Source organism: Eubacterium sp. LMAG:50, from assembly GCF_008680265.1.
In the GTDB taxonomy this organism is placed as follows: domain Bacteria; phylum Bacillota; class Clostridia; order Lachnospirales; family Lachnospiraceae; genus Eubacterium_U; species Eubacterium_U album.
Map to the genome: position 1 here is coordinate 1 of NZ_NALP01000005.1, position 115,343 is coordinate 115,343.

At 32.4% G+C, this 115,343-nt stretch carries 96 protein-coding genes, 3 pseudogenes, 1 riboswitch and 1 other annotated feature (1 of these 101 running past the window's edge); of the genes and pseudogenes, 90 read left to right on the forward strand and 9 right to left on the reverse strand.

The features are described from left to right. Positions 1-135: 135 nt before the first annotated feature. Positions 136-927, reverse strand: a complete 792-nt coding sequence (locus CCC31_RS01445) for a hypothetical protein (RefSeq protein WP_290849085.1) — start codon at positions 925-927, stop codon at positions 136-138. A 516-nt stretch (positions 928-1,443) separates the two neighbouring features. Here CCC31_RS01445 and CCC31_RS01450 point away from each other — a divergent pair. Together CCC31_RS01450 and CCC31_RS01455 are read left to right on the forward strand one after the other, a co-directional pair. Continuing rightward, positions 1,444-6,618, forward strand: coding sequence for a glycosyl hydrolase (locus CCC31_RS01450; protein WP_290849087.1), 5,175 nt, complete (start codon positions 1,444-1,446; stop codon positions 6,616-6,618). 70 nt (positions 6,619-6,688) lie between these two features. Further along, a complete protein-coding gene (locus CCC31_RS01455; protein ID WP_290849089.1) occupies positions 6,689-7,153 on the forward strand; it encodes a hypothetical protein in 465 nt (154 codons plus the stop codon). Here CCC31_RS01455 and CCC31_RS01460 read toward each other — a convergent pair. Beyond that, a complete protein-coding gene (locus CCC31_RS01460; protein WP_290849091.1) occupies positions 7,143-7,820 on the reverse strand; it encodes a DNA alkylation repair protein in 678 nt (225 codons plus the stop codon). The genes CCC31_RS01455 and CCC31_RS01460 overlap by 11 nt on opposite strands. A 49-nt stretch (positions 7,821-7,869) precedes the next feature. Further along, a complete protein-coding gene (locus CCC31_RS01465) occupies positions 7,870-8,763 on the reverse strand; it encodes a cation diffusion facilitator family transporter (RefSeq protein ID WP_022089633.1) in 894 nt (297 codons plus the stop codon). A 195-nt stretch (positions 8,764-8,958) separates the two neighbouring features. Here CCC31_RS01465 and CCC31_RS01470 point away from each other — a divergent pair, with 195 nt between their 5' ends. The 14 genes and pseudogenes from CCC31_RS01470 (at position 8,959) to CCC31_RS01535 (ending at position 20,863) form a co-directional block, all read left to right on the forward strand. Then, positions 8,959-9,774: a MerR family transcriptional regulator gene (locus tag CCC31_RS01470; RefSeq protein WP_022089634.1), complete on the forward strand. Its 816-nt coding sequence runs from the start codon at positions 8,959-8,961 to the stop codon at positions 9,772-9,774. A 308-nt stretch (positions 9,775-10,082) separates the two neighbouring features. After that, positions 10,083-11,363: a chloride channel protein gene (locus tag CCC31_RS01475; protein WP_363347228.1), complete on the forward strand. Its 1,281-nt coding sequence runs from the start codon at positions 10,083-10,085 to the stop codon at positions 11,361-11,363. A gap of 282 nt (positions 11,364-11,645) precedes the next feature. Then, entirely contained in the window at positions 11,646-13,250 is a 1,605-nt protein-coding gene (gene pckA, locus CCC31_RS01480) for a phosphoenolpyruvate carboxykinase (ATP) (RefSeq protein ID WP_117908617.1), read from the forward strand. 351 nt (positions 13,251-13,601) lie between these two features. Beyond that, positions 13,602-14,996 (forward strand): sodium:alanine symporter family protein, encoded by a 1,395-nt coding sequence (locus tag CCC31_RS01485; RefSeq protein ID WP_117908619.1) that lies wholly within the window; start codon positions 13,602-13,604, stop codon positions 14,994-14,996. 373 nt (positions 14,997-15,369) lie between these two features. Further along, positions 15,370-15,504 (forward strand): annotated as a pseudogene (locus CCC31_RS01490) (cysteine synthase A); the annotation flags it as partial. Beyond that, positions 15,479-15,811, forward strand: a complete 333-nt coding sequence (locus CCC31_RS01495) for a hypothetical protein (RefSeq protein ID WP_158562622.1) — start codon at positions 15,479-15,481, stop codon at positions 15,809-15,811. The pseudogene CCC31_RS01490 and the gene CCC31_RS01495, both read left to right, overlap by 26 nt. Next, complete coding sequence (locus CCC31_RS01500; protein WP_178515249.1) at positions 15,795-15,944, forward strand: hypothetical protein; 150 nt, start codon at positions 15,795-15,797, stop codon at positions 15,942-15,944. Before CCC31_RS01495 ends, CCC31_RS01500 begins: the two co-directional genes overlap by 17 nt. Further along, positions 15,920-16,012 (forward strand): annotated as a pseudogene (locus CCC31_RS01505) (coenzyme F420 hydrogenase); the annotation flags it as partial. The gene CCC31_RS01500 and the pseudogene CCC31_RS01505, both read left to right, overlap by 25 nt. 24 nt (positions 16,013-16,036) lie before the next feature. Continuing rightward, entirely contained in the window at positions 16,037-16,246 is a 210-nt protein-coding gene (thiS, locus tag CCC31_RS01510) for a sulfur carrier protein ThiS (RefSeq protein WP_290849100.1), read from the forward strand. Then, positions 16,246-17,052 (forward strand): thiazole biosynthesis adenylyltransferase ThiF, encoded by an 807-nt coding sequence (thiF, locus tag CCC31_RS01515; protein ID WP_022087955.1) that lies wholly within the window; start codon positions 16,246-16,248, stop codon positions 17,050-17,052. The genes thiS and thiF overlap by 1 nt, the downstream gene beginning before the upstream one ends. A 263-nt stretch (positions 17,053-17,315) precedes the next feature. After that, the gene (locus CCC31_RS01520) at positions 17,316-17,873 is read left to right on the forward strand and encodes a hypothetical protein (protein WP_260978381.1); all 558 of its coding nucleotides are present in this window, start codon (positions 17,316-17,318) and stop codon (positions 17,871-17,873) included. A gap of 17 nt (positions 17,874-17,890) precedes the next feature. Continuing rightward, a complete protein-coding gene (gene trxB, locus CCC31_RS01525; protein ID WP_022089662.1) occupies positions 17,891-18,811 on the forward strand; it encodes a thioredoxin-disulfide reductase in 921 nt (306 codons plus the stop codon). 330 nt (positions 18,812-19,141) lie between these two features. Further along, entirely contained in the window at positions 19,142-20,383 is a 1,242-nt protein-coding gene (locus tag CCC31_RS01530; protein WP_022089663.1) for an ammonium transporter, read from the forward strand. Between the two features lie 123 nt (positions 20,384-20,506). After that, positions 20,507-20,863 (forward strand): P-II family nitrogen regulator, encoded by a 357-nt coding sequence (locus tag CCC31_RS01535; RefSeq protein ID WP_022089664.1) that lies wholly within the window; start codon positions 20,507-20,509, stop codon positions 20,861-20,863. A 114-nt stretch (positions 20,864-20,977) separates the two neighbouring features. Here the strand turns inward: CCC31_RS01535 and CCC31_RS01540 are convergent. Continuing rightward, positions 20,978-21,301 (reverse strand): annotated as a pseudogene (locus CCC31_RS01540) (MerR family DNA-binding protein); the annotation flags it as partial. 59 nt (positions 21,302-21,360) lie between these two features. On the opposite strand from CCC31_RS01540, the gene CCC31_RS01545 reads away from it, so the two are divergent. From CCC31_RS01545 to CCC31_RS01685, 29 genes are all read left to right on the forward strand, one after another. Continuing rightward, positions 21,361-22,884 carry a 1-deoxy-D-xylulose-5-phosphate synthase gene (locus CCC31_RS01545; RefSeq protein WP_290849538.1) on the forward strand — a complete coding sequence of 508 codons (1,524 nt, stop codon included), beginning with the start codon at positions 21,361-21,363 and terminating at the stop codon, positions 22,882-22,884. Positions 22,885-23,022: 138 nt separating this feature from the next. After that, positions 23,023-23,108, forward strand: a riboswitch (cyclic di-GMP riboswitch). Positions 23,109-23,185: 77 nt separating this feature from the next. Beyond that, the gene (locus tag CCC31_RS01550) at positions 23,186-24,874 is read left to right on the forward strand and encodes a hypothetical protein (RefSeq protein ID WP_290849108.1); all 1,689 of its coding nucleotides are present in this window, start codon (positions 23,186-23,188) and stop codon (positions 24,872-24,874) included. 171 nt (positions 24,875-25,045) lie between these two features. After that, positions 25,046-25,675 (forward strand): hypothetical protein, encoded by a 630-nt coding sequence (locus CCC31_RS01555; protein ID WP_118565390.1) that lies wholly within the window; start codon positions 25,046-25,048, stop codon positions 25,673-25,675. Between the two features lie 16 nt (positions 25,676-25,691). After that, the gene (locus CCC31_RS01560) at positions 25,692-26,057 is read left to right on the forward strand and encodes a hypothetical protein (protein ID WP_117908631.1); all 366 of its coding nucleotides are present in this window, start codon (positions 25,692-25,694) and stop codon (positions 26,055-26,057) included. 18 nt (positions 26,058-26,075) lie between these two features. Then, positions 26,076-28,466 carry an HD-GYP domain-containing protein gene (locus CCC31_RS01565; protein WP_290849112.1) on the forward strand — a complete coding sequence of 797 codons (2,391 nt, stop codon included), beginning with the start codon at positions 26,076-26,078 and terminating at the stop codon, positions 28,464-28,466. Positions 28,467-28,608: 142 nt separating this feature from the next. After that, positions 28,609-31,626: a hypothetical protein gene (locus CCC31_RS01570; protein ID WP_290849114.1), complete on the forward strand. Its 3,018-nt coding sequence runs from the start codon at positions 28,609-28,611 to the stop codon at positions 31,624-31,626. A gap of 937 nt (positions 31,627-32,563) precedes the next feature. Next, positions 32,564-33,649, forward strand: coding sequence for a HEAT repeat domain-containing protein (locus CCC31_RS01575; protein WP_117908636.1), 1,086 nt, complete (start codon positions 32,564-32,566; stop codon positions 33,647-33,649). Next, a complete protein-coding gene (locus CCC31_RS01580; RefSeq protein ID WP_022089673.1) occupies positions 33,646-35,049 on the forward strand; it encodes a glycosyltransferase family 2 protein in 1,404 nt (467 codons plus the stop codon). The genes CCC31_RS01575 and CCC31_RS01580 overlap by 4 nt, the downstream gene beginning before the upstream one ends. Positions 35,050-35,064: 15 nt before the next feature. Then, positions 35,065-37,239, forward strand: a complete 2,175-nt coding sequence (locus CCC31_RS01585; protein WP_290849115.1) for a family 2 glycosyl transferase — start codon at positions 35,065-35,067, stop codon at positions 37,237-37,239. Between the two features lie 63 nt (positions 37,240-37,302). Next, positions 37,303-39,441 carry a family 2 glycosyl transferase gene (locus CCC31_RS01590; protein ID WP_117908640.1) on the forward strand — a complete coding sequence of 713 codons (2,139 nt, stop codon included), beginning with the start codon at positions 37,303-37,305 and terminating at the stop codon, positions 39,439-39,441. A 530-nt stretch (positions 39,442-39,971) separates the two neighbouring features. Next, positions 39,972-41,033 (forward strand): leucine-rich repeat domain-containing protein, encoded by a 1,062-nt coding sequence (locus CCC31_RS01595; RefSeq protein WP_290849117.1) that lies wholly within the window; start codon positions 39,972-39,974, stop codon positions 41,031-41,033. A 91-nt stretch (positions 41,034-41,124) separates the two neighbouring features. Next, entirely contained in the window at positions 41,125-41,964 is an 840-nt protein-coding gene (locus CCC31_RS01600; RefSeq protein WP_363347243.1) for a polysaccharide deacetylase family protein, read from the forward strand. 29 nt (positions 41,965-41,993) lie between these two features. Further along, positions 41,994-43,031 (forward strand): leucine-rich repeat domain-containing protein, encoded by a 1,038-nt coding sequence (locus CCC31_RS01605; protein WP_117908644.1) that lies wholly within the window; start codon positions 41,994-41,996, stop codon positions 43,029-43,031. A gap of 84 nt (positions 43,032-43,115) precedes the next feature. Further along, the gene (locus tag CCC31_RS01610; RefSeq protein WP_022089679.1) at positions 43,116-44,072 is read left to right on the forward strand and encodes a glycosyltransferase family 2 protein; all 957 of its coding nucleotides are present in this window, start codon (positions 43,116-43,118) and stop codon (positions 44,070-44,072) included. A 162-nt stretch (positions 44,073-44,234) separates the two neighbouring features. Continuing rightward, on the forward strand, positions 44,235-44,669 hold the full coding sequence (locus tag CCC31_RS01615) for a hypothetical protein (RefSeq protein WP_022089680.1): 435 nt from the start codon (positions 44,235-44,237) through the stop codon (positions 44,667-44,669). Continuing rightward, positions 44,669-45,643, forward strand: a complete 975-nt coding sequence (locus CCC31_RS01620) for a hypothetical protein (protein WP_290849122.1) — start codon at positions 44,669-44,671, stop codon at positions 45,641-45,643. Before CCC31_RS01615 ends, CCC31_RS01620 begins: the two co-directional genes overlap by 1 nt. Before the next feature lie 37 nt (positions 45,644-45,680). Next, on the forward strand, positions 45,681-46,577 hold the full coding sequence (gene cdaA / locus CCC31_RS01625; RefSeq protein ID WP_117908648.1) for a diadenylate cyclase CdaA: 897 nt from the start codon (positions 45,681-45,683) through the stop codon (positions 46,575-46,577). Then, positions 46,534-47,787 carry a CdaR family protein gene (locus CCC31_RS01630; protein WP_022089683.1) on the forward strand — a complete coding sequence of 418 codons (1,254 nt, stop codon included), beginning with the start codon at positions 46,534-46,536 and terminating at the stop codon, positions 47,785-47,787. Before cdaA ends, CCC31_RS01630 begins: the two co-directional genes overlap by 44 nt. 15 nt (positions 47,788-47,802) lie before the next feature. Beyond that, positions 47,803-48,828 carry a UDP-glucose 4-epimerase GalE gene (gene galE, locus CCC31_RS01635; protein WP_022089684.1) on the forward strand — a complete coding sequence of 342 codons (1,026 nt, stop codon included), beginning with the start codon at positions 47,803-47,805 and terminating at the stop codon, positions 48,826-48,828. 15 nt (positions 48,829-48,843) lie between these two features. Next, a complete protein-coding gene (locus CCC31_RS01640; RefSeq protein WP_117908650.1) occupies positions 48,844-50,157 on the forward strand; it encodes an LCP family protein in 1,314 nt (437 codons plus the stop codon). 239 nt (positions 50,158-50,396) lie between these two features. Continuing rightward, positions 50,397-52,013, forward strand: a complete 1,617-nt coding sequence (locus CCC31_RS01645; RefSeq protein ID WP_290849127.1) for a trypsin-like peptidase domain-containing protein — start codon at positions 50,397-50,399, stop codon at positions 52,011-52,013. Between the two features lie 337 nt (positions 52,014-52,350). Beyond that, a complete protein-coding gene (gene clpX, locus CCC31_RS01650; protein WP_290849129.1) occupies positions 52,351-53,892 on the forward strand; it encodes an ATP-dependent Clp protease ATP-binding subunit ClpX in 1,542 nt (513 codons plus the stop codon). Between the two features lie 277 nt (positions 53,893-54,169). Further along, on the forward strand, positions 54,170-56,377 hold the full coding sequence (locus tag CCC31_RS01655; RefSeq protein ID WP_290849131.1) for a glycosyltransferase: 2,208 nt from the start codon (positions 54,170-54,172) through the stop codon (positions 56,375-56,377). Beyond that, a complete protein-coding gene (locus CCC31_RS01660) occupies positions 56,352-57,587 on the forward strand; it encodes a nucleotide sugar dehydrogenase (protein WP_117908658.1) in 1,236 nt (411 codons plus the stop codon). The genes CCC31_RS01655 and CCC31_RS01660 overlap by 26 nt, the downstream gene beginning before the upstream one ends. Positions 57,588-57,619: 32 nt before the next feature. Beyond that, a complete protein-coding gene (locus CCC31_RS01665) occupies positions 57,620-58,309 on the forward strand; it encodes a glycosyltransferase family 2 protein (protein ID WP_022089690.1) in 690 nt (229 codons plus the stop codon). A 3-nt stretch (positions 58,310-58,312) separates the two neighbouring features. Then, positions 58,313-58,672 carry a DUF2304 domain-containing protein gene (locus tag CCC31_RS01670; RefSeq protein ID WP_022089691.1) on the forward strand — a complete coding sequence of 120 codons (360 nt, stop codon included), beginning with the start codon at positions 58,313-58,315 and terminating at the stop codon, positions 58,670-58,672. A gap of 284 nt (positions 58,673-58,956) precedes the next feature. After that, the gene (locus CCC31_RS01675; RefSeq protein ID WP_022089692.1) at positions 58,957-60,672 is read left to right on the forward strand and encodes a S8 family peptidase; all 1,716 of its coding nucleotides are present in this window, start codon (positions 58,957-58,959) and stop codon (positions 60,670-60,672) included. A gap of 144 nt (positions 60,673-60,816) precedes the next feature. After that, entirely contained in the window at positions 60,817-62,550 is a 1,734-nt protein-coding gene (locus tag CCC31_RS01680) for a proline--tRNA ligase (RefSeq protein ID WP_118565381.1), read from the forward strand. Positions 62,551-62,859: 309 nt separating this feature from the next. Then, positions 62,860-64,173: a HEAT repeat domain-containing protein gene (locus CCC31_RS01685; protein ID WP_290849135.1), complete on the forward strand. Its 1,314-nt coding sequence runs from the start codon at positions 62,860-62,862 to the stop codon at positions 64,171-64,173. Positions 64,174-64,352: 179 nt separating this feature from the next. Here the strand turns inward: CCC31_RS01685 and CCC31_RS01690 are convergent, their stop codons facing one another. Both CCC31_RS01690 and CCC31_RS01695 read right to left on the reverse strand, forming a co-directional pair. Continuing rightward, the gene (locus CCC31_RS01690; protein ID WP_178515284.1) at positions 64,353-65,402 is read right to left on the reverse strand and encodes a site-specific integrase; all 1,050 of its coding nucleotides are present in this window, start codon (positions 65,400-65,402) and stop codon (positions 64,353-64,355) included. Positions 65,403-65,896: 494 nt separating this feature from the next. After that, positions 65,897-66,244, reverse strand: a complete 348-nt coding sequence (locus tag CCC31_RS01695; protein WP_290849137.1) for a helix-turn-helix transcriptional regulator — start codon at positions 66,242-66,244, stop codon at positions 65,897-65,899. Positions 66,245-66,429: 185 nt separating this feature from the next. Here CCC31_RS01695 and CCC31_RS01700 point away from each other — a divergent pair, with 185 nt between their 5' ends. From CCC31_RS01700 to CCC31_RS01745, 10 genes are all read left to right on the forward strand, one after another. Next, positions 66,430-66,624 (forward strand): helix-turn-helix transcriptional regulator, encoded by a 195-nt coding sequence (locus CCC31_RS01700; protein WP_290849139.1) that lies wholly within the window; start codon positions 66,430-66,432, stop codon positions 66,622-66,624. 14 nt (positions 66,625-66,638) lie between these two features. Continuing rightward, on the forward strand, positions 66,639-66,821 hold the full coding sequence (locus CCC31_RS01705; RefSeq protein ID WP_290849141.1) for a hypothetical protein: 183 nt from the start codon (positions 66,639-66,641) through the stop codon (positions 66,819-66,821). Position 66,822: 1 nt separating this feature from the next. Then, positions 66,823-67,173: a hypothetical protein gene (locus CCC31_RS01710; protein ID WP_290849143.1), complete on the forward strand. Its 351-nt coding sequence runs from the start codon at positions 66,823-66,825 to the stop codon at positions 67,171-67,173. Between the two features lie 608 nt (positions 67,174-67,781). Beyond that, entirely contained in the window at positions 67,782-68,042 is a 261-nt protein-coding gene (locus CCC31_RS01715; protein WP_290849145.1) for a hypothetical protein, read from the forward strand. Positions 68,043-68,069: 27 nt separating this feature from the next. Next, complete coding sequence (locus CCC31_RS01720; protein WP_290849147.1) at positions 68,070-68,414, forward strand: hypothetical protein; 345 nt, start codon at positions 68,070-68,072, stop codon at positions 68,412-68,414. Between the two features lie 110 nt (positions 68,415-68,524). After that, on the forward strand, positions 68,525-68,680 hold the full coding sequence (locus tag CCC31_RS01725; protein WP_290849149.1) for a hypothetical protein: 156 nt from the start codon (positions 68,525-68,527) through the stop codon (positions 68,678-68,680). Between the two features lie 250 nt (positions 68,681-68,930). Beyond that, a complete protein-coding gene (locus tag CCC31_RS01730) occupies positions 68,931-69,371 on the forward strand; it encodes a hypothetical protein (protein ID WP_290849151.1) in 441 nt (146 codons plus the stop codon). Between the two features lie 14 nt (positions 69,372-69,385). Continuing rightward, a complete protein-coding gene (locus tag CCC31_RS01735) occupies positions 69,386-70,258 on the forward strand; it encodes a hypothetical protein (protein WP_290849153.1) in 873 nt (290 codons plus the stop codon). Positions 70,259-70,513: 255 nt separating this feature from the next. Further along, positions 70,514-70,879, forward strand: coding sequence for a hypothetical protein (locus CCC31_RS01740; protein ID WP_290849155.1), 366 nt, complete (start codon positions 70,514-70,516; stop codon positions 70,877-70,879). After that, positions 70,872-71,762: a sigma-70 family RNA polymerase sigma factor gene (locus CCC31_RS01745; protein ID WP_290849157.1), complete on the forward strand. Its 891-nt coding sequence runs from the start codon at positions 70,872-70,874 to the stop codon at positions 71,760-71,762. Before CCC31_RS01740 ends, CCC31_RS01745 begins: the two co-directional genes overlap by 8 nt. A gap of 193 nt (positions 71,763-71,955) precedes the next feature. On the opposite strand, the gene CCC31_RS01750 is transcribed toward CCC31_RS01745, so the two are convergent. Beyond that, positions 71,956-72,492 carry a hypothetical protein gene (locus CCC31_RS01750; RefSeq protein ID WP_117908662.1) on the reverse strand — a complete coding sequence of 179 codons (537 nt, stop codon included), beginning with the start codon at positions 72,490-72,492 and terminating at the stop codon, positions 71,956-71,958. 355 nt (positions 72,493-72,847) lie between these two features. On the opposite strand from CCC31_RS01750, the gene CCC31_RS01755 reads away from it, so the two are divergent. The 23 genes from CCC31_RS01755 to CCC31_RS01865 all read left to right on the forward strand — a co-directional run bounded on the left by CCC31_RS01755 (position 72,848) and on the right by CCC31_RS01865 (position 98,393). After that, positions 72,848-73,267, forward strand: a complete 420-nt coding sequence (locus CCC31_RS01755) for a transcriptional repressor (RefSeq protein WP_022089696.1) — start codon at positions 72,848-72,850, stop codon at positions 73,265-73,267. Between the two features lie 81 nt (positions 73,268-73,348). Beyond that, positions 73,349-74,389, forward strand: coding sequence for a metal ABC transporter substrate-binding protein (locus tag CCC31_RS01760; RefSeq protein ID WP_290849159.1), 1,041 nt, complete (start codon positions 73,349-73,351; stop codon positions 74,387-74,389). A 15-nt stretch (positions 74,390-74,404) separates the two neighbouring features. After that, the gene (locus CCC31_RS01765) at positions 74,405-75,094 is read left to right on the forward strand and encodes a metal ABC transporter ATP-binding protein (protein WP_336306647.1); all 690 of its coding nucleotides are present in this window, start codon (positions 74,405-74,407) and stop codon (positions 75,092-75,094) included. After that, the gene (locus CCC31_RS01770) at positions 75,094-75,933 is read left to right on the forward strand and encodes a metal ABC transporter permease (RefSeq protein WP_290849161.1); all 840 of its coding nucleotides are present in this window, start codon (positions 75,094-75,096) and stop codon (positions 75,931-75,933) included. The genes CCC31_RS01765 and CCC31_RS01770 overlap by 1 nt, the downstream gene beginning before the upstream one ends. Before the next feature lie 27 nt (positions 75,934-75,960). Then, positions 75,961-78,387 carry a DUF4125 family protein gene (locus tag CCC31_RS01775; RefSeq protein ID WP_290849163.1) on the forward strand — a complete coding sequence of 809 codons (2,427 nt, stop codon included), beginning with the start codon at positions 75,961-75,963 and terminating at the stop codon, positions 78,385-78,387. A gap of 16 nt (positions 78,388-78,403) precedes the next feature. Next, positions 78,404-80,479 (forward strand): YgiQ family radical SAM protein, encoded by a 2,076-nt coding sequence (locus CCC31_RS01780; RefSeq protein ID WP_290849165.1) that lies wholly within the window; start codon positions 78,404-78,406, stop codon positions 80,477-80,479. 129 nt (positions 80,480-80,608) lie between these two features. After that, complete coding sequence (locus CCC31_RS01785) at positions 80,609-82,555, forward strand: oligopeptide transporter, OPT family (RefSeq protein WP_117908677.1); 1,947 nt, start codon at positions 80,609-80,611, stop codon at positions 82,553-82,555. Positions 82,556-82,640: 85 nt separating this feature from the next. Continuing rightward, positions 82,641-82,982, forward strand: a complete 342-nt coding sequence (locus CCC31_RS01790) for a PqqD family protein (RefSeq protein ID WP_117908679.1) — start codon at positions 82,641-82,643, stop codon at positions 82,980-82,982. Continuing rightward, positions 82,979-83,326: a hypothetical protein gene (locus CCC31_RS01795; protein ID WP_117908681.1), complete on the forward strand. Its 348-nt coding sequence runs from the start codon at positions 82,979-82,981 to the stop codon at positions 83,324-83,326. The genes CCC31_RS01790 and CCC31_RS01795 overlap by 4 nt, the downstream gene beginning before the upstream one ends. Positions 83,327-83,565: 239 nt before the next feature. Further along, positions 83,566-85,062 carry a hypothetical protein gene (locus CCC31_RS01800; protein ID WP_118565372.1) on the forward strand — a complete coding sequence of 499 codons (1,497 nt, stop codon included), beginning with the start codon at positions 83,566-83,568 and terminating at the stop codon, positions 85,060-85,062. A gap of 22 nt (positions 85,063-85,084) precedes the next feature. After that, entirely contained in the window at positions 85,085-85,522 is a 438-nt protein-coding gene (locus CCC31_RS01805) for a GatB/YqeY domain-containing protein (protein WP_117908685.1), read from the forward strand. Between the two features lie 420 nt (positions 85,523-85,942). Next, complete coding sequence (locus CCC31_RS01810; RefSeq protein WP_158562625.1) at positions 85,943-86,923, forward strand: LacI family DNA-binding transcriptional regulator; 981 nt, start codon at positions 85,943-85,945, stop codon at positions 86,921-86,923. 294 nt (positions 86,924-87,217) lie between these two features. Then, positions 87,218-87,868, forward strand: a complete 651-nt coding sequence (locus CCC31_RS01815) for a ribulose-phosphate 3-epimerase (protein ID WP_022089709.1) — start codon at positions 87,218-87,220, stop codon at positions 87,866-87,868. A 126-nt stretch (positions 87,869-87,994) separates the two neighbouring features. Further along, on the forward strand, positions 87,995-88,885 hold the full coding sequence (gene alsK, locus CCC31_RS01820) for an allose kinase (RefSeq protein WP_290849175.1): 891 nt from the start codon (positions 87,995-87,997) through the stop codon (positions 88,883-88,885). 324 nt (positions 88,886-89,209) lie between these two features. Beyond that, on the forward strand, positions 89,210-90,130 hold the full coding sequence (locus tag CCC31_RS01825; protein ID WP_022089711.1) for a sugar phosphate isomerase/epimerase family protein: 921 nt from the start codon (positions 89,210-89,212) through the stop codon (positions 90,128-90,130). 35 nt (positions 90,131-90,165) lie between these two features. Then, positions 90,166-91,281 carry a substrate-binding domain-containing protein gene (locus CCC31_RS01830; protein WP_290849178.1) on the forward strand — a complete coding sequence of 372 codons (1,116 nt, stop codon included), beginning with the start codon at positions 90,166-90,168 and terminating at the stop codon, positions 91,279-91,281. An 83-nt stretch (positions 91,282-91,364) separates the two neighbouring features. Continuing rightward, entirely contained in the window at positions 91,365-92,861 is a 1,497-nt protein-coding gene (locus CCC31_RS01835; RefSeq protein ID WP_290849180.1) for a sugar ABC transporter ATP-binding protein, read from the forward strand. A 1-nt stretch (position 92,862) separates the two neighbouring features. Next, positions 92,863-93,840 (forward strand): ABC transporter permease, encoded by a 978-nt coding sequence (locus tag CCC31_RS01840; RefSeq protein ID WP_117908698.1) that lies wholly within the window; start codon positions 92,863-92,865, stop codon positions 93,838-93,840. Between the two features lie 218 nt (positions 93,841-94,058). After that, positions 94,059-94,958, forward strand: a complete 900-nt coding sequence (locus CCC31_RS01845) for a ribokinase (protein ID WP_022089715.1) — start codon at positions 94,059-94,061, stop codon at positions 94,956-94,958. 156 nt (positions 94,959-95,114) lie between these two features. After that, a complete protein-coding gene (locus CCC31_RS01850) occupies positions 95,115-95,855 on the forward strand; it encodes a DeoR/GlpR family DNA-binding transcription regulator (RefSeq protein ID WP_022089716.1) in 741 nt (246 codons plus the stop codon). Positions 95,856-95,935: 80 nt separating this feature from the next. Then, positions 95,936-96,388 carry a ribose 5-phosphate isomerase B gene (rpiB, locus tag CCC31_RS01855; RefSeq protein WP_022089717.1) on the forward strand — a complete coding sequence of 151 codons (453 nt, stop codon included), beginning with the start codon at positions 95,936-95,938 and terminating at the stop codon, positions 96,386-96,388. 18 nt (positions 96,389-96,406) lie between these two features. After that, the gene (locus tag CCC31_RS01860; protein WP_022089718.1) at positions 96,407-96,643 is read left to right on the forward strand and encodes a hypothetical protein; all 237 of its coding nucleotides are present in this window, start codon (positions 96,407-96,409) and stop codon (positions 96,641-96,643) included. A gap of 118 nt (positions 96,644-96,761) precedes the next feature. Next, positions 96,762-98,393 (forward strand): Na+/H+ antiporter NhaC family protein, encoded by a 1,632-nt coding sequence (locus tag CCC31_RS01865; RefSeq protein ID WP_022089719.1) that lies wholly within the window; start codon positions 96,762-96,764, stop codon positions 98,391-98,393. A 170-nt stretch (positions 98,394-98,563) separates the two neighbouring features. Here the strand turns inward: CCC31_RS01865 and CCC31_RS01870 are convergent, their stop codons facing one another. After that, on the reverse strand, positions 98,564-99,361 hold the full coding sequence (locus CCC31_RS01870; RefSeq protein WP_290849185.1) for a polysaccharide deacetylase family protein: 798 nt from the start codon (positions 99,359-99,361) through the stop codon (positions 98,564-98,566). Between the two features lie 139 nt (positions 99,362-99,500). On the opposite strand from CCC31_RS01870, the gene CCC31_RS01875 reads away from it, so the two are divergent. The 7 genes from CCC31_RS01875 to CCC31_RS01905 all read left to right on the forward strand — a co-directional run bounded on the left by CCC31_RS01875 (position 99,501) and on the right by CCC31_RS01905 (position 107,644). Further along, entirely contained in the window at positions 99,501-100,133 is a 633-nt protein-coding gene (locus tag CCC31_RS01875; RefSeq protein ID WP_290849187.1) for a peptidoglycan recognition family protein, read from the forward strand. 90 nt (positions 100,134-100,223) lie between these two features. Next, positions 100,224-100,397, forward strand: a complete 174-nt coding sequence (locus CCC31_RS01880; protein WP_260978406.1) for a hypothetical protein — start codon at positions 100,224-100,226, stop codon at positions 100,395-100,397. Positions 100,398-100,538: 141 nt separating this feature from the next. Next, positions 100,539-102,314, forward strand: a complete 1,776-nt coding sequence (locus CCC31_RS01885; RefSeq protein ID WP_290849191.1) for an Ig-like domain-containing protein — start codon at positions 100,539-100,541, stop codon at positions 102,312-102,314. A 524-nt stretch (positions 102,315-102,838) separates the two neighbouring features. Further along, a complete protein-coding gene (locus CCC31_RS01890; RefSeq protein ID WP_117908706.1) occupies positions 102,839-103,411 on the forward strand; it encodes a manganese efflux pump MntP family protein in 573 nt (190 codons plus the stop codon). Positions 103,412-103,532: 121 nt separating this feature from the next. Then, entirely contained in the window at positions 103,533-104,507 is a 975-nt protein-coding gene (locus CCC31_RS01895) for a calcium/sodium antiporter (protein WP_117909029.1), read from the forward strand. A 196-nt stretch (positions 104,508-104,703) separates the two neighbouring features. Next, positions 104,704-104,940: a binding site (T-box leader), on the forward strand. A gap of 110 nt (positions 104,941-105,050) precedes the next feature. Next, complete coding sequence (gene aspS / locus CCC31_RS01900) at positions 105,051-106,808, forward strand: aspartate--tRNA ligase (protein ID WP_290849195.1); 1,758 nt, start codon at positions 105,051-105,053, stop codon at positions 106,806-106,808. A gap of 185 nt (positions 106,809-106,993) precedes the next feature. Continuing rightward, positions 106,994-107,644 carry an HAD-IA family hydrolase gene (locus CCC31_RS01905; RefSeq protein ID WP_290849197.1) on the forward strand — a complete coding sequence of 217 codons (651 nt, stop codon included), beginning with the start codon at positions 106,994-106,996 and terminating at the stop codon, positions 107,642-107,644. A 143-nt stretch (positions 107,645-107,787) separates the two neighbouring features. On the opposite strand, the gene CCC31_RS01910 is transcribed toward CCC31_RS01905, so the two are convergent. Then, entirely contained in the window at positions 107,788-110,457 is a 2,670-nt protein-coding gene (locus CCC31_RS01910) for a YfhO family protein (protein WP_290849199.1), read from the reverse strand. Between the two features lie 423 nt (positions 110,458-110,880). Between CCC31_RS01910 and CCC31_RS01915 the strand changes: the two genes are divergently transcribed. The 5 genes from CCC31_RS01915 to CCC31_RS01935 form a co-directional block, all read left to right on the forward strand. Then, entirely contained in the window at positions 110,881-111,600 is a 720-nt protein-coding gene (locus CCC31_RS01915) for a PIG-L family deacetylase (RefSeq protein ID WP_118565361.1), read from the forward strand. Positions 111,601-111,676: 76 nt separating this feature from the next. Next, a complete protein-coding gene (locus CCC31_RS01920; RefSeq protein WP_118565360.1) occupies positions 111,677-112,381 on the forward strand; it encodes a LytTR family DNA-binding domain-containing protein in 705 nt (234 codons plus the stop codon). A 204-nt stretch (positions 112,382-112,585) separates the two neighbouring features. Continuing rightward, on the forward strand, positions 112,586-112,978 hold the full coding sequence (locus CCC31_RS01925; RefSeq protein WP_118565359.1) for a hypothetical protein: 393 nt from the start codon (positions 112,586-112,588) through the stop codon (positions 112,976-112,978). A gap of 83 nt (positions 112,979-113,061) precedes the next feature. Further along, positions 113,062-114,720, forward strand: a complete 1,659-nt coding sequence (locus tag CCC31_RS01930) for a hypothetical protein (protein WP_290849205.1) — start codon at positions 113,062-113,064, stop codon at positions 114,718-114,720. Positions 114,721-114,760: 40 nt separating this feature from the next. Further along, on the forward strand, positions 114,761-115,343 hold the start of the coding sequence (locus CCC31_RS01935) for a hypothetical protein (protein ID WP_290849207.1). 725 nt of this gene lie beyond the right edge of the window; only the first 583 of its 1,308 coding nucleotides appear in the window; the start codon lies at positions 114,761-114,763; its stop codon lies off the right edge, out of view.

Below are 115,343 nucleotides of genomic sequence, written 5' to 3' on the forward strand. Positions count from 1 at the left end.
ATGAATTAGACCGGGAAACCAACACCCGGAAAATCGAAATCCATTATAGCTTTGTCGGACAGGTTGATACCGAGCAGGAGCCGACGCAAGTTGTCAACCATGACCGCCGCAACATGGTAGATGTAAAAAGTATCGCTATCTAACCCCAGCAAAATCAATACCGGTATTGCCTTCCATTCTAACAAACTTAATTTTTGATTGGGCAGTGGAAGCATCCTTTGAAGAATAGCTTGTGCCATGGGAATAAAAATTAATAATATAAGGAGTACTACTATTAGGGCGCATTGATGAAAGAACACTGTTCATATAAACATCAGGAACGTTTAAATAATCCAGTTCGTCATTGTTTTCATTCTGAAAATATCTGACTCTGGCATTAAGTACATTATTACCATTGTCATCAGTATCCATAAGACAACCTAACTTATATTGATGATAATCTTTCGTTGGATCATAATAATAAGAAACATCATATTCACCGGTAAAGTTAAACTCATCGTCCTTTTTTATTTCCCTAACAATATCGGCAATAATCAAGACGCTTGAATTGGCATGAAGGGTAAACCTAACAGTGAAAACCTGTCCCTTTTTAAGCTGATAATAGTCAATTCGAGTTCTGTCTCCAATACGATAATCTCTTGCGTAAGGTTTAATCTCGTTGCCATCAGCATCCTTGGCAACGCTCAGATTATTAAAACCTTCTATAGTCTTGATTCTTACGGAATACAAGCCATCTTCAGTTGCAGTAAAGGTCATATCCTTATCATTAGGTGTATCACTTGCACTGAAAAAATCTTTTTCTCCAAATACATAATCGTCTGTGTAATCATCTGACTCTGCTTTAACTTTTGCAGGTGAAAATGAAATAGAAGTTAATACTAATAAAAATGTAAGTAATAAACATAATAATTTCTTTGATTTTTTCATATTCTTTATTCTTTCTCTTTTGTTTGATTTTATATTAACATATTGGTATTTATGGGGCAATTATGATATGATAAATTATATATTGTATTATTTAAAAGATGGTTAGAATTGTAGGAATGAGTAGCACGGAACAATTCGTAGGCATCAAAGTTTGGAAATTTTGACCTCAACATCTATTTAAAAGTAATTATAAGAACTACCTATATAATTACACTAAGATTTCATATTTATAACCCCGGTATCTAAAAAAAACAACACCCTTATAAAAAAAAGAACATTATATATAAAAACGTTTCTTGATAAGATTAGATATGTATATGTTTATCTAGGAGGAAACAAAATGAACGAAGTTCAATTTTTATAAATGTTTCCGACGAATAGCCGCCGACCGAAGGACGGGGCAATACATATTATCTAGGGGAAACAAAATGAACAAAATTCATTTTTAATAAATGTTTCCGACGAATAGCCGCCGACCAAAGGGCGGGGGCAATACATATTATCCAGGAGGAAAAGATGAAAGGAAATTTTAAGAAAGGGATTTCAGTGGCACTAAGTTTAGCATTGACGGTAAGTTCATTTGCTTTGCCTGATACAGCAAAAAATGTTAATGCTGATAATTTGCCAACAACAAAGTTAGGAGTAGGAAGCATTGGAACAGGTTCAAATGAACCGGATGCAGCAAAACTTCCAAGAACTTCAAAACAGGGAAAATACAGATTTACAACAGATAATTATAACAGTAAGCATCAGGCGCTGGATACAAATGACTGGGCAAGTAACTGGTTGTGGGATTTAGAAGGAGATAGGGATACAGACTCTACAAATGCATTATCAGGAACAGCCTATGCACTTCCATTATGCTATTTAATGAAAAAAGATGGTTTGCGTGTGACAAAACCGGCAATGACAAGCAGTAATACAAATGTAAGTGCTTACAATATTAAGGATAATGATACGTTGTGCGATTTTAAAATTTCACCGGATTGGACATGCACAAACAACAATATAGACGAAGTAACTGACTGGTCATACAAGGCAGTTACAACAAATCCACAAAATGCGGGTCAGAAGATGTATACAACGATGACTCAGGGAAGTCCATTCGCTTTTATTGAAATGGAAAATACAAATACAATTTATTTGGAAAAATTACGTGTTACATTCCCAAGTGAAATTATTTATGAAGATACATATAATGGTTCAAAAATGGTTGTATTCAGAACGAATGATATTACAAGTTCAGTAAATGGATATCCAAGTGCAACATACCAATATTATGCAGTATTTTTACCGGAAAATACAACTGTTACACATATGGGAACAACAGACAAAACAAACAATGATAAAATAGGAAAATTAAAATTCACATTCCCATCAAACAACAAAGCTTATATGTCTGTTGCATGGTTATGTGAGAGCAGAAATATTGATAACAACATGGGTATTAAATATGCAAAAGAATATAGACCTTATGCATTTAATATTATTACAAATACAACAGCAGACTATTCTTATAATGAAAGCACGGGAAATGTTCAGACAAAATATACATATTCATTTTCAAAGAAAGCAGAAAGTACTGCTGATGGAACAATAATGGGAATTTTACCACATCAGTATAAGAATATGAGCAATGTTACATATATGGACAATAAAGCCATTACTTTGAGAGGGTATATGAAGTTCATAAAGGGCTCATCATATACTACAAATATGACATACAACGGTATTATTCCATATATGCCAAGTCTTTCAAGTGATGATTCACAAGGAAGAGAAGAATTACAGAAATATGTAAATAACTTCGTTAATAAATACATGACAGGAGCAGGAAATTGGACTCTTGCAAATGATGAAGGAAATGAAACATATTATCATGGAAAGAAATTAAATCGTTCTGCACAGGTTGTTGCAGCTGCTAAAGCAGTTGGAGATGAAGGAAATGCACAGAAAGTATTAAACGGACTTGAAAAGAACTTAGAAGACTGGTTTACATATTCAGGAAATAGTGACAAGCATTACTTTACATATTTAGGAGAAGGTGTTGGAGCTCTATTAGGATTCCAGTCATCATTTAATTCAGTTGACCAGTTTAATGATCATCATTTCCATTATGGATATTTTATTGAATCTGCAGCAAGCGTAGGTTTATACGATAGGGAATGGTTAAATAATTATAAAGATGTAGTAAAGCAGTTAATTTATGATATAGCTTGTCCATATAGAAATAATAAAGAATGTGTTGCAGATTGTGGAAATGCATATCCATATTTAAGAAGTTTTTCACCTTATGAAGGACATTCATGGGCATCAGGATATGAAGATGAGAGAACAGGTAATAACCAGGAATCAACATCTGAAGCAATAAATGCGTGGGCAGGAATTATATTATTTGGAGAACTTACAAATAATACAAAGATTAGAGATTTAGGTATTTATCTTTATACAACAGAATCAGAGGCAGCTGATGAATATTGGTTTGATAAAGACGAAGAAACATACAAAATTGATTCAACTAAGTTTGATGCTCCTATGGCATCAATGGTTTGGGGTGGAAAAGTTGACTATAGTACATGGTTTGGTCAGCAGTACACACAGGGAATACAGATTTGCCCAATTAATTCATGGTCATTTTATTTAGGAAAAAATGCAAATAAAATAACAGGAAAAGATTACATTAAAAAATATTACAATGCAGATAAAACTTATAAAAATGCCAAAGGTGGAAGCACTGAACATTGGAATGATATGTGGGCTGAATATTATGCAATAGCAGATCCTGATTACGCAATGAACACAGTATGGACAAAAAATGCAATAAATGATGGTGAATCACAGGCACATACTTATCATTTTATAAGAGCATTGCAGGATTATGGTACACCTGATTTGACATTTAAATCAAATAGTCCGACAGCTTCCGTGTTTAACAAAAACGGTGTATATACATATGTAGCATACAATGCTTCAAATACAGCAAAAACGGTAACATTTACAAGTAAAAGCGGACAGACAGTATCAATAAAAGCATCACCTAACACAATGACGACAGTAAATGCAAATGAAGTTAATAAATCTTCATATGTTGTAGAATATTATGGAAAAGATTTAAATTCAAATAATTATTCATTGTTAGGAAGTGAAGTGAAATACGCAGATGCAGGAGCAAATGTAACTGCAACAGAAAAGAATTTTACAGGATTTAAATTTGATAATTCAAATTCAAACAATATTAAACAGGGAACAGTAAATGCAAATGGAAGTCTTGTATTAAAAATGTACTACAACAGAGAAACATATAGCATTTCTTATGATTTAGTAGGAGGAGTTAAAAATAATACAGGATTATATCCGACAAGCTATATTTATGGACAGCAGATAACACTTGATACACCTAAAAGGGATGGATATGATTTTGCAGGATGGTATAAGGAAAGTACATACAACACAAAAGTGGACGCTATTTCATCAAAGGTAAATGGAAACATCACTTTATATGCAAAATGGATTCCGGCAGGAACAATTTCTGTAAATGAAGATATGTACCTTACATTTGATGCAAATGTTAATGGAACATTTACTATAGTAGGTGATAAAAAATACAATGCAGTTAGTGTGCTTTATAAGGTGGTAAATACAGAAAGTGAAGCAAAAGAATTAGCAGAAAGTAAAGCAGAAGTAGGATTTGTTTCATGGGGAATGGAAGCAACAGATACAGGTTGGAGTCATACAAGAAGCTTAAAAGGTGATGAAGGAAAATATATTGTATTTTATTTTATAAGATACGATGAAAATGGTGGTTATAAATCGGAATATGGCTATGGAAAAATACAAGCAAATGGAGGCAATATAGAGACAACAAAGGCACCTGAAACTACGACAACTAAAGTAGCTGAGACAACAACAAAGGCACCTGAGACAACAACTAAGATATCTGAAACGACTACTAAGGTTTTAGAAACAACAAAACCTGCAGCAGGTGATTCGAAATACGAATCATTAAATTATAAGGATATTGCTAACAATAATAATGGTGAATTTGATAAGGGATTGTTGGGCTGTAAATACGCAGTAATTAGTGGAGAAATAAATGCATGTTTATTCCAAAATAAAGGCTTTAGTGAATTGTATATGGCAGTAGGTGGAATGGGAGCAGGAAACTTTAAAGCTACCATAAATGGCCGCAATGTGACAAAAACACAAGGCACAGGAGTATTTATGAATCCGGCATCAGATTTTCTTACATATAAATATAATGTAGTTGAGATATCATCAGATGACGGAACTGCCACAGTAATTATTTTAAATCCAAATAAAACAGGAACATACAATCAAACGACACCTGAAACAACGACAAAGAGTCAGGAAACAACAACAAAGGCACCTGAAACAACGACAAAGAGTCAGGAAACAACAACAAAGGCCCCTGAGACAACAACAAAGAAGCAGGAACAGACAACAAAGGCCCCTGAGACAACAACAAAGAAGCAGGAGCAGACAACAAAGGCGCCTGAGACAACAACTAAGATATCTGAAACGACTACTAAGGTTTTAGAAACAACAAAACCTGCAGCAGGCGATTCGAAATACGAATCATTAAATTATAAGGATATTGATAACAATAATAATGGTGAATTTGATAAAGGACTATTAGGTTGTAAATATGCATTGATTGAAGGTAAATTAAATGTGTGTCAGTTCCAAAATACAGGCTTTGGTGAATTATATATGGCAGTAGGTGGAATGGGAGCAGGAAACTTTAAAGCTACCATAAATGGCCGCAATGTGACAAAAACACAAGGCACAGGAGTATTTATAAATCCGGCATCAGATTATGTAACATATAAATATAATGTTGTTGAAATATCATCAGATGACGGAAAGGCTATAGTTATTATATTGAACCCAAATAAAACAGGAACATACAATCAAACGACATCTGAAACAACGACAAAGGCACCTGAGACAACAACAAAGAGTCAGGAAACAACAACAAAGGCACCTGAAACAACGACAAAGAGTCAGGAAACAACAACAAAGGCACCTGAGACAACAACAAAGAGTCAGGAAACAACAACAAAGGCACCTGAGACAACAACAAAGAAGCAGGAACAGACAACAAAGGCACCTGAAACAACGACAAAGAGTCAGGAAACAACAACAAAGGCACCTGAGACAACAACAAAGGCACCTGAGACAACAACAAAGAAGCAGGAACAGACAACAAAGGCTCCTGAGACAACAACAAAGAAGCAGGAACAGACAACAAAGGCACCTGAAACAACAAAGAGTCAGCAGACAGACAATAACAACACAATTACAACGGATGCAAAAAATACAACAACTGCTGGAAATAGTGAAGGCATAAACGGAACATCAGCAGAAAAAACTGCTTTAGGACGAGCTGCATTTTCAAAGAAAATTAAAAAGAAGTTATCATTAAAGAAGATTAAAGTGTCAATTAAAAAAGTTGAAAATGCAACAGGATATGAAGTAAGAGTTGCAACATCAAAGAAATTTAAGAAAACACTTTATAAAAAGTCATATAAGAAAGTTGCATTTACTTTAAAAAGCAAAAAACTTGCAAATAAGAAAAAACTTTATATTAAAGTAAGAGCTTATGTGTTAGATGGAACAAATAAAATATATGGCAAGTGGTCAAAAGTTAAAAAAGTTAAAATTAAATAATTTTTAATAAGATAAAGAATCTCCGGCATATTTGTGCCGGAGATTTTTAGAGTATAGAAAAAACTGAATAATGAGATACAATAAAAAGAAAATTGAAAGTGCCGGATGGGGAAGTGCCACATTTTATAAGAATTACATAGAATTAACAAGAAAAAAGGGCGTGATAAAGATAGCATATTATGTGTATGGAGAAGTTAGATTCCTCTCAATATATGATTATACGGAATTATCACCCCAAAAGATGAAACTTAGAACATCTAATAGAAGATTGAATTTCTCATTAGATTTAGTAAATTCAAAAGATAAATATTCTAAGGGAGTATATACATCAATAGCAAAAGTAAGTTCAGAATTATCATCTAATGAAGATATTAATTATGATAAATTTAATAAATATGAAAAAATGCTTACGCAGAGAAAGTTAAGTATAAACTTTTTATTTTATAATGATACATTTACTGAGAGTAATATGCCTAAAAAGACAAAAAACAGTTGGTACAAATTAACTGATTTCTATGAAAATATTATTTTCTAAAACTTTTTAGGTAAATTTTCTGCTCATCAGTAATCCGATAACTTTCAACAGCTTTTTGAATAGTTTTTCGATGAACCCATGGTGAAAGTTTGCGTTGCTCAATATAAGGGATAACTGTGTTCCACTGTTTAGCAAGAGCGGTTGCCATATACCATGCAATCATCATATTTACATAATATTCTTCAGATTTTACATTTGAAACAAGTTCTACATATTCCGGTTTAAAATCATCATCTAAATAAAGACTCATTAAAGCACCGATTCCATAACGGATAGTATAGGTATCTGAAGAATTAATCCATTTTTTTATTTCCATAAGTAATTCATCTTTATGTTTTGAAAAACATTTTGGTAAAGGTAAATCACATGTAGCCCAATTATTGATATAAGGAATAAATAACTTTACCTGTTTTATGCATTCGTCATAATCTTTTATTCCGGAAATTATCATCATATGAAGATTATTTTCCTCGTAATATGTATGTGGCAAATCTTTAATAAAAGATTTTGAATCTTCAGTTTTTGCATATTCTTTAGCAAATTTTCTTAATATAGGAGTACGAATGCCAATAATATTTTCTTTATTATAGCCTGGTATAAGCTTGCTATGAAAATCTCTATATTTTAAATCCTGTAATTCAAATAATTGTTTTTGTAGTGTATTCATATAAATCTCCACTTGAAAATATAAAAAAGTTTTATTTAAATATTGCTATCTATATTGCAGGAACTATTTCTACGGATATCTGGTCGAATTTGTTTTCCAAATCTTTAGTAATATGTTCCTGTATTGTTTTAAATTCTTTAATTTTTAAAGTATCAGATTTGCTTTTAACATATACTTCAATCCATGTTTTTCTTCCGGTTTGTGTTACATCAAGAAAATCTAAACTATAATCATAATTTTGAATATCTTCATTAACAACATCTCTTATTTCATCCATGACTTCCTTATCAGGAGAAAATAATACAAGTTCCTTTAAGGTCTTTATAATTTGAACTACGGGTTCTTTTACAAGGAATAAAGAAACTAAGATAGCTACAGTAGAATCAATGTAAGGAATAATAAATTTTAAAGTTGTGTTAGTAAGGAAAATCTGTAACAAAAATGCAACGGAAATTCCAAGAGTGCTTACAATATCTACTTTCCATAAATATAATTCAGACTGAATCATCATAGAAGAATAACTTCTGCTTAAGTGCTTTAATACCAAAAAAGTAAGCATACAGAAAAAACAAAGTGAAGATTCGTATGCTAAAACGCTGATAGCATTTACAGTATGACCACCATTAAGTAAAACTTTTACATTTGATGTAATCATATTAATAACTACTGCTAATAAAATTAAATATTTTATAAGAACAAGTAAAGATTCAATTTGAGAGAAACCATAAGGTTTCTTTTCAGATACCGGTTTATACAAAAATGGAACAAGTATAAACATTGGAAGTAAGAGTAACAAATCGAATAAGTCAAATATTCCATCGGCAATTACTGTTTTTGAACCAAGGAAAAATGCTGCAATTACTTCGACTACTGTAAAAATAATTGTTCCGGTAAGTGATAATCGTAAAATTTTGTTTTCCGTTTTATATTTTTTATCGTCCATGATAAATTGAAAAAATCCTTTCTAGTGATATGAATTGTGCCCAATTCTTATTAAAAAGTTCATAATTATGATAAAGTCTGGTATAATACTAGTGTCAATAGTATAAATAATAAAAAAAATACGGTAAAATAAACTACATTTCAAAATAAATAGAACAAAACATTAGTATAGTACAAGAGTAAAGAAGAGGAAAAGATGAAACGTAAAAAAACATTTAATATAGGAGAAGTGTCAAGGCTTTTTAATATTAGTGTAGATTCAATTCGTTATTATGAGAAAATAGGAATATTAGAGCCGACACGCAATGAGGGAAATAATTACAGAGTATATACTTTATCGGATATCAGACAACTTACAATGATAAGAGAATTGTTAGGACTTAATTTCTCGACTGAAAGAATTAAGGAATTTGACCGAAACCAAAATGTGGAAACTACAAAAATGCTTCTTTCAGAAGAACTTAATATAGTAAATAAAAATATAGTAGAATTATTTGAAAAGAAGGTAAGTATAGAAGCAAGAATAAAATCATTAGAAGAAAACATTAATCATACGGATTTGGGAAACATAAGGATAAAAGAGTTTGATGAAAGACAGTGTGTAATGATAAGTGAGTCGAATCTTGATGATGATGACGTAGATTATTATCTTGTAAAATATATGCAGTCCCATAAAAATAAAGTTGATACAATAGGAGCATGCGACTGTTATGTGTTGGATATATCAAAAATAAGTGAAGATGGAAATTCATTTGTAACAAAAGGTGTATTTTTCTATTCAGATACATTATTATATAATAGTAATTATTCTTTACCGGCAGGAAAATATTTATCGATATTTTATAAAGGGCCATCTACTAGAACGAAAGTGGCGGTAGACAGATTGATAGCTTACGCAAATGAGCATCATTTAAAAATTACAGGTGACCCGATAGAATTTTGCCATATTGATGATTATGAAACGTCGGTAGATGAAGAATGTTTAACAGAAATTCAAATTCCGGTTAAATAGTTTTAAAATACGAGGAAAGAAAAATGAAAAGAAAAAATAAACACGAAGAAGAAAAAAGTACAAAAAAAAGCGGGACTTGCAAAAACATATTTGGGTGCTAAATGTGTAAAGATTGTGGCAATAATTGTGATTATAGCGATTGTTATAAGTGGAGTTGCAATCGGAACAAAGACATTTTAGATAAGGCAACTAAAAATGCACAAAAAATTGTAAAAGCTTTTTTTGAAAAAATTATGATTTAGATGAATACACAGTGAAGTATAAATAATTTACATATGAAAGGTTTGAAAATAATGCAAATGGAAAGCATGGATTCTAAAAGAAACAAATCAAAAGTTATTATAAGATACTATTATGACAGGGTATCCAGAGATGTGGGAAATTTTTTTAAATGGATTGCACTTGCTATTTTGACAGGTCTTGTTGTTGGTGGCGCAAGTAGCATATTTGCAGGGTGCATAAAATGGGTTACTGAATATAGAAATAATAATATATGGGTATTTATGATTTTACCGATCGTTGGTGTGGCAATAGTGTTTATGTATCAGATAATAGACCCACATGATGGTGGAACGAATCAGGTTTTGTCTACAATAAGGTCAAGGGGAGATGTTCCACTAAAGGCTGCACCACTTATATTTGTGTCAACGCTATTAACCCATCTTACAGGAGGGTCGGCAGGAAGAGAAGGTGCTTCTATTCAATTTGGTGGAAGTATCGGAAACTGGCTTGGCAAATTAGTAAAACTTGATGAATTTGATCATCATGTAATGATTATGTGTGGTATGAGTGCCGCATTCGCAGCGGTATTTGGAACACCGATGGCTGCGGCAGTATTTGCAATGGAAGTTGTAAGCGTTGGAGTTATGTATTATGCCGCATTACTTCCGTGCGTCGTGGCGTCAATTATTGCAGCGGAATTTGCTACAGGTATGGGAATTGATCCTGAGACATTTAGCGTTACAAGAATACCTGCCTTAACTGTTGAAACTGGCTTTAAAATGGCAATTATATCGGTAGGATGTGCAATGGTCAGTATAATGTTTTGTATTGCACTTAAATTTGTAGCTAAAATTTATGGGAAATACCTTAAAAATTTATATGTAAGAGTTTTTGTGGCAGGCTGTGTAGTTATTGCGATAACAATGATTTTAAATACAAAAGACTACATGGGAGCAGGTAATGAGTTGATAGCAAGAGCAATAGAAACAGGACAGGCAAGACCATTAGACTTTTTATGGAAAATGATTTTGACGGCAGTAACAATGAGAGCAGGCTATCGAGGTGGTGAAATTGTTCCGGCATTTAGTGTGGGTGCAACATTTGGATGTGTGGCAGGACAGCTTTTAGGATTTCAGCCTGAACTTGCAGCAGCAGCAGGCATGGTTGCTTTATTTTGTGGAGTTACCAATTGTCCTATTACATCTATGCTTATATCCTTTGAACTGTTTGGATTTTCAGGTGTGGCATATTACCTGATTGCCATTTCAATAAGTTATTCGTTGTCAGGTTATTATAGTTTATACAAAGATCAGACAATTGTATATTCCAAATATAAGGCAAAATATATTAACAAAAGGACAAGATAAATTAACAAATGCATATACTTTCAATAATTAACTGAGGACTTTATATTGTTAACAAAGGAAAAACAAGGCGATTTCAGTTGAATTTGGAAAGAAAATATGTATAATATTACATTAGGGAACCTGGTTTTTTTATAGTAAATGAAATATTTATTGTTTCATAAGTTAGTAAAAGCTTTTATATAAGGCAATTACAGACAGGTTTTCTGTGATGATGATATAAGAATCTGTATAAAGCAGAGTTTCTTTATATACTATTATGAAAGAAAAGAGGTTTAAATTAAGATGGCAGAAATCAATTTAAGCAAGTATGGTATCACAGGTACAACAGAAATCGTGTACAATCCTTCATATGAATTATTATTTGAAGAAGAAACAAAACCAGAACTTGAAGGCTATGAAAAAGGACAGGAAAGCGAACTTGGTGCTGTTAACGTTATGACTGGTATTTATACAGGACGTTCACCAAAAGATAAATTTATCGTTGAAGATGAAAATTCAAAAGATACAGTATGGTGGACAACAGATGAATACAAGAATGATAACCACAAAGCAAGCAAGGAAGCTTGGGCTGCTGTAAAGGATATTGCTATTAAAGAACTTTCAAACAAGAAGCTTTATGTAGTAGATGCTTTCTGTGGAGCAAACAAAGACACACGTATGGCAATCCGTTTCATCGTTGAAGTTGCTTGGCAGGCTCATTTCGTAACAAATATGTTTATTAAACCAACAGCTGAAGAACTTGAAAACTTCGAACCTGATTTCGTTGTTTACAATGCTTCAAAGGCTAAAGTTGAAAATTATAAAGAATTAGGACTCAACTCAGAAACAGCAGTTGTGTTCAACATCACAAGCCGTGAACAGGTTATCGTTAATACATGGTACGGCGGAGAAATGAAGAAGGGTATGTTCTCAATGATGAACTACTTCCTTCCACTTAAGGGAATTGCATCAATGCACTGCTCAGCTAACACTGATTTAAACGGTGAAAACACAGCAATCTTCTTCGGTCTTTCAGGAACAGGTAAGACAACACTTTCAACAGATCCTAAGCGTTTACTTATCGGTGATGATGAACATGGTTGGGATGACAACGGCGTATTCAACTTTGAAGGTGGATGCTACGCTAAGGTTATCAACTTAGATAAAGAATCAGAACCAGATATCTACAATGCAATCAGACGTGACGCTCTTCTTGAGAACGTAACACTTGATGCTGAAGGAAAGATTGATTTTGCAGATAAGAGTGTAACAGAAAATACTCGTGTATCTTACCCAATCAATCATATCAAAAACATTGTAAGACCTATTTCATCTGCACCGGCAGCTAAGAACGTTATCTTCTTATCAGCAGATGCATTTGGAGTATTACCACCAGTATCAATCCTTACAGAAGCTCAGACACAGTACTACTTCTTATCAGGATTTACAGCAAAACTTGCTGGTACAGAACGTGGAATTACAGAACCTACACCAACATTCTCAGCATGTTTCGGACAGGCTTTCTTAGAGCTTCATCCAACAAAATACGCTGAAGAATTAGTTAAGAAGATGGAAAAGAATGGAGCTAAGGCTTACTTAGTTAACACAGGATGGAATGGTACAGGAAAGCGTATCTCAATTAAGGATACACGTGGTATCATCGATGCTATCTTAAATGGTGACATCTTAAATGCACCAACAAAGAAGATTCCATTCTTCAACTTTGAAGTTCCAACAGAACTTACAGGTGTTGATACAAAAATCCTTGATCCTAGAGATACTTACGCTGATGCTTCAGAATGGGAAGTTAAGGCTAAGGACTTAGCAGAAAGATTCATCAAGAACTTTGCTAAGTATGAAGGAAATGAAGCTGGTAAGGCTTTAGTTTCAGCAGGACCACAGATTTAATATTTAATTTATTAGAATGTAATGCGAAAGCATAAATTAATATAAGAATGTTTTATATTCAAAGAAAGCCAGGTGCTTATTGCACCTGGTTTTTATTGTATAGGGCAAGACCATGTTTACAAAGGCGAGTTTTTTTTGAAGAAAAAACGAGGCTTTAATTTTTTGACCATAATCCTTTGATATGGTATTATATAAAAGATTGAATTTAATAATGTAATTGATTAAAGTGATTTTTATGGTTTATAAATAAATTGATTATATCTATAGAAAATAACAAGTGAAATTAAAAAATATACTTAAAGAACAATTACATATAAAATTCTTTGATACTAAGGAAAGAGGATTAAGTAAATGCTAGCACTAATTAAAGAAATTAACAGCGCAGTTAATAACTTTATATGGGGTGTTCCTGCAATGACTTGCATTATAGGCGTAGGTCTTGTATTAAGTATTAGAACGGGATTTCTGCAAATAAGGAAGTTTCCATATGCAATGAAAGTTACGATTGGCCGTATGTTTAAAAAGAAAGAAGCGGCAGACGGAGCAATGACACCGTTTCAGGCAGTTTGTACAGCACTGGCTGCAACAGTGGGAACAGGAAATATAGCAGGCGTTGCCGGAGCGATTGCAATAGGTGGACCAGGTGCAGTTTTTTGGATGTGGATTTCAGCAATCTTAGGAATGTGCACAAAATTTTCTGAAGTAACATTAGCAGTTCATTTTAGAGAAACAAATGAAAAGGGTGAACTGGTTGGCGGACCAATGTATTACATAAAAAATGGTTTGAAAAAACATTGGCATTGGCTTGCGTACTTGTTCTCTATATTTGGTGTTTTAACTGTATTTGGAACAGGAAATGCAACTCAGGTTAATACAATTACAACTGCCATAGATTCAGCATTATTTAATTATGGAATTATTTCAAAAGATAGTGCATCTACAGTAAATCTAATTATAGGAATAGTACTTGCAGTATTATTATCGTTAATTTTATTAGGTGGAATAAAAAGAATTGGACAGGTTACAGAAAAACTGGTTCCATTTATGGCGGTAATTTATATTGTATTTGCATTAGGAGTTGTTGCTCTTAATTTTCAGAATATACCACATGTGTTTGCTTCTATTTTTAAAGGAGCATTTTCACCGGCATCAGTTACAGGTGGTGCTGTAGGAAGTTTCTTTATGAGCATGAAAAAAGGTGTATCGAGAGGAATTTTTTCAAATGAAGCAGGACTTGGTACAGGTTCAATAGCACATGCATGTGCAGATACAAGAAAACCTGTTAAGCAGGGATTGTTTGGAATATTTGAAGTATTTGTTGATACAATTGTAATATGTACACTTACAGCACTTGTCATTTTATGTAGTGAAATTCCGGTAAATTATGGAAGTGCCGCAGGAGCAGAGCTTACAATCTTAGGATTTACATCGACATATGGAACTTGGATTTCTATATTTACGGCAGTTGCAATGTGCTGTTTTGCATTTTCAACTATTATCGGATGGGGATTATATGGTTCAAGATGTATAGAATTTTTGTTGGGACCAAAGGTAAACAAGCCATTTATGCTTGTCTATTCATTGGTTGCAATAGTTGGAGCGACAATGGATTTAGGACTTATGTGGAGCATTGCTGAAACATTTAACGGACTGATGGCAATTCCAAACCTTATAGCAGTATTCCTGTTGTCAGGAGTTGTAGTTAAACTTGTAAAAGAATATTTTGCAGATGAAGGAAAAGAATAAGATAGTTATAATATCTGGTAATAGATAGATAAGAAGATGAAGAGACATGTAAAGTGTTTCTTCATTTTCATAAAAATAAAAAGGTTCTAAACCTTACCCCCAAGTAAAGTTTAGAACCTTTTTTTATGCGAAAATATTTTATCATAGGTAGATTTAAAGTAATACGTAAAAAGTAATACGTAAAAAGTTATACGAAAAGTTATACGGTTATATTTTGTAAAATTGAAAACAAAAGAAGGTTAAATTCTTTATAATATCAATAAAATTTTTTAAAAACACCTATAAACTTATTGATTTAGTAGAAAATAAATGATAGTATCGACAATAAATATATATTAATCCTATTCGCAAACTAGGAAAAGGCGGTGCGATTATGGGAAATATAGTAAAGCAATTAACAGAATTGATAGGTAATACGCCATTATTGGAAATTACCAATTACGAGAAAGAAAATGAATTACAAAGCAAGATTATAGGAAAACTTGAATATTTTAATCGACAGAGTAACAAATATGACTTCAGCATGCGGTGTCGTTGAAGAAGTAAACACAGACGAAAGTGCATTATATGAAGGAAGAGTAGACAGAAAAGTTAGAGCGGCAATTAAAGGACAGACTGCCATAACAGTAGAATTTGTAAATGGTGCAAACAGAGCATTTGTGGAAGACATAGAAAAAGCCCTTAATTTATATGGAATACATACTTATCTGTATGCTCCACAGGCAAATGAAGATGTTTCTACAGTAGTAAAACATTTACACAGTAGTAAAACATTTACACAGAGCGGGTATTGTTGTATTGTTATTGCTGGATGAAAATCAGAAAAATAACATAAAAACTACAGATGTAAATTATATTACTGATTGGGATAAGGAAGGCACAGAAGTAGAACAGGTTGCAGGATTTATCCGTAAACAGCCTAATATGGAGATGGACACGTACATTTGACATCAAGACAAAGTGTGGAAATCCCATTTATAAAACTTGAAAATATAGAAGAAGTTATTGAAAAATTATTTTAGAGTAAGGAGAATGTGAAAATGTTAGTAACAGTAGCAGGTGAAAAGAAAGAAATTGAACAGGGAACAACAATTGCAAAGTTAATCGAAATTGAAAAAGTTGAAAATCCTGAATATGTAACTGTAACAGTTAATGATGAGTTCTTAAACAGAGCTGATTTTGAAACAACTCAGGGTAAAGAAAATGATACAATCGAATTCTTATATTTCATGGGAGGAGGAGTGTTTTAATGGCATTTACGAATGAACAGATGGAGCGCTATTCCAGACACATTATTTTGCAGGAAGTAGGTGTCAAGGGACAGAAAAAACTGTTAAATGGAAAAGTGCTTATTATAGGAACAGGTGGACTTGGATCCCCTGCAGCAATGTATTTGGCAGCAGCCGGAGTAGGAACAATTGGAATAGTTGATGCTGATGAAGTAGATTTGTCAAACCTTCAAAGACAGATTATTCATGGAACAGCTGATGTTGGCAAGGCAAAAGTTAAATCAGCAAAAGAAACCATGAATGCAATGAATCCTGATGTAACAGTTAATACATATCGTGAATTTGTTACATCTGAAAACATAATGGATTTAATTAAAGATTACGATTTTATAATTGATGGAACAGACAACTTCCCGGCAAAGTTTTTAATAAACGATGCCTGTGTAATGGCTAAGAAACCATTTTCACATGCAGGAATTATAAGATTTAAAGGTCAGCTTATGACTTATGTTCCTGGAGAAGGACCATGTTACCGTTGTGTATTTAAAAATCCACCTCCAAAGGATGCAGTTCCAACATGCAAGCAGGCAGGTGTTATTGGAGCAATGGGTGGTGTAATCGGAAGTTTGCAGGCAATGGAAGCAATTAAGTACCTTATAGGAGTAGGCGATTTGCTTACAGGAAAATTGTTAACTTATGATGCATTAAAAATGGAATTCCACACAATAAAACTTCCAAAAGCAGACGGAAGCTGTGCAGTATGTGGAGATCATCCGACAATTACTGAACTTATTGATTATGAACAGGTTGAATGCGACGGAAAGTAGGAAAATATGTTATAAATGACAAAAGAAGATTATGAAAAAATCTTAAATTGTTAAAACCTGTGGTTTGATAGTTTAAGTCGTATTAATTGCTACCTTCTTTTAAATATTTAGACAGGCTTACGATAGACATTTTTTGCATATTGAGTTATCTTGAAAAGGAAAATTATCAAATAAGATAAAATTGGTTAAGGTCAACAGATGATTTATAAATATCAGACATTATTTAATCATACTTAACATTAAGATAAGAATTGGAGAATGAAATGTACTGCATTAGTGTTAACCATAAAAATTCAGACGCATTTATAAGAGAAAAATACGCTTTAAATGAATTAGAAAAGAAAGAATTTTATGATAAAGTAAGAAAAAACAAAAATATAAGTGGATGTATATGTCTGATGACATGCAATAGAAATGAAATATATTTTGAAGGAAATAAAGCCGCAGTTAGTGAAATTGAAAATATTTATAAAGAGATAAAAAATATAGATTATATCAAAACTCTGGCAAAAGAAAATAATGAAAAGAAAATCACTGAAGCAAAGAAAACAATGCTTATTACAGTAAGAAAATCATTTGGAGAAAAAGTTTGCGTAAATCAGGTTGGTTCATTAATGAGTGTATTTTTCACAGATAAAAAAGTAGTAGATTATGATACAGCACTTTCTTCTGATACAGAAAAATATGCCGAATACTTTAGATATATGTTAGAGTCAGGAATTAACCTTGCACCGTCTCAATTTGAAGCAATGTTTGTATCAGCAACTCATACTCAGAAAGATTTAGAGGCAACAGCAAAAGTAATAGAAAATTTTAAATAAAAGAAAGGGAGATAGATATGAATAAAAATTTAAAGGATTTAGTAATAATAGGAAGTGGACCGGCAGGACTTTCAGCAGCAATATATGCTCAAAGAGCTATGCTAGACCAGATTGTTATAGAGAAAGAAATGTTTAGTGGCGGACAGATAATAAACACTGACAGAATTGATAATTATTTAGGATTGTATGGCGAAAACGGCTATGACCTTGCAGTAAAATTCAGAGAACATGCAGATGCTTTAGAAGTTCCATTTGTAGAAGGAAAAGTTGAATCCATTGAAGATAAGGGTGAATATAAAGAAATTCATTTAGAAGATGGAGCGACAGTTGATGCTAAGGCTGTAATTATAGCTACAGGAGCTAAACACAGATTACTGAATGTAAAGGGTGAAAAAGAATTTACGGGTGCAGGTGTGTCATATTGTGCTACATGTGATGGAGCATTCTTTAAAAATAAGACGGTTGCAGTTGTAGGTGGTGGAGATGTAGCTTTGGAAGATGCATTATATCTTTCTCATATTTGTGAAAAAGTATATTTAGTTCATAGAAGAGATGAACTTCGAGGTGCAAAAATACTTCAGAGCAGAATATTTGAAACAAAAAATATAGAATTTAAACCTAGTTATGAAGTAAGTGAAATCTACGGAGAAGATATTGTAACAGGAGCAAAGTTACTTAATAAGAAGACAGGAGAAGAAGAGGAACTTTCTCTTTCAGCTGTATTCATTGCAGTTGGTATGGAACCACAAAGTGAATTTATAAAAGGACTTGTCGATACTGATAAGACAGGTTATATAATTGCTACTGAAGACTGCCGAACAAGTATGGACAAAGTTTATGCAGTTGGTGATATAAGAACAAAAAGTCTTAGACAGGTGGTAACTGCTGTTGCAGATGGAGCAGTTGCAATTACATCAATAGAGCAGGACACAAAGTAGAACTTACTTATTTTATGCAAAAACAAAATAAGTTAAAGCAAGTCTTTAAGAAATAAAGTAAATCCATAATATAATTAAAAAAACTAATTATATACTTGCGTTTATGATTAATAAATGATAGACTTCGCTTCATCAAACAAGGGCGTTTGGCATTTATTTGCCACACGTCCTTTTTGCGTTATATATGGCAAAGCCAAATGTAGAAAATTTGGCAAATGTATAATCCCTAAGAAGTAAATTCAAAGAGATATACGTGTAGAAGCCATATTTATAACATATACACTAAAGAGATTGAGAAAAATATGTTAAAAGAGCAGGAGGTATTATTGTATGAACTCAGGAGACACAGGTTTTATGTTGATTTGTGCTGCTTTGGTATTTTTTATGACACCGGGGTTAGCATTTTTTTATGGAGGTCTTGTAAGGCGAAAAAATGTAGTTAACACTATGATGGCAATAGTCATGATAATGGGATTGTCAGTTGTTATGTGGGCATTATTGGGGTACTCATTGGCATTTGGTGGAAACCATGGTGGAATAATAGGAGATTTCAGATGGTTTGGTTTAGAAGGAGTAGGCTGGGATATTGGACCTTATTCAGATTCAATTCCTAATTTAGTATTTTGTGCATTTCAGATGATGTTTGCAATTATAACACCGGCACTAATTACAGGATCAGTTGTAGGAAGAATGAAGTTTAAGGCACTCTTTATATTTGTAGCCATTTGGTCAGTAATTGTATATTATCCATTAGCACATATGGTATGGGGTCAGGGAGGACTTTTAGCAGAGTTAGGTTCTGTCGACTTCGCAGGAGGCGACGTTGTACATATAAGTTCAGGAATAACAGCTTTGGTACTCGCTATTATTCTTGGAAAAAGAAAAGGTTATGAAAGAGCAACATACAGAATCCATAACATTCCATTTGTTGTATTAGGAGCTACAATACTTTGGTTTGGATGGTTCGGATTTAATGCGGGAAGTGCATTAAAGGCAGACGGACTTGCTGCACATGCATTTATGACTTCAGCAATTGCATCAGCATCAGCACTTTTATCATGGATGTTTTTAGATGTGATAAATGACAAAAAAACAACATTGGTAGGTGCATCAACAGGTTTGGTTATCGGTTTGGTTGCAATTACCCCGGGAGCAGGATTTGTTCCAATCTGGTCATCATTTATAATAGGTGCACTCGTAAGTCCGATATGCTATTATGGAGTTATTCTTATTAAGAAAAAATTAAAAATAGATGATGCATTAGATGCATTTGGATGTCATGGAATCGGAGGAATATGGGGCGGAATCGCAACAGGAATATTTGGAAAAAGTTCAATTAACCCGGTAGCAAAATGGGATGGTTTAATTTATGGTGAATGGAGATTATTTATAGCTCAGATAGAAGGAATACTTATTACAATAGCAATAGCCGTTGTAGGAACTTTAATCTGTGTAGCCATAGTTAGAATATTTACTCCATTAAGAGTAACTGATAGAGAAGAAAAAATCGGACTTGATATATCACAGCACGGCGAAAGTGCTTATCCAAGTTTTAACGGTATGGATCAGTAAAAAGCCTTGAATAATAAACTTATTTGTCAAAGTAAAATGATATAAAGATTATAAAGTAAATAGTATCAAATTTAATATTTGTTAATTAAAAATTTTTAGATGAGATTAGGAGATGAAAATTCTATGATAATGAAAATAGATGCAATTGTAAGAGAAGAAAAATTTGAAGATGTAAAAAATGCATTAATGGAAATAGAAGTTAACGGACTTACAGTGTCGCAGGTTATGGGCTGTGGATTACAAAGAGGCTATAAGGAAATAGTCAGAGGTATGGAAGTAGAACCTCAGATGCAGCCAAAGATTAAATTTGAAATAGTTGTTTCTTCAGAAGAATGGGCCGAAAAAACAATAGAAGCAATTAAAAAAGCCGCTTATACAGGAGAATTTGGTGATGGGAAAATTTTCAGTTATCCTGTAGCAAGTGCAACAAAAATCAGAACAGGCGAAACAGGATATGATGCGGTACAGTGTCAGGAATAAAGAAACAGGATTGTAAGAAATAAAAGACTAAAGGTTTAGATTAAATATAAAGCCACAATTATGAAAAATTGTATCGAAGACAAATAAAATATCATAATTGTGGCTTTTATGTATTTATGTATGAGCGTTAATCCACGCAGCTTTTATTTCAGGTGGCATATCATCAGGAGAAAGATTCTTAAGTCTGTCTTCATTTCCGTCGGCTATAGCTGTATCGTAATACCAGCATTTAAAATTAATCATATCAAGAACCTTCTTTAAATGCTCAATTTCAGCTTCAACAGTCTCCTTCTGTTTTGCAAACATTTCCTTACGCTTTCCATAGGTGGCAGGTCCCTGCTGACACCACATCATAAATTCCTTGATGTCTTTAATTTCCATTCCTGTTTTTTTCAAACATTCAATAAGGCGTAATGTTTCAACAGTCCCGTCATCAAATCTTCTTGCACCGGATTCTGAACGGTTAAGGTTTGGAAATAACCCTTCTCTATCATAAAATGCTTACAGGAAGAAAGGACGCATATCTTTATGAAGAACATTATGATGATGTTTCAGGATACAGTAATCCTCATGAAAGCGAGCATGATCATTTCATCATAGGACATACATCAACATCAGTAAGTCTTGCCTGTGGTTTGGCAAAGGCAAGAGATTTAAATGGTGAAAAAGGAAATGTTATTGCTGTAATAGGAGATGGCTCATTAAGTGGTGGTGAAGCATTAGAAGGATTTGATTATGCCGTAGAATTAGAAGGAAATCTTATAATTGTTGTAAATGACAATGATATGTCAATTGCAGAAAACCATGGTGGTTTGTATGGCAATTTAAAACTTCTTCGTGAAACAAATGGACAGGCAGAATGCAATTTATTTAAGGCAATGGGACTTGATTATGTTTATGTAAATGAAGGAAATGATGTAGCAAGCCTTATCGATGCATTTAATAAAGTAAAAGACAGTAGTAAGCCGGTAGTTGTTCATATTAATACATTAAAAGGAAAAGGATATGCACCTGCTGAACAGCATAAAGAACAGTGGCATTACAGTGGACCGTTTGACATAAAGACAGGAAAATCATTGTATGCTGAAGGTGGAGAAGATTATTCAAGTGTAACTTGTGATTATTTGTTAAAGAAAATGAAAGAAGACAAATCAGTAGTTGCAATTACTTCTGCAACACCAACTGTTATGGGATTTACAGAGGACAAGCGAAAAGAAGCAGGAAAACAATTTGTTGATGTAGGAATTGCAGAGGAGACAGCAGTTGCAATGGCAGCAGGAATTGCTTCAAATGGTGGAAAGCCGGTATATGGTGTATATAGCACATTTGTACAAAGAACATATGACCAGTTATCACAGGATTTGTGTATTAATAATGCACCTGCAACAATAGTTACATTCTGGGGAAGTGTATTTGGAATGAATGACGTAACACATTTAGGATTATATGATATTCCAATGATGGCAAATATTCCTAACCTTGTTTACATGGCACCTACGACAAAAGAAGAATATATTGCAATGCTTGATTGGAGTATAGAGCAGAATGAACATCCTGTAGCAATAAGATTGCCGGGTGGAGAAATGATATCTGACGGTAAAGAAGTAACAAAAGATTTCTCTAAATTAAATAAATATGAAGTAACTGAAAAAGGAAGCAGGGTTGCAGTTATTGCTTTAGGAACATTCTATCAGTTAGGAAAAGAAGTTGTAGATGATTTATCTGATAAATTAGATACGCAGGCAACTTTAATTAATCCATATTATATAACAGGAATCGATAGTGAATTACTTGAAGAGTTAAAGAAAGAGCATGATGTTGTAATCACAATAGAGGATGGAATTTTAGACGGAGGATTCGGTGAAAAAATTTCAAGATTCTATGGACCAACAGATATGAAAGTAATAAATTTTGGATTGAAAAAAGAATTCTTAGACAGATATGATGTAAATGAAGTTCTTAAAGAAAATCATTTGACAAAAGAACAGATTGTTGAAGATGTGATGGCGTTAATGAAATAAAATAAATGCCGGAAAATAAAAATATTTTTATAAATCAGCTTAGAAAAAAATCCTATTTTACGGCTTGAAAATGTAAAAAAGAGTTTTATTTGGGTTGACATATAAAATAAAAATTTATAAAATAAAGACATATATTACAAATGATGAGGGTAAACTATTTGAAAAAATAGGGCACAAAGCTATGAGCCTAAAGCAACATTTGCAATGGTCGTCTGGCTGCAATTCTTTTTAAGGAGTTGCAGTTTTTTTTATACGTAAATACGTGTATAAAAGGCTGCGATAAAATTGGAAGGAGGATGCAATGAAAAGAGTAAAGAAAATGGTAGCTATGGCTACAGTCATGACGATGGTATTTAATGTGGCAATGCCAATAGGGGTTTTGGCAAAAGAAAACACAAATGAATATGGGGTACTTGCAAAAAACGGAGCAACTTTTTCAGGAAGCGGACAGATAATTGGAGATATTGTAATTAACAATGGTACTTTAAAGTATTCAAACAGTGCAACAAAGCATGTTACAGGAACTGCACATGTATCACCGGAGGTTAAAGTAGATGAACCCGCACAGGGATATATTCCAATTGAAGTTAGTGAAATGGACAAGGAATTATATTCAGGATTATTCAATACAAATAATTATCCTGATGAGAATTCAGAATATTTTAAAAAATCTACTTCAGAATACAAAGACGGTACACAGAGTGTTTACATTGGATGGCAGACAAACAGATTTGATTTAACTGATAATGCATATTTAGATACTGTATCATTTTACAATGGACAGACATTTGAAATTCATGCAGATAAAAATCAGACAACAGTTGTCAGAGTTAAACATTTAAACGTTGGTGGTGAAGTTAAAGTAAGCGGTGACGGATACGTAGTTTTATATGTAGATGAATTATCAGGTGGAAATCCGGGTTCATTTAATGCAGGTGGAGACAGTAGCAAGCTTACAGTTGTATTTACAGGAAAAAATGCAGGATACAATAATTTTAAAGAAGTAAATGCCAACACAATTGCAATGAATGCTACAAAGTATACACAGGTAAATGGAATATTTGCAGGAAATGTATATACAAGTGGAAATCTTGAATTTAGTGGTGATAGTTCTATAACGGGTAAGGTTTATGCACCTGATTCAAAAACAGTATTAACAGGAAGTACAAAGATTTACGGACAGTTAATAACAGATACATTAGAGATTTCAGGTGGAGCAGTTGTTTCATATAAAGCTACTAATGGATTACCTTCAGAGGTTGAAAAAGTAGTAGGAAATCTTGATACAGAAAATGGAAAGACAGAAGACGGAAAAGAAGAAACAACTAAAAAAGAAGAAGTGACTAAACCGGAAGAAACAACAAAACCTTCAGAAACAACAAAACCTTCAGAAACAACAAAACCTTCAGAAACAACGAAGCCTGATTCAGGAAATGATAATAAAAATGATGATTCAGATAAAGAATCAATAGAAGTATCTGTAATTGGACCTTTAAAAATGTCAATCAGATTACAGGATGGAACTGTATTGAACAACAAGAGCAGTTTCAAAATGGAACTTGATAAAGAAGTTAAATTCCAGATGTGTTCAAATAACTGGGACAACGATACATATGATGACAATGGAAATGGTATTGCAGGAACAGTTGTGTATACAGCAGTTGTAAGTTCTACAGCAAAGAAGAACACTTATGATGCAACAAGCCGTACATTTACAATTGCGAAAGGTGATAAAGTATTAAGAACAGATACAAACAACTGCTTTATGGCATACAGATTTTACTTTAAGAAGGGTAATTATAATAAACAGACAGGAATTAATAGTGTAGTAAACACACCATTAGAAAGTTTATCAGTTAACCTTCCATTAGGTTCAACAATTACATGTGATGCTTATAAGGAATATAGCCGGATTGATAGTGCTGATGTATTTATTGAAACAGCAGATGATAAAACAATCTGTTATAAGGATTATTATTGGGAATATTAATAATTAGTACCAATAAGTATAGAGACAAGTTAATAAATAGTGAAATTTTACATGAAAATGTTAATAAATTCATTGCCACAGATTAAAAATGATTATATTTTTAATTTGTGTGAAAAATACAGTAATAACGCCGCAGAAATTTGATTTTTGCGGCGTTAAAGGGATATAGAAGTGAAAAAAAAGAAAGAATTAATATTAGGAGCTTCTTTAATAGTTATCATAATTGCAATGGCAATAGTGCTGGTGATAATAAATAAAGATGATAAAAAAGAATTTGAAGATGTGCAGGTTACAACTACGGTAGAGGAGTCTACTAAGGCAAATGATAGCAGCAATACTTTTATGGAAGAAACAATAATAAAATGCTGTTATGAATTAAGATATATATTTGCTATAAATGAATTTGATGACATAAGTACGGTATCCGTAAACAAATTAGCACAATATGGTTTGTGTCATTTGTACTATAATAGCTTATTAGATGTACCTGCAAGTGATGAACTTGAGTATAGAGATGCATCAAAAAAAGATATTGAAGCGGTGCTTAAAAGCCAGTTTAATGTTGAGGGCCTTAATTTGGAAGAAAGCGACATTTATAATAAGGCGGAACAGAAATTTGAAATGTGGGTTCCTAATTATTCGCAGCAGATAACATATGATTATACAGTAACTGATAATGGAGACAATCTTACAATAAATGTGGTATACTATGAAGATGAGGTACGCTCAAAGGTTAAGAGTGAAGCAACTATTAATGTAGCTAAAGAAGGGGATTTATATTATATAAAAAGTTTGCATTAGTTAGTGAGAAGTTAAAATGAATAAAGATATTGATTTATTGATTAAAAAGATTGAAGAAGAATCTAAACTGATAAAAGGCGATGCTTCAAAAAATGAAATGCAGGAAATCCTTAAAGAAAAATTGGTTATAGAGCGTGAAAGAGATAATTTACTGTTAGAAAATAAACAATTAAAGGATAAGATTGAATCTTATGAACGAGACATTGTGGCTTTACAGCAAAGTCTTAAAGGAATCCTTGATATTCTTCAGGGAGAGGATAAAATTGTGCATGAAGCGGTAAAACATATAGATTCTACGGTAATAGAAACTAATAGCGAAGCACAAAAGGCACGTAGAAACGGATTAAGAGAAATACTAAAAGAAAATACTCAGGGATTTTAATACAGAAAGGACGTCTCTATGAAGATTTTTAAGAAGTCTAAAGAACAGGTTGAAGAAAATAAGTCAGAAGATTTAAAAATAGAGAATCAGGAAAATAAAAGAGAAACAACCTCTGAAAAAAAGGGGGTTGTTTCTTTGCAGTTTTCAGAAGAAATGTCAGAGAAAAGAATACATTCGATAATAACAGTTGCAGGAGTATCAATAGCGTTATTTTTAATAACTTTAATGATGCATACAATAGTAAGCAAAGTAGTGTATCCTAACTTTAGTATGGCAAATGAAATAAATGAAGTTCAGTTTCTATGGGGTACATCGGATAATGATTTGAAAAGAGAAGATGCGGTATGGAAACAGGCGACAGATGAAAATAAAATACAAAAGATAGGAAAAGGGCAGGATTATGTATGCATTAAAGTAGACATACCTGCACAGAGCAATCAGCAATACTATACGTATTATACAAATTATGCACCGTCTAAAGTTCTTGTTGATGGCAAGAAGATTTATGACAATGGATATGATAAAGAAAATGTAGTTGGAAACCGTTGTAACAAAGTGGAATTAGCATCTTCTGCAGTTTCAAGAACAATGGAAATTTATATTTATTCTCCAATAGGTTTTCAATTTAGATTAGTAAAAAGTACAAATGGTACAGAATTACTTTCAAATGCAAGTGGACTTGGAATAGCATTCACATTTGGAATATTAATATTGGCAATTATATTTGTAATTATGACAATTGCCATTTCAATAAAAGATAAAAATATAATAAAAGTATTACTGTTAAGTCTGACATTATTTATGGGAGCACTATATCTTATGCTCTATCAGTTAAGTTTAGGTGGCACTCTTATATCTGATAGTGTGTTCTTTAGTTTGCAATTAATATTAACAATATATTTTGCAACATCTATGTTAGTATGCAGTCTTTGTAGCATTAATTATAAATTTAAACTATGGCAGAACATGTTTATCATAGGAGTATTTGTAATCAGCTTGGGGCTTTTGCTTATAGAAAACAGAACAGTACTCCTTATTGTGGCAGTTATTTTTTCGATGGCAATATGTGTACTAATATGTCTGTTTATAATTGAGGTAGCAAATTTAATCGAAAATAAAACTCCATATATGAGTCTGGTAGGAATTGCATTTGTTTATATTTCTTTAGTAAATATCTATAATTTAATTTCACTTACTGCAGGTTCAAATGGGTTAAGCCGAACTGTAGTAGTAACAGGTATTGCCATATATGAAATAGCAATGTACATTGTTTTATTTAAACAATCAGTAAATCACACAATACTTATTAAAGAGCGAGCCAACCAACAACTTGAAAGTGCTGTAAGTATACAGAGAATGGCAACAATTTTATCAGATGTTGCTGATGCCCTTACAGATAAACAGTTTGCAAGCTATACATGTCAGATTTTTACGGATGTGATAAAGAGAAATGAATTAGCAGCATCAAATGTTGTTACAGATGATGAAACAAATGAAAAAATAGTTATTCCTTCCTGTGCAGCAGTCCGTCGTGAAGATGGAACTTTTGAAGAAGTATTTAATCAGGGTGGAATAGAGGGGTGCGATTATGAAAAAATAATGTCAATGTATGATGGAACAGAAAAATCGAAAGTAAAGTTTGCACAGACATACATGGACTTAATATTTGTAAGAATTGATCAGGTTCAGATTATTTTTCATATAGAAAATTATAAAGATGGATTATCAGAAACATTCCAAAGTACGGCAATGATGATACATCACATAATGGAAATTGCTTTTTCAAATTACAATTTAAAAAGCAGAATAAAAACTGTACAGGAAGATGCCATTATATCATTAGCTGAAATGGTAGAATTCAGAGGAAAGCAAAATAAAGTACATTTATATTCTGTAAGTGCAGTAACAAAAGTTATTTGTAAAGCATTAGGATTGTCAGAAGAAGAAACACGTATTATTTCTATGGCGGCTATCGCTCACGATATTGGAAAGATAGCAATTCCAAATGATATATTAAATGGAGATAAACCATTGACTGATAAAGAGTATGAAATAATGAAAAAACATGTTGTATATGGATATAACATTTTGTCAAAAAACAGTGGTGACTTTATGGAAGCCGCAGCAGTAATAGCATATCAACATCATGAAAATTATGATGGAACAGGATATTTAGGGCTTTCAGGCGAAAATATTCATTTGTATGCAAGAATTGTAAAAGTGGCAGATGTATTTGATGCGTTAATGGAAAAAAGAACTTATAAAAAAGCATGGCCACCGCAAAAGGTTAGAGAATATATATTAGAAAAATCGGGAATTGAATTTGACCCGGCAATAGTTAAAGTATTCGATAAAGTATTTGATGAAGCAGTTGAGGCATCAAAGACTGCAAGAGAAAAGTATAAATAGCAATTAAAGTGTATGAAAAAACATACGAAAACCGTATAAAAATTATATGGGAATAATGCAAATCTAAATTACCAAAGATAATGATAACATAGCTTTAAATCTACAGGTATAAGCAGTATGGTTTTGAATTGAAAGGGATAAAATGAAAAAGACAAAAGGTAAGAAAAAGTTATTACTTATAATACCATTAATAATTTTGTTGGTTTTGGCTATTTCTTTTATAGGATGGATTGTAAAGCCGGCTAAGAAAATGAACATAGCTGTTTTGGATACTACTGTTCCTGCGACAGATGGACAGGGAGTAAATCAGACTGACAGGTATTATAGAAAACATAGTGGATTTTTCTGGCTTTTAAATCAACAAAAATATGTTAAATCAAATGGAAAAAAATATAACTATAAAAAGGATTATTTTGGACCACAGATAAATAAAAATGGGGAATACACAGGAGAAAATCAGCTAGCTGACTTTGATAAAGTGCCGGATTTTCTATATTTGGCTGATGTTTATGGTTCTGAATTATATGACAATAAATATTCAGGGCTTTCATCGAAGGATATGAACATAGTTTCCCTTACTTATAGTACAGGCGGAACGGTTGTAGCTGAAACCGAACTTTTAGGCTCAACAACAGACGAAACCGTATGCAATGAAATCAAATCAATGTTTGGATTTACAACAACATCATGGAGCGGAAGATATGTTGTTGATTTAAATGATTTTTCAGATGTGCCTAAATGGGCACCGTCTACATATGAAAATCAGTATGGTGTGAAATGGCAGTTCTCAGGTCCGGGGCTTATACTTGCATCATCAGAAGGCGGAATAATTGTTTTAGAAGAAAAGACAGATTTTAAAAGCAAAAATTTAGTAAGCATAAGTATAAGTGATGAATTTAAAAAAGAATTTTCAGGCTCTAAAAAAAGCAATTTTTACAATTGGTTTGAGTTAGTTGAAGCAGAAAATGGAACGGATACTATTGCAAATTTTAAAATTAATGTAAATGCAACAGGAATGGAAAAGATAAAGAAAATTTCATCTACAAATAAATTTGCGGCAATAATAAGAAAAAGAAGTAATAACAGCGGTGACACTTACTATTTTGCAGGAGATTTTAATGACTGTACAAGTGATAGCAGAATATATAGATTTCTAGCAGCAGACAAATTTTTCAAAGCTTTATCATTTGATAAAGAAGGAGACATTAACCAATTTTATTGGAAATTTTACAATCCATTAATGAAGAAAATTTTGAAAGATACTTATAAGGGATTAGATGAGAAAAATGAAAAACAGTCTGAAAATGAAAAACAGCTTACAGTCCGTGTAAATGAAAACAAATTTCAGATTAAGAAAAATGATGATTATGAAAACCTTAATTTAAAAGCGGTAAATGTAAATCTTGATGAACCGGGAAGTGCTAATGCAACAAGAAATTACGGATACTACAAAGAACTGTTAGAGCAGGCAGTGGAAATGGGAGTAAATACCGTTAGAGTATATGAACTTGCACCACCTGAATTTTACAGGGCTTTATTTGAAATTAACCAGAACAGCGATGATAAATTATATCTTATTCAGACTATAAAAGGTATGGTAGCAGATACACAGGAAGAATGGCAAAAAACAATCGACACAATTATGAGTTCAATTCACGGAAATGGTGAAACCAAGAATGATTCAACTGATGAAGGGCAGGAAGATATTTTAAAATACCGACATGATGTGTCAGAGTATCTTTTGTCATATGTTTTAGATATATCGCCATCAGGTGAAGAATTGCAGACATTAAGCAATCAGGGTGAAACATACGATGGAAATTATGTTTCATCAATGGAAGGAATAGGAAGTTTATATGCAAAACGTCTGGACTATATTTATAAAAAATGTAGTGAAAACTATGGCGGATTAGTTCCGGTTGGAATGCATGTAAATGTTGAAAATCTTGAAAGTGCGTTTTGGAATGAAGACAATTACAATGGAGTTGTCAAATTAAGCAGTTTACAGTTAAATCAGGATGTAGAGCAGTATTATTATGTTTCAACCAAGTTAAATGTGACAGATAATATTTTAAATAATAACCTTAATAAATTTGTCGGATTCACTGATTCTCAGGGTAATTTTAATTATGGAAGCTACGTTGAATACGTGAAAGAAAAAGTTTCACCATATGGACTTATGATAGACGGATTTGGAATTTCTACAAATGCAAATATATATGCGACAAATGGCATTTATTCAGGATTGGATGAAACACAGCAGGGAGAAATAATTGTCAGAATGTTGGATGCAATTCTTACTAATGGATGCATGGGAGGAATAATTTCTGATTTAAATGATTCATGGTCAGCAGTTTCAGATGAAGCAAAGGCATCAATTGTACCGTTGACAAATAACCCACTTTGGCATGATTTGGGAGATCCTGCACAGACAACAGGAATTCTTGCAGTGAAAGCAGAAGAAAAAGAAGATGTCGGTCTTGAGTTAAAAGACTTCGAAGTAATGAGAAAAATGCAGTTAAGCGTAAATCCTGAATATTTATATGTGACGGTTGCGTTAGAAAAAGAAATAGATTATACAGCAAATGAACTTATTATAGGATTAGATACTTACGAAAGAAACAACGGAGAATATTTTTATAATAAAGGATATTTTGCAAATAGTTTATCAGGAATGGAATATATAATAAAAATTACCAGTGCGAAAGATGCAGCATTATATGTATGCTCATCATATGCAAGAGGGCAGGAGACAGTATCTTCTACAGAAAGTTATGATGGAAAATGGACAAAGGTAATGGACTTGACATATGGCAACTTCTCAACAAGTACATCACAATTTTTCATAGGAAGTACAAATGTTAGAATTAGAATTCCATGGACAGCATTAAATGTAACTGATCCATCACAAAGGGTTGTAATTGAACAGAAAACACCGTTTGATGGAATTCAATATAAGACAACAATCACAAATGGATTTATTCCGTCTTTATTTGTTGGAAATAGAGAGAGTGGAGATACAGAATATATTTTCCCACTTTCAAAGGATGCAGTTGGATATAAGACTTATAAGTATGAAACTTGGAAAAAGGTGGATTATACGGTTGAGCGAAAAGGTTCATTTGGAACAATCCAAGCTTACCTCAAAAGCTATAATTAACCTTTTCGCTACTTGCCGTTGTATATGACATAATTAAAATAAAGGTCGCTTTCGTTGCTTGTCGCTATATACGACATAATTAAAATAAAGGTCGCTTTCGCTGCTTGTCGCCATATACGACATAATTAAAATAAAGATTGCTTTCGCTGCTTGTCGCTATATACGACATAATTAAAATAAAGACCGCTTTCGCTGCTTGTCGCTCGTAGCGGTACTGAAACTCCATCACATAGTTTGACTATTAAGCCAAACTATGCGCTGTCGTTTTGTACCGACGGCGCCAAATGCCCTTTATTTTAATTATGTCTATACCAGCGTCAAGCGGAATAAGGTTTTATAGAATTTTGTTGGGTAGATAGCGTCAAGCGGAATAAGGTTTATAGAATTTTGTTGGATAGATAGCGTCAAGCAAAATAAGGTTTTATAGAATTTTGTTGGGTAGATAGCGTCAAGCGGAATAAGGTTTTATAGAATTTTGTTGGGTAGATAGCGTCAAGCAAAATAGAGCTTTATAGGATTGTGTTATGAGTATAAGCATGGATGATGTAGTTTAATAAAACCAGGCTATGGTTAAAAGCAGGCAGGATACGCATTCATAGAACTGCGTAGAAAATTAGAGAAACCTGTAAAGCTTACAACTCAGGCGATTAATCGCTAGGGACATCTGTCCGGTTTATTGTTAGACACTTCACCGCTAGAGGAATCTGTTTAGTTTATCACTCAGACACTTTACAGCTTGTGAAACCTGTTTAGTTTATCGATAGGGCATTTGTCCCCGTCGGTTCAAAACGACAGTGCATAGTTTTGCAAAAACTATGCGTTGGAGTTTCAGAACCGTTACGAGGGACAAGCAGCGAAAGCGTCCTAGAGATAAACTAAACAGGGCCCAACAAGTGAAAGTGTAGTGTAGGGCATTAAGAAAAAAGGAGGTGTGAATATGCGCTTTGAACTATTCTTAGTAATGATATTTTTCTTAAGCATATTACTAATATGTGCAGAACTTCTATGGTTGTATTTACTTGCAGACAATCAAGAAGAAAGCAAAGCAAAATTAAATAAAAAAGAAGCAAGATGCAGAAGAATTCTCGAGGCGATAATATGTGCACCAACTCAATCCGCTTGGGAATGCGAAATAAATGAATTAGTAAATCTTGTAGATAAAGATGATAGCTATATGGAGATACTTACAGACATTTTTATGGAAAGTCTTGAAAAGTATGAAGAAATGAGCGAAAAAGACAAAAAAATAATCGGGAAAATAATAGAAAAAGTAAACCCTATAACTTACTACGAAAATATGATTAAAGAAAATGATGTAGTAAAAAAATGTTATGCATGCCAAAGATTAGCAGCTTTAGGGGCAGCAAATGACATAGAAGGAATAAGAGAATTGCTTAAGAGTCGAAACAGACAGTTAAGATATGCAGCAGGTAATTCACTTGCAGCATTAGGAGATAAAGAGGGAGTTGAAGAATTTATATTAGGTTTTCAGGATGATTATAAATATTCATACAGAGTAATTAATGAAGTTATTGACAGATATACAGGTGATTTGTATGAAATATCAAAGGATTTGATTGAAAAGGGAGATGCGTATTTAAAAGCAACAGTTATAAAAAGTATAGGAAAATATAAGATTAAAGAATTGGTGCCATATGTACTTGAGTGTACAAATGACACTGATATAAATATAAAAATTGCGGCGACGAAAGCAATGTGCTTTTGCGCTGAAAAAGAACATATTTTAACTTTAATAAGATTGTCAAAAGACCAAAACTGGGTAGTTAGGGAATTTGCCGTAAAGGCATTAGGCAATCTTAATACTGATGAGGCTATAGAAGCAGTTAAACAGGCAACTCAGGATGAACAATGGTGGGTTCGACAGACAGCTGCTGAGTCTTTAATTAAAATGGATTATTCTCTTGAACACATTGAAAGTGTAATAAAGGGATACGACAGATACGCAAGTGAAGCAGTGAAATATTCACTGTATAAGGTACTTAACATGGAGGAAAAGAATTGAACATAATAAGAAATTTTATTTTGTTTTTTAACTATTTCTGTATGGGGTATACAATTCTTCTTTCCTGTATTTATATTTTACAGATAATTATTTCATTTATAAAAATCAGGGAAGATGTAAAGATAGGTAAATCATCAGACTTTATGGAATATAAAGATTCCGAGAATCTGCTTCCGATATCTCTAATTATTCCGGCATATAATGAAGAAGATAACATTGTACAAAATGTAAAATCTCTGATGAAACTTAATTATCCTGAATTTGAACTAATAGTCGTAAATGACGGTTCAAAGGATAAAACCCATGATAAAATGATTGAAGCTTTTAAACTTTACCCAATAGAAAGTGCGCATATGAGACCGCTTGAAACAGCAAAGGTCAGAAATGTTTATTACAATGTGGAATATCCAAATCTGATTTACGTTGATAAGGAAAATGGTGGAAAATCAGATGCCTTAAATGCAGGTATAAATGCGTCATCATATCCGCTATTTGCCTGCCTTGATGCAGATTCAAGATTAGAGAGAGATTCTTTGTTGAGGCTTGGAAATGAATTTATTAAGGATACTACAACAGTAGTAGCCGGAGGACTTGTAAGAATTGCAAATGGTGGTGTAATCAAAGATGGAATATTTGAATCTTACAATTTGCCTGAAAAAGCAATAGAAAGATTTCAGACTGTAGAATATTTCAGATCATTTTTAGCAGGAAGAACAAGCTGGGGAGTGACAAATTCAATGCTTATTGTTTCAGGGGCATTTGGTGTGTTCAAAAAACAGGTTGTAATAGATGTGGGTGGATATAAGACAGATACAATTGGTGAAGATATGGAGATTGTAGTCAGAATTCACGAATATATGCTAAGAAACAAGATTAAATATAAAGTCAAATTTGTGGAACAGGCAATTTGCTGGACACAGGGACCGATGAGCTTAAATGACGTAAGAACGCAGAGAAGACGTTGGCAGGTTGGTCTTATGGATACATTACTTCATTACAAGAAATTAATTTTTAATCCTAAATATAAATGGATAGGAATGATGGCAGTGCCATATAATTGGCTTTTTGAATTGTTAGGTGCTGTGGTAGAAGTTTTTGGATATTTTATTATTCCATTTTCACTTATCATGGGAGAACTTAACATATTCTTCTTTGTAATGTATTTTCTCATGGCATCAATGCTTGGAATTATGATTTCTTTTGGCGGACTTATATTGGAACAGTACACAAAAAGAGGCGTAATGTCAGCAAAACAATGCGTACAGCTTGCACTTTATGGTATTTTGGAAAATTTCGGATACCGTCAGGCTATTACAATTTTCAGAGTAGAAGGAATGATTAAATATAAAAAGCTTAAAAACAGATGGGGTTCAATAAAGCGTAAAACAGTAGGGGATTAATGGAAAGGATGGCATATGAAAAAAGTAATAATTTCCGTTATTTCAACATTGCTTGTACTGGCTTTTATGGTGCAAATGGGCTGGCTGCAGGTGATAGGAATTAACAGATTTTCATTTGAAAAAAGTGACAATACACAGGATAAATTAGATTTTGAATGTGCAAGTGAAAATAATATAAACTATAGCTTTAGAACACAGGGAGATTATTTTTATCATTACGAAGATAATGAATGGAAAAAGATATTTATTACAGGAGTAAATATAGGTGCTACTGAACCGGGACTTTTTCCGGGAGATTTGACAATATCATATGACACGTATTTAAGATGGTTTAAATATATAAAAGAGATGAATGCAAATGTAATACGTGTTTATACAGCACTTAGTCCTGATTTTTACAGAGCATTATATGATTACAATATTGATAATGATGATCCGTTATATCTGATTCAGGGTGTATGGATGGACGAAGAAGATATTGAAACCTATGGTGATGTTTATGCGGAAAATGAAAAAATAAAAACAGAATTTACAAAAGATGCGTTAAATATGGTGGATATAATTCATGGAAATATCACGTTGCCTGAACGTTCAGGATATGCTGCAGGTACATATACTGCTGATGTTTCAAGATGGCTTGCAGGATGGCTTATTGGTATAGAATGGGACCCTAAATTAGTCGAAAATACAAATGTTTCAAATCCGGATAACATAAACTATGACGGAGATTATTTGTACACACAGGGAGCCTCAACATTTGAAGCATTTCTTTGTGAGGTTGGAGATAAAGTAATTGAAAGAGAAACAAAAGAGTATAAATGGCAGGCACCTGTAGCTTTTTCAAACTGGGTTACAACTGACCCTCTTACTCATGAAGATGAGCCACATCCGGATGAAGATTCAGTAACAGTAAATTTTGAAAATGTAAAATATAAGAACACATTTTTATCTAAAATGTATCTTTCATATCATATTTATCCATATTATCCGGATTCTTTGAATTATCAGAGAGATTATTTGGCATACCGCGATGACAGTGGAAAAGTAAATACTTATGAAGCTTATTTAAAAGATTTAAAATCTGTACATTCGATGCCTATTTTAGTTGCTGAATTTGGTGTGCCTACTTCAAGAGGCATGGGGCATGAAAGTGTTATGGGATATAATCAGGGACAAATAGATGAAACAAAACAGGGTGATATTTTAATAGATTTATTTGACTCTATTTACAAATGTAATTATGCCGGAGGTCTGGTGTTTACATGGCAGGATGAATGGTTTAAAAGAACTTGGAATAATGTTAATTTTGACATTGCAGATGAAAGACCTTTCTGGTCAAATCCTCAGACAACAGAACAGTGCTTTGGTTTAATGACATTTGACCCGGGAACAGATAACTGCATAAGTTATGTTGATGGTGATGTATCAGAATGGGGTAATGATACTCCTATAGTTGAAAACAGCTTAGGGAAATTGTATATGAAGAGTGATGAAAAGTATGTATATTTTATGGTGGATACATCGGATTACAATTTCAATTCAGATACATTATATATACCGATAGATATAAAAAATAATCAGGGAAATGATAGTTATGCTGATGCAGGTATTACATTTGATAAGCAGGCTGATTTCGTGATTTCAATTAATGGGAAAGATAACAGCAGAATTGTTTGTGATCAGTATTATGATGCATTCACATATCAGTATGGAGTGCAATATGGAATGATTGATGTTACTGATGATTTGCAACAGAAAAATACAGGAAAATTTATTCCGATGAATATGTGTTATGGATATGAATTAGAAATTCCAACAACGAAAGAAAAAGTAGGATTTAAATCATTTGAAACAGGAAAGTTTACCTATGGCAATGCAAATCCTACATCAGATGATTACCAGTCGTTAGCAGATTTTATTTATAAAGATGGAAAATTAGAGATAAAAATTCCGTGGCAGTTATTAAATGTCATGGACCCTTCATCAAAGAAAATAATGGATGATTTTTATACGGCACAAAGTATTACACCAACAGATTTGAATGGCATAACAGTAGGACTTGGAAAATCAGGCAACATAGAATTGACAGGAACTTATGATTATCAGTCATGGACAACACCAACTTTCCACGAACGATTAAAACCGGCATACTATGTGCTTCAGAAAAATTTGAAAAAATATAATGACTAGGTGTTAAGTATATAAGTAAGAAAGGAAATATAATTAAAGTTATATTGATTATATGGTATTTGAATGAAAAAAATAGTATCAATAATGTTGATATTTGCAATGATGACAGTTACGGTTTCCTGCTCAAAAAATGATAATAAAAGTGAGAAAAATATAGTCCCTGATAAAGAAACAGCAATTGAAAATGTTGACACGAACGGCAACAACATAGAGTTTGTAGCGCAGGGAGACTATTTTTATCACAATGATAATAAGAAATGGAACAGAGTGATTCTTAAGGGTGTAAATATGGGACTAACTCTGGCTACTACTAATTTAAACAATCCGGATGTAAGTTATGAAACTTATATGGAATGGTTTGAACAGATAAGTGAAATGAATGCAAATACAGTGAAAGTATTTACAATAATGAATCCGGATTTTTATCAGGCATTTTACGATTACAACAAAAAAGCAGAAAGCCCGTTATATCTTATTCAGGGAATATGGTTTAATGAAGATTATCTGTACGATGTGGCAGATGCACTGGATGCTGATAACATAGTAGCAGATGCTTTTGAGAGAAATATAACTGAAACAATAGATATAATACATGGAAATAGTGATTATACTTCGTATGGAAATATTAAAAATGCAGTATATCATAATGATATATCAAAATATGTTGCAGGATATATTTTAGGACTTGAATGGCCGGCAGAATTTGTTCAGAATACAAATTCCCACACGGATAGGAAAGCGTATTTTGGAGAGTATTTGGAAAATACAAATGATGCTACACCATTTGAAAGTTTTCTATGTGAAATGGGAGACAAACTTATAAGTTACGAAACACAAAGCTATAAAATGCAGATACCTGTAGCGTTTCTTAACTGGCAGACAACAGATACACTAAAACATAGCAATGAGCCGTTTGAGGAAGAAGACAGCGTATCGGTTAACACTGAAAATATTAAGTCAAATGAATCATATAAAGCAGGTTTATTTGCAGCGCTTGACATATATCCGTATTATCCGGAATTTATGAATCATCAAAAAGAATATGTTGATTATAAAGATTCAAATGGACAAAGTAATCCGTATGAAGCTTATTTGATTGATTTGAAAAAAGAATATACAGTACCTGTTATGGTAGCTGAAGTGGGGCTTCCAACCTCAAGAGGAGTTGCTCATGAAAGTGTAGTAGGATACAATCAGGGCGGACTTACAGAAAAGCAGCAGGGAGAATATCTGACTAATCTATTGACTTCAATTTATAAATCAGGTTATGCCGGAAGTATGATTTTTTCATGGCAGGAAGAATGGTTTAAGCAAACATGGAACACAGTGAAATATGCACCTGAAAACCCTGAATGCCGCACACCAAATGTTATGTCGGCAGAGCAGGGCTATGGAATTGTGGCAGTAGAACCGGGAGAAAATCAGATATGTAAAATAGATGGAAAATTAGATGAATGGTCAGATAGTGAAAATATTATAGACTCTGATGAGTACAAATTATATTCAAAATATGATGAAGGTTATTTGTATTTGGCTGTGCAGTTAAAAAGCAAAACGGATGGAAAAATATATGTTCCTATCTCAACATTGGGTGTAGGAAGTCAGAAAGATAATACAAGAAATATTGCATTTGACAAAAATACAGACTTTGTATTAGAAATAGACGAAAATGGTGAAACAAGACTTCTTGCAGATTCGTATTACAGTACTTTTCATTATATTTACGGTTACAGTAAAGGCGTGTTTGATTTTGACAATGATTATTCAGTAAAAAATTCAGGTGAATATGTCCGTATCCAAATGTTTACAAGTAACGAAATGTATTTGCCTGATGACAATAAAACAATCGAACCTCAATTTTATGAGAGTGGACTATTGAAAGCAGGAATTACGGACCCTGACAGTGACAAATTTGATAACACTGCAGACTATTACACATCAGATAATGTAATGGAATTTAGAATTCCATGGTATCTGTTAAATGTAATGAACAGCACACAAGGAACTGTAATCGGCGATTTCTATAATGAAGGAAGCATTAATTTTACAGATGTACAAGAAATAAATATAGGTATTGGAAAAACAGGTGATAATATAGAATTAAAATCAATTCCATTTGAAGAAAAACAACAAAGTAGTTATCACACAAGACTGAAAAAGTCATATGAAATACTGAAAGAGTATTTGAAAAAGGTTAAATAATGCTATTGGAATAAATTATCGTTCGGTTGATACAGATGATGTCATATTAAATATATGCAGTTTTGTAATAGATTGTTTTGTTTATGCAATGTTTAATAAAATATGCATATATTTAAGTGAAAAACAAATTTTAAAACAAAAATAAATAGAATAGTTTAATAAAAAAGCATCTGCACAAATATTTATTATTAAAAAAAGAATATTGTGTAGATGTTTTTTTTTAATACAGATTAGTATGGATTAAACAAAAATTCAAATATAAAGAGTATTAAAATATACAAAATATACAATGCTTAATTGACACAAATAATATGAAATGTTAATATGAAAATGTAACTAGTATATATTATATAAAAATTTGAATACTGGTTTTAAAGGGGAGTGAAAAACATCTAATTATAATTCTTAACAAAAACTCCTAATAAAACTATAAAAGAATATTTGATAAAAATGAGCAACTGCAAAACTATACATATTTGCAAATGGAACACCATTAATTGCAAGAAGCATACCGGATTAAGGAGGTTGTTATGAAAAAAACGAGGAAAATAATAACATATACTTTAATAATGTTAAGCTTAATTATTTTATATTCAGGTAATACATACGCAGCAAAGAAAGTGAAAAACATACAGAGTTATGTATGGGTTAAAGATAAAATCGTTATAGGTAAGGGAAACAGAGCAAGCTTAAAACAATACGGATTTTATACTGTTTATAGTAAAAAAAATAAACTGGAAAGCAGCAATCCTAAAATAGCAACAGTCAACAAGTATGGGTTGGTAAAGGGCAAAAAAACAGGAACTGTGGTAATCACAAAATATAAAACTGATAAACAAGGAAGAAAAATCATTCTGAAAAAGTGTAAGGTTACAATAAAGAAAAAAATACCGATAGATGATAAATTTACTTATACAGTGAAAACTGATGAGACAGGGGCAGATTATATAAGTGATTTAAGATATATTGGATGTGAGACAGATGTTACAATTCCGGCTTATATTAATGGAATACCTGTAAAAAAATTAGATGATTCAGTATTTCTTACAGATAGGAAATCAAAAGACAAATTTAGTGGAATAAGTGTACCGGAAGATATTGAAAAATTATATATTGAGGACGGAATTACATATGTACAGTGCGTAGTAAGGTTGATGGAAAATGTAAAAGAAATCAGATTGCCAAAGACTTTAGAAACGTTAGATGGTCTAAGTTTCAAGGAATGTGGTCAATTAAAAAAATTAAATTTTAACGTTATATTTAAATTTGGAATAATTCCTGAAAGAATGTTTTCATCAGCATTAGATCTCGATAAGCCATTAATTATTCCGGGAAATGTAAAAACAATAGGCAGATATGCGTTTGATGGAGCAGGGGTTAAAAAAGTAATATTAGAGGAAGGCGTAGAAATAATTGATCAGGGAGCATTTTCATTTTCTGATGTAACAAAGATAGAAATTCCTGAATCCATGAAAATTATAGGTGAATTGGCATTTCAGAACTGTAAATTAAAAAATGTAACCATAAAGTCAGGTGATATACGTGTTGGCACTACAGCTTTTGATAAAAATGTAAAAGTTATTTACAAATAAAAATAGTGATAAAAATACAAAATCCTATGTATAATTTATAAAAGATTGTGCATAGGATTTTTGCCAATTGTGAGAAGGTTAAATGCATATAATGTACGAAATAATCATAATGGCAAAATGGTATTTGACTATGAAAAAATTTATTAAGTGTGTAGCGGTAGCAATTATATTTACAGAAGCATTTTTTGTTGGTGTAGGAATAGGGGTGGTAAAAGACAGAATTATATCAAAGAAAAGCGTAACTGTAGCAAATGCAGGCGATTGGGGATTAGGATTTGGTGCTGAAGGAACAAAACCGACAGGAACAGAGTCAGTAGACACTCTAAAAGAATATGATGCTTATTATATGGCACAGAGTGATGAAAGAACATTATATTTAACATTTGATTGCGGATATGAAAACGGAAATACGCCGGCAATATTAAAAGCATTGAAAAAACATAAAGCACCAGCAACATTTTTTGTGGTAGGGCATTTTATAAATGAAAATGAAGATTTGATAAAACAAATGGTAAAAGAAGGGCATACTGTAGGTAATCATACATTTAATCATCCGAATGTTATAGGAATGTCAGAAGAACAATTTGGAAAAGAACTTTCAATGGTGTCTGATAAATTTAAAGAAATAACAGGAAAAGAGATGACTAAATTTTATAGGGCTCCTCAGGGAAAATTGAGTTTTGATAATTTGAAAATGGCACAGAAATTAGGATATAAAACATTTTTCTGGAGTCTTGCATATGTAGATTGGAATACGGATGCACAGCCTAATAAGGAAGAAGCATTTAGTAAACTATTGACAAGAGTACATCCCGGAGCAATTGTTCTTCTCCATAACACATCATCAACGAATGGAGAAATATTAGATGAATTACTAGAAAAATGGGAAGACATGGGATACAAATTTGGAAAGTTACAGGATATAAAGTAAATTAAAAGATAACAGAGGAGGAAACGACAATGAAAAAAAGATTTTTTATAATGTTGTTTTTATGTATGATGGTTCCGTGTATTCCTATAAATGCAGGAACAGGTACTAAATATGATAAAGAATATACAATAGAAAAAGGAAATATGAGATTTGAAGGCTCTATATTAGATAAAAAGAAAAGTTATAAGATTGTTACAGAAAATAAAAAAATTGTTAGTGCAACAAAAAGTAGTGAAAACGTGATTATAAAGGGAAAGAAAAAAGGAAGTACTTACATAACGATTTACGTTAAAAGGCAGGGAAAGTATAAAAAATATAATACAATAAAGGTTACGGTAAAAAATAAAATACCTATGAAAAGACAGTATAAATATATTATCTGCAACGAAAATGGAGATGAATATGTAAGTCTTGTTAAGTACAAATGTGATAATTCTAAAGTAAATATTCCTGAATTTATTGAAGGAAAAGTAGTGAAAAAAATAGAAAAGAACTGTTTTAGAATATTAGATGAGAAAACAAAGGTTAATCAATATATAACATCAGTAAATATAGGTAATGGAGTAGAAATAATAGGGAAAAGTGCATTTGGGAAATTGCATCAGTTAAAAGAAGTAACTTTACCAAATGGATTAAGAAAGATGGAAGATAGCGTTTTTATTGAGGATTCAAATTTGAAAAAAGTAAACAATATTGAGTTTATTTATAATTTGGGGTATGTTCCTCTATATACTTTTTGGAGATGTAGCAGTTTTTCACAAAGTATAATTATTCCGTCATACGTAAAAGAAATAGAAGATGGAGCTTTTTGCGGAACCGGAGTTAGTAATTTAGAAATAAAAGAAGGAACAGAAAAAATAGGATCACATGCTTTTGCCCAAATGAAATTAAATGTTGTGGTCTTACCTAAAAGTGTTAAAGAAATAGGAAGTGTGGCGTTTGCAGGTAATCCAATCGATACGGTAGTAATCAAATCTAAAGATACAAAATATGATGACATGACTTTTAGAAGCACAAAAATTGGTTTGCCAAATATATATGAAATATGGAAAATACCAACAGACTAATCGTTGTTCATAATGGAATAATGTGGTATATTTTAATAGCCGATAACCTAATGAAGGGACAATGTATATTTAGGAGAAGATATAATGAATAAACCAATATTAAACATAGTAATACCGTGTTATAACGAGGAAGAGGTTTTACCAATTACAAGTAAACTTTTTTTAGATAAAATATATGAACTTATTAAGATTGGATATATTGATGATAAAAGCAGAGTGTTATTTGTAAATGATGGAAGTAAAGATAAGACTTGGGACATAATAAAGCAATTATCAAAGGAAGATGAGCATTATCAGGGAATTTGCCAGAGCAGAAACAGGGGCCATCAGAATGCAGTATTGGCTGGAATGATGTATTCTATTGATAAGTGCGATATGATTATATCAATTGACTGCGATGGACAGGATGATATAAATGCAATGAATGAAATGATAGAAGAATATCAGAATGGTTGTGAGATTGTATATGGTGTCAGAAGTAAGAGAGATACAGATACAGTATTTAAGAGAGCAACTGCACAGGGATTTTATAAGTTCCTTAAATGGATGGGCGTAGAAACTGTATACAATCATGCTGATTACAGACTTGTATCGAATAGAGTTCTTAAAGAATTTAAGAATTTTAAAGAGGTAAATATTTTCTTAAGAGGAATGTTCCCATTAGTAGGGTTTAAAAGTACAAGTGTATTTTATGAAAGAAATGAAAGAATTGCAGGAGACAGTCATTATCCGTTATCAAAGATGTTGGCATTAGCGATTGATGGAATAACAAGTCTTTCAATTAAGCCAATCAGATTAATAACGTCGCTTGGAATGTTCGTTTCAATAATAAGTTTTATTGGAGTAATATGGACGTTGATTGTACATTTCATAGGTAATGGCGTTGCAGGATGGGCAAGTATGACAAGCATAATATGTTTTTTAGGCGGTGTACAGCTTATAAGTGTGGGAATTCTTGGCGAATATATAGGAAAGATATATATGGAAGTTAAGGCAAGACCAAGATATATAATTAGTGAGACAACAGAAGAAGATAAATGATGAAATAACAACCTTTTTGTCTAAGGGAAGGAGAAAATGTAACAATATACAGATTCTCAACATAAATTCTCTATGACAGGAAGGTTGTTATAATTTTGTCACTATGATATAATTGTAGGCGATTTTATCGTGGATATTATTACTCAAATTTAGGAGAGTTATATGTTAAATAATGAAAAAATAAGCATAATGACAAAATTAGCATTATATGAACAGAAGAATGCTAAATCAGAGATAAAATATAGTAAATATTATAGAAGCGACTATTTGGCAATTAAGATGATTAAATCATTTGTTGCCGTAACGATTGCCTATGCACTGATGTTGGCTTTATGGCTTATGTTTAGTGCTGATGCATTTATTGGAAGATTAAAGACAACGAATTCATTTATGGCAGTAGTGATTTTAATTGTAATGTTTTATATTTTAATTACGGTTGTATATATGATATTTACATATATTTATTATTCAAAGAAATTTTCTGCCATTAGAGAGAATCTTAATAAATATAATGGAGAATTAAAAGTATTACATAAGATTCAGGAAGAAGAATATGACGCTATTATAAATAGCATGGAAGAGAGAGGTGAGGAATAGTGACAGGTTTTTTAGTTTTAAAGGATAAGATAGTAAATTTTTATAATGAACATGGAGCTTTGGTAAGACCTGTTATTAAGTTCTTAGTTACATTTGTTGCCTTTACTCTTATAAATAGTCATATAGGATATTTAGAGATACTAGATAACCGGCTTATGTTGTTAGTGGCAGCAATAGTACTTTCATTTGTACCATGGTCATTAATTGTAGTTGTATTTTCAGGTATGGTGATTGTTAATTTGTATGCTTTGACGTTAGAAATTGCAGCGGTAGTATTGGTATTAATGATAATAATGTTCTTATTATTTTTTAGATTTTCATCAAGAGATGGGATATTTATATTACTTATACCTATAGCATTCTACCTGAGAGTTCCATATGTCATACCTATTGTGGCAGGATTAATGTGTTCGCCTGCATCAATAGTATCAGTATCATTTGGAACAATAGTTTATTATATTTTAAATGTAGTTGAAACAAATGAAACAGCGATAAGTAATATATCGTCCGATAAAGCTTCTACAGCAGGAATCGGAACAGTAGTTTCTATGATAACAGGAAATAAAGAAATGATATTAACTGTTGTTGTTTTTGCTATAGTATTATTAATTGTTTATGAGATTAGAAGAAAGTCAATTGACCACGCTTGGATGAAAGCAATATTAATAGGTGGAACAGTTGAATTTGTAGCGTTACTTGTAGGAAGTTTAATATTAAACACAAAAGTTTCAATATTATGGCTTGTTATAGGAACAGCCTTGTCATTGGTAATCGCAGTTATTTTACAATTCTTTGTATTTTCTGTGGATTATACAAGAGTTGAACATACACAGTTTGAAGATGATGAGTATTATTATTACGTAAAAGCAGTTCCTAAGCTTAATGTTGCGGAACCGGAGATGAATGTAAAACGTATTAATGCCCAAAGACAACACAATAAAAATAAAATTAAGAAAAAGAGCAATAAAAATTAACATTTGTACGTTAATGTAATGAGAGAGGAGTGATAAAATGAGCATATTAAAAGAATATTTAGGAATTTTTTCTGACAAATATTTGACAATGCCTAAGATTTATGCAAGTGATATTGTGGAAATATTTATTATTGCTGTTCTTGTATATTACATTATGATATGGTTCCAAAGAAGCAGGGCATGGACTTTGTTTAAGGGAATTATAGTTATTGTACTGTTTATGTTTGCGGCAGTACTGTTTAACCTTACGACCATATTATGGATAGCAGATAAGACGTTAAGTGTTGGAATTATAGCAATTATAATCATTTTCCAGCCTGAACTTAGAAAGGCATTAGAGGAATTAGGTAAGAAAAATGTCATTTCCAGATATTTTAAATTTGGAAGTAATACAGGCGGTGATAGATTTAGTGACAGATCAATTGAAGAAATTGTGAGAGCTACAGTCGACCTTGCTAAAGTAAAAACAGGAGCCTTAATTGTAATTGCAAAAGAGCAGGATTTGACTGAATACGAGGAAACAGGAATAAGACTTGATGCAGATATAAGCAGACAGTTGTTCATTAATATATTTGAAAAGAATACTCCGCTTCATGATGGAGCAGTAATTATTGATGGTGATAAAATCACAGCAGCTACTTGTTATCTGCCTTTGTCAAACAGCACATCTTTGAGTAAAGATTTAGGTACAAGACACAGAGCCGGAGTTGGTATCAGTGAAGTATCTGACAGTGTTGTTGTAATTGTATCTGAAGAAACAGGAAGTATTTCTATTGCAAGAGATGGAAAACTTATTCGATATGCAGATGCAGCAACTTTGAAAAATGAACTTAAAAAAGTTCAGGCGAAGGAAGAAGTAAAGAGCAAAAAGAAGAAAGGGTGGAGGCGCAATGAAGTCAGTGACGAAAAAACTGAGAGAATCAATAACAAATAATATTATGTTAAAAATTGCGGCTGTTTTTATCGCGGCACTTATATGGCTTGCCGTTGTAAACTTAAGTGACCCGACTAAAACAATAACAATATATGGAATCCCAATAAATTTGACAGATGAGGAAGCCATTACAGACCAGAATAAAGTATATAAAGTTGACCAGAGATTAACATTAAATGTTACTATAACCGGAAAGAGATCCGTAATTTCAGAGTTGAGTTCAGATGATTTTACGGCTGTTGCACCATTAGATGAAATTTCAGTTGCCAATTCAGTTCAGGTAGAAGTTTCAGCTAATAAGAAAAATGTAGAAAATAAGATTTCAATTGTTAATCAGTCAGTAAAAGCAGTTTCAGTAGATGTTGAAGATTTAGTGGACGAGCAGTATCCTGTGGAAGTAGAAATTACAGGAGAACTTGCAAAGGGATATTATTTAGGAGGGTATAGCAACTCAAGAAATAATATTATTGTAACGGCACCGGAATCAGTACAGCATAAGATTGACAAAGCAAAAGTTATCGTAGATGTTTCTAATGCAAGCCAGAGTTTTGAAGAAAAATATAAAATTAAATTATATGATGAAAATGGAAATACAATTAAAAACACTAATGTAACTAAGAACTATAATAAGACAAAAGTAAGTATTGAAGTATTAAAGGGAAATACAATTCCTGTAGATGTTGAATATAGTGGTAAACCGGCAAAGGGATATGAAGTTACAGGGGTAGAATTTGAACCACAAAAAGTTACGCTTGTTGGTAAGCACAGTCTGATAGATTCACTAGAATCAATCAAAGTTCCGAAAGAGGATATCTCTGTTGATGGAGCAAAAGATACGGTTAACGTCGAAGTAAATCTTAATAAGTATTTACCGGATGGTGTAAGTGTGTCAGATTCGGCAAATGCTATTGCAACAATAACAGTTAAAGTTGAAAAGTTGGAAACAAAAAAATTTCAAATAAACAAAAGTGACATATCATTACAGAATATTGAAAGCGGATATATTGCAGAAATTTCCAGTGACTCAATTAGTGTATCGCTTACAGGGCTTAAGTCTGAACTTGATAAAGTTACACCAGATGATATTAAAGCAGTTGTAAATTTAAAAGGTATTAATTCAAATAAAACAGTTGATGTTTCTTTGACGGTACCTAATAATACAACATTAAAGAACAAAGTGTCTGTAAAGGTAAAAGTTACGAAGAAGTAAATGGAGGACTTGATTATGAGTACTATATTAGTAACCGGAGGAGCAGGATTTATTGGAAGTCATACATGTGTTGAATTATTAAATTCAGGATATGATGTAGTTGTTTTAGATAATTTGTCTAACTCATCAGAAGAATCCTTAAGAAGAGTTCAGAAGATTACAGGAAAAAGCCTGAAATTTTATGAAGGAGATATTGCTGACAAAGAATTAGTAGGTAAGATTTTAGATGAAAATAAGATTTTTGCAGTAATTCATTTTGCAGGATTAAAGGCAGTAGGAGAATCTGTTGCAAAACCATTAGAATATTACAGAAATAATATTTCAGGTACATTAGATATGTGCGATGTGATGAGAAACAAAGGGGTAAAGAATATTGTATTCAGTTCATCAGCTACAGTATACGGTGACCCGGCTACAGTACCTATTACTGAAGATTTCCCACTTTCAGCAACAAATCCATACGGAAGAACAAAACTTATGCAGGAAGAAATCTTTAGAGATTTCTATGTTGCTGACAAAGAATGGAACATTCTTTTATTAAGATATTTCAATCCAATTGGAGCACATAAGAGTGGAGAAATTGGAGAAGATCCTAACGGAATTCCAAACAACCTTATGCCATACATTGCAAAGGTGGCAACAGGTCAGCTTCCAAAGGTAAACGTATTTGGCAATGATTATCCTACAAAAGATGGTACGGGCGTAAGAGATTATATTCATGTAGTTGATTTGGCAAAGGGACATGTAAAGGCAATTCAGAAATTAGAAAAATGTCCTGATATAGGTGTTAAGGCATATAATTTAGGAACAGGAATCGGATATAGTGTATTAGATGTTATTGAGAACTTCAGCAAGGCCTGTGGAAAACAGATTCCTTACGAAATAACAGAAAGAAGACCTGGAGATATTGCAGAATGTTATGCAAATGCATCCCTTGCAAAAGAAGAGTTAGGCTGGGAAGCAGAATATGGAATCAAGGAAATGTGTGAAGATACATGGAATTGGCAAAAGAAAAACCCTAATGGATATAAGGGAGTATAATATTGGAGAATACAAATGAGTTCAAAAAATAAAACAAAGCAGCAGAAGTTAAGGTCTTTATCAAGATTAAAGAAGGTCCTGATATTTTTTGAAGTACTGTTTGCAGTATGTGTTATTTTAATGGGCACGGTAATGTTTGTGCCAGCTGTAAAAGGAGCAATTGTTGAAGGACTTACAAAAACACCGGTAGGACAAAATATAATAAAATTGTTCGGAAGCAAATCTTATGATAAAAGTGTATTTGATGGTGATTTTAACAAGAATCAAGTAGAAACAAATAATCTTCAATACAATTATTCTGAAGAATATACTAATTTTATTTTATTTGGAATTGATTCACGAACAAGTCAGTTTGATGAGGGTACAAACAGTGATTCAATGGTAATTGTAAGTGTTCACAATACTACAGGTGAAGTAAAGATGGTGTCTATTTATAGAGATACATTTTTGAGAATATATAATAGCGATGGAACATATAAATATTTCAAAGTAAATTCAGCATATTCAGTTGGTGGTGCTGAAGGAGCTATTAATACTTTAAATAAAAATTTGGATTTACAGCTTACAGATTACGTTACTGTTAATTTTGCTGGTGTAGCAAAGATAATAGATACTCTTGGTGGAATTAAAGTTAATCTTACAGATGATGAGGTTAATCAGCTTAATCATCATATGAAGAGTACAATCAGTACTACAGGAGAATATGCAAAGCCTATAGCCAAAAGTGGAAAGAACATAAAGCTGAATGGTATTCAGGCCACTACATATTGTAGAATCCGTAAGGCAACATTTTATGATCCGGACACTGGTAAAGCCATAAGGGATGACTTTGGAAGAGCTGCACGTCAGCGTTCTGTTATTATGAAATTAGTAGACAGAGCTAAAAAAGCAAGTGTAAGTGAACTTCAGCAGATGATAAACACTGTTTTAGATGGAAATACAAAGAAAGAAAAGATAATTTCTACAAGTTTTGATTTTGATCAGATAGTAGGAATGTTACCAATCATTTTTGATTTTTCATTGAGTGGAAGTGAAGGATTCCCATCAGAACTTACAACAGGAACAATAGATAATACAAGTTATGTTTTACCGCAGGGGTTAAGCCAGAATGTAACAGCATTGCATGAATTCCTTTATGGAGAAGAAAATTATCAGCCAACTTCAACTGTTGAAGAAATAGACAGTAGTATTGTCAGCCAGACAGGTGTTTCTTCAAGTTCTACAGGTTATAATCCTACAGAGATGGGTGGAACAAGTACAGATGAAGAGGAATCGCAGACAGAAGAGTATTATGATTACGATGATGGTGGCGATACAGAATTTCATTAAAGAAATATAAAAAATAGCTGAGAAGTATTTTAGAGAGCAAATGTGTAACTATTTACTTTTCGGCTATTTTTATGAGCAAGCCCATGTGGCTTAGACTTTTAGACTTTGGTATCAAAAATTGCTGTGATTTCAAAACTTTTTAACAAAGGGAACACAAAAACATCACAAATTAAAACTAAACTGTTACTTGTAATAAAGATAGACGTTACAAAGAATGTGTACAGAAAGGGGAAAGCAATATGTACGATGAAGAAAATAATGTTAACAGCAACCAGACAGAGGAAACTGTAAACGATAATCAAAATAGTAACAATGAAACAAATGGTAACGTAAACGGAAATAGTGAACAAAGTGGCTCATATTATAATAGTGGCAACACAAACAACAATGGTCAGGGTTCATATTACAATAGTGGAAATAATTCATATTATAATCAGAGTAATAATTCGAACAACGGATATGATAATTCAAATTCAGGATATAACAATTACAATAATGGTTATAATAACTATAATGATAACAACAAAAAGCCAAAAAAGAATAAGACTGCAATTTTAATTTCATGTATAGCAGGTGTGGTTGTTGTTTTAGCTGTAGGAGTTTCGTTAATAACAGGTTCTATTGCTGGAAAAGGTAATAATACAAATAACATTTTATCATCAGATAACAGCAGCAAAAAGACAACAACAGCAGATAATAAAGATATTCCTAGTGTCGGCTCAACAGATGTTATTGAAGATACAAATTCAGGCTCAGATGGAAAAGTTGTAATAACAGATGTATCTGATGTTGTTTCAGACGTTATGAATTCAGTTGTAGCTATTACAAATACTACATTAGTTCAATCAAATTATTATGATAATTTTAGTTATTTCTATGGTTATGGTTTTGGAAATAATGATGGAAATAACAATGGACAGTCATATGAAGAACAGTCAGCAGGTTCAGGAATTATCGTAGAACAGACAGACACAGAATTGCTTGTAGTTACAAATAACCACGTAGTAGAGGGTGCAGATTCATTATCAATTCAGTTTGTAGATGGTGAATCAGTTGAAGGTAGTGTAAAAGGTACAGATACAAAGGCAGATGTTGCTGTAGTAGCAATTAAATTATCAGATATTAAGGAATCAACTTTAAAAACAATTAAGAAAGCAACACTTGGGAATTCAGATGAAGTAACAGTAGGTGAAGGTGTAATTGCAATTGGTAATGCATTAGGCTATGGTCAGTCAGTTACATCAGGAATTATTAGTGCAAAAGATAGAGAAGTAACATTTGATAATAACAATACAATGAAATTACTTCAGACAGATGCGGCAATTAATGGTGGTAACAGTGGTGGAGCTTTAATTAATGCAAAAGGTGAAGTAATCGGAATTAACGTAGCTAAATATTCATCAAGTTCTACATCTTCATCAGCAAGCGTAGAAGGAATGGGATTTGCAATTCCAATTTCATCAGTAACAGATATTATTAATAATTTGGAACAGAGAGAAACAAGAACAAAGGTTTCATCAGATGAAAAAGGATATCTTGGAATCCAGGGATATATTGTAACATCTGATGCAGTAGAACAGTATTCAATGCCGGAAGGTGTTTATGTATACGCAGTAACAGACGGTGCGGCAGCAGCAAAAGCCGGAATCGTAGCAACAGATGTAATCATAGGATTTGACGGTCAGACAGTAAATTCAATGGATGATTTACAGAGTATATTGGAATACTATAAAGCTGGAGAAACAGTTACTGTAAAAGTCGCATACAGAGACGGAAGAGATTATAAAGAAAAAGATGTAAGCTTAACATTAAGTTCTTCAAGCGAAGCAGGAGCAAATGAACAGACAACAAAATAATATATAGACTATAAAGAGTGAATAAGAAGCCTATAGATTTGTTTTAAAACAATTCTATGGGCTTTTTGGTGTCGTTTATTCAAAGAAATTGCCATAGCATATGGTTTTGTGATAATATGTTACAAGATTTAAAAGAATCAGATATATAATGCCTGAGTCAAAAGGGCTAACCCCACATGAACTTGCTCATAAGTGGGTGAAAGACCTTAGGACCCGCGCCAATATGAGCAAAAAGCGGGAAGACTATCCCACGATATGCGAATGTTGGGTAGAATCAAAGTTGGGGTGCCCCTGAAATTATATAAAGTACTATGGTGATAACTGAAAGGAAAACAGCATGGATAAAGAATTTGAAACAAAAGAAGATATGAATATAAAAGAAAACAAAGAAATCATTAATGATAAAGAAACGACAGATGAATCATTAGACAATACTAATGAAACAAAAAAAGACTATATAAAAAAAGAAGACACAACTTCAACAGACAAAGATGATAATGAAGATGAATATGAAAAAATTTGTTATGTCTGCAGAAGACCTGAGAGCCGTGCAGGAAAGATGGTATCAATGCCGGGAAACATCTATGTATGTACAGATTGTTTGCAGAGAAGTTTTGATACAATGAATGATGGATTAGCAGGATTCCCGGGATTTGGCGGATTAAATGGTATGAATGTGAACATAAGTGAAGAGGATTTGGAAAAATTATTAAAAATGCCTAATGTAAGAATGGTTACAAGTGATGATTTTAATAGAGAAATTCCAAAAAATCAGAAATTAAAGAAAAAGAAAAAAACAGAAGAAAAAGAAGTTAAGACTATAGATTTGGCAAATTTGCCTGCTCCACATAAAATTAAAGAGCAGTTAGACGAATATGTGGTAGGTCAGGACTATGCTAAAAAAGTAATGTCAGTAGGTGTTTATAATCACTATAAGAGAGTTGCTAACACGATACAGGATGATGTTGAAATTGAAAAGTCAAACATGCTTATGATAGGACCTACAGGTTGTGGTAAAACATTTCTTGTAAAGACATTGGCAAAAATATTAGATGTGCCTTTGGCAATCGCAGATGCAACATCATTAACTGAGGCAGGATATATTGGTGATGATATAGAAAGTGTACTTTCTAAATTGTTGGCAGCAGCAGATAATGATGTAGAAAGAGCTGAGACAGGAATTGTATTTATTGATGAAATTGACAAATTAGCAAAGAAACAGAATTCAACAAATAGAGATGTAAGCGGAGAATCTGTTCAGCAGGGATTGTTAAAATTGCTAGAAGGCAGTGAAGTTGAGGTGCCGGTTGGAGCAACAAGTAAAAATGCAATGGTGCCTTTAGCAACAGTAAACACAAAGAATATATTATTTATATGTGGCGGTGCATTTCCGGGATTGGAAGATATTATTAAGGAACGTCTTAACAAGCAGGCAACAATAGGTTTTATGTCTGATTTGAAAGACAAATATGATAAAGATGCTAAAATATTATCTAAAGTAATAAATGAAGATTTGAGAAAATTTGGTATGATACCGGAATTCATTGGACGTCTTCCAATAATATTTACATTGGAAGGTTTGACAGAAGAAATGCTTGTAAAAATACTTACAGAGCCAAAAAATGCTATAATTAAACAGTACAAAAAGTTGCTGGCTATAGATGAAGTAGATTTAAGATTTACAGAAGATGCATTAAAAGAAATAGCTGCAAGAGCGATAAATAAAAATACAGGAGCAAGAGCTTTGCGGTCTATTATTGAGGACTTCATGCTAGACATTATGTACGAAATTCCAAAAGATGATAATATTGGAACAGTTACTGTGACAAAGGAATGCATAGAAAAGAAAGGTGCTCCTATAATTGGATTCAGAGGATAGGAATTACTTGAACAAAATGATTAGATTTTAGTCTGACTAATGATAAAGTCGTTTTATTAACGAACGAATTACCTAAATGATAAATTTATAGGCATAATATTAAAATGATTTATTTTATTAAGTTTATTTTAATAATTATGAAATAAAAATAAATGTTTGATAGTTTATTATATGATGGGTAGGATTGTGAGAGTGTAAATTTAGAACAATCTGCAACCCATATGTTAATATAAGCAAAACATAGGGACATGAGAGAAAAACGGTAGGAGATGTTATTGTGAAAAATATATATTCTGTTTTTAAAAACATAATAAATGGTCAGGATAGCTTAGAATGGGCGTTAGATTTAAATGATGATGATTTAAATGACAAAGAAAATGAAAGAAAAGAAGAAGTATTTAAAGTAATTAAATCAGACATAGAAAAACTTCCTAACAGGGGAATAAAAGGGAAACCATTAGTTTCCATAATAATTGTCAATAGAGAAACTGAAAAACTTGAAGAACTAATAGAATCTTTGCAAAAATGCAAATTTTATGACAATTATGAAATTATTATCGTTGATGCATTATCAGATGGACATTTGACAGAATGTGTTGAAAAATGGAAAAAGAAAATGGCCCTAACAGTTGTTAATAATAAAAAGAAAATAACAACTTCTATGATGAATAATGCCGGCGTAAAGAAAGCAAAGGGTGAATACTTTGTATTTCTTGATAATAATGTAATTGTTTCAGACAGATGGCTAGATGAATTGCTATATGCTTATCAGAATTTACCGCAGGCAGGTATTGTGTCGGGAAGATTAATATATCCTGCAATGCCAAAAGATAATAAAAATAGTGGCAATAGTTTCTGTATTCAAAGTACAGGAATAGAAATTAAAGGCTCAATTTTTGAAGATGCATATTTTATGCAACCATTTGATGTGGATAATAAAAAAGAAATATGTGAAGCGGATAAAGAAATAAAAGAGAGAGCAGCAGTGTCAGGGGCGATGATGTTAGTGAGCAGAGAAGTGTTCAATGAAATCGGACCTTTTGACAGAAAATATAATTTAGGCTACGAAAGTACAGATTTATGCCTTCATGGATTTTACAAAGGGTATAAGAATTATTATATTCCTACATCTAATGCTTTTTTCTGTGATACGGAAAATAAGTTGTATGATGATGAAACAAAGGACTTAAAGCGTATAAGAAAGAATGTAAAGGTATTTAAATGCGTATGGCAGAGCTATTTGCTAAGACAGGTTATTAAGGATAAAATAGAAGAAAATAATATTTTTACAAAAAATCCATTAAAGATTACAATAATAGAACCTGAAAATGATGAAAAGTGTAGAGATTTAGGCGAATCATTAAGTGATAAAGGTTATGATGTAGAATATTTAGAAGCAGAGAAATTACCTCATGCAGTAGGAATCTATACTGATGTCATTGTAGATGGAACAAATAATACAGAGAGCTCTGATTATACAGATACAAGAGATAGTGTTATAATAGTTCCTATAGAAAAATTTGATAAATTAGATGTTGATAAATTTAAGGATTTAGTATATGAAATTAATGATTATGTTGATCCAAAGGGAATAGACATATGTGGATCAATGCCAAATACAGAAGCGATTTATAATTGGGGAGATTATCATTATGCATTAGCACTTGCTAAATCTTTAGAGAAACTCGGTTATCATTGCACTGTTAAGACAAGAGATGAATGGTATGAGAGAAGTCGTAATGCGTATTCAATTGTTCTTAGAGGAAAATATGCATGCTATCCTAAGATAGAACAGAAGTATTCAATTATGTGGAATATTTCACACCCTGACAGAGTAAAAGTAGAAGAGTATAATTGTTTTGATATGGTTTATGTAGCTTCTGATGTAATTGAAAAACAGTTAAAGGAAAAAATAAAAGTTCCGGTAAAAACACTTATGCAGTGTACTGATCCGGAAGTTATGACTAATGTTAATGAAGAGGCAGAAAAGAAATACCAGCTTTTATTTGTTGGAAATTCAAGAAATGTATTTAGAACAATACTTAAAGATTTACTTCCTACAGAACATAAACTTACAGTTTATGGAGATGGATGGGATGAATTTCCTGTTAAAGATTATGTAGAAGCGAAGTATATGCCTAATGAGCAGGTTGGACAGGCTTATCACGATGCAAAAATATTATTAAATGACCATTGGGATGACATGAAGGATAATGGTATAATATCTAATCGTATATTTGATGCATTGGCAGCAGGGGCATTTATAATTAGTGATGATATGCCACAACTTCATAAATACTTTGAAGGTTGTCTGGTGACTTATAGAGACAGGGAAGATTTGAAAAATAAGATTGATTATTATTTGACTCATGAAGATGAGAGAAAAGAAATTGTAGGGAAAGGTAAAAAGATTGTATTAAGAAATCATACATTTGATGCGAGAGCAAAAGAAATCAGTTATGATTTGGAAAATAAAAAGGAGTAGGATTTTGAGTAAAATAGCAATAGCCGGAACAGGATATGTAGGATTATCAAATGCAGTTTTGTTAGCACAACATAATGACGTAGTGGCTGTAGATGTGATTGAAGAAAAAGTTAATATGATTAATAATAAGAAATCGCCTATTGTAGATAAAGAAATTCAGGAATTCCTTACAGAAAAGAAATTAAATTTAAAAGCTACACTAGATGGTGAAAACGCTTATAAAGATGCTGAATTTGTCATTGTGTCAACACCTACAAATTATGACCCGGATAAAAATTATTTTGATACTTCATCAGTTGAACAGGTAATTGAACTCGTTCTTAAAGTAAATAAAGATGCTATAATTGTAATTAAATCAACAGTGCCTGTAGGATATACAGAGAGTGTCAGAAAAAAATATGATACGGAAAATATAATTTTTTCACCGGAATTTTTGCGTGAAGGAAGAGCATTATATGACAATTTGTATCCTTCAAGAATAATAGTTGGTGCACCTGATGATAATGAAAAAATAAAACAAGCTGCACACACATTTGCAAAACTTCTTGTGGAAGGAGCATTAAAGGAAAATATAGACGTTTTGTTTACAAAACCTACAGAAGCAGAGGCTGTTAAATTATTTGCTAACACATATTTAGCACTTAGAGTATCATTCTTTAATGAACTTGATACTTATGCTGAGGTTAGGGGACTTGACACAAAACAAATTATAGAGGGAATCGGACTTGACCCAAGAATCGGAAATTATTATAACAATCCGTCATTTGGATATGGTGGATATTGTCTGCCAAAAGATACAAAACAGCTTTTGGCAAATTATGAGAATGTCCCTAATAACATTATTGGAGCAATAGTAGAAGCAAATAACACAAGGAAAGATTTTATTGCAGAACAAATACTTAAAAAAGCAGGATTTCCACAGAACCAGAATGGCGTTGTAGGAATTTACAGGTTGACAATGAAGGCAAATTCTGATAATTTCAGACAGTCATCTATTCAAGGTGTTATGAAACGAATAAAGGCAAAAGGACTTAAAGTCGTTATATATGAACCTACGCTAAAAGAAGAAACATTCTTTAACAGTGAGGTAATAAAAGACGTTAATGAATTTAAAGAAAAATGTGACGTTATAGTTGCAAATAGATTTAATAATGATCTTGAGGATGTTTTAGATAAGGTTTATACAAGAGATTTGTATTTCAGAGATTAAGTGGTAGTATTTAAATTAAAGGAGAAAGATGCATGAAGAAATTGGTAATTATTCCTGCATATAATGAAAAGGACAGTATTGTAAATACTGTAAAAGATATTAAAGACAATGCACAGGGTTTTGATTATATTGTTGTAAATGATTGCTCAACAGATAATACTTATGATGTATGTGTAGAGAATGGATTAAAGGTAATTAATCTTCCATTGAATTTGGGAATTGGTGGAGCTGTACAGACCGGATATTTATATGCGTTTCAGAATGGATATGATATAGCAGTACAGTTTGATGGAGATGGACAACATGATGCAGCATACCTAAATGAGATGGCAGATTATCTTGTGAAAAATGAATGTGATATGGTAATCGGTTCAAGATTTATTGAAAAAGAAGGATTTCAGTCATCGTTTATCAGAAGAGTAGGAATAAAATATTTCACATTTTTAATTCATTTGCTTACAGGAAAGACAATAACAGACCCTACTTCAGGTATGAGAATGTGTAACAGAAGAACAATTGAAATGTTTGCCAAAGAATATCCTATAGATTATCCGGAACCGGAAAGTACGGTTCGTCTTATAAGACATAAGAGAAAGATTGAAGAAGTTCCGGTAATTATGAGAGAGAGAGCAGAAGGCGTTTCATCACTTTCATCAGTTAGACATTCGGTATACTATATGATAAAAGTATCCATAGCAATTTTGGTTGAGAAGTGGAGGTAGAATATGACAATTCGTTTACAGATTGTAATGACAGTAGTATTTTTATTGTTGTTTTGCATTATATATAATATGGTCAGAAAGAGAAAACTTGATTTAAAATTATCATTGCCATGGTTTATTGTGTTAATAGGACTTATAATTTTAGTCTGGATTCCTGATGCAATAGCAAAAATATCAGATTTAATGGGAGTATATTCTCCTGTAAATATGATTTTCTTATGTGGATTTGTATTTGCATTAATTTTAATATTTGTACTTACAACAACAGTTTCAAGATTAGCTGTTCGAGTAAGAAAGTTAACACAGATGGTAGGAATATTAAATAAAAAATTAGATTCAATAGAAAAAAATGAATTAAAATAATAAATAAAATTAATCACAATAAAAAGAATTCGTGTTGGTATATGCTGATGTGAATTCTTTTTTTCTTTCCGCCAAGTGTGAAAGAAGAAATTGTTTCTTGCCAGGCATGGGAAATCAAAGTTTATAACCGAACGGTGAGTGTGGTCACTATCTGATATTTTTTTATTGAGCAAAAATAAAAAATAGCTTTTGTGAAATATACAATAGATTGAATTTTAAAGAGAAAATAATCATATACTTTATAAAATAATATTGGAGAGGAAGATGACCAAAGCCATTAGGCAATGGCATCAGAAAATATGATGAGTGAATGTGCGGAAAGAATTATATCGGAAGATTATGCTGATTTTATAATAGAGATTGGATTTAGGGAAAATGAAGCACGGCAGGAATATAAAGATTTGTGCATACAGGATATAGGGTATAAATTTTCCGCCATATATTATCCATTATCTGAAATAAATCCGATAAGTGTGGGTGAGGATACATATATTGCAATTCCCAAACTTTTTGGACTTATGGATACGTCTGCAGTCGAAGCAACGGGAGCATTGCGACTGCAAAGAGTAAGAGGCACATCTTTAACAGGAAATGGTGTAATAGTTGGTTTTATAGATACCGGAATTGATTATACAAATGACATATTTAAAAATGTTACGGGTAGGACGAGAATTTTATCTATATGGGATCAAAGTGATCAGAGTGGAACTCACCCGCAAGGAATAGAATTTGGGAGTGAGTATACAAGGGAAGATATTGACAGGGCATTGCAAAGTGAAAATCCGTATTCGATTGTTCCAACTAAAGATACACAGGGGCACGGAACATTTATGGCAGGAGTGGCATGTGGAAGTGAGGATGTGGAAAATAATTTTATTGGTGCAGCAAATGAAAGTCAGATTGCGGTTGTAAAATTAAAAAAGGCAAAGAAATATCTTAGGGATTTCTATCTCATAGAGGAAAATGTTCAGGATGTATATCAGGAAAATGATATTATGCAGGCAGTGACATATTTGAGAAATCTGTCAAGAAGAGAAAGCAAACCACTTGTTTTGGTTTTAGGTTTAGGTACAGGAAGTGGTCAAAGGTCCGGAGGTTCAGCTTTATCCCAACAATTAAATGATTTGGGTGAAATGATTGGATGTTGCGTAGTTACTTGCGCAGGAAATGAAGGAAATGCAAGACTTCATTATAAAGGCAGCGTGTTAAATAAAGAATATGAAGATGTAGAACTTAGGGTGGGCGAAGGAACAAATGGATTTACAATGGAACTTTGGGGAAATTCACCGGATATAATATCGGTTGCTTTTATTTCGCCTTCGGGAGAAATGATATCAAGGATTCCGGCAAGAGTAGGGCAAAGTGATACGGTAGAATTTTTGCTTGAAAAAAGTAAAATAGATATCAGTTATAGTCTTGTTGAAGCAGGCGGTGGTGTTGAACTAATATTTATGAGATTTATAGACCCTACGCCCGGAGTGTGGATAATCAGGGTATATGGAAATAATATATTAGAAGGTGATTACAATATCTGGCTTCCCATAAAGCAATTTATAGACAAAGAAACATATTTCTTAAAACCAAATCCTGATATAACTTTGACAGTTCCTTCGACAACTCAGGCTACAATAACGGTAGCGGCATATGATAATATGACAAATGCGTTATTTACAGATTCAAGCAGAGGTTTTACCAGAACAAATGAAATTAAGCCGGATATTACTGCGCCTGGTGTAAATGTCTATGGACCCGGAATAAACAATAATTATGTGCGAAAGTCAGGAACATCGGTTGCAGCAGCTTTAGTTGCAGGAAACTGTGCACAACTTATGCAGTGGGGAATAGTGGAAAAAAATGAAACTCAAATGAAAACAAATTATATAAAAAACTTTTTAATAAGAGGGGCAATAAGGGATAGAAACATAGTTTATCCATCTAAAGAATGGGGATATGGTAAAGTAAATGTATATGAAGCCTTTAGCATACTTAGAAATAAATAATAAAGTGTACTAATTCTCATCACCCATAGAATAAAGTGTACTAACTGTTCTCTCCCATTGATTTTTTTATAAATATATATTAAAATAAAGCAGTTAAAGACATAGCACATTGTGCCAGAATTTACATTAGTGAAGGAGAGAACGATGAAATTATCAAAATTAGTTGGCGACAGATTTAAAGAAAGACCTGCAAATTGTCAGATTGACAGTCATGCACTTATGGTTAGAGGAGGCTATATTAAAAATGTAGCAAATGGAATTTATTCACAGTTTCCGCCGATGAAGAGAATTTCACAGAAAATAGAAGCAATTATCAGAGACGAAATGGATAAGATTGATGGACAGGAAGTTTTATTCCCTGTTGCATTACCGGGTAGTCTTTGGGAAGAATCAGGAAGATATGAAAGTGTAGGTTCAGAACTCTTAAGATTTACAGACAGAACAGGAAGTAAGATGGTTCTTGGAATGACACACGAAGAAGCATCAGTTCAGTTAGTAAGAGAATACGCTAACAGTTATGCAAAATATCCATTTATGATTTATCAGATACAGACAAAATTCCGTGATGAGGCAAGACCTAGAGCAGGACTTATCCGTGTACGTGAATTTACAATGAAAGATGCATATTCATTTCATACATCACAGGAGGATTTGGAACAGTACTATCACAAGTGCTATGATGCATACTGCAGAATTTTTGCAAGATGCGGAATTCCTGAAGTAGCAGTTGTAAAATCTGATTCAGGTATGATGGGTGGAAATATTTCTCATGAATATATGCTTCTTACACCGGCAGGGGAAGATTCAATAGCAATTTGTCCTGAATGTGGATACAGTGCAAATGTAGAAGCAGCAGAATCAATTGTAGAAAATGAAAACAAACTTCCAAAAGAAGAATTGAAGGAAGTTCCAACACCTCATGCAGGAACAATAGAAGAACTTTGTGATTTCTTAAAAATACCTGCAGAAAATACTGCAAAGGCTGTTGTATATCAGAGAAATGAAGATGACACATTTGTTGTTGCGTTTATAAGAGGAGATTTAGATATAAATGAAGCTAAACTTACAAAGGTAGTAGGTTGTGACATTCATCCGGCTGATATTGTTGATGACAGTGTATTAACAGCAGGATTTATCGGACCTGTTGGTATTTCTGATAAAGTAACTGTGTTCTTTGACAGTTCATTAAAAGGAATTGATTATCTTGTAACAGGTGCTAATAAAGTTGACACTCATTATACAGGATTTAATGTTGAAAGAGACTGTGGAGATGTTGAATATTATGATTTGGCAAAAATTGCCGAAGGTGGAATCTGCCCACAGTGTGGAAAGAAAACAATTACAATTTCAAGAGGAATTGAAGTTGGTAATATATTCCAGTTAGGAACAAAGTATTCAAAGGCTATGAACTTTACATATACTGATGAAAATGGAGAAACACAGTATCCTATCATGGGATGCTATGGTATTGGTGTAGGTCGTATGGCAGCTTCAATTTGCGAAGTAAGACATGATGACTTCGGACCAATCTGGCCAATTACAATTGCTCCATGGCAGGTACACATTTGTTGCTTAAGAAGTGATGATGAAGAATGTAAGGCTTATGCAGATAATTTATATGAAACACTTCAGAATAAAGGCATTGAAGTAATATATGATGACAGAAAAGCAAGACCGGGAGCTATGTTCGCAGATGCCGATTTACTCGGAGTTCCTGTACGTGTTGTAGTAAGTCCAAGAAATATGGGAGAAGGTGTTGTAGAAATCTCAACAAGAGATAAGAGCATTCAGCAGAAGACACCTACAGCTGATGCAGTAACAGAGGTTGAAAACATTATTGCACAGTTAAAAGAACAGATTTATTCACATGTAAAATAGCATTGAGAAATGTAACTTGATTGTTAGTAATTAAAAAGGTTAGAATGATGTATAACATCATTTTAACCTTTTTTATATTATAGCTACTATGCTACATTTTACTTTTTTTATTGTGAATTAATATAGTTGATGATACAATAAATTTAAAATAAATGATAAATTGTATTGTGAAAAACATTAATAAATGACTTAATCTCTGAACAGAACCAGATTGATGTATCAGATAGAATCTGACATTTCAATATGATGTTGTTTGGGGATTTTTTTACAGGAGAATGTAATGAAATTCTAATGGTTGAGGAAGGAACAATGATGAATTTTAAAGAAAAATGTGAGCTGTTGACATATCTACAAGAAAAATCATACGTGGAAGATTTTGATGAAAAAGATTATAGTATATTAAGTGAATTATCTTATGATGAAGATGCCTATATTAGAGCTGTTGTTGCAGAAACTCTAGTAGAGTCTAGTGATGAAAAAGGCGAACAGATATTGTTACGATTAACTAAAGACCATGATTGGCTGGTAAGGACAGATGCATGTGATTCATTGTGCATAAGTGAATCTGTTGATACATATAATCTGTTAAAAGAAATTGCAAAGAAAGATACAAGTGGTTTGGTGCGGGGATATGCAATATTGTCATTAGAAAATATTGCAAATAGAATTAATAGGGAAAATGAGTTGATTGAATTTTTGGAAGAAAGGATAATAAAGGAAAAAGTTCAGTTTACAAGAATAAATACATATACTGCTTTATATAAATTGGGACGAGAGAAATATTTGAAAAATTTATTATCTATGTTTAATTCAAAAAAATATGAGAATAGACATTCGGTAGTTGAAAGTTTACATGAAATTTTTGATGATAGCAATAAAAATGAGATTATTACAGCCTTATTAGAGCATAAGAAAGTTGAAACAGCGGGGTCAGTAATTTATAGAATTAATGATATAATTGAGGAAATATTCTTAATTGATTTAAAGGAAAAGTCAGATGAGAAAGGCATTGATGAGAAAGATTTTTGTAGATTGAAAGAGATTTCAGTCGAGGGAAGTTGTAATAATAGAGGTCTCGCTGCTAGAGTATTAGTTAATTCGAATTTGAAAGAAGGAGAAAAAATATTGCAACGATTAGCTCATGATAATGATCTATTTGTGAGAATGGAAGCATGTGATTCATTATGTAATGGTAAATCCTTAAAAACCTATAAATTACTAAAGAATATAGGAGAAAAAGATACAAGTGGTTTGGTACGAGGATATGCAATAGCATCATTGGGAGATGTAGCGATTGAGATAAATCAGCAGCATGATTTAATTGAATTTTTGAAACGTAGATTGTTAAATGAAAAAGTTGAGTTTGCGAGAATATATATATTTAGTGTTTTATATAGTTTAGGTATAGAAGAATATTTAGCGAATTTATTATCAATGTTAAATTCAAAAAGATATCAAAACAGACAGACAGTAGTTGAAAACTTAAGTGAAATTGTAAATGATAGTAATAAAGAAGTGATACGTACAACATTAATTGAACATAAGAAAATTGAGACTAAATGTTCAGTTATTTCTGAAATTAATGAAGTACTTGAACAGATAGAAAGAGATTGGGATGAATAAAACAAGAAGTTATTATTTGGCAACGGTAATCTGTTTTGGTGGTCTTTTCCTGAAAATTTTGAAATTCCATAGCATAAATATAAAAGAATAATGAACTAAAAATAAAAAAGCACTGAAAAACCTTTATTTATTAGGCTTAACAGTGCTTTTTGTTGTCTATGCGTACCACAATCGTACTATTATTGTTGTAATAACTCTAATTTTTCCGCAACTTCGCTTTGTCTGCTGGGGTATAAATGCCCGTATGTGTTTAATGTTGTAGTTACGTTTTCATGTCCCAATCTGTCAGCTATGAGGGTAGGCGAAAAGTTCATGTGTATAAGCAAGGAAGCATGGGAGTGCCTCAAATCGTGTATTCTTATTCTTTTAATACCTGAAAGTTCAGATACTCTTGTTAACTCATTACTTAATTGTTTCGGGCCAAAGAAAAACATATTTTGTTCGGGTTCATAGCCGTATAAATGTTGTGTATAGTCTATTAAATCATTAACCAAAAAGCGCGGTATGGTTATTTTACGCGTACTTTTGCGTGTTTTAGGTGTCTGGGTAATATATTCGCCATTTACACAAACTTTATTCTTATTTACCGTCAAAACGCCGTTTTCGGTGTCTATATCGTTCATGGTAAGGGCGAACATTTCCCCGAACCTTAAGCCGGTATAAAACAATAGTTCATATATGATTTTATACTCCGGTCTATCTTCGCAGCTTATAAAATGTTTATATTCTTCCAACGTCCAGAAGTCTATACCTTCCCCTTTAACTTTTCCAATACTTCCAACCCTTGCAACCGGGTTAAATGGTAAATTGTAATACTTAACTGCAAAATTGAGGATTGCGGACAAAATACCGTTTACATTGTGTTGAGTGCTGGGAGCTAGTCCGCTGTTTATTATTTCGTTCTGCCACTTTCTAATTACAACCGGGGTTATCTCTGATATTGGTATATCGTTGAAATATGGGGCAATTTTATCATTTATAACAGAGGTTTTTACTACTAGTGTAGTAGGTTTTAGCCTTGTTGCACTATCCTCTAAATAGAGCTGTACAAGGTTTTTAAACGTCATTGAACAATTTGCCGTCATTCTGTTTATAAAATCACTTTCCCACGCTTTAGCCTCTCGCTGGGTATTAAATCCCTCTTTCTTCTTTCGCTTCCTGATGCCCTGCCAGTCTGTATAGTAAAAGCTGCAATACCATTTGCCGTTGTTCATTTTGTTTACTGACATAAAAAAATAACCTCTCTTTCTGTATTTTGGGTATACAAAGTAAAGGTTATCTGCTATAATATTTGCGTATATGATAGCATATGATAGCTTTTTCTTAGTAGATAACCTAACCAGTATATGTATGTAAGTAAAAAGTTTAAAAAGTTCCAGTATTGCGAGTACTGGGGCTTTTTTATTTGCATATTTTTTAAAATTTGATATAATATACTTAACAAAAGGGCAAAAAGTTAGATTAAACCTAACCGCCTTGTTATAAAAGTATTATTAAAATAAACGCCTTTACGGACCAAAGCAAAGGGCGTTTATTTTTTTGTCAAATTATAAACTAGCGTAATAACGGTACAAATAACTATTGTATAGGTAAATAAGTCTTGATATGTAACCATAGCCGACCCCCTTTCTAGCGGTCAGCCATAACGCCCCTTTTGCCCCTCTGGTAAGTATATTATATTTTCAATGTTCGTTCCCGGTATTCGTTCCCGGGAGCAGCTGAACTATTTTTCACGCTTGCTTTTAATAAACTCTATATAGTCTTTTATTTCTTCGGTTTCTTTAGGTGTGAAGTTTTCGCCAGCAAATAAAGCCGAAAAATACTTAATAAGTAAATCATTTTTTGAACGTTCTTTCCTATCTTCCATTAAATCGGAACGTTGGATATTGAAGAACTCACATAATTTATCTATTTTTGACATTCTAGGGGTCATTGTCCCATTGCACCAATTCGATATAGTAGCTTGGCTTACTCCTATATATTCTGCAAGCTCTGCACGTGTGGTGTTAGTTTTATCCATATAATAATTTATATTTTTATAAATAATATCTCTTATTTCTTTTTCTGACATTATATACACATCCTTTTTATTGTAATTACAATTATAAATATATACTTAAACTTAAAAAACGTCAACAAAAAATTAAGTTTAAATTAAAAAAAGTGTTGACATACATATTAAACAACGGTATCATTAACTTAAACTTAAAAAACGTCAATAAAAAATTAAGTTTAAATTAAGAAAGGAGCGACAAAATGAAACTAAGTAAATTAAAAATTGATATTGCAATCGCAAATAGTGGTTACAGTATGCAAGAGCTGGCAAAGCGTGCAGGCGTAAGCCGTCAACGTTGGAATGTCTTAACAAATCAAAAAGAAACACGCCCAGTAAGTGCAGGCAAGATTGCTAGGGCTTTAGGCGTAGACGTAACAGAGTTGTTAGAAGATTAGAAAGGAGCAGAGCAATGGAAAGTTATTTAATTAATGCAAAGGAAACAATGCAGCTGTTGGGAGTGTCTGAGGGCATGGCGTATAAAATCATAGCTCAATGCAACCAAGAGCTGGCAAAAAAGGGATTTATAACCATAAGAGGAAAAGCGCCACGAGTATATTTAATGGAACGTGTCGGAATAGGAGAGGTGAAATAATATGGAATACAAGAACAATAATTTTATTAAATTAAGCAGAACAATACTTGGTTGGGAATGGTACACAGATAAGAACACAAAAACGCTGTTTATACATTGTTTATTAAGAGCAAACTGGAAAAAAGCAAAGTTTAAGGGCGAAACGGTCGAGCGTGGCGAGTTTATAACCAGCTTGCAGAACTTAGCAATAGAGACTGGGCTAACCGTCAAAGAGGTTAGAACAGCATTGAAGCATTTAGAATCAACAGAAGAAATCAAGGTTGAAAAACTAAAATTTGGCAGATTAATAGTTATTGTTAACTATGATTTATACCAAAATAACGGCGTGGGAGAAAACGGTCAGCCATTATAAATGAACCCATAAAAGGGGTTTCTGTAACAGAAACAAACATTAATGTAACAGAAACGCGATAAATGTATACAGAAATTAAAAAAATGTATGCAGAAATCGGAAAAATGCGTGCAGAAATTTAGTTGCAATTATAGAAAATCTATTGTTTTTAGTCCAAAAAACTAAAAAATGTGACTTTTAATAACTTTGTGGGTGGCAAGGTTTTGGCAAGGTTCAAAGCCTTTATTTATCGGTGTTTCAACGGTATGTAAAGATTGTTAGCGACAAGGCTAGGGCAAAAGGGCAAGGTTTTGGGCAAGGTTTTGGGCAAGACTAGGGGCAAGGTTTTGGGCAAGGTAACAACAAGACTAAAACCCTTTGTTTATCGACGTTTCAACGTTTTAATATTTAACTTTGGGCAAGGTTTTGGGCAAGACTTTGGGCAAGGTTTTGGGCAACAATAGAAGAATATAAAGAATATTAAAGAATATAAAGAATAAAAGAAAAGAAAAAAATATAAAAAAAAGATATTTAATCAAATTCCGCAGCAAGGAAACAGCAGGCGTTATAAAAACATAGCTGTTATTGATAAAATATCTTTGAGGTGATTATACCAGAAAGGCGAAGAAATGGAAATAACAAACTTAGAGGTAATAAGCAAAAAATATAATATATATTTGCTTGAAGATAAACAAACGATTGTATTTTTAAATGATCAGACAAAACAACTCAAATTGTCAATAAAAGATAAAGATGATTCAGATGTATTTATAACACTAGTAAAAGTTTTGGCAGAAAAAGACCGGGACGAGCTTTTTTATAATTTTCTCAATGTTAGAGAAATGCCGCCAGTAGTAAAAGCAATACTGAAAGCTATGTTGTTTGATTAGATTTGAGATAAGAGAGGAGTAACAACAATGATAAATATTAAAGATACAGAATACAGAGAAAAAGAACTAACGGAGTTATTGGCAGACACAGAACAAAAAATGGGGGTAAATGCGTGTTTTACGGTTAAGGACGCATATAACAAAGGGCTTGAACGTGGAAAGCGCGAAATAGAGAGTTATATAGAACGATACATAATTGATGAGCTGAATATATCACAAGCTAACTTGCGGGCGTTAAGGTCATATATAACTGATAATACTATTATACCAAGTGAAAATGTAGTTGATTACATATTGTTTGGAATTTGTGACCAGCTGGAAAAAGTCACGGAATACCTCGGATATAAAAAAATGGAAGATTTAGACGAGTAAGCAGCTCCAGAGTGATATTAACAACAACCTAGACCGGGGGAGAGTATGAAAAATGTTAAGAAATGTTAAGGTTTACGCGCGCGTGAGAATTAGAAGAAAGGAGTAAAAGCATGGTAAGGATAAAAGTATCATACGAACACGAAAGCGAGTTATACAAGCTAAAAAGACGGCTTGAACCGAATTTGAAGAGTGTTAAAAAGAGCAACAACCAGCGGGGCAGATATAAAAAGGCTTACATAGAACTTGAAAACATGCATGCTGTTTAGCTGAAAAAGAGACGGTGCAATATATACGTTGTATCGTCTTTTTTTGTTCCCGGCCATGATTTTTTATTGAGATTATATCCAGAATTTGTTATAATATAATTATCGTACAAATGTCATAATCGTTGAGTACCGCACCGTATGGTGTAAGCGTAAAGCGTGGGAAAGTATTAAATTACTTTCTTGCGCTTTTTTTTGTACGTATTCATATTCAATTATCCAAACGCTAACAAGCGGGAAAAGAGGTCAAATAATGGAAAATAATAACATTAACACTGGAGCTAATGCCAAACAAGGTCAGACAGAAGCAACAGGAACAGAAAAAACATTCACTCAGGAGGAAGTTAACCGCATTGTTCAAGAACGTTTAGCACGTTCTAAGGGCAAGGATAACTCCAATAGCGAAGAAAACCAAAGCAAAGACAAAGAAAAGGAATTGCAGGCTAGAGAAATGCGCATATTAGCACGCGAAAAACTTCTTGATGCAGGCATTAAAAACGATTGTTTAGAATTGCTTAACGGTGCAACAGACGAAAAAGACCTTGACAACAGAATAAAAATAATTATGGAACTTACAAAGAGTAAGGAAAATAAAGAAGAACCTCAAAAAAGTGGTTTTATTGCAATCGGAGCGCCGGGCGACCAGCAGGGCGAAAAAGCCGATCCAATAAAAAAAGCTATGGGGTTAATCTAGAAAGGAGTTAAACAGTGCCTAATATTGAATTAGCTACACAATATGCACCATATGTCGATGAAATCTTTGCAAGAGAAAGCAAAATTGATTTACTTACAAATCAGGATTTCAGCTTTAACGGTGCGCATAGTGTAAAAATTTATAAAGTTTCCACTTCTGCTATGAATGATTACGACCGTAACGGCGCACAAAATAGTTATAGCAGATTCGGAACAGCCGCAGACTTAGACGCCACAACAGAGGAATGTACATTAAAAAAAGACCGTTCATTCACTTTTGTAGTTGATAAGCTGGACAACGACGAAACAGCGGGACAGTTGAGCGGTGCTAGTGCATTAGCTAGACAGACAAGACAGGTTGTTGTGCCTGAAATTGACACATATATTTATGATGTTATGACAAAGGGTGCAGGAACAAAGCCCGCAGCCGTAACCCTTACAGTTGATAACATTTACGATGAAATCACAAAGGGTACGGAGCTTTTAGACGATGCCGAAGTACCGGAAACTGAAAGAGTGCTTACAGTAACGCCAGCGGTGTATAGACTTATGAAAAAGTCTAAAGAAATCACAATGGAGACTGAAATAGGTGAAGATATGCGATTAAAAGGTGTTATATCAAACCTTGACGGCATGACAGTTGTTAAGGTGCCGTCGTCAAGACTTCCGAAGAATTTCGGGTTTATGATTAGTCATAAGAGTGCTACGGTAGCACCTAAGAAGTTAGAAGAGTATAGAACCCATCAGGATCCGCCCGGAATTAGTGGCGAACTTGTAGAGGGTCGTATCTGTTACGATGCGTTTGTTCTTGATAACAAGGCGAAAGCTATTTATTATCAGGAAAACAAAGCAGCAGAAGTAGCAGAAGCAGCAGAAGCAGCAGAATAAACAAGGTTAAGAGAAAAACGAGTTTTTCTTATTATATTTAGCCCTTGCACCAGCTGGCGAGGGCTAGCACAATAAAACAAAAAAATTAAAAAATAGAAAGGCAGGTGTAAAAAGCCTCTTTCTATGCTGTAAAAATGATATAAATAGAACAGCAATTTTTACTACTAAATTTTTAAATGTTACAAATTATTACAAATCCTATACCCCTAGAAGTTAATAACTAGGGGTTTTCTTTTTAGTCTGGAGGTGTTTTTTATGAATACTATTAATAAAAAGAGTACCGAAACGGTAGGCGGGAAATTGGCAGGATATAGGCTTGTAGGCATAAGGCTGGAGGTAGTCAACAGCTGGATTGATAAGCTGGAAGATTGGGGCAAAATCGCAGACACAACGGAATATTTAAAGCAAGCATATGCTGAACGTGATGAACTGGAAGCAGAGCAGGAGCAGGCAAGGGAATTTATAAAAAACATATCTAATGAGCGATATAGAATAATGTTTTACCTGTACTATATCAAGGGATATACTAAGCGTGCCATAGCTGAACAGTTGGGCATAACTGACAGATACCTATATAAATTATGGAGTAAAGCAATAAAAGAGGTACAAGCCTATGAGTAACGAAGAATTAGCCGTGTACCTGAAGGAGCACCCGGAAGACAAGGCAAGGCAAGAACTGTTATACTTTCAGGTCGTCAATTATGTAAAAAAATATATTAATCGTTTTTTCCCTGCTGCTGACAAAGAAGACCTACTACAAGAAAGCTATTTTGCTTTAATGAAGACAGTAAAAATGTATGATCCTGATAAAGGCAGCTTTTTAAATTATTTTACATGGTACTTGCGTAATTACTTATCACGCTATATATACGCATCTAATGGTGGAATGTGTGCCATGCTTAACGAATTAACCGACAAGTACGAGAGAACGGTGCGAGACATTGAAAATTTGGGGCAAATACCGACATATGAAACCATAGCCGAAAGAATGGGCGTTGATATTAAAAGGGTCAAAGAATTAGAGAAATACGCAGAGCGCCGTGACTATTCAAGTACCGACGTAAGTATTGGAGAAGATAAAAGTATCTCACTTATAGAACAGCTACAGGACTATAACGCGGATGTTGAAGGGGAAGCCCTCGACAATGTGGAACGTGAAGAGTTAAAGCGTGACATTTGGGAGTGTGTGGAACGTTTACCACAAAACCATGCAGAGGTAATAATAAGACACTTTAAGAACCAAGAACAGTATAAGGATATAGCGGAAGATTTAGAAATAAGTTACCAGCAAGTGACACAACGAAAAATTGAAGCATTTAGGAAGATGAGAGAGGACGCCCGGACAATTAGACAGTTGCGACCATACCTTGACAATGTTAGGGGTGAAGCCTTTAAAGGTAACGGCGTTGGAACATTCAACAGAACATGGACGAGCTCAACGGAACGTATCGCATTAAAGCGGTTAGAACGTGAAAGGTTGCTTGCTGAAATATCGCAATTGTAAGCGTACTAAAAATGTACCACTATATGAAACAGATACAAAAAACAAGGGTAAAATGCAAAGAAATAGAAAGAAAACCCCTTTAAAATAAGGGGGTTCAGATATATAGAAAGTAATACGAATTATAAAAGAATAATGAACTAAAAAAGGATTGATTCTATAATTTATATAGGTCCAATCCTTTTTTGTTATACAATTATCTTCTTCTGGCATATTTGCCTTTTTTCTTATTAGGATTAATCTTCTTTTGTTTTTTCTGAGTACATTCGCCAAAGAAATAAATAATTTTTCGCCCATTTTCTTTATAGTGTTCCTTCACGAACAAAAAGTATATGAAGAAAATTACTCCAATTATCATTATGTTAGGATTCTTATTCATAAACCAAAACATTAGCAATAAAGATACAATGGACAAAATAACAACAATATTAAAAATTGCTGACATAAAAGTAAAACCTTTTATAAAACATAAACCATCCTTTTCGATAATCTTACCAGTGAAAACATTGTTGATTGATGTAATAAAATCCTTTTGTTCATTGCCACTTATGTAATAAGTGCATAATTTTTTCTTTTCTTCATCATAAGAAACATGAACACCTGGTTCTTTACCTTCAAATGTCTCAATAGACCAATATCCGAAAGGCTCTTCGTCATTATAATGTTCTGCTTTTTTTAGTCGGTTTACCAAAGTGTTTAAGGGCATATTAGCCTCGAGATTTACGTATCGCATAAAATCACCTCATATCATTTAGTAACAGGTCGGTGAAGAATTATTAAATAAATAACACTTCGCCAAAACTTAATAAAGATTATAACATATTAAAGATGTCATGGTCAAAAAGTTTAAGCTCACATAAGTTTGATTATGAGTGAGTGAAAGAACTTTTGCCCCTGGCATCAAATTAAATTACAAGATAGCAAATTATACTTCAAAATATAACACGAAAAAAATGAGAACAAAATGAAAAAGATTTTCAAATTCGTTGACTAAAACAAAAAATAAGAGTAAAATGAAAAAGATTTTCAAATTGGATGATAATATAATGTACCAAATATATATATTTTCTGAAAGGCAGGAATATAAAATGAGTGGAAATAAAAATTATAAAACTAAACAGCAAAGTGCCATTATGGATTGTATAAAGACAAATGCTAATGGTTATGTAACAGTTAACGATATATGGAATTACTTAAAAGAACATAATTACTCAGTTGGACAGACTACAATATACAGACATTTAGATAAAATGGAAGAGGCAGGAATTGTAACAAGATTAAAAGTAGAAGGACAGGCAGGAGCATGCTATAAATATTTGAATCCTCAAGAAAAGATTGAAGATGGATTTTACATAAAATGCGAAGAATGCGGGGAGGTTACAAGAATGGAATGCCATCATTTAGAAGAAATATACAGACATATTGGTGATGACCATAATTTCAGAATAAATCCTAAAAAGACTGTATTTTATGGAAAATGTGAAAAATGTCAAAAGTCAGATAAATAGAGTTATATAAAAAACCGGAAGGCAGAAAGAATTATTGAATCTAATAAAAAAGCCGGAAAGCAGGTAAGCAGATTAATGAAAATGAAAAAAATATTAACAATTATCTTATCTATAATTGTGGCAGTATCGTTTAACGGATGTAAAGCTACACAGAATACAGAACCACAGGATGATGCAAGAATAAAGATAGTAACTACATTATTTCCATATTATGATTTTGTAAGAGCAGTTACAAAAGGAGTAGATGGAATTTCGATTACAATGACGGTTGCACCGGGACAGGACAGCCACTCGTTTGAGCCGACACCGAAAGACATAATAAAAATTGAAAATGCAGATTTGTTTATATATAACGGAGGCACTTTAGAAACATGGGTTGACTCTGTTTTAGGGGCATTGTCAAATGATGAACAGGTTATGCGAATGATGGACTATGTTGATGTTATGGAAGAAGAAACGGTAGAAGGAATGGATTTGAGATATGAGCATTCCCATGACCATAGTGAAGAAATGCATAGTCATAGTGAAGAAAGTGAGCATTCATATGACGAAGAAAGTGAACATTCACATGACGAAGAAAGTGAACATTCACATGATGACAAGGAATATGATGAGCATATTTGGACATCACCTGTAAATGCAATGAAGATGGTTGGGTATATATGTGATGAAATGATAAAGATTGACCCTGAAAATGCAGAAATATATAAAGCAAATGCGGATGAATATATAGGAAAAATACAAAACATTGATACACAGATAAGGAAAATTGTAAATAAGATGGACAAAAAAGAAATTATATTTGCAGACAAATTTCCATTATTATATTTTGCAAAAGAATATGGATTAAGTTATTATGCAGCATTTCCGGGATGTGCCGAAGACACAGAGCCAAGTGCAAGAACAATAGCGTTTCTTATAGACAAAATAAACGAAGATAAAATTAATAAGGTTTACTATTTGGAATTAAGCAGTAAGGCAGTGGCAAATACAATATGCGAAGACACAGGAGCAAAGGCATATGAGTTTAACAGTTGTCATAATATAACGGAAAAACAGTTTCAAAGTGGAGTTACTTATGTAGACCTGATGACAAAAAATCTTGAAGTATTAAAAAAATAGAGAGCAGGGATTGATATGATATTTGAATGTGAAAACGTAACGTTAGGTTATGAGAATAAAATAGTTATATCGAATTTATCATTTACAATTGATAAAGGAGATTATGTGTGTATTGTAGGTGAAAATGGAACAGGAAAAAGTACATTAGTAAAAACAATTCTTGGCCTTATAAAACCTCTTGAAGGAAAAATGAATTTAAAAGAAGGAAAGATTGGTTATCTTCCGCAGCAGACAATGATACAGAAGGATTTCCCGGCAAGTGTATGGGAAGTTGTATTATCCGGAAACTTAAATAATAAAAGAAAAATTCCATTTTACACAAAAGCAGACCGACAGGAAGCAATGAAAAATATGGAAAAACTTGGGATAACTAATTTAAAAAAGACATGTTACGGAGAACTTTCAGGAGGACAACAGCAAAGAGTACTTTTAGCTAGAGCATTATGTGCAATGAGCAATGTACTTATTTTAGATGAACCTGTTACAGGACTTGATCCTACAGCAACAAAGGAAATGTATGAATTAATAAAAGAATTAAATGTGAAAGACAATGTTACGATAATTATGGTAACACATGATATTGAAAATGCAGTAAATTATGCTAATAAAATATTGCATTTAGGACGAAAGAAATATTTTTACGGAACTGTAGAAGAATATGAAAAATCAAATACATCAGATGCTTTTTTAGGAGGTAATGAATAATGTCAGTAATTATAGAAATGATGTCATATCCATTTATGCAAAGGGCATTTATAGGTGGATTATTAGTGGCATTATGTGCTGCACTTTTAGGAGTGAGTCTTGTATTAAAGAGATATTCAATGATTGGAGACGGATTATCTCATGTATCATTTGGAGCACTTTCAATTGCGGTAGCATGCGGATTTGCACCAATAAAATTTTCAATACCTGTAGTAATTATTGCAGCCTTCTTTCTTCTTAGAATGGCTGAAAATGGAAAAATGCACAGTGATGCGGCAATTGCAGTTGTTTCAGCGTCAGCACTTGCAATTGGTGTAATTGTTACAAGTCTTACAACAGGTTTAAGCACAGATGTATACAGTTATATGTTCGGAAGTGTTCTTGCAATGTCAAAAGATGATGTGGAAATGAGTGTAATACTTTCGATTATCGTATTAATAGTATTTGTATTTTGCTATCACAAAATATTCGCAGTTACATTTGATGAAAATTTTTCAAAAGCATCAGGAGTTAAAGTGAATTTTTATAATACATTGATTTCTATCTTTACAGCAGTTACAGTAGTAATAGGTGTAAAAATGATGGGAGCGATGCTTATTTCAAGCTTAATAATATTTCCTTCCCTTACATCAATGAGAGTATATAAAAGTTTTTTAAGTGTAACAATATGTTCAGCTGTAATAGCGATGATTAATTTTATTGCAGGACTTATTGCATCATATGTATTATCAATACCGGCAGGTGCAAGTGTAGTAGTGGCAAATTTAATTATGTTTGTTGCGTTCATTATTGTTGGAAATATATTAAATGTAATTCGATTGAGAAAATATAGTAAATAAAATAGAAAAGAAAGGAAAGGACGAGCTATGGATATTCAGGCATTTTTAAATGGGTTAGATAAATTATTTGCAAAAAAGGCGATAGATGAGGTGGAGCCATTTTTAAATGAAAGTATGGAAAATGCAAAAAAAGAAAATGACAAATCAGCTCAGTTTACCATATTAAATGAAATGATGGGATTCTTCAGAGATACAAGTCAGTATGACAAGTCTATAAAAGCCTGTAATCAGTGCCTTTCTTTAATGAAAGAAATGAATATTGAAGGAACGGTTGATTATGCTACTTCTTTGCAAAATATAGCAAATGCCCATCGTGCTGCAGGTAAACTGGAGCAGTCGCTTATGTTTTACAATGAGGCAATGAAAATTTATGAAAAAAATATTGAACCAAATGATTTTAGAATGGCAAGCATAAATAACAATATAGCCCTTCTATATCAGGAAATGGGAGATTATGTAAATGCAGTAGCGCATTTGAAAATGGCATTGTGTATTATTGAACAACTAAGCGATTCCAGAATAGAGGTGGCAGTTACACATTCTAATCTTGGAGCATCTTTGGTTCAGTTAGGAAGAATTGATGAAGCTGTAAAACATTTGAATAAAGCATTAGCACTTTTTAGGCAGGATGAGGTAAAAGATTTTCATTACAGTGCTGCTTTATCAGCGATGGCATCATTAAAAGCTCAGATAGGAGAATATGAAACAGCAGCCAAATTGTATGAGGAAGCCTTAGATGAGATAAGAATTAATATGGGCAAAGGAACTGCATATAAAATAACAGAAGATAATTTACGACAGATTTACAGTATTTTAGGAGTTCATACAAATTTAGATTCAGATAAAATAGAAAATGGAATTGAATTAAGCAGAAAATTTTATGAGACATATGGAGAACCGATGATTCACGAAAAATTTTCTGACTACGAAAATAAAATCACAGTAGGTCTTGTTGGTGAGGGCTCGGAGAGGTTTGGATTCGATGACAAATATTCAAGAGACCATGATTTTGGTGCAGGTTTTTGTATGTGGGTTAGCACATCTACATATGATGCAATAGGCAAAGAATTAGAAGAAGAATATGAAAAAATAATTTCTGAACACGAAGAAGAATTTATGAAAAAATATGGGTTCTTAAGTGAAAATGAAAAATTATATAAAACACCAACAGCTGATGGAAGATGTGGCGTATCAAAAATAGGTGATTTTTATGAAAAATATACGGGATATAAGTTACCACCAAAGACTGTAGGAGAATGGATAGAAATTGATGATTACAAATTAGCGACAGTAACTAATGGAGCTATATTTAAGGATAATGAAGATAAGTTCTCAACAATAAGAAGTGAGTTCGCAAACATTCCGGAAACAGTAAGAAGAGTTAAAATTTCAAGAGAACTGGCTGCAATGGCGCAGACGGGTCAGAGCAATTACGAAAGGGCAATGGCAAGAAAAGATTTTGCTACTGCGAATATTTGTATTTCAGAATTTATGCAACATACAATGAAAATTGTTTATTTGCTTAACAGAAAATATGCTCCATATTACAAATGGATGCTTAAGGGAATGAAAGAACTGGAAATTTTGCCGGAGGTATCTGCGGTATTAAAGGCTTTAGCTGACTTGCCTGACCAAAGAGAAAACTGGGAAGATTATTCATATTCAAGTCGTGATAAGAACGAAAATGATATGAAAGTTGCAGCAATTGAAATAATCAGCAAGATGATAATAGAACAGCTAATTAAACAAAATATTATCGAAGAAGGCAGTTGCACAACAACATTTTTAAATGATTATTCAAGAATAATTATGGAGAATCTGACTTTGAAAAATAAAGAAAACGCATTTGACAGGGAAAAAGTAATAGATAAAATTATAGATTTGGAGTTTGAAGCATTTGATAAAGTACAAAATGTAGGTGGAAGAGCGGAATGTCAAAACAATTTTCCAATGTTTTACATTATGCGTAAAAGCCAGTATTTGACATGGACAGATGAAATGCTTTCATGCATACTTGAACTGTGGACGGAAAACAGGGAAAAAGGACTGAATATGATTACGGAAAAATATGCAAGGATGATGGAAAGCACTTCACCTGATGAATATGCTGAATTTGCAGATAAGCTTCCTGAAAAAACAGAGCAGACAAGAAAAATTGTGGATGAAATTGCAAAGATTCAGGTTGATTGGATGGAAGAGTTTTCAAAAGAATATCCAAAACTTGCAAACAATGCAAGAGACATAACCAGCGATTCTGATAATTTATATAACACATCTTATGAAACATATTTAAAAGGTGAGTTGTTGACATATTCAGAAAAATTATTAAAATTGTATGGGCAGTTTGTAATTAATCTTGCAAAAGAAGGCAAAAATCTTGCGGAAATGACAATAAAAAATACAGCCTTACTGTCAGGCTATAAATCGTTAGATGAAGCAGAGAAAAACAATTAGTATAAGGAATAAAAGTATGAGTTTTTTACCGGTATCAAAACAGGATATGATAGACAGAGGAATAGAGCAGTTAGACTTTGTCTATGTAATAGGGGATGCGTATGTTGACCATCCTTCATTTGGACACGCAATAATAAGCAGAGTTTTAGAATCTCACGGATATACAGTTGGAATTATTTCACAACCGGACTGGAAAGACGACAATAGTATTAACATATTAGGAGAACCAAGACTGGGATTTTTAGTAATGGGCGGAAATATGGATTCTATGGTTAATCATTATTATGTATCTAAAAAGCATAGAACAATGGATGCATATACGCCGGGTGGTGAAATCGGAAAAAGACCGGACCATGCAACGGTAGTATATTGTAATCTTATACGTCACACATATAAAAATAAGCCAATTATAATAGGCGGAATTGAAGCATCTTTAAGAAGAATGGCTCATTATGATTATTGGAGTAATAGTTTTAAGAGGTCTATTTTATTAGACAGTCAGGCAAATCTCATATCTTATGGAATGGGTGAAAAATCTATTGTTCAGATAGCTGATTCCTTAGATAGTGGCTTAGACGTAAATGACATTACGTTTATACCGGGAACAGTATATAAGACAAAGACTTTAGATTCAGTATATGAACCGATTATTCTTCCAACTTATGAAGATATGAAAAATGACAAATTAGAATATGCTAAGAGTTTTAAAATTCAGTCAGAGAATACAGATCCATTTAATGGTAAAACTTTAGTAGAAGAATATCCGAATGGAAATTTTGTAGTTCAGAACCCACCACAGGAACCACTAACTCAGCAGGAAATGGATGATGTGTATGATTTGCCTTATATGAGAACTTATCATCCGATGTATGAAGGAATGGGTGGAATTCCGGCAATTCAGGAAATACAGTTTTCGCTTATAAGTTGTAGAGGATGTTTTGGCGGATGTAGCTTTTGCGCACTTACATTTCATCAGGGAAGAATTATACAGACAAGAAGTCATGAATCAATTATAAATGAAGCACAAAAAATAATTGAGATGCCAAACTTTAAAGGATATATACATGATGTAGGAGGACCTACAGCGAATTTCAGACATCCGTCATGTAAAAAACAGTTAAAATGTGGCGTATGTAAAAATAAGCAGTGTCTTTTCCCGGAACCTTGTAAGAATTTAAATGTAGACCATAAAGATTATTTGTCACTTCTTAGAAAATTAAGAAGTCTGCCAAAAGTAAAGAAAGTATTTGTACGTTCAGGAATAAGATTTGACTATCTTATTGCAGATAAGGATGATACGTTTTTTAAGGAATTGGTAGATTATCATATTAGCGGACAGTTAAAGGTTGCACCTGAGCATATTTCAGATAAAGTATTACAGAAAATGGGTAAGCCAAAGAATGCTGTGTATGAAAAATTTATAGATAAATATAAGAAATTAAATAAAGCTGCAGGGAAAGATCAGTTCGTAGTCCCTTATCTTATGAGCTCTCATCCCGGTTCAGATATGAAAGAGGCAGTAAAACTTGCAGAATATTTAAGAGATATAAATTATAATCCACAACAGGTTCAGGATTTTTATCCAACACCGTCAACAATGTCAACAGTAATGTATTACACAGGAGTTGACCCTAGAACAATGGAACCGGTGTATGTGCCTAAAAATCCACATGAAAAAGCAATGCAAAGAGCATTAATGCAATATAGAAATCCTGCTAACTATGAATTGGTAAAGGAAGCATTGCAAATAGCAGGCAGAGAAGATTTAATTGGATTTGGACCAGAATGTCTTATCAGACCAAGACAATTTTCTAAGGAAAAACAGATGTATGGTAAGAATGGTGCAAATAAAAATAAAAGACAAAATAGTGGAAAGAATGATAAGGGTACAAATAGCAGAAATTTAAGAAACAAAAAAGGTGAAAAACAAAATAATAACAGCTCAAATGGTAAAAATACTAATAGGGATAAAATAAAGAAATTAGATAAAAGTAATAAAAAATCATTACAAAACAGTAGAAAATCACCAAAAAAAATAAAAAACGCACTAAAAAGTAAAAAAAATGTAAATAAAAGTAATAAAAAACAATAAAAAAGGTGGCTTGTTTAATGAATTTTTAGTATACTATAGTTTCGAGTAATATATAAAAAGATGCATGATATTAGTATCATCATCTGATATTATAGCTTTGCTATAAAAAATAAGAACAGGAGATAAAACATGGAAAAAAAGAATGAGTTTAAACCATTTATTCCTGCAGACAAAATTGTGCCTGAATTTACAGTGACATCTGTTATTCTTGGTGTTATTTTAGCAGTAATCTTTGGTGGAGCAAATGCCTACTTAGGACTCAGAGTAGGTATGACAGTATCAGCTTCGATTCCTGCAGCCGTTATTTCAATGGGTGTTATAAGAGTTATCATGAGAAAAGACTCTATCCTTGAAAATAATATTGTTCAGACAATAGGTTCAGCAGGTGAATCGTTAGCAGCCGGAGCAATTTTTACTATTCCGGCAATTTTTATCTGGGCATCAGAAGAAGGAAGTGGAATAAGTGAACCATCATTTATTACAATAGCCCTAATAGCACTTTGCGGAGGTATACTCGGTGTGTTATTTATGGTTCCGCTTCGTACAGCCTTAATAGTTGAAGAACATGGAGTTCTCCCATATCCTGAAGGAACAGCTTGTGCAGAGGTTCTTTTAGCAGGAGAAGAAGGTGGAAGGAAGTCAAAAGTAGTATTTTCAGGACTTGGAATTGCAGCATTATACAAATTTGTAGCTGATGGGTTAAAATTATTCCCAAGTGAAGTTGATTTTTCAATGCAGGGAAGTTACACATGTGGCATAGGTATGGATGTACTCCCGGCTTTATCAGGTGTTGGTTATATCTGTGGTATAAAGATTTCAAGTTATATGTTTGCAGGTGGTGTATTATCATATCTTGCATTAATACCGGCTATAGCATATTTTGGTGGAGACGCAGCCTCAAAGGTTGTCGACGATGCCGGAAAAGCAATTGCATTTAATCAGTTAGCACCGGGACAGATTTGGAGTAATTACATCAGATATATCGGTGCAGGTGCAGTAGCAGCAGGTGGTTTAATAAGCTTAATTAAGTCATTACCTACAATGGTTAAAACATTTAGTCGTGCAGTTAAAGGATTTGGTAAAAAAGGTGAAGCAGGAGATAGAACTCAGAGAGACATTCCAATGTCAGCAGTTCTTGGCGGAATCGTTGTTATAGCAGTAGCTATATGGTTACTTCCTGAAATACCGGTATCATTTGTAGGAGCAATTATTATTGTTGTATTTGGTTTCTTCTTTGCAACAGTATCATCTAGAATGGTTGGTATCGTAGGAAGTAGTAACAATCCTGTATCAGGTATGGCAATCGCTACATTAATTGTTACAACAGCTATCTTAAAAGCAACAGGAAGTACTGGTGCAAGTGGTATGGTAGCAGCAATCTCAATTGGAACAGTTATTTGTATCATAGCAGCAATGGCAGGTGATACATCTCAGGATTTAAAAACTGGATATATCGTAGGAGCAACTCCTGCAAAACAGCAGATTGGTGAATTAATTGGTGCTGTAGTATCAGCAATTGCCATTGGTGGTGTTATGTATCTTTTAAATGCAGCATGGGGATTTGGCTCAGAACAGATTCCTGCTCCACAGGCTACTTTAATGAAAATGGTAGTAGAAGGAGTTATGGGGGGAACATTACCTTGGGTATTAATATTCATGGGTGTGTTTATCGCAATAGTTGTTGAAATTCTTGGAATTCCTGTATTAGCATTTTCAATTGGTTTATATTTGCCAATTCATTTAAGTGCACCTATTATGGTTGGTGGTGTGATTAAATGGCTTATGGAAAATAAGAGAAAATATGCAAATGACAAAGAAAGAAAAGATTCAGTTGACACAGGCGTATTATATGCAGCAGGTATGATTGCAGGTGAAGGTATAATAGGTATTCTTCTTGCAGTTTTAGCGGTTGTAGGATTGGACAGTGTAATTGATTTATCATCAGTATATGGAGATGCTTTCCAGTCAGCAGGTAACTGGGTTGGATTAGTAGCATTTGTATTATTACTTTCAACATTATTTATCTTCACAAGACCAAAAAATGCAGTTGAAGTTGATGCAAAATTAGATAAATAAATTAGAAGCAAATTTAGAACAATAAAGCAAGGCACTGTTACAGAAAATGTGGTAGTGCCTTAAATAGTTAATAATTGGAGCGGCTATGAAGAAAGAAAATTATATTGATAATATTCCTAAAATAAATAAAAAATGGGAAACATTAGAAGATGGAATAGTTGAAGTTACAATAGAAAATAAAGGATTTTATAATACGTTGGCTCAGAAGTTATTTAAAAAACCAAGATACAGTTTTATAAAATTAGATGAGTATGGAAGTTGTGTGTGGAAACAGATTGATGGTAAAAAAACAATATATGAAATTGGAAAAATATTAGAAAAAGAACATAAAAAAGCAGGAGTTCAGTTGTATGAAAGACTTGCTAAATATTTTAAAATTTTAGAAACAAATAAATATGTCGTATTTGTAAATGAGGAAGATAAATGAAATTAGTAACGGTAATTGTAGGAGTTTTATTGTTTGCACTGGCTACAATGATTATTTATGGTTGGGGAATAGTAAAACAGAAAAATGAGTCACAGGATTTAATGAATCTTTTATTTAGCAAAGGTGAAAGTAAAGTAAAAAAATATTTAAAAAATCATGATTACATTACAATAACAGATGTTGAAAAGTTAAGCGAAAATTTAGAAGCAAAACAGGTATTTTCACCTAATAAAATAGTCGTAAAAGATAAGAAAGATTATGCAAAACAGCTTATGAATTACATGGTAAAAACAGGTCAGGTTGAAATAGAAGGAAACAGATATAAAAAGGCAGGCAAACATTAAGACTTTGCAATTATCTTATAGTATGACGTTGAGGTCAAAAACTATTAACTTTGATGTCTGCGGATTGTTAAAAATGTTAATGAAAAGCAGTTGAATTTGTGAAAATGTTAATAATATTAAAAATATCTCGAAATACTTTAAATTGTATTTTGTAATAGCATATTTTATATGGTATACTAAAGTATAAAAGTAAAAATACACGAATTAAGTGCTATATATGTACAGAGGAGGGTGTATCAATGGGATACGAAGAGTTGCAGGTGCGATGGATGTATTCAAAATTACCTGAAACTAAAGCAGAAGTTTTGAAACCACTATTACCACCTGAAAGTATATTACTAAACGTTGTTCTACAAAGAGGACGTTGGGACGAGTATGGTATATTGATGACAATAGATGCGACCTGTAAGGGAACCGCAGGATATCATGCAGCTTCGTTTTTTAAAGATTTTATTGTTATAACTGATGCCGGCATGAATCAGGAAAGAACTTTTGGTACAGGAAAGGTAAGAGGAATTATTCCTTATATAACTATAGAGAGATATGAAATTGCAAGTAATCAGATAAGTGAAGATTATACTGAATACTTTCTTGTTTTTTATATGAAAGACAAGAGAGAAAAGTTTTCATTCAGATTATTTGAAAAGAGAAAATATGATGATAACTTTAATTATCCATGGGAATTTACACCAAAAATGAACGGACGTGATATTAATTTCTATGACAAGGTAATGAAAGAAGTAATGGCAGACCCAATAGATTATGAAAGCAGGGCACATCTACTTTTGAAAGTAATGGGAATGCGTGAAGAAGGATTTACAAGAAAGTTCTTCGAACAGGAAATGGGTAAGTCGGAAGAGGAATTTTGGAAATCAGTTATGAAATTCCTTCAGGCTGAAAAAGAGGCCGGAAATAAAGAATTTGGAAATATTTATGATGAATACTCTAAGATAAGGGATGAGTCACAGAATTCAATTATAGAATTTAACAGAAGTATTAAGGAAAATCATCTTAGAGTAAAGAATATTGAAGAAGAAATGAGCAGACTTCAGGCAGAAATTCAGAATCTTGGAAGATTTTCTAAGAATATGAAGAATGAGAAACTTAAGCAATTAAGTGTAGACATGCAGATGATGCCTGAAATTACAAGAGAAAACGATGAGTTAAAGAGACAGATTGCAGAACTTAATGATAAAATTTATTCTGTAAGAAAGACTAAGCTTATTCAGGTATTTGAAACATTAGCTGCTGACGATGGAAATGACAAGGTTATTAATTGTGTATCAAATCTTATAAAAGCAACAGGAAAGATTTCTATTGAAGATTTGATATTTATAATAGACATGCTTGATTGGAAACATTATCCGCCAACAGAAACTGAGGCAAGAGCAGAGCTTACACCGCTTATTGCACAGGGCAAAGCAGTATATGAAAATGGTATTGTATATGATAAGTCAAGCATTGATGAATCATTACTTGAAGAAATTGAAGCAAGAAAAGATGAAATAGCTCAGGAAACATTTGACAGTTGTAGAGATAAGATTTATGACACAATATGTGCTCAGGTTATTAAGAGCAGAGTTGTAAGACGTCAGGCAATGGAAGATATGCTTAATCGTGAAATGATGGGCTCAATAGAATGTTTATCTGAGAAATTTAATCAGGAAATTATTGATATGCTTATTGATAATGGCGTAATGAAAGATATGAATAAAATTTTTGTTGCATTAAAATAGCAACTGGAAAGAAGGCATATAAATGGACATTAAAACATTACAAAAAGACATGATTGCAGCTATGAAAAACAAAGACAAACCAAGAAAAGAATCTATCTCAGCACTTATTCAGGCTGTAAAGAAAATGGCTATTGATGAAGGATGCAGAGATGATATTCCAACAGAAATGGTTGACAGAGTAATTTTAAAGGAAATGAAAACTGTAAAAGAGCAGATTGATTCATGTCCGGCAGACAGAACAGATTTAAAAGATGAATATCAGGCAAGATATGATGTGTTTAGTGAATACGCTCCACAGCTTATGTCAGCAGAAGAAGTTGAAGCAATCTTAAAAGAAAAATTCGCAGATGTTCTTGCTACAAAGAATAAAGGTATGATTATGAAAACAGTTATGCCTGAATTTAAAGGCAAGGCAGATGGTAAGGTGATTAACCAGACGGTAGCAAAGCTTTGCCAGTAGATTAAATCTTAAAATAAATATAAAAAAATAAAAGCACCACAAATATGACAATTGATTAGTCGGATTTGTGATGCTTTTATTTTTTATGGTGTTGAGTTATTGCTGTTCGGGATATCGAAGTTGTAAAAGGTCTCAATGCGCTTACCAAAAATCTGGAGACCTGCAAAAACGATAACGGCTACTAATATTAACAGTAGTCCATATTCAACAAGACCTTGTCCATCTTCATCAAAAATAAAGTCTAGAATATTATTCATGTTAAAACCCCTTTTCTATTGAAAACTTACCTAACTCTATAATATAATAACGTTCAATATTTTACAATAAATATAGTAAATAAAAATGTATTTATTGATGTTTTATGCTAAAATTAGTAGAATAATTTGTAAAAGTTAAATGATGTGTATGAGGAATGTTAATATGAATAACAATGTGTCAATAAAGGATATTGCAAAAATGGCCGGCGTATCAATTGCAACGGTATCGAGAGTAATTAATAAAAGTGGAAAAGTGGCAAAGGAAACGGAAGAAAAGATTCTTCAAATTATGAAAGAAAATAATTATGTTCCAAATTTGTTGGCAAAAGGAATGCGAACTAATAAGGTTACGACCATAGGTATTGTTATACCTGATATTTCAAATGAGTTTTTCAGCAAGATAGCAAAACAAATTCAGACGTTATTTTTTAATAAAGGTTATGCATCAATTATATGTAATACAAGTGAAGATGATAAAATAGAAAAGCAATGTATAGAAATGCTTCAGGCACAGCAGGTAGGAGGCATTATCCATATTGTTTCAGAAAAAGCAAATAAAGAAAACAAAATATTAATTCCTACAGTATATTTAGATAGAGAGCCCAAATTTAGTAATAAAAGAAAAGATATGGCGATAATAGAAAGTGATAACTTATCAGGTGGATATATAGCAACAGATGCAATGATAAAGAAAGGATGTAAAAATATAATTTGCTTAAGCCCTAAAGACGTTGTTTCTACTCATAAAAAAAGATGTCAGGGCTATGCATATGCAATGAATGAGAACGGATTAAATCTAAAGATTATAATTGTAGATAATGTGTCTTTAGAAGAAGGATATAATAAAACAAAAGAATATATAAAGAATAATAAAATAGATGGGATTTTTGCAACTACAGATATTATAGCAATAGGAGCTATAAAAGCTATAAAAGAAGCAGGATTTAAAATACCGGAAAATGTAAAAGTATTTGGATATGATGCAAGCAATATGTCGGAAGTGATAGAAACACCATTGTCAACAATTGTTCAGCCAATTGAAGAGATGACATTGGCAGCAGTAGAAATGTTGGAAAAAAATATGAATGGAGAGAAGATAAAAGAAAACAGATTGATACTTCCGGTGAAAATAAAAGAAAGATAAGTACAGGTTAGATATTATTTTTAATAAAAATATGGTAAAAAAGAACACGTTATAAATAAAAAATAGAATTAAAACGATTTTAATAAAAAAGGAGTTAATGTTTAGCTCCTTTTACTTGACAAGAAAAATGTAAACGTTTACACTAATGATAACATAAGAAAAAAAGAAAAAATTTATACAAAAATGTAAACGCTTACATAAGATAAGAACTTAAAAACAAAAAAGTAATATGAAAAGCAATTCAAGAAAATATTTAAAGTTAATCGAATTGCATAGTACGGAAAGGAGATTAAAATGGAAAAGTTATTATGTCCATCAATGATGTGCGCAAATTATGGAAATTTAAGTGAAGAGGTAGAAAAGTTAGAGAAGGCAGGAGCAGATATATTTCATATAGATATAATGGATGGACAGTTTGTTCCTAATTTTGGAATGGGACTTCAGGATGTGGAGTTTATATGCAAAAAAGCAACGATACCTGTAGATGCCCATTTAATGATTGAAAATCCCGGAAGTTATGTTGAAAAATTTGCAAAAATGGGAATAAAAATTATTTATATTCATCCAGAATCAGATGTTCATCCGACAAGAACATTACAGTCCATTATAGATGCAGGAGCGACACCAGGGATAGCAATAAATCCGGGAACGGCAGTAGCAACGATTAAGCCATTATTGCCATTTGTAAAATATGTAATGGTAATGAGTGTAAATCCGGGATTTGCAGGACAAAAATATATTAGCTCTGTTGATGAAAAAATTAAGGAATTAATTGAATTAAAAGAAAAATATGGATATGAAGTAATGTTAGATGGAGCATGTTCTCCGGAAAGAGTAGAAACATTATCTAAGATGGGTGTAAAAGGATTTATACTTGGAACATCAGCTTTATTTGGAAAGGGAAAACCATATAAAGAACTTTTAGATGGATTAAGAGCATTATAGAATATGCGAAATTTGCATGACATCATATAGATGAAAAGAAAACGTATTAAGTTTATTTGGCAAAATGACACAGATAATTGATTGCCTGGTAGAGTGGTTAATGTGTATTAATAGGAGAAAAATAAAATGAGTGTAATAGGAATAGATATTGGAGGAACAAATATCAGAATAGGCCATGATGATAATGGTGAATTGAAGGATTTTGTTAAGATATCTACTAAAGATAATTTGAAACAAGGAAAAATAGTTGAATGTTTAGCGGACATAATAAAAAAGTATATTAACGAATATTGCAATAACGATGAGATACAGCAGATAGCAATAGGTATACCTGCAACTTTGAGTGCTGATCGAAAAGAAATTTTGCAGGTTCCCAATATAAAAGGAATGAATAACATAAGACTGGGAGAGGAACTGGAGAAAGTTCTTGGAATTAAGGTGGCACTGGAGAGAGATGTTCATATGCTTTATTTTTGGGATAAATATGAGCAGAAAATTGCAGATGATGGAATTGGAATAGGAATATATATTGGTACAGGAGTTGGAAATGCAATATTCATAAATGGTAAACCTCTTGCAGGAAAAGATGGAGCAGCGGGCGAATTGGGACATATACCAATGATTGGAGGAAAAGAACAGTGCGGATGTGGAAATCTTGGATGCTCTGAATGTTATGCTTCAGGATGGAAACTTGTACAAATTAAAGATAAATGTTTTCCTGAAACAACTATGAATGAATTATTTGTAAAACATAGCAATAGTCATATATTACGTGAGTATGTAGATGCCATAGCTTGTGTGGCTTGCAGTGAAATAAATATATTAAATCCGGATTCCATAATATTTGGTGGCGGTGTAATTAATATGAAAGGGTTCCCAAAAGAACTTTTGGAAGAAAGATTGTATGTTCATGCAAGAAAACCATATCCGGCAGAGAATCTGGATATTAAATATTCTGTAGATAAACCTGATAATGGAGTAAAGGGTGCAATAATTTTTGCAAAAACTTTAATATAATTTCAAAAATATTCAAATTGTTGAAAAGAGAAATTAGAAATATTCTAGTTTCTCTTTTTTTACTGTAAAATTAGTCTAAACTAACTTAAGAATATTTGGTAATAATTTCTAAAAAGAAAAAGAATGCTAAATTTAAATGAAAGAAAATGAAACGTTTTTAATTAGAAAAAATTGTGCATAATGCACATAATATCGAACTGATAATTGTAATAATAGTTGAAAATGATGAAAGATATTGACAAAAAAGGCAAAAGGCATACAATTATGACAAGAGATGAAAATAAATGAAAACAAATGACAGGAAAATAAAGAAAGGATGAGCATATGAATTACGCAGGAAGATTTAATTCTTTTATTTTAAAAGGTCAAAATGTATTTGATGCAATTAAAGCGTATCATGAAATGGATGGAATTACTCATTTAGAGTTTAACTATCCGGAACATTTTGAAGGATATGATTTAGAAGAAATTAAAAAAGCAATGGGTGATTTAAAGGTAAACGGTTTAGCAGTTCGTTGGAGAAATGATTTTACAAACGGTGATTTAACTAATCCTGATCCAGAGCTTAGAGAAAGAGCAATAAGGTATTGCAAAGAGGCAACAGATATTTGTAGAGAACTTGGAGGAACCTACATTACATTATGGTTAGAAAACGATGGTTTTGATTATGCGTTTCAGGTTGATTACGAAGAAGCATGGAAACAGATGGTAGATGCATTCAGAGAAATAGCAGACTATGGACCGGACATGAAGTACAGCATAGAATATAAACCATTTGAACCGAGAAACTTCTCAATGGTTGACAGTACAGGAATGACATTACTTCTTATTAAAGAAATTGATAAACCAAATGTTGGATGTACATTAGATTTTTGCCATATGTTAATGAAGAGAGACTCCCCGGCATATGGACTTGCACTTGCAGCAAGTATGGGAAAACTTTACGGATTACATATGAATGACGGATATTCACAAATGGACAGTGGAATGATATTCGGATCAGTAAATATAGCTCATGCAGCAGAATTTATTTATTACTTAAAGAAATACAATTATCAGGGAGTTGTGTTCTTTGACACATTCCCAATAAGAGAAAATGCAAAGCTTGAAACACAGGCTAACATCAATTCTTTCGAAAAGATTTCAAAAATAGTTGATGAAATTGGAATGGATAGAATTGCCAAAGTAGTATCTGAACGTGACGGAGTTGAGGCTCAGCGCCTTGTTCTGGACATGTTAAAATAAGGAAAATTAAAGCATAAGAAAAGGAGAAAATGCAAATGAGAAAGAAAATTTTAGCAACAGCATTAGTTGCAACAATGGTATTTGGTTTAGTAGGATGTGGAAGCGGCTCAGGAGATAGTAGCCAGGCATCAAACAGTGGCTCAGATTCTTCAGCAAAAACACAGACAGAAGAATTTAACCCGGACACAGTTGAAGATAGTATGACAATCGAAGAAATTCGTCAGAACTTAGGAGATGAAGTTAAGGTTAAAGGTGGACTTCAGTTAGGAGCTATCGCAAAATCATTCTCAAATGAATTTTGGCGTAACTTTAAGAACGGTTATGAAGCAGCAGAAAAATCACTTAAAGATGCAGGAGTTGATGTTAAGATCAAAGTAGATGGAACAACAGATGAAAGTGATGAAATCGGACAGCAGACAATGACAGATAACTTAGTTAACCAGGGATATAACGCATTAATGTTAAGCCCAATTTCAGATTCAAACTTAACATCATCAGTTGACAATGCTAAGACAAAGAAGATTCCTACAATCAACGTAAATGACGGTTTAATTTCAGCAGCAGATTATTTCGTAGGACCTGATGCTTACCAGAATGGTGAATTGGCAGCTGAATGGGTTTCAAAACAGCTTGGTGACAAAGGCGAAGTTGCTATCGTAGTAGGTATGGCAAAGGCATTTGCAGCTCGTGAAAGAACAGCAGGATTCAAAGGATGGATTAAGGACAATAACTCAGGACTTAAAGTAGTAGCAGAACAGAATGCTGACTGGGATAGACAGAAAGCAAAAGAATTAGCAAGCACATGGATTCAGCAGAACCCTGACTTAAAGGCAATCTTCTGTAACAACGATGATATGGCTTTAGGTGTTGTTGAAGCAGTAGAAGAAGCAAAAGCAGACATCTTAGTAGTAGGTGTTGACGGTATCGGCGAAGCTTATGATTCAATTAGAGAAGGCAAGTTAGATGCAACAGTTGACTCATTTGGATACTATATGTCACAGGTTGCTACAGAAGTAACATTACGTGTATTAGCAGGACAGGATATTCCAAGAGTAACACATACACCACAGGCTCTTATTGATTCAACAAACGTAGACAAAGACGCAGCTGAAATCATTGGATGGACAGATGCTAAATATGTAACTGAATAGTAAAAGATAAAAAGGAACAGTTAGGTTTAGATAATGGGAGAAAGTGAGAACTTTCTCCCATCTATAAAGAAGGAGGAACTATTATGGCGAAGGCTGTTGAATTTGTTAATATTAACAAACGCTTTCCAGGAGTACACGTCCTTAAAGATATATCTTTTTCAGTAGAAGAAGGAGAAGTTCACGCACTATTAGGTGAAAATGGAGCAGGAAAATCAACTCTGCTTAATATTCTTCATGGTGTTTATCCGGAATATGAAGGTGAAGTAAGACTTCATGGAGAAAAAGTAAGCTTTAAAGACACAAATGATGCTATTGTAAATGGCAGAATATCTAAAGTTCATCAGGAAACACTTGTAGTAAAGGATCTTACAGTTGGTCAAAATGTAACAATGGGTTATGAACCTAAAAAAGGAATCTTTATAGATTTCAAAAAAATGAATAAAGAAGTAGATGAAATATTGGCAGAATTAAATTGTAACTTCAAATCATCTGATTTAGTTAGTACATTGACAGCAGGTGAAATGCAGATGTTAGCAATAGCAAGAGCGTTGTATCATCATTCAACGATTATTTCTCTTGATGAGCCAACAGCATCTATTACATTAAAAGAAACAGAAGCCCTTTTTGATGTAGTTAGAAAATTGAAAAAACAGGGTGTTACAATTCTTTATGTAAGCCATAGACTGGAAGAAATTTTCCAGATTTGCGATAGGGCTTCCATTCTTAGAGATGGTGAATACATTCAGACAATGGATATTGCAAACACAACAAGAGATGAACTTATACATGCAATGGTTGGTAGAAATGTATCAGCAGTTGCATCAAGACTTAAACCAAGTCCAAAAACTGATGAAGTTGTATTGAGTGTAGAACATTTAACAAATGAAAATTATAACGATGTTAGTTTTGAACTCCATAAAGGTGAAATTCTTGGTTTCTTTGGCCTGGTAGGTGCAGGAAGAACAGAAGTAATGAGAACCATTATAGGAGCGGATCAGAAAACATCCGGAAAGATTATCCTTAAAGGAAAAGAAGTAAAGAATGGCTGGAATACTACAAAAGCGTTGAAGGCCGGAATAGGATTATTACCTGAAGATAGAAAAACACAAGGATTTATGAATCTTTCTAACAACTATGAAAATATAGCAATTTCAAGTTTGGAAAAATATATGAAAGGTCCGTTTACGGATGAAAAGAAGAAAATAAAAAATGCAGAACGCTTTTTTGAAGAAATGGATGTACATCCAAGAAGAGTTGATTATCTGACAAGTAACATGTCAGGTGGAAATCAGCAGAAAGTAATTTTAGCAAGATGGATGGCTACAGATGTAGATATAATCATATTTGATGAACCTACAAAAGGTGTAGACGTAGGTGCTAAAGCAGAAATTTACAGATTGATGGAAGAACTTGTTGAAGAAGGTAAGAGTATAATCGTAGTTTCTTCAGAGTTACCGGAAGCAATGGGTATTAGCGACAGAATCATCGTAATGAGTGAAGGAAAAGTAACAGCTGAACTTACAAGTAAGGTTGATTTTGTAGAAGATTCAATTCTTGATTTGGCAATTGGAGGTAATTAGAATGAAAGGTATATGGAATAAATATAAACGTGAATTTGTAGTGTTAATAGCTACACTTGCAATGTGTGTAGTATTCACAGTGTTAAATAAAAATTTCTTAAATTACAGTAACTTTTTAACAGTTTTGCAACAGATGGTATTAAATGGTATACTTGCAGTAGGTATGATGTTTACAATCATTACCGGAGGTATCGACCTTTCAGTAGGATGTACATACGCAATCACAGGTATTGTAGTAGCTTCATGTACAGTTAACTATGGAATGAATCCATTTTTAGCTATTTTAGTAGGTATATTAATTGGAGCAGTTCTTGGAGCATTCAATGGTTTCCTTATTAATCAGTTAAAACTTCAGCCTTTCATTGCTACATTAGGTACAATGAGTTTATACAGAGGTATTGCTTACGTAGTAACAGGTGGTGTTCCTGTAACTAATGTTCCAACATCATACAGAGACATTTTCAATGGAATCGTGTTTGGTGGTGTAAGAAACTACATCATCGTAATGGTAGTAGTATTCGTAATAGCTCACATTCTTTTATCAAAAATGAGAAGTGGAGATTACTTATATGCAGTAGGTGGAAATGAAGAAGCAGCTAAATTATCAGGTGTTAATGTAATTAAAACAAAGTATATCGCTTACATTTTCTGCGGAATATGTGCAGCAATAGCAGGTATGATTATGTTAGCAAGTTTAGGTTCAGCAGAAGCTACAGCAGGTCAGGCTTATGAAACAAATGCCATCGCAGCAGCAGCTATCGGTGGAACAAGAATGGCAGGTGGTAAAGGTACAGCACTTGGAACATTCATTGGAGCATTAATGCTTGCAGTATTAAAAGTAGGTATGGTAGTTATCAACGTTGACTCTTTCTGGCAGTTCGTTGTAACTGGTATTATAATCATTGTAGCTTCATACTTTGAATTTATTCAGCAGGATATTAAAGGATTTGTTGCACGTCATAAAAAAGCTGCAAACTAAATAATGGCATTATATAATGAACATTATAAGAAACTAAAATAAATATTTGATTTAAGAGGTGCAGGAATATTAATTTAAATATTTATGCACCTCTTGTTGTATAATTACATAATGTAAGTGTCAAAAGAATAAATGGCGATTGTGTTTGTGAAAATAATAAACTTGTATTTATTGACACTTAGCAATGTGAACGGAAAAATGTCAAAGGAGAAACATAAATGAAAGATAAGATTACAGTTATTGGTAGTCTGAACTATGATATTATTTTGAAAATATCAAGATTGCCATATAAAGGAGAAACATTGCCGGTAAATGAAGCTGCATACAGTGCGGGTGGAAAAGGCGCAAATCAGGCAGTTCAGGCAGCAAAGCTCCATACACCGACATATATGGTTGGATGTGTAGGAACAGATGCAGCGGCAGATTTTCTTGTAAGTACAGCGAAGCAGTATGGAGTAAACACAGATTATATAAGAAAAGTTCCGGGAAGCAGCGGAATGGGAATTATAAACGCAATTGATGACGGAAGTGTATTTGCTTGCATAGTAAGAGGTGCAAATTATGAAATAACAAAGCAGGATATAGACCATGCAATGCCAGCATTAAAAGAATCTAAAGTTTGTATTTTGCAAAATGAAATTCCTGTAGAAATGATTGAATATGCAATTGATAAAGCTAAGGAAGCCGGATGTATCGTAGTTTTAAATGCGGCTCCGGCGATAGAACTCAAAGATGAATATTTGGCGAAAACAGATATATTAGTTGTTAATGAAGTAGAAGCAGCTTTTTATTGCAAGACAGAAATTGATTCTCTTGATAAAGCAAAAGAAGAAATAAAGAAAACTGCTGAAAAATATGGAAACAATGTAATCTTTACATTAGGTAAGGATGGAGCGGTTGTATACGAAGATGGTAAAATAGAAGTAATTCCGGCAATGAAAGTAGATGCGGTAGAAACTACAGGTGCCGGAGATTCATATATTGGAGCAGTAAGTCATTCGATAGTTGAAGGAAAAGGATTAATAGAAGCTTGTAAATTTGCAACAAAGTGCAGCGCAATAACTGTATGCAGATATGGCGCACAGCCTTCAATGCCAACTTTAGAAGAAGTTGAATAGAAATGACAAAAAATGACAAAAAATGATTGAAAAGTTTTCCGCAAAAGTATAAACTATAAATAGGTATAATTTATCTAATAAAACCAAGAAGGAATAGGATATAGAAAGTATAAACTATAACTGTTTATTTATACTTTTCAATGTTAGGAGGCAGATATGATTCCATATGAAAGAAGGTTACAAATATTAGATTTACTGGAAAAAAGCGAAGTCGTATCTTTGGATGAGTTCTGCAAATCTTTAGGGGGCGTATCGGAGTCTACCGTTAGAAGAGATTTGAAGACTATGGAAAAAGAAGGAGAGATAACTTTACTCAGAGGTGGTGGTGCCTGTTTAAAGAGAGGAAGTTATGAAGTACCTGTAATTTCTAAATTTAGTAAAAATGTCGAAGAGAAAGAACGTATTGCAAAGTATGCGGCTGATTTAGTTAAAGACGGTGAATCAATTTATATTGATTCAGGAAGCACAGCTTTAATGATGATAAAATATTTGAGAGAAAAAAATATTACTGTTGTAACAACAAATGCAATGATTTATCAGGAGTTGCAGACCAATAATATTAAATGTATTGTTGCAGGAGGAGAGATTAATATAACAACTGCATCAATAATAGGAATTACAACAAATAATTTCCTTAAAAAATATTATTTTGATAAAGCATTTATTGGAATGTCCGGTTTCTCAGAAGGGGCAGGATTCAACACACCTGATTTACTTGAAGCTGAAAAGAAGCGTATAGTACATCATAATTCGACAAAATCATACGTTCTTGCAGACAGCACGAAATCAGGCAAAAATACATTATGCAAAGTTATGGAATTAGAGGAAGCAACAATAATTTGTGATAAGAAAACAAGTGTTGTTGAAGCAGGCAATAATTACATAATAGCAGAATAAACATAGTATTAAATTTGTTGCAAAAATTTTCACAAAAATAAAACATGTGAATACAAAAATAAATATTAGAGGTGTGAACTATGAAGATAGGAATTGGAAATGATCATGTTGCAGTAGACATGAAAAATGAAATTAAAGAATATCTTGAAAGCAAAGGATATGAAGTTGTAAACTTTGGAACAGATTCTAAGGAAAGATGCAATTATCCTGTTTATGGTGAGGCAGTAGCAAATGCTGTTGTAAGTGGAGAAGTAGACTGTGGTGTTTTAATCTGTGGAACAGGCGTAGGAATTTCACTTGCAGCTAATAAAGTTAATGGAATAAGAGCATGTGTATGTAGCGAACCATATAGTGCAAAATTATCGAAGCAGCATAATAATTCTAATATCATAGCATTTGGCGCAAGAGTAATTGGTGTTGAAACAGCCAAGATGATAGTAGATGAGTGGTTAAATGCTGAATATGAAGGCGGACGTCATCAGGTTAGAATTGATATGATTAAGGAAATTGAAGAAAAACAAAAACAAAAATAAAAAAGGAGATAGAGAGCTATGAAGGTAAAAAATATTTCAAATCCCGAAGAATTTTTAAAGGTTATTGACAGTTGTGAAGGCAAAGTAGAATTAATTACAGATGATGGAGACAGATTAAATTTAAAATCAAAATTATGCCAGTTAGTTTCATTATCAACAATTTTTTCGTCAGCAGCAAAAATACCTGAAATGGAAATTATTGCCCATGAATTGGAAGATTCTAAAAAGATAATGGATTATCTTATGCGTGGATAAATAAAAAAGTAACTTAATATTTAAAGGAATACTAATAAAGCCGATGCGAAAGCATCGGCTTTATGTTATAATGTGCGATATGGGTAATGAAATAAAAAAAGACAAGGAGAAGAGTTTTATGAAACGAAGAAACAAAGGTTTAATGTTGCTTGTTACATTGCTGTTGATAACATTATTTTCAACAACGGTATTTGCAGCAGATGAAGCAGAGTATGTTCCTAAATTATTTGGGACATTTTGGGCGTTGATACCGCCACTTGTGGCAATTGTACTTGCATTGATTACAAAGGAAGTTTATAGTTCATTGTTTATCGGAATTGTAATTGGTGGAGTACTATATGCGGGTGGTTCATTTGAAAAAACACTTACACATGTACTTAGTGATGGAATAGTTGGTTCACTTTCAGATTCTTATAATGTTGGTATTTTAGTATTCTTAGTTGTTCTTGGAACAATAGTTGCATTGATGAATAAGGCAGGAGGATCAGCAGCGTTTGGAGAATGGGCTTCTAAGCACATTAAGACAAGAGTAGGAGCACAGCTTGCAACTATAGCACTTGGTTGTTTGATTTTTGTAGATGACTATTTTAACTGTCTTACAGTAGGTAGTGTTATGAGACCTGTAACAGACAGACATAATGTATCAAGAGCTAAGCTTGCATATTTAATAGATGCTACGGCAGCTCCCGTATGTATTATTGCACCGATTTCTTCATGGGCAGCAGCAGTTACAGGATTTGTAAAAGGTGAGGACGGATTTGTAGTATTTATAAAATCAATACCATATAACTATTATGCTTTATTGACGATTGTTATGATGATTACAATTGTTGTAATGAAAGTAGATTTTGGCTCAATGGCAAAGCATGAAGCAAATGCAGCTAAAGGAGATTTGTTTACAACAGGTAAAAAAATATATGAAGAAATTGATAATGAAGGAAAAGAGAAAAAAGGTAAAGTATGTGACCTTGTAGTTCCTGTAATTACACTTATTATATGCTGTATTATTGGCATGATTTATACGGGAGGATTTTTCTCAGGTACAGATTTTGTGACAGCATTTTCAAATAGTGATGCATCAGTTGGTTTAGCATTAGGTAGTATATTTGCACTTGTTATTACATTAGTATTTTACGTTGTACGAAGAATATTACCGTTTAATGAGTGTATGGATTGCCTTCCGGAAGGATTTAAGGCAATGGTTCCTGCAATTCTTATTTTAACATTTGCATGGACATTAAAGAACATGACAAGTAGTTTAGGAGCAGCAGAATTTGTTGAAGTAATAATGAAGAATAGTGCTGAAGGTTTTGCAATATTCCTTCCTGCGGTTATATTTGTAGTAGGATGTGGACTTGCATTTGCAACAGGTACATCATGGGGAACATTTGGTATCCTAATTCCTATTGTTGTACAGGCATTCCAGAAAACTGATCCTGCAATGATGATTATTGCCATATCTGCATGTATGGCAGGAGCTGTTTGCGGAGACCATTGTTCTCCAATTTCAGATACAACAATTATGTCATCGGCAGGAGCACAATGCGAACATACAAATCATGTATCTACACAGATTCCATATGCAGTAACAGTTGCTGTAGTTTCATTTATAACATACATAATTTCAGGAGCATTGCAGAAAGCAGCAGGAATTGGATGGGCTGCACTTCCTATCGGAATTATTCTTATGATTGGAACTATTGTAGGAATTAAAGTTTTAGGCTCGGGAAAAGAAGTAGTTAATGATTAGTATTACAAATAAAAAACAGCATAAAATATAATTGAAAACAGTATGAAATATAATTAAAAAACAGTATGAAATATGATTAAAAAATCAAAAAATAATCAAAAGAAAAATGAATTCATTTAAAGAAACAGTGGCTAATTTATCATAGTCACTGTTTCTTTTGTAGTTGAAGTCTATTGCTCATTTTTTATTTGTTTTCCCTCTGAATCTATATGATAATTATCAGTATAAATAAGCTGTGAAACAGGCACAATCTCATATCCTTTTTCTTTTAAACCTTCAATTACTTTAGGAAGAGCCTGAATAGTATATTTTGCACTATTATGCATTAAAATGATGGCTCCGGGTTTTAAAGACTTATTATTAAGAACTTCATTTACAATTGCATCAACACCATAGTTTTTCCAATCTAGAGAATCTACAGACCATTGTATTGTAAAATAACCACATTCTTTTGCTTTAACAATAACATGATTATCATAATCGCCGTAAGGAGGTCTAAACAAATTCATTTGATAGGAAGTAAGATTTTTAACGTTTTCGGTAACAGTATTAAGTTCATTGCATATTTCTTCGTTTGACAGAGAACTCATATTCTTATGATTTGCACTATGATTGCCTAAATCATGCCCTTGCTCGTAAATCGCTTTTACGTCATTAGGGTATTGCTTAACCCAGCCACCTGTCATAAAGAAAGAGGCTTTAATATTATTTTCTTTTAAAATATCTAATATTTTTTGTGTATCATCATTTCCCCAGGCAGCATCAAAACTAATGGAAACCTGAGGTTTAGCAGTATCTACACAATAAATTGGAAGTTCTTTTGCAGTAGATGAAACAGGGAGAGAATCAAATGTATCTTTATAGGAAAAACCCTGAAAATAATATGTAACACCAATTGCTAATGCGATAAAGAAAAGCCAGGAAATACTCCTTTTTGTCATACTAAGATATTCAGAATTATTTGACATTGTAACCTCCTATGTTTTATTGTACAGTTTATGAAAAATACGGGATGGATATGATTACAAATTTATAAATTATAGAGTATAATAAGCCGTGGAAAATATATGAAATTTTATTTAATTAAGAAACATAGGATGGCATAAAATGAGATACATGAGAAAATCAAAACGTAGAAAAGAAAGAATTAAAAAAATCGGAATATTATTAATAGTTGCATTAGTGGCTATGGTTGCATGGAAGGCAAGTGAAATTTATTATGGCAAAATAAATTTGAGTAAGTTGGAAAACATGGAAAGACCGGAGTGGATAGATGACCAGATTATAGATGTGGATGGAGCATCAAGAAGTGGAGAAAAACTTGGCAGCGTTAAAGATATAGTTATTCACTATGTCGGAAATCCGGGAAGTACGGCACAGCAAAACCATGATTTTTATGCTGGAAATCAGTCAAATGTAAGTTCTCATTTTGTGGTAGGATTAGATGGCGAAGTAATTCAATGTATTCCGTTAGATGAAATGTCAGCAGCAAGTAATTGGCGAAACAATGACACTATATCGATAGAGGTATGTCATCCGGACAAATCAGGAAAATTTAATAAAAAGACTTATAAATCTTTGGTAAAACTTACTGCATGGCTCGAAATGGCATGTGGGTTAAATGAAGACCATGTAATTAGACATTATGATATAACAGGAAAAGAATGCCCAAGATACTATGTTAAACATGAAGATGCGTGGAAAAAATTTAAAAAAGATGTAAAGAAATACAGAAAATAATCTGAAAAAACCATAAGAAAATACTCATGTGAAAATAACAAAAAAGAAAATGTTATACGAATATAATCACTGAAAAGAAGCGAAGCGGATTTGGCATGTCAGGAAGAAAAAATAAAAGAAAATTTGCCTAAAGTGGCTATTATATGTGAATATGATGCAATGCCTGAAATTGGACATGGTTGTGGGTATTCGGCAAGTTGTGCAGCAGGAATTATATGTGCACTTGCAATTAAAGAAGAACATAGTGAGTATAGAAACCGATAATTGGGATTTTATATCCTAAATAAAAAGGCAAAACTGGGGCAAATTCTTAATTTTACTAATTTGCCCTTTAAGAAATAAAAAAATGTATTATAATATGTTAGGTGTGTAAAGCACAAAAATATATGAGTAAGGAAGAAAAGAATGGGAAATCAAGTAAAAAAAATGGGAAAAGCATTAATGCTTGTTCTTGCAATGTTAGTATGTTTTAACATTGGTGTTATGGCGCAGGAAATAGAGGCAACAATGGCACCGGAAAATGTAAAAGAAGCAGAAACGACAAAGGTAGCAGGAGAAACAGAAACAACAAAACATACAGGTGAAGTTGAAACAACAACTAAAGCAAATGAGACAGAAACAACAAAGCCTTCAGGAGAGACAGAAACAACAACCCCTAGTGAAAACAATAATGGAACAAATACAACGCAGCCAAATGTAAGAATTTTATTTGTTGGTAATAGTTCAACTTATTATAATGATATGCCACAGATGGTAAAAGGACTTGCACAGGCTGATGGAGTGAATGTAACAATTCAGGCACTTACAGCAGCAAATTACAAACTTTATCAGTTCGCTGATGAAAAGGATACATATGGTTCTCAGCTTATAAGTGCATTAAAAAATTATAAGTGGGATTATGTAATTCTTCAGGACCACAGAGAAATGATTATCACAGATATTGCAAAAACTCAGACAGCAATTGAAACATTGAAACCATTAATTCAGAGTTCAGGTGCAAAGATGCTTCTTTATGATACACAGGCTGATTATATTGGAAGGAGTTTTACTGCAACAGGATATAGCTATTATTTATCACATAATGAAATACAGCATTATATGATAAAGGGTTATTATATGATGGGAAATAAGTATGGCGCGCAAGTTATTTCATCAGGAGTTAATTTTGAAAGATGCTTAAAACAGTTTCCTGATATAAAATTATACAATGCGGATAACATACATCCTACGCCTACAGGAAGTTATTTGGCAGCGTGTACAATTTATGGAACAATATTTAATACAACTGCATTAGAAAATAAGTATTTACCTGAAAGTGAATACGATTCTAATGGACTTCTTAAGAAAGTTACTAAAGAAAATGCATTAAAAATGCAGGCTATAGCAGATCCAAGATTGACAATTGATACTTCATATGTAGAGGTAAATAAAGGCTTTAATTCAAAAGTAACAGCAACATTGATTGCAAATGAAAAGAATGAAATTTTGAAAGATTATAAAAATGAAATTCAGTATTCAAGTTCAAACGATACAGCTATTTCAGTAAACAAATATACCGGAAGTTACAATGCAATTGGCGTTGGAGATTCAATGATAATGGCAACAACAGACAGTGGATTGATTACAATGTGTACAATAAGTGTAAAGCAGCCTTCGACATCATTTGTAATTAACGAAACAGGAATAGCCAAATTATATAAGGGCGATACTGTTCAATACACAACAAAGATAGCACCGAGTGATACAACAGATATAGTTAAATGGACAAGTAATAACACATCTGTTGCAACTGTAAGTGATACAGGTCTTGTTACAGCAAAGAAAGTAGGAACAGCAAAAATAACAGCAACTACAACAAGTGGTATTAAGGTAGTACGTTACATAAGGGTAAAACTTATTAAACCTAAAAATGTAAAAGTTAAGAAGCTTTCAACAAAAGCAAAAGGAATAAGATATGCAAATATAAGAATTAGATGGACAAAGAATACTAATGCAGTTAAGTATTATGTATATCGTTCATCAGGTTCAGGTTATAAAAAAATTGCTACAACTAAAAAGCCAAAATATATAGATAAAAATAAGAAAAAGGGTGTTAAATACTATTATAAAGTAAGAGCAGTTTATTCAAACTCTAAATGCAATAGTTATTTGTCAGATACAAAATCAATTTCTTTGAAATAATAGAGAAATTGATTAGAACTTAAAAAGATTAATCTATTAGAAATGACTGACAAAGCAGAATAAATTATGACAAAAGTTTTAAATAAAAATAGAGTTGACATTTTACGACTATTTAAATATAATTACACAAGAAATTAATAGTCCGTGAGGGAGTAGTTCGCGTGAAAGCGTGATTTGTCAACAATCCCGATAGCATAAGCTATCTGGCAAATATTAAAGAATGAGACTTATGGTTTTGAAGATACTAATAATTATTAGTATCTTCAAAATTATGAGTCTTTTTTTATACCTGTAATATCAAGACATGGACATATGAGATTAAATCTGTTTTGAATATGGCAAAAATGTATATTTTAGATATCGTTAAAACATTAGATTGTTAAAATGTATATTTGGGACAAAAGACGTTAATTTTTAAATAATTTACATGGGAAATAAATTATTAAGTATAAATACAAGATATATACTATGAACAAAGCGGATATTAAATCTAATTCTATTATACAAAATGGCAGGAGATAAAAATGGAATATTTAGTTGAATTCTTATTGTTAGGAGTTGGACTTGCAATGGATGCATTTGCAGTATCTATTTGCAAAGGATTAGCTATGCGCAAAGTCAATAAAAAACAGGCAGTTATCATAGCGCTGTTTTTTGGTGGCTTTCAGGCAATTATGCCGGTTATCGGATGGCTTTTATGCAAAGGTTTTCAAACTTATATAGAAGCTTTTGATCATTGGATAGCTTTTGCGTTATTAGCATTTATCGGAGTAAAGATGATTATCGAAACCTTGAGGGAAAAGGAAGACGATGTAGTTATTGAAGAAATGGATCCGCCACTTGATATGAAAGAAATGCTTATGCTTGCAATTGCAACAAGCATAGATGCTTTGGCAGTTGGTATATCTTTAGCAGCTCTTGACAGACCAATAGTGGAATCAGCAGCCATTATCGGTGTGGTTACATTCGTTATATCTATTATTGGTGTTTATATTGGAAACTTTTTTGGAAACAGATACAAAAAAAGAGCAGAACTTACAGGTGGAATTATTTTAGTATTAATAGGTGTAAAGATTTTATGTGAACACATGGGATAGATAGCATTTTAAATTTTGAAAAGAAAACAAAATGAAAGAAATTCATTTTTAATAAATGTTTTCGACAAATGGCTGCCGACCGGAGGGAGGGGCAGTACATCTTTTTATGGAGGAAAAAGATATGATAATAAGAATAATAACAGCATTAGTACTTTTGGTAGTTGGATTTATATTGCTGGTTAAAGGAGCAGATTTTTTTGTAGAAGGAAGTGCAAGCGTTGCGAAAAAATTAAAGATTCCATCACTTGTAATTGGTATGACAATTGTGGCAATGGGAACCAGTTTGCCTGAATGTTCAGTCAGCATTATTGCTTCAATGAATGGAAGTAATTCTTTATCAATTAGTAATGCAGTTGGTTCAAATATATTTAATCTGATGGTTGTATGTGGAATTTGTACTTTGTTTATTCCACTTGAAGTAGCTAAGGATACGATAAAAAGAGACTTTCCACTTTCAATAGCATGTGCAATACTTTTATTATTTACGGGTTATACATCAATGACATTGGGAAGGACAGAAGGAATAGTATTTTTAATCTGCTTTGCATTTTTTATTCTTATAATGGTTAAAAGTGCAATGAAATCAAGAAAGATTTCAAATGAGGCAATGCAGGAAATTGATGAAGAACTTGAAGAAATATCAGAGGATTTGTCAGGAATAAAATGTTTGTTGTATATAGTTGGAGGAGCTATTGCAATAAAATTTGGTGGTGATTTTGTTGTAAATGGTGCTACCTCTATAGCAAGAACAGCAGGAGTGACAGAAACCGTTATAGGACTTACTATCGTAGCACTTGGAACCAGCCTTCCTGAACTTGTAACATCAATTGTGGCAGCTAGAAAGAAAGAAGTTGATATGGCTGTTGGTAATGTAATAGGTTCGAATATATTTAATATTTTGATGGTACTGGGAATTGCAGCAACAATAAGTCCGATTACATTTTTAACAGAAAACATAATAGACATTATTGTATTAGTAGTATTTAGTGGTCTTGTATGGGCATTTGCATGGACAAAGAAGCAACTTGATAAAAAAGAAGGAATAATGATGTTAGTTCTTTATGCTATTTATACAGTTTATATTATTATGAGATAAAAGAAGTTCCACATTTAGAATCGAATGATCATGAGATGATTACGGAAGTGTAAGACTAAAATCTACTTTGCCCCACACTTCAAAGTGAAAATAAACTTTTAATTTCACAAATGATTACGGAATATTAAGTTTAGTTTGACAATAAAAAAAGAGTGGTTTATAATCACATTAATTAGGTGCATTTGCACAATATATCAGTAAGGCTATGACGAAGAGAAGTAACATAGATTATCGCTTCCAGAGAGCGGATGATGGTGAGATGTCCGCAGAATGAATTTATGTGAATAACACTTTCGAGCTGCAATCCGAAAGCAATGGCAAGTAGGTGCGACGTGGTTGTACGACACACAACAGGGTTTATCCCATGAGTGGCTGCAATGCAGCAAATCAGGTGGTACCGCGGAATAAGTTAGATTAACTGTCCGTCCTGAACTGTAGTAGTTTAGGATGGGCTTTTTTTGTTTGAATTTGCTATAAAATTTGAACAATATAGTTTAATTGTTTTCCTAAACAATATATAAAAATATGAAGGAGACTAACAGAATGGATACAAACACAAATAACATTTATCGTGATGTTACAATGGACAACATATCTGAATCAAATGTTGGACAGACAATGAAGATTTGCGGATGGGTTGAAAACATCCGTGACCATGGTGGTGTTTCTTTTATCGATTTAAGAGACATGTATGGCCAGATGCAGGTAGTAATGAGAGATACTTCATTACTTGATGGAATTAATAAGGAAGATTGTATTTCTGTAGAAGGACCAATTCAGCATAGAGATGAAGAAACATACAATGATAAGATTGCAACAGGAACAATCGAATTAGAAGCAAAGAAAGTAACAGTTTTAGGAAAAGTTTACAGACAGCTTCCATTTGAAATAATGACATCAAAGGAAACAAGAGAAGATGTTAGATTAAAATATCGTTATCTTGATTTGAGAAATAAGAAAGTAAAGGATAACATGATTTTCAGATCAAAGGTTATTTCTTTCTTGAGAGAAAAGATGACAGAGATGGGATTCTTAGAAATCCAGACACCAATTCTTTGCGCATCATCACCTGAAGGCGCAAGAGATTACATTGTGCCTTCAAGAAAATTTAAAGGAAAATTTTATGCTCTTCCACAGGCACCACAGCAGTATAAACAGTTGCTTATGGTATCAGGATTTGACAAATATTTCCAGATTGCACCATGTTTTAGAGATGAAGATGCAAGAGCAGACCGTTCACCTGGGGAATTTTATCAGTTAGATTTTGAAATGAGTTTTGCTACTCAGGAAGATGTTTTCAGAGTAGGTGAAGAAGTTTTAAGTGCAACATTTGAAAAATTTGCACCTGAAGGATTTGAAGTGACAAAGGCTCCATATCCTATTATCAGTTATAAGCAGGCAATGCTTGAATTTGGTACAGATAAGCCTGATTTAAGAAACCCATTAAGAATAGTTGATGTTACAGATTTCTTCCAGAGATGTACATTTAAGCCATTCCATGGTAAGACAGTAAGAGCTATTAAAGTTCATGCTGATATGTCAAAGGGATTCCATGAGAAATTATTGAAATTTGCTCAGAGCATCGGAATGGGAGGACTTGGATATCTTGAAGTTAAAGAAGATATGACATATAAGGGACCAATTGATAAATTTATTCCAGATGACATGAAGACAGAAATTAAGGAGATTGCAGGATTAGAAGCAGGAGATACAATTTTCTTTATCGCTGATAATGAAAAACAGGCTGCTTTATATGCAGGTGAAATCCGTACAGCATTAGGAGAAAGACTTGATTTAATTGAAAAGAATGCATATAGATTCTGCTACATCAATGACTTCCCAATGTATGAATATGATCCTGAAGCAAAGAAGATTATATTTACACATAACCCATTCTCAATGCCACAGGGTGGACTTGAAGCATTAGAAACAATGAAACCTGAAGACATTCTTGCATACCAGTATGATATTGTATGTAACGGTGTTGAATTATCATCAGGTGCTGTTAGAAATCATGATATGGAAATCATGGTTAAGGCATTTGAAATTGCAGGTTACACAGAAGATGATTTGAAAGAAAAATTCGGAGCACTTTACAATGCATTCCAGTTTGGAGCACCTCCACACGCAGGAATGGCTCCTGGTGTAGACCGTATGATTATGCTTCTTACAAATGAAGAAAATATCAGAGAAATTATTCCATTCCCAATGAATGGTAACGCTCAGGATATGATGTGCGGAGCTCCTAGTGAAGTTACAGAACAGCAGCTTAGGGAAGTTCATATTAAAGTAAGACAGTAATAAAGATATAAATACAGATCCCGGGGTTTTAACACTTGGGGTCTGTTTTACTTTATATAATGAGTCGGGCATTTGCGTAAATAATACAAAGCAATATGACAAAAAGCAATTTTATTAGCATATTTTAAAATGAAATTAAACATTTAAACATATGCAGAAATGGGATAAGCAGATTGGAGAAAAATATGTACGATACAGTTATTTTTGATTTAGATGGAACGTTACTTAACACAATAGATGACATAGCAGCAGCAGTGCAATATGCTCAAAAAAAATATGGTTTTCCGGTTCATACAGTAGATGAAGTAAAAAAACACGTAGGAAATGGCCTTAGACTTTTGATGCACCGCTCAATTCCGGAAGGCGAGAATAATCCTGATTTTGATAAGATATTTGCTGATTTTAGTGAATATTATCAGAAGCATTGTCAGGTAAAAACGAGAGCTTATGATGGCACGTTAGATTTGATAAAAGAATTAAAGAAACGTAATATTAAAATGGCAATTGTGTCAAATAAGAATTACAAAGCAGTTGAATCTTTGAAAAATATTTATTTTGAAGGTTTAATAGATGTTGCATTAGGAGAAAATGAAGCTGCCGGAATTAAGAAAAAACCGGCAAAAGACATGGTTATGTCAGCACTCGATAAATTAGGCAGTACACAGGAAAAATCAATTTATGTAGGAGATTCAGAAGTTGATAGTCAGACTGCTGTTAATTCAGGACTTGATTGTGTCCTCGTAAGTTGGGGATTTAGAACAAAAGACATTTTAGAAAAACTTGCTTATAAGAAAATAATAGATGAACCAATGCAATTGTTAGATGTGATTGAGTAAGTAATATAATAAAGAGTGGCGAATTTGTTCGTCACTCTTTATTATTAAATATAGATTATAAAACATTTATTAGGCAGGTAGTGACCATTTTTCTGTATTAAATAAACAGGGTTTTCATTGTATCTAATGTTCGACCCACTTTATCATTGGTTACTTTCAAGACTATCATTCTGATAAACAATATTTCCTGAAAGACCATTTGAGTACGTAAGTTTTTTGCGTTTAAAATGGTTCAATATCTGAATCCACAATCTAATAAAATCCTTGCCACAAAATATAAGAAAAAGAACAAGTCCTAATAAGGATGTGTATTTACCAACCTTTATAAGAGGCGCATGATAAACTAATTTAATAATATGATGTCCTGATGAAAGAGAAAATCCTAAAAAAGCATTATCAGTCATAAAGTAATCAATTTTTTGGCCGTCCACATATACTGAGAATCCTTTGTCGTAAGGAATTGTTGTAGTAAAATAACTATCTTTATCTAAAGTAATGTTCCCTGTAATCATATTATTTTCATAAGCAACATCAGTCATCATTGTAATGTTATTTTTTAAGGCAGAAACCTGGTCATAATCAATTTTATAAATTTCAAATTCACTGAATTCAAAACTACATCCTTTAGGAAAACGAATGTTTAATATATTATTGTCAGCAGAATCTGATACAACAAATTTAAAATTGAAATTTTTATTAGGATAAGCAGAATTAAGACCACTTAAACTATTTTGAATACCATTAATTTTAATCGTTGAACGGTTTATGCCATATCCTTTGATATTGCATTTTATAATATAAATACAGTCCTTTAAATTATCAGGAATCTCAACATTAAAAGTTTTTGCACCCTTCATAGTATCAACATGATAATATCCATCTGTAGTACGCTCTAATTTTAAATCCATATTAAGATTAACCTTCTTTAACATAGAATGATAAGAAGAATTAACATCATCATCAACAACAATATATTTTAATAAAGCAATCTCTTTTTCTTCAGGTGAAAGAGAAAGATATTCGTCTAAACTCATAGTATCTTTAGATGCAAATCCAAGAGAATAAGCATTATCTGATTTATATACCTTGACATTGCCTGCCTGACAGACTGCCTTGTATCCTGCAGGAGCAGTTGTTGTGGAAGCAATGTATTTAACACCCATAAGTGTTTTAAACAAAACATCATTTGATGAAGTGATGGAAATGTCATTAACGGTAGGGTTACTAAGCTGAAGGTCATAATTACACATATTTAAATAAGGCTTATTAAAAACAGATGAGTAACAACCTTCTGAAAAATATTTCTTTCCATATATGATATTATTTGTAAATTTACTATCAGTTATATTGCTCGTTCTGAAAAATGTATCATCACCATTTAATGCAATTGCAATAGCAGCGTTTTTACTTTTATCATAATATTTTGCAGCATCTTTTTTTGCAACCAAAGTGTCAGAAGCATTTCCAACATAGCAACAGAAAATGGCAATTAAAATTGTAGGCAACATAAAAACATAGTTCTTTTTTATTTGGCAATAGGCAGCAATAAAACAAAAAGTAATTATAAGGTCAATAACTATTGCAATGTATATTGGATTTTCATGCATATATGCAGAAATTGCAATAAGAACTAATATGCCAAATGTAACGAGTGCTAATTTACCGGTTTCATATTTTTTAGCTAATAAATCCCTTACAAAAAATGCGGTAACAAGCAAAATTAAAGGAACAAATGGAATAAGAGCTTTTCCTCTAATGTATAGAAAACCGTTTAATAAATATTGACCTACAGGAAATGCTGAAACAAACAAAATACAAATGCAAAGAAACTTCTTTGAAAAATCTTTGCTTAATATTAATATGCAGGCTAAAGCTAAAAATGCAATAGCGGTCACACCCATTCCATATGGTGTGTAAAACATTTCGTTATTAGGAAACTGAGGTATAAATAATTTAGCTAAAGAAATTGATTTACCATCAGAAGAACCACGTCCTGATAAAATAGCAGCAAGACTTGGAAGTAAAATTACTGCGGAAAGCAAAATTCCAATAATTGAACTTGCACCATATCTTAAAGCAAAGAACCAAAACGGCTTTTTACCAGCAGGAAGTTTGTAGTATAGTTCCTGATTTTCTTTGTACTCAAAAAATTTGTAAATAGCATAAATACTTATAGCAACAATTCCTGACACAGCAAAGAAATAACTTGTTAAAAACATACATGTAATGCTTAGAATAAGAAGTATCTTTCTGTCTTTTTTATATAAACGGTCAACACCAACTAAAGCTAATAATAAAAATGGAATATAATCCATGAACATTACCTGCTTATGGCTGTGGTATAATAATGGACCGGCGCAGGCAAATAGAAAAGTAATAAAATAAACAGTGCTTCGATTCATGTTGTTGTGTGATTTAAGCCAAAAGTAAAAAATATAAACAGATAACAAAACAACTACAATACTTGAAATGCTTATATATAATGCCATTTGGACATTTGGCAAAAGATAACTTATTAAAATAATTGGATTCATAAATCCGTAATAAGAAAAATTATAAGCATTTTGTCCGGCACCTAAATTAAGATTAAACTCAGGAAAAAGTCTTCCCGTATCATAAAATGACTGCCTAAAATAATCAGGGAGTACACTGTGCTGGGACAGCCAGTCTACGGAAGAACCATAAATATAATCAGAACCTGTTATAAGAAAAACAATTCCAAGAATAAAAGCAGTCACCAAAGAAAGGTAAATGAAATCATTTAACTCTATATATCTTTTGGACGATTTTTTTATAGATTTAATAAAATTCATAATTTACTCCTTTTCCCGAAAACAAATTTTATTTCAAATTAATAAGTACTAACTTCATTAATAGAATTATTAATAAATATGCCAAATAATCATCAAAACAGTTAATAACTTTATTTTTATCTTACATAAATAATGTACAATTCAAAATTTAAAGAACCATATTGAAATATCTTAAGTATTCTTTAAGAATGAAAAAAAGACCGCTTCGTATGTTACAATAAGTCGAAATAAAAACTTACCGGATAATCTTTAAAATAGAAAATAAAATGAACTAGGTTTAGATTTTATAAATATTTCCGATGACGAGTTACTGATAAAAAGAAAGGAGAAAGTAGCACACAGTATTTTGCGTTAAGAAAGCAAAAAATACTTATTTTGTAAAATTTTAGGACATACGATATAGTCGGCTGCTAAAAATAATTTATGAAGAAAAATATAAAAATAAAGAAAAAAATAGCGATTGTTTCTACAGTAATTGTAATAATAGCAATAGTTGTGGCAACGATAATGGAAATAGAATACGGAAAATTTTTATTTATTCCGTCTGTAAAAAACAAGCAAATGGACGAGCTTGATTTAGAAAAATATAATAAATTAATGATTGTGGCACATCCTGATGATGAACTTATATGGGGTGGAGCACATCTTTTAGAAGATGATTATTTGGTTGTATGCATAACAAGGGGGTATGATAAAACAAGAAAAAAAGAGTTTGAAAATGTAATAAATGCAACCGGTGATAAAGGACTTATATTGTTATATCCTGATAAAATAGCAGGGCAAAGAAGCGATTGGGGCAGATGGAAAAAAGATATTGAAAAAGACATTGAAACAATAATTAATTATAAGAATTGGGACGAAATAGTAACTCATAACGAAAAGGGAGAATATGGGCACATACATCATATAATGACACACAATCTTGTAGATGAAGCTTGCGATAAAACAGGAACTGATGCAAAAGTTATGTATTTTGGAAAATATTATAAGAAAATAAATTTACCCGAAATAGGGCTTGAAAAGATAGATGAAGATTTGCTTAAACAGAAAGATGAAATATCAAAACTTTACCCAAGCCAGAAAAAGACAATTGATAAATTACATCATATGTTTCCGTATGAAAATTGGACAGAGAGGGAGTAAGAGAAAAATATATAAATAATTTGCTTTATTATAATTAATATGATACAATTTTAATAATAAAAGAGGGGGTGGCAGTATGAAATTTTTTATTTATAATACAAATAAAGAAATTGCAGCGCAGATAGAAAATTATATATATGAAGAGAGAGAGTTACTTAATAAATGCGTAGAAATAGATGTATCATACAGCATAAATGATACTCTTAAAATATTGAAAACAGATGAGTGGTACGACTTACTATATTTAGGGATAAATAATTTTGATGAAGATGTATTCCGGATAGCCAGTATAATAAGGAATAAATATAAGACAAAAGGACCAGAAATAATTTTTACTGATTATGACACAACTGAATGTCATAAATTATTCAAATATGAACCACTAAATTTCTATTGTTATCCAATTAGAAAAGAAATCATTAAAGTTGATATTGAAAAAATATTTAATAGGGTGAATAAAGAAGAAAATGAAGTTTTGAAATTTCATTATGATGGTATTACAAAAGGAGTATCATTTGACGAAATTATATATATAGAAGCTAAGGGAAATAATAGTGAGATATATAAAAAAGATGGTAATGTAGATAATGCAACAGAAAGCATTTCAAAAATAGAAAGTAGAGTGAAAACTGAGGGATTTATTAAATGCCATAGATCATATATTGCTAATTTGAAATATATAGAAGGATATTCACATAATAAAATTTACATAGAGGGTGGTTATGAAATACCTATTGGTAGAACATACGCTAAAGAGGTAAAAAAAATCATATTTAAGTAATTAAAATGAGGTTATTTATTTTTATTTAAGAAAAATCTTAGATAACAAAATGAATAACCTTTTGTTGTTTGTAAAAAAAAATTGTAGTTTATCACAATAAGAAAGATGCAACAGTTTATGATGTATAATTAAAATGTAGCTACAACAGTTAATGATTATAATCATTAAACTAATGAATAAATAATAAACAGGAGGTTTTATAACATGAACAAGAGAAAAATAATTAGTTCTGTTGTTGCAGCATCTGTATTATCTATAGGAATGTCTATGGGTATATGCGCTAAAACAATAGACACATCAAATTCAATTGGAAGATTAGAATTTTTAACAATAGCCAATACTGGTTTTAAAACAGCTAGGGCTTCAACAAGAATTTCTACTGCTTCAAAGCCAGCAACTGGATATGCAGGAACTGTAATTATGTATACAACTAACGAAAAGGGAACGGTAAAGGAAGTAAGTAGCACTAGCGCTAATAGTGTAACGGAAGTTAGTAGATCAGCAGCATCTGGACATTACTTAGTCAAAGCTAGAGGGATTCATAAACAACTATATATGAATAATGTAATATTAACTGAAAATACACAGTTGCCATAAAAGAAAAGTGATATTAATTATGGTACTAATTGAAAAATATTAGTACCATAATTGCTATTAAAATAAATGCTATTGGAGGTTTTATGAAGAAGGGACTATTATTGCTTGGAATTATGATTGCAGCAATATCACTTGTAGGATGTAAAAATGAAAAAGAGACAAGTAAAAAGATTGATTTATCTAACAATCAAACGAAGATAAATACTAGTAAGTCTAATGATAAAATAATTCCTGATACCGAAGATATAAGCGATGATTATTTAAATGAAAGATATCCCGGCAAAGAAATATTACATTGGGTATATGGAGAAAAGTTCAAATTATCAAACGAAGATATAGAGGAATTTGGTTCAAAATATGGAACACATTTAATATCAAATGAGCAAATTATAACATTAAATGATTATCTCGTATCAAAAGGAAAAAAATATGTAATCAATTTTATAAGAATGGGATGCGGGCAGGAGTATATTAATCAGGTTAAACATATGATTTCTAATAACAATTCTCCGGATATTATAAATGCAAATGTATTTTATGATTACGATGCAAAAACATATAGTATTTTATTAAAGTATGACTTTATAGACGCAGAGTTATTAGAGAATTTAGAACCATATATGTCAGAAAACATGAAAGAATATAAAGAAAATATTCCTGATAGTGTTTATAACAAAAGTAAAGTTAATGGAAAATTTTATGGCATAGGTTCTATGGAAAAAACAACAACTAAAATGTATTGGTATATAAATGAAGATATTGCAAAAAAATATGATATAGATTTAGAATCTATGAAACAGATGAATTACGAAGATTGGGCTCCGTATTTTGAAAAAATATATAATGCTGAAAAAAATGAGGGAACAAGTGATTTTAAGATAATGGATAATTATCCATATACACAAGTTGAAGACACTGCTTTAGGCTATATTGGTAAATTTAGTGGTGAGAATTACATAGATACTAAGTTATTTGGTAAAAACGAAGATACAGGATTGATTGAGAATTATTATGCATCCGACAATGTAAGACAGGCTTTTAAAAATTATACGGATTATTATAAAAAAGAATATTTTAATTATTTAAATCCAACTAAAAAAAATGAAGATGAAATCTTTACCGGAAATTGTTTTGCGTTTTTACAACAGGATATGGATGTGGATAGCTTTGTGGAAAATAACAAGACTAAATATCCTAAATTAAAAAGTGTTAAAAAAATTTATTGCTATAATCAAATTGAGCAATTTGATGAATTGGAAGATATAACAGGAATATGTAGTAAGTCAACTAAAAAAGAAATGGCTATGGATGCGTTAAATACCATATATTCAGATAGAGTGTCTTCGAATATTGCATCTTATCCTTTATATAAAATTGATAGAGAAGATTATACGGAAAAAATGGATATAGAAAATTATGCAGGACCATCTAAAATTTTTGCAAATGTGTTTGTGAGATATAGCAGTGATTATAAAAAAGAAGGTAGTGAATTAAAGAAAGAAGAAGATTTAGCAAAAACTTCAGACAAAATTTCGGGTAGATATTTTGATTTGAATGACTCAAAAGATAAGATAAAAAGATTAGTAGAGATAGAAAAAAAGTATATAGATTACAGTGCAGAGTTAAAAGGAAAATTTTTAAATGGGGATTTTGACACTACATGGAATGAATTCCTAAAAGAATTAGATGCAGCAGGAATAGAAGAAGTAATACAATTAATAAATGGACAGATAGATAAATAAATTTGTTTATAAAAAAGTAATAATGGACGGAGAAAATTATATGAATAAAAAGATAATTCAAATAATGTTAGCAATATTATTAGCATTTGCATTAAGTGGATGCGGAAAAGGTAAAGTTCAGACAGGCGAAAATGATAAGTATATTGAATTGGAAGAGAATAAATCGTGCTGCAATGATTTGATGGTTGAAATTGAAAGTTATGGAGAATATAGTGTAATTTATTTTTATGATTATTCCAGTAAAAGTGAAGTTTATGCATGCAGTCAGGCAAATTGCACGCATAATGTTGAAGACTATCAGTCAGGTAAAATAAATTGCAATGCTATCGTAAAAGGTGAGGCGAAATATCCATTTATATATAATGAAAAATTATATTATATCTGTGTAGACACAGATGATTCCGTGTTATGGAGAAGTAATATAGATGGAAGTGAAAAAGAAAAAGTAGCAAAATTAGATAAACCGCTAATTAATATAGGAGCAACTTTCTGCGTTTATGATGGAAAGTTGTATATTGCCAGTGGAGTTCAGGAAGAAGTTGAATATAGTGAGAATTCATCATCATGTTTTATAGTTGAATCAGAAGTATATGAAATTAGTATTGATAGTGGAAAAATAAGAC

Coding starts and splice junctions, on each gene's coding strand:
- aspS (WP_290849195.1), top strand. CDS start 105,051: ATGGATACAAACACAAATAACATTTATCGTGATGTTACAATGGACAAC.
- CCC31_RS01690 (WP_178515284.1), bottom strand. CDS start 65,402: ATGTCAGTAAACAAAATGAACAACGGCAAATGGTATTGCAGCTTTTAC.
- CCC31_RS01760 (WP_290849159.1), top strand. CDS start 73,349: ATGAAAAAAATATTAACAATTATCTTATCTATAATTGTGGCAGTATCG.
- CCC31_RS01485 (WP_117908619.1), top strand. CDS start 13,602: ATGCTAGCACTAATTAAAGAAATTAACAGCGCAGTTAATAACTTTATA.
- CCC31_RS01875 (WP_290849187.1), top strand. CDS start 99,501: ATGAGATACATGAGAAAATCAAAACGTAGAAAAGAAAGAATTAAAAAA.
- thiS (WP_290849100.1), top strand. CDS start 16,037: ATGTTAGTAACAGTAGCAGGTGAAAAGAAAGAAATTGAACAGGGAACA.
- CCC31_RS01925 (WP_118565359.1), top strand. CDS start 112,586: ATGAACAAGAGAAAAATAATTAGTTCTGTTGTTGCAGCATCTGTATTA.
- CCC31_RS01450 (WP_290849087.1), top strand. CDS start 1,444: ATGAAAGGAAATTTTAAGAAAGGGATTTCAGTGGCACTAAGTTTAGCA.
- rpiB (WP_022089717.1), top strand. CDS start 95,936: ATGAAGATAGGAATTGGAAATGATCATGTTGCAGTAGACATGAAAAAT.
- CCC31_RS01785 (WP_117908677.1), top strand. CDS start 80,609: ATGGAAAAAAAGAATGAGTTTAAACCATTTATTCCTGCAGACAAAATT.
- CCC31_RS01830 (WP_290849178.1), top strand. CDS start 90,166: ATGAGAAAGAAAATTTTAGCAACAGCATTAGTTGCAACAATGGTATTT.
- CCC31_RS01445 (WP_290849085.1), bottom strand. CDS start 927: ATGAAAAAATCAAAGAAATTATTATGTTTATTACTTACATTTTTATTA.
- CCC31_RS01600 (WP_363347243.1), top strand. CDS start 41,125: ATGTACGAAATAATCATAATGGCAAAATGGTATTTGACTATGAAAAAA.
- CCC31_RS01805 (WP_117908685.1), top strand. CDS start 85,085: ATGGACATTAAAACATTACAAAAAGACATGATTGCAGCTATGAAAAAC.
- CCC31_RS01885 (WP_290849191.1), top strand. CDS start 100,539: ATGGGAAATCAAGTAAAAAAAATGGGAAAAGCATTAATGCTTGTTCTT.
- CCC31_RS01565 (WP_290849112.1), top strand. CDS start 26,076: ATGAAGATTTTTAAGAAGTCTAAAGAACAGGTTGAAGAAAATAAGTCA.
- CCC31_RS01775 (WP_290849163.1), top strand. CDS start 75,961: ATGGATATTCAGGCATTTTTAAATGGGTTAGATAAATTATTTGCAAAA.
- CCC31_RS01920 (WP_118565360.1), top strand. CDS start 111,677: ATGAAATTTTTTATTTATAATACAAATAAAGAAATTGCAGCGCAGATA.
- CCC31_RS01460 (WP_290849091.1), bottom strand. CDS start 7,820: ATGAATACACTACAAAAACAATTATTTGAATTACAGGATTTAAAATAT.
- CCC31_RS01795 (WP_117908681.1), top strand. CDS start 82,979: ATGAAATTAGTAACGGTAATTGTAGGAGTTTTATTGTTTGCACTGGCT.
- CCC31_RS01700 (WP_290849139.1), top strand. CDS start 66,430: ATGAAACTAAGTAAATTAAAAATTGATATTGCAATCGCAAATAGTGGT.
- CCC31_RS01575 (WP_117908636.1), top strand. CDS start 32,564: ATGCGCTTTGAACTATTCTTAGTAATGATATTTTTCTTAAGCATATTA.
- CCC31_RS01455 (WP_290849089.1), top strand. CDS start 6,689: ATGAGATACAATAAAAAGAAAATTGAAAGTGCCGGATGGGGAAGTGCC.
- pckA (WP_117908617.1), top strand. CDS start 11,646: ATGGCAGAAATCAATTTAAGCAAGTATGGTATCACAGGTACAACAGAA.
- CCC31_RS01610 (WP_022089679.1), top strand. CDS start 43,116: ATGAATAAACCAATATTAAACATAGTAATACCGTGTTATAACGAGGAA.
- CCC31_RS01645 (WP_290849127.1), top strand. CDS start 50,397: ATGTACGATGAAGAAAATAATGTTAACAGCAACCAGACAGAGGAAACT.
- CCC31_RS01745 (WP_290849157.1), top strand. CDS start 70,872: ATGAGTAACGAAGAATTAGCCGTGTACCTGAAGGAGCACCCGGAAGAC.
- CCC31_RS01545 (WP_290849538.1), top strand. CDS start 21,361: ATGCTTACAGGAAGAAAGGACGCATATCTTTATGAAGAACATTATGAT.
- CCC31_RS01715 (WP_290849145.1), top strand. CDS start 67,782: ATGGAAATAACAAACTTAGAGGTAATAAGCAAAAAATATAATATATAT.
- CCC31_RS01810 (WP_158562625.1), top strand. CDS start 85,943: ATGAATAACAATGTGTCAATAAAGGATATTGCAAAAATGGCCGGCGTA.
- CCC31_RS01740 (WP_290849155.1), top strand. CDS start 70,514: ATGAATACTATTAATAAAAAGAGTACCGAAACGGTAGGCGGGAAATTG.
- CCC31_RS01665 (WP_022089690.1), top strand. CDS start 57,620: ATGAAGAAATTGGTAATTATTCCTGCATATAATGAAAAGGACAGTATT.
- CCC31_RS01860 (WP_022089718.1), top strand. CDS start 96,407: ATGAAGGTAAAAAATATTTCAAATCCCGAAGAATTTTTAAAGGTTATT.
- CCC31_RS01725 (WP_290849149.1), top strand. CDS start 68,525: ATGGTAAGGATAAAAGTATCATACGAACACGAAAGCGAGTTATACAAG.
- CCC31_RS01680 (WP_118565381.1), top strand. CDS start 60,817: ATGAAATTATCAAAATTAGTTGGCGACAGATTTAAAGAAAGACCTGCA.
- CCC31_RS01695 (WP_290849137.1), bottom strand. CDS start 66,244: ATGTCAGAAAAAGAAATAAGAGATATTATTTATAAAAATATAAATTAT.
- CCC31_RS01755 (WP_022089696.1), top strand. CDS start 72,848: ATGAGTGGAAATAAAAATTATAAAACTAAACAGCAAAGTGCCATTATG.
- CCC31_RS01895 (WP_117909029.1), top strand. CDS start 103,533: ATGATAATAAGAATAATAACAGCATTAGTACTTTTGGTAGTTGGATTT.
- CCC31_RS01750 (WP_117908662.1), bottom strand. CDS start 72,492: ATGCGATACGTAAATCTCGAGGCTAATATGCCCTTAAACACTTTGGTA.
- CCC31_RS01790 (WP_117908679.1), top strand. CDS start 82,641: ATGAAGAAAGAAAATTATATTGATAATATTCCTAAAATAAATAAAAAA.
- CCC31_RS01615 (WP_022089680.1), top strand. CDS start 44,235: ATGTTAAATAATGAAAAAATAAGCATAATGACAAAATTAGCATTATAT.
- CCC31_RS01825 (WP_022089711.1), top strand. CDS start 89,210: ATGAATTACGCAGGAAGATTTAATTCTTTTATTTTAAAAGGTCAAAAT.
- CCC31_RS01560 (WP_117908631.1), top strand. CDS start 25,692: ATGAATAAAGATATTGATTTATTGATTAAAAAGATTGAAGAAGAATCT.
- CCC31_RS01910 (WP_290849199.1), bottom strand. CDS start 110,457: ATGAATTTTATTAAATCTATAAAAAAATCGTCCAAAAGATATATAGAG.
- CCC31_RS01720 (WP_290849147.1), top strand. CDS start 68,070: ATGATAAATATTAAAGATACAGAATACAGAGAAAAAGAACTAACGGAG.
- CCC31_RS01815 (WP_022089709.1), top strand. CDS start 87,218: ATGGAAAAGTTATTATGTCCATCAATGATGTGCGCAAATTATGGAAAT.
- CCC31_RS01585 (WP_290849115.1), top strand. CDS start 35,065: ATGAAAAAAGTAATAATTTCCGTTATTTCAACATTGCTTGTACTGGCT.
- CCC31_RS01605 (WP_117908644.1), top strand. CDS start 41,994: ATGAAAAAAAGATTTTTTATAATGTTGTTTTTATGTATGATGGTTCCG.
- thiF (WP_022087955.1), top strand. CDS start 16,246: ATGGCATTTACGAATGAACAGATGGAGCGCTATTCCAGACACATTATT.
- CCC31_RS01870 (WP_290849185.1), bottom strand. CDS start 99,361: ATGTCAAATAATTCTGAATATCTTAGTATGACAAAAAGGAGTATTTCC.
- CCC31_RS01660 (WP_117908658.1), top strand. CDS start 56,352: ATGATTTGGAAAATAAAAAGGAGTAGGATTTTGAGTAAAATAGCAATA.
- CCC31_RS01685 (WP_290849135.1), top strand. CDS start 62,860: ATGATGAATTTTAAAGAAAAATGTGAGCTGTTGACATATCTACAAGAA.
- CCC31_RS01640 (WP_117908650.1), top strand. CDS start 48,844: ATGAGTTCAAAAAATAAAACAAAGCAGCAGAAGTTAAGGTCTTTATCA.
- CCC31_RS01850 (WP_022089716.1), top strand. CDS start 95,115: ATGATTCCATATGAAAGAAGGTTACAAATATTAGATTTACTGGAAAAA.
- CCC31_RS01800 (WP_118565372.1), top strand. CDS start 83,566: ATGGGATACGAAGAGTTGCAGGTGCGATGGATGTATTCAAAATTACCT.
- CCC31_RS01835 (WP_290849180.1), top strand. CDS start 91,365: ATGGCGAAGGCTGTTGAATTTGTTAATATTAACAAACGCTTTCCAGGA.
- CCC31_RS01520 (WP_260978381.1), top strand. CDS start 17,316: ATGTACTGCATTAGTGTTAACCATAAAAATTCAGACGCATTTATAAGA.
- CCC31_RS01730 (WP_290849151.1), top strand. CDS start 68,931: ATGGAAAATAATAACATTAACACTGGAGCTAATGCCAAACAAGGTCAG.
- CCC31_RS01840 (WP_117908698.1), top strand. CDS start 92,863: ATGAAAGGTATATGGAATAAATATAAACGTGAATTTGTAGTGTTAATA.
- CCC31_RS01630 (WP_022089683.1), top strand. CDS start 46,534: ATGAAGTCAGTGACGAAAAAACTGAGAGAATCAATAACAAATAATATT.
- trxB (WP_022089662.1), top strand. CDS start 17,891: ATGAATAAAAATTTAAAGGATTTAGTAATAATAGGAAGTGGACCGGCA.
- CCC31_RS01550 (WP_290849108.1), top strand. CDS start 23,186: ATGAAAAGAGTAAAGAAAATGGTAGCTATGGCTACAGTCATGACGATG.
- CCC31_RS01530 (WP_022089663.1), top strand. CDS start 19,142: ATGAACTCAGGAGACACAGGTTTTATGTTGATTTGTGCTGCTTTGGTA.
- alsK (WP_290849175.1), top strand. CDS start 87,995: ATGAGTGTAATAGGAATAGATATTGGAGGAACAAATATCAGAATAGGC.
- CCC31_RS01845 (WP_022089715.1), top strand. CDS start 94,059: ATGAAAGATAAGATTACAGTTATTGGTAGTCTGAACTATGATATTATT.
- CCC31_RS01590 (WP_117908640.1), top strand. CDS start 37,303: ATGAAAAAAATAGTATCAATAATGTTGATATTTGCAATGATGACAGTT.
- clpX (WP_290849129.1), top strand. CDS start 52,351: ATGGATAAAGAATTTGAAACAAAAGAAGATATGAATATAAAAGAAAAC.
- CCC31_RS01710 (WP_290849143.1), top strand. CDS start 66,823: ATGGAATACAAGAACAATAATTTTATTAAATTAAGCAGAACAATACTT.
- CCC31_RS01535 (WP_022089664.1), top strand. CDS start 20,507: ATGATAATGAAAATAGATGCAATTGTAAGAGAAGAAAAATTTGAAGAT.
- CCC31_RS01470 (WP_022089634.1), top strand. CDS start 8,959: ATGAAACGTAAAAAAACATTTAATATAGGAGAAGTGTCAAGGCTTTTT.
- CCC31_RS01865 (WP_022089719.1), top strand. CDS start 96,762: ATGAAACGAAGAAACAAAGGTTTAATGTTGCTTGTTACATTGCTGTTG.
- CCC31_RS01765 (WP_336306647.1), top strand. CDS start 74,405: ATGATATTTGAATGTGAAAACGTAACGTTAGGTTATGAGAATAAAATA.
- CCC31_RS01890 (WP_117908706.1), top strand. CDS start 102,839: ATGGAATATTTAGTTGAATTCTTATTGTTAGGAGTTGGACTTGCAATG.
- galE (WP_022089684.1), top strand. CDS start 47,803: ATGAGTACTATATTAGTAACCGGAGGAGCAGGATTTATTGGAAGTCAT.
- CCC31_RS01770 (WP_290849161.1), top strand. CDS start 75,094: ATGTCAGTAATTATAGAAATGATGTCATATCCATTTATGCAAAGGGCA.
- CCC31_RS01705 (WP_290849141.1), top strand. CDS start 66,639: ATGGAAAGTTATTTAATTAATGCAAAGGAAACAATGCAGCTGTTGGGA.
- CCC31_RS01930 (WP_290849205.1), top strand. CDS start 113,062: ATGAAGAAGGGACTATTATTGCTTGGAATTATGATTGCAGCAATATCA.
- CCC31_RS01780 (WP_290849165.1), top strand. CDS start 78,404: ATGAGTTTTTTACCGGTATCAAAACAGGATATGATAGACAGAGGAATA.
- CCC31_RS01670 (WP_022089691.1), top strand. CDS start 58,313: ATGACAATTCGTTTACAGATTGTAATGACAGTAGTATTTTTATTGTTG.
- CCC31_RS01570 (WP_290849114.1), top strand. CDS start 28,609: ATGAAAAAGACAAAAGGTAAGAAAAAGTTATTACTTATAATACCATTA.
- cdaA (WP_117908648.1), top strand. CDS start 45,681: ATGAGCATATTAAAAGAATATTTAGGAATTTTTTCTGACAAATATTTG.
- CCC31_RS01475 (WP_363347228.1), top strand. CDS start 10,083: ATGGATTCTAAAAGAAACAAATCAAAAGTTATTATAAGATACTATTAT.
- CCC31_RS01465 (WP_022089633.1), bottom strand. CDS start 8,763: ATGGACGATAAAAAATATAAAACGGAAAACAAAATTTTACGATTATCA.
- CCC31_RS01915 (WP_118565361.1), top strand. CDS start 110,881: ATGAAGAAAAATATAAAAATAAAGAAAAAAATAGCGATTGTTTCTACA.
- CCC31_RS01905 (WP_290849197.1), top strand. CDS start 106,994: ATGTACGATACAGTTATTTTTGATTTAGATGGAACGTTACTTAACACA.
- CCC31_RS01595 (WP_290849117.1), top strand. CDS start 39,972: ATGAAAAAAACGAGGAAAATAATAACATATACTTTAATAATGTTAAGC.
- CCC31_RS01675 (WP_022089692.1), top strand. CDS start 58,957: ATGGCATCAGAAAATATGATGAGTGAATGTGCGGAAAGAATTATATCG.